This is a genomic window from Luteimonas flava (genome assembly GCF_036584485.1).
Taxonomy (GTDB): Bacteria; Pseudomonadota; Gammaproteobacteria; order Xanthomonadales; family Xanthomonadaceae; genus Luteimonas; species Luteimonas flava.
Genome location: NZ_JAZHBM010000002.1, coordinates 113478 through 228820 on the forward strand (window position 1 = coordinate 113478; position 115343 = coordinate 228820).

Sequence of the window (115343 nt, forward strand, 5' to 3'; positions counted from 1 at the left end):
CCGTGGTCTCGACCATCGGCACCGTCTGGTACCAGTCGTTGTTGTCGCCGCCCGGCTGCAGGCCGATACGCTCGAACTGGGCCTTGATGTACTCGACCGTCTTGTCTTCGCCGGCGGTACCGGGCGCGCGTCCCTCGAACTCGTCGGACGCCAGCACGCGCACCATCTCGCCGAAATCGCCGGCGGTGATGTCGGGCGAGAACGTATGGGCGGCCTGGGCATCGGGCGGCGTGGCCGCATCCGGCGCGGCGGTCTTCTCGCCACACGCGGCGAGCACCAGCGCAGCCGGCAGCGCCAGCAGCAGAAGGGGTTTGCGCATCCTGGAATCTCCGGAAAATCGTGGAGGCCGCACTATACGTGCGTTCAGGCGGCGATGCTTTCTGAAGGCTTTAGCTGTTGGTTCGAGCCCCTCTCCCTCTGGGGTGAGGCGGCACGCTTGCGAGCCATTGGCTCGCGTGTCGACGAACGCCCTCGCACCAGTGCGAGGGCCGGGGCGCGGAGCGGGGGTTGGGGTGAGGGCGCTTTTCGAGCTCCGCGTGTAGAACTCAACCCTCACCCGAAGCGCTGTGCGCTTCGACCTCTCCCAGAGGGAGAGGTGTCTGTTTCCTGCCATCTGCAACGCGCCGCGACATCGATCGAGCGCGCGGAAAGTCGATAGGCGATGCGTCGGTACGCCCCTTATTCCTGCGGCGCCCGCGCGCTGTCGTACGGCACTGCGGTCGCGCCGCTGATCGCGCCGGTCTTCGCGCTCGTGTGCACGTACAGCGTGACTTCGCGCTTGAACTCCAGCGGACCGTCGACGACCGCATCGGGTCCGATGATCACGCGCGGGTTGCGGCGGCTGATCGTCACCGGGAACCAGTTCGACGACGGCTTGTCGATCACCAGCTTGCCGCGCACGTGCGAGCCGGTGCCGATGGTGACGTCGCCATTGACCGTCTTCACGTCGCCGGTGACCTCGGTGCCGACCATGCCGATCGCACCATTGACCGTCGAGACGTTGCCGTCGATGCGGCCGCCGCGGTCGACGAACACGCCGCCGCTGACGCTCTCGACGTTGCCGCCCAGCTGCGCGTCGGTGCCGACGCGGATCGCGCCGTTGACCGTGGTCAGCGATTTGGCCTGCGCACGCGCGCCCACCGTGATGCCGCCGTTGACGGTTTCCATGTCCTCGACCGCGATGCCGTCACCGGCACGGATGCCGCCGTTGACGGTCTCCACGTCACGCGCCTTGGCGCCGTCGCCGATGCGGATGCCGCCGTTGACCGTGCTCAGGTCGCGATAGGTCTGGCCGGCCTCGGCTTCGACACCGCCGTTGACCTTGGAGATGTCCTCCTGCGCGAACGCGGCGCCGGTGGCCAGCGCAAGGGCGGCGGCGAGCAGCAGGGGGGCGGAGCGCAAGCGCGCAGGGGCAGGGGACATGGCCGTGACCTCGTGAATGGATGGGCGGGCCGAAGCCCGTCGACAGGTAGCTTGCCCCCGCTTCGCTACAATCGCATCTGTCTTTCGTCACTGGGTCGATCGTCGTGCCGCACGCCGCCAGCTCTCCCCGTCCGCGCCCCGTCGTCCTGCTGATCCTCGACGGCTGGGGCCACCGCGACGACCCGCGCGACAACGCCCTGGCGCTTGCCGACATCCCGAACTGGCGCCGGCTGCTGGCCGAGCATCCGTCCACGTTGATCCACACCGAAGGCCGCCACGTCGGCCTGCCGGACGGGCAGATGGGCAATTCCGAAGTCGGCCACATGAACATCGGCGCCGGCCGCATCGTCTATCAGGACCTGACCCGCCTCGACGCAGCGATCGAGGACGGCAGCTTCTTCGACAACGCCGAACTGCTGGCCGCCTGCGACGCGGTGCGCGGCAACGGCGGCACGCTGCACGTCATGGGGTTGCTGTCGCCGGGCGGCGTGCACAGCCACGAAGCGCATCTGGCGGCGATGCTCGACCTCGCCGCGAAGCGCGGCGTCGCTCGCGTCGCCGTGCATGCCTTCACCGACGGCCGCGACATGCCGCCGCGTTCGGCCGAACCGAGCCTGCGCGCGCTGCAGGACCACTGCGCCGCGCTCGGCAATGCGCACGTCGCCAGCGTGTCCGGCCGTTACTACGCGATGGACCGCGACAATCGCTGGGCCCGCGTGCGCCTGGCCTGGGATGCGATCGTCGACGCGACATCGCCGCACCACGCGCCCGATGCGGTTGCCGCCTTGCAGGCCGCGTATGCGCGCGACGAGAACGACGAGTTCGTGCTGCCGACCGTCATCGATGGCGCCACGCCGATGGCCGATGGCGACGCGGTCGTCTTCATGAACTTCCGCGCCGACCGCGCGCGCCAGCTGACGGCCGCGTTCGTCGACCCGGCGTTCAATGGCTTCGAGGCACGTCGTCCGCAGCTCGCGCGTTTCGTCTGCCTGACCGAGTACGACGCGCGCCTGCCGGCGCCGCTCGCATTCGCGCCCGACAACCTGCCGAACACGCTGGGCGAAGTGCTCGGCGCGAACGGCCTGACCCAGTTGCGTATCGCCGAGACCGAGAAGTACGCGCACGTGACGTTCTTCATGAGCGGCGGTCGCGAAGATCCCTACCCGGGCGAGGACCGCATCCTGGTGCCGAGCCCCAAGGTCGCCACCTACGACCTGCAGCCGGAAATGAGCGCGCCCGAGGTCTGCGACAAGCTCGTGCAGGCCGTGCGCGACCAGCGCTTCGACGTGGTGATCTGCAACTTCGCCAATCCCGACATGGTCGGCCACACCGGCGTACTGGCGGCGGCGATCAAGGCCGTGGAAACGGTGGACACCGCGGTCGGCAAGATCGTCGCGGCCGTGCGCGCGCAGGGTGGCGAGCTGCTGGTCACCGCCGACCACGGCAACGTCGAAATGATGCGCGACCCGGAAACCGGCGAGCCGCATACCTCGCACACCGTCGGCCCGGTGGATCTGATCTACGTCGGCAGTCGTGACGTGCCCCTGCGCGGCGGCGGTGCACTGCGCGATCTCGCGCCGACGATCCTCGATCTGATCGGCGTCGAACAACCGGCCGAGATGACCGGCCGCAGCCTGCTGCAGGCCGCCGGCTGAACATGTCCCGCGGCCGCGCGCTGCTGCTGGTCGCGCTGCTCGTCGCGGCGCTGCCTGCGCTTGACGCCGCCGCGCAGAACAGCCGCGAAACCGAGCGCCGCCTCGAGCGCGTGCGCAAGGAGCTGCGCGATGTCGCCGCCGAGCGCCGCCGCCTCGAAGGCCAACGCGGCGCAGCGGCGCGCGATCTGCGCGCGGCCGACGAACAGGTCTCGACCTCGGCGCGCGCGTTACGCGACACGCGCATCAAACTGGCCGAGGAACAGATCGCGCTGGAGAAACTGCAGGCGCGCCGGGTGGAACTCGAATCCACGGTCGAGACGCGCCGCGCGGAACTCGCCGCGCTGGTGCGCGCCGCCTACACCGTCGGCGACGAAGCTGCGTTGAAACTGATGCTCGCGCAGGACCGCGTCGCCGATGCCGGACGCCTGCTGACCTACCACCGCTACCTGCAGCAGCAGCGCAGTACGCGCATCCATGAACTGCGCGCGGAAATGGACGAACTCGACGGCATCGAAGCCGCGATCCAGGATCGCCGCGCTGCGCTCGAAGCCGCGCAGGTCGAGCAACGCGCGCAGCTGGCCAAGGTCGAAAGCGATCGCAGCCAGCGTGCCGAGGCAATGAAGGGTATCGAGTCGCGGTTCAGCGATCGCAGTGCCCGCGAAAAAGCCCTCGGCCGCGATGCCCGCTCGCTGGAGCGCGTGCTCGCCCAGCTGCGCGAAGCGGCGCGTCGTGCCGAAGCCGAGCGCCGCGCCGCAGCCGCCGCTGCGCGCGAACGCGAAGCGCGCGAAGCCCGTGAAGCAGCCGCGTCAGGCCGTCCGCGGCCACCGCCGCGTCCACCGACCCAGGTGGCCCGCACCAACGCTCCGCAGGTCGGCGGCCTGGGCTGGCCGGTCAGCGGCAGCCTGCTCACCGCCTACGGCGGCAAGCTGCCCGACGGCCGCAGCAGCACCGGCATCCTGATCGGCGCGCCCGCCGGCACCGCGGTGAAGGCCGTCGCCGACGGCACCGTGGTCTTCGCCGAATGGATGACCGGCTACGGCATGCTGCTGATCGTCGATCACGGCAACGGCTACATGAGCCTCTACGCGCACAACGACGGCCTGCTCAAGAGCGTCGGCAACACCGTGCGCCGCGGCGATACCGTCTCCAGCGTCGGCAGTTCCGGCGGCCAGGGCCGCAGCGGCCTGTACTTCGAACTGCGCCAGAACGGCACGCCGGTGAATCCGACGACGTGGTTGCAGCGGCGGTGAGTGGTACTGGCTGAGCGCTGCTCGCCGCCTGCCTAAAGCACCCCTCACCCCAACCCCGCTCCCGGTGGGAGAGGGGCCAAAGCCCAGACGCTCGCACTGTACGAGCCCTCTCCCTTTGGGGTGAGGCGGCACGCTGGCGAGCCATTGGCTCGCGTGTCGACGAACGCCCTCGCGTCAGCGCGAGGGCTGGGGCGCGGAGCGGGGGTCGGGGTGAGGGCAGACGCACGCGATGCACTGCTGTTGGGCGGACACACCGCGGTAATCCCCCACGCCCCCATTCCGCCTCCCCCGAGCGAACCCACCGCCCACGCACCACAACACTGCATCCGGATCCCCCCGGAGTCCGGCGCATGCAGTGCACATCCGCCCAACTTCAGTTCGCGCGCCAACTCCGCCGCGAATCGACCGACGCCGAACGCCTGCTGTGGTTCCACCTGCGCGACCGGCGCCTCGGCGCGAAGTTCAGACGGCAACAGCCCGTCGGCCCCTTCATCGTCGACTTTCTCAGTCTCGAAGCCGCAGTGATCGTCGAAGTCGACGGCTCACAGCATCAGGAAGCAGTCGATGCAGGCCGCACGCGCTTTCTGGAACGTCGCGGCTTCCGCGTGTTGCGCTTCTGGAATCACGATGTCCTGGTGCGCACGGAATCGGTCCTCGAAGTCATCCTCGCGAGCGTCGCCCTCACTCCAACCCCTCTCCCGGAGGGAGAGGGGCTCAAGCTGCGTTGAGCGGCTTTGTTCGGTTAATCGGACTGGGCAAAACGCTTGCGCAGACGCAAGCCCCTGTCCCTCCGGGAGGGGGGTTGGGGCGAGGGCCGCCAACCCCAGCACCTTCTGTTCGTGCGACTTCTTGCGCGCACCTCCAACAGGCCGACATCAAACCCACCCACAGAACTGAACATCCCCGCCCGCCTTTAACGCATTCACACACCCTGCCCGCATAATCGATCGACGCGCGACCGCGCGTGTCGCCCGCCTTTCCCCGGAGTCCTGCATGCGCGTGAGTTCACTGACGCTGGCCCTGTCCCTGCTGTTGTCGCCAGCCGCGTTCGCGCAGACCCCGCCGCCTGCCGAGACACCAGTGCAGTCGCCCGGCGAGGCGTCCGAGCCCACGCCGCCTGCGACGGCCCCGAGCGAAACGCCGTCGGCTGCGGACGATGCCGAGATCCCCGTTGCCGCCAGCGATGATCCTGGCGCGATCGAGCAGGCCTCCAACCGCGTGCCGCTGCAGGAGATCCGCCGCTACGTCGGCGTCTTCAATGCCGTGCGCGAGGCCTACGTCGAGCCCGTCGAAGACAGCAAGCTGATGTCCTCTGCAATCCGCGGCCTGCTGCTCGATCTCGACCCGCACAGCGTGTACATGCAGAAGGAAACCGCTACGGCCTTCGACGAGGGCACCGAGGGCGCCTACGACGGCATCGGCGTCGAGGTGATGTATCTGGGCGACGGCAGCATGCGCGTCATCGCGCCGATCGACGGCACGCCTGCCGCGAAGGCCGGCATCCGCGCCGGCGACGTCATCGTCAGCGTCGACGGCCGCACGCTGACGCCGTCCGACAACGATGGCGCCGGCCCGCTGCGTGGCGCGCCCGGGATCTCGGTCACCGTCGGCGTCCTGCGCGATGGCGAAACCGCGCCGCTGGAAATCCGTGTCGACCGCGAAACCATCCGCGTCGTCAGTGTGCGCAGTCGCATGCTCGAGCCCGGCTACGGCTACGTGCGCGTGAGCCAGTTCCAGGTCGAGACCGCCGCCGATTTCGCGCGCAACATCGACGAACTCAAGCAGCAGGCCGGCGGCAAACTGCGTGGCCTCGTCATCGACCTGCGCAGCAATCCCGGTGGCCTGCTGACTTCGGCGGTGCAGATCGCCGACGACCTGCTCGACAGCGGCAAGATCGTCAGCACCCGCGGTCGCATCCCGATCAGCGATGCCGAGTTCAGTGCCACGCCGGGTGACCTGCTCGACGGCGCCCCGGTGATCGTGCTCGTCGACGTGGGCTCGGCCAGCGCCTCCGAAGTGCTGGCCGGCGCCCTGCGCGACAACAACCGCGCCCGCGTCATCGGCAGCCGCACCTTCGGCAAGGGCTCGGTGCAGACCGTGCTGCCGCTCGACAATGGCGACTCGGTGAAACTCACCACCGCGCGCTACTACACCCCAAGCGGCCGTTCGATCCAGGCCCGCGGCATCGATCCCGACACCACCCTGCGCCCCGAGGGCGCGGAGACCGCCGACCCCAACGCCCCGCGCGCCGCCACCGTCTACACCGAAGCCAACCTGCCGGGCCACCTGCAGGGCGACGAAGAAGACGGCTCCACCGGCGGCGAAGCCCTGCCCGGCGACAGCCCGATCAACGCCGCGCTCGCCGAACTGAAGAAGCCCTGGGTGCCGACCGCCCAGGTCCACGCCGAAGACACGCCCCCCGCCGTTGCCCCGGCGACCGCAACGCCTGCGCCTGCGACCGAGCCGACGTCCGCAACGGACGCAGCGCCGGAAACCACGCCGGCTCCGACAACCGAACCTGTTCCTGCAGCAGAGCCTGTTCCCGCAGTGGAACAGGCTGAGACACCTGGGACATCGACGGAGTCTTCGACCTCCGAAGACTCGACGGATCCAGACGCGACGCCCGAGACATCCGAGCCCGCACCGCCGACACCCTGATCAGCGACAGGCACAGGCGATAGGCGATAGGCGATAGGCGACACGCCACGCGCGAAGGGCGATGGGCCACTGGTTATTGCCGACTGCCTGACGCATTCGTCGCCCCGGCGCAGGCCGGGGCCCGGCGACTCGGCGGCAACGTGTTCTGCACGAAAGCCCACAGACAGCGGGGCTCTCAGAGCCCGTTGCCCCAGGGCGCGCTGGGGCCTATTTTGACGTTGCCTGAAACTTCAGCCGCCCAGCCACCTGACCCACGCATCAAAGCCCGCCGACAACCAAGCACCCAGCGCCGACAAGCCACCGTCGCTCCGGCGCACGCCGGGGCCCAGCGACTGTGCTCAGCGCAACAAGCGCACGAGCTAACTCCCCCGCGCCACCACCCACCACCCCAACCCCGCCAGCAGCACCCCAAGCACCACGCTCGCAATCACGTAGACCGCTGCCATCGCCACATCTCCACGGCGCAGCAACGCCAGCGTCTCCAGCCCGAACGCCGAAAACGTCGTGAATCCCCCCATGACGCCGACGATCAGCATCGCCCGCACGTCCGGCGTGAACCAGCCATGCCGCGCGATCCCACCTGCCAGCAGCCCGGCGACCAGGCACCCCAACAGGTTCACCACGAACGTCCCGATCGGAAACCGCGGCGGTGCCTCAGCGGTCGCTCCCGCGAACTGCAGCATCCACACCGACAACTGGTACCGGCACACCGAACCGAATGCACCGCCGAGCGCGATCAACAACAGCCGGTTCAAAGTCTCAGCTCCACAACCCACGCGCGGATACTGAGCACCGGCCAACCGGCGGGAGCCAACACGTAAGAAGGGGAACAGACCTGCGGCATCGGTCCTCGCAAGCGGCACGGGACCGCACGGAACATCGCAGAAAATGGCGCGCCTGGAGGGATTCGAACCCCCGACCAATGGCTTCGGAAGCCACTACTCTATCCGGCTGAGCTACAGGCGCGTCGTCCACGCCAAGCCGGAACAACGGGCTGGGCGGCCGCGCATTGTATCGAAAACTGCGGGCATTGAGACAGTTCCGCAGCTGTTCGGAAATAGCGCCGCAGGCATGTTCTCCCGGCGAGTCACTGCGTGGTCGGTTACGGGTTGGCCTGCCAGGTTTCGAAGCAGAATCATGGATCGACGCAGCATCTGTAACACTGGTCTCAATCCCCGCCAAACAGGTCCCGACTGTAGACCTTGTCCTCCACATCGCGGATCTCGTCGGTCAGGCGGTTCGCGAGAATCAGATCGGCCTGTCGCTTGAACGTGGCGAGATCATTGACGACGCGTGAGCGATAGAAATCCGGCGCATCGAGAACGGGCTCGTACACGATCACCTCGATGCCCTTGGCCTTGATCCGCTTCATGACGCCCTGGATGGCGGAGGCGCGGAAGTTGTCGCTGCCGGCTTTCATCACCAGGCGGTAGATGCCGACGACTTTCGGGTTGCGACGTACGATGTCGGCCGCGATGAAATCCTTGCGCGTCGTGTTGGCCGACACGATCGCCTGGATCAGGTTCTGCGGCACCGCGTCGTAGTTCGCGAGCAGCTGACGTGTGTCCTTCGGCAGACAGTACCCGCCGTAGCCGAAGGACGGATTGTTGTAATGCCCGCCGATCCGCGGATCGAGACAGACACCTTCGATGATCTGGCGCGTATCGAGCCCATGCGTGCAGGCGTAGCTGTCGAGCTCATTGAAGTACGCGACGCGCATCGCGAGATACGTGTTCGCAAAAAGCTTGATGGCTTCGGCTTCCGTCGATTCGGTGAACAGCACGGGCACGTCGCTCTTTAGCGCCCCTTCCTGCAGAAGCCCAGCGAACACGGACGCACGTTCCGACCGCTCGCCGACCACGATGCGACTCGGATAGAGGTTGTCATGCAGTGCCCGGCCTTCTCGCAGGAACTCGGGCGAGAAGATGATCCGATCTGTGCCGAACATCACGTGCACGCGCTCGGTGTAGCCGACTGGCACCGTCGACTTGATGATCATTGTCGCGTCCGGTTCAATCGCCAGCACGTTGGCGATGACCGCTTCGACGGATCGGGTGTTGAAGGTATTGGTCGCCGAGTCGTAGTTGGTCGGTGTCGCGATGACGACATACTCGGCGGCCGCGAACGCCTCCGCGGGAATCAGGGTTGCCTTGAAGTCGAGTTCCGGGCGCGCGAGGTAGGTCCTGATCTCCTCGTCGTCGAGCGGTGACTCGCGTCGGTTCAACGCCTCGACCCGCGCCGCATCGATGTCCAACGCGACCACGGTGTGGCGCTGTGCCAGCAGCAGGGCATTGGAGAGGCCCACGTAACCGGTACCGGCGATGGCGATGCGCATGCGCGTATCCGGTGGAGGCTCGCGGCGATGCTAGGTGGGGAATGTGTCGGCTTCGCGACCGGATGGCTGCCGCAGCCGGAGCGTGGCTGGTCGACGCGGGCGCGCTGGTATCCTCCCATCGCCATGCACGACTACGAACGCTTCTCCGAACCCGCCGTCCCTCGCTGGCGCGAGCGTCTGCGGCAGTACTGGGCGCTGGTGCGCGGGGATCGGCCGATCGGGTGGTTGCTGCTGCTGTGGCCGACGTGGTGGGCGCTGTGGATCGCGGCGGAGAGCGTGCCGCCGCTGTGGACGCTGTTCGTGTTCAGTGCAGGCGTCTGGCTGACGCGCTCGGCCGGCTGCGTGATCAACGACTACGCCGATCGCTGGCTCGATCCGCATGTCGAGCGCACCAAGGACCGGCCACTCGCCAGCGGCGCGGTGCGCGGTCGCGAGGCGTTGCTGTTGTTCGCAGCGCTGATGCTGGTCGCGTTCGCGCTGGTGCTGACGATGAACTGGCTGACGGTCGCGATGAGCGTCGTCGGCATTTTTCTCGCGGCGAGTTATCCCTATCTCAAGCGCCACACCTACCTGCCGCAGGTGTATCTGGGCATCTCGTTCGGCTGGGCGATTCCGATGGCGTTTGCAGCCGTGCAGGGCACGGTGCCGCCGATCGGCTGGGTGCTGTTCGTGGCCAACATCTTCTGGACCACGGGCTACGATACCTGGTACGCGATGGTCGATCGTGAGGACGACATCCGCGCCGGTTCGAAGTCGACGGCGATCCTGTTCGGCGATCTCGATCTGGTCGCGCAGGGTGTGCTCTACGCGCTGGCGTTCGCAGCGCTCGCGCTCGTGGGGCGCGAGGCGGGGCTTGGGCCGAACTACTGGCTCGGTCTTGCATTCGCCGCATTGCTCGTCGTCTGGGAATTCTTCGTTGCCCGGTATCGCGATCGCGACGCCTGCTTCCGCGTGTTCCTGCACAACCATTGGGTCGGCATGGCGATCTTCGCCGGCATCGCAGCGCATTACGCGTTGCCGCGGTGACGGAGCTGATGCACTGATCGTCGAAGCGCAGGGTGCGGCACAAGTGTCGCGTCCCGCGGCGCATCCTTCCAGCAATGCGAGCGGGCCATGAGATGCGCTCGATCGACGCGGTTGCCGGCCTGATGAATGCGCGTCCGCCTAGCCGGTACGTGGACATGGTGGGACACAACTGCATCCCTGACTCTTGAAAAGCCTCCTCACGCTCGACGGTCGCCGTCGTGGCAAGCTCGGCAGGCGAGTCAGGGCTGGGGACAGGGCCTTCGATGGACGTCGTGAATTGGCCGGGAGATCGGCGGCCGTCGGGTATCCGCGGGATGCGGCGTCCGGTTCCTCCGCTGGATTCCGTGGCTGTGTCTGTGGACTCGCGTACCGCGCGAGCCCTCGAGCCCGTCATCTCTTCACGACAGACGGGTGCGCAGATTCGACGTCAGGACAGGGAAGTGGGCGGATGGCACACATCGAACACGAGGCGGACCGACTGGCACTGATCCGCAGCCTCGATCTGCTGGGGTTGCAGGGCACGCCGGATCTCGATCGCATCACCCGGCTCGCCGCGCAGGCGCTGGATGCGCCGATGGCGCTGATCTCGGTGGTCGAGGAGTTCGAACAGCATTTCATCTCGACCGTCGGCACGGACCTCAAGGCGACGGAGCGCGAGATTTCCGTGTGCGCGGTGGCGATCGGATCCAAGGGCGTCCTCGAGGTCGAGGACCTCTCGCAGGACGCGCGTTTCGCACGCTTCCGCACCGTCACCGAAGACGGCATGCGTTTCTACGCGGGTGCGCCACTCACACTCTCGTCCGGCGTGAACGTCGGCACTTTGTGTGTCGTGGATTTCGAACCGCGGCGCCTGTCGAACGCGCAGCACATCGCGCTGCGCACGTTTGCGGATCTCGCCGTGAACCAGATCCAGCTGTTGCGGATGATCGGTCGACGCGATCCGGTCACCGGCCTGCCGAACCGGCAGCAGCTGTCGGCCGACGTCGCGATCCGCAAGCGCCAGTCGATGTTCGGCACGATGCAACTGGTCGTCATCGACGTGCTGGAGTCCGGGGCATCGAGTCGTCTGACCCAGGCGCTGGGGCAGGGGCCTGCGGAGTCCATCATCCGGCAGGCGGCCTTCCGCATCCTGGACCTGCTAAACGACGACGCGCCGCTCTATCACGTGGACACGGCGCGCTTCGCGTTCCTGCTGCCCGACGAGGGCGGCGACGGCCTGCTCGGATTGCTGTCGGGCATGCGCAAACGCGTGATGCAGCCGGTGCACACGCACGGGCTCGACATGTCGGCGAGTTTCCACGCCGGTCTGGCGCCGTTCCACGGCGACGGCGAGGACGACGCCATGCGCATGGCGGTGACCGCCCTGCACGCCGCGGTCGAACGGGGTGTGCCGTGGTCGCACTACGATGCCGCGCGCGACGCCAGCCTGCGTCGACAGCACACGCTCGCGACGCAGGTCGACGCGGCGCTGCGCGAGCAGCAGTTCCATCTCGCGTACCAGCCCCGGCTGGACCTGGCGACCGGGCAGGTGGCGTGGGTCGAGGCGTTGCTGCGCTGGGAACATCCGACGCTCGGGACCGTCGGGCCGAACGAGTTCCTGCCGATCATCGAGACCACCCCGCTGATGCCGCGCGTCACCCAGTGGGTGATCCAGCAGGCGCTCCGGCAACTGGCGGACTGGGATGCGCTCGGCCACCGCATCGGCGTGTCGATCAATCTAGCCGGCGCCGACCTGGAAGACGGTCGTATCGTCGAACGCGCATTCGCGCTGACCGAGCAGTACGGCGTGGAGCCGAACCGGATCGAGTTCGAGATCACCGAAGGCCACTGGTTGCAGGGCGAGGCCGTGGTGTCGCAGTTGCAGACGCTGCGCACCCTGGGCTTTTCGATCGCGCTCGACGATTTCGGTTCCGGCTACAGCAACTTCGCCTATCTCAATGCGCTGCCCGCGACGGCGATCAAGATCGACCGGTCGCTGATCGACGGCATGGAAGCCGACGGGCGTCGCGCGCGCCTGGTGCGCACGCTGGTGAGGCTCGGCGCCGAACTCGGTCTGCGCACCGTGGGCGAAGGCGTGGAGACAGAGGCGCAGCTGGAGCTGCTGCGTCGCTGGAAATGCGATGAAGCGCAGGGCTATCTGATCAGCCGGCCGTGCAGCCCGCAGGACCTGCGGACGTTCCTGATCGAGCGCGTGTCGACGCCTGCCAGCACGTCGTAACGGTCACCGCACGCGCGCACAGACCCAGGCCTCGATGCGCTGCGCGCCCGCACGTCTGAGCGCAATCGCGGCCGCGTGCAGCGTCGCGCCCGTGGTCATGACGTCGTCGATCAGCACGACGTGTGCCGGCATTCCGGCCGGGCGCTGGACCGCGAATGCATTGCGCAGGTTCCGGCGACGCGCTTTCGCATCGAGCCGCGACTGTGGCGCGGTCGCACGCACGCGGCGCAGCAGATCGGTGCGCAGCGGCAAGTGGTGACGGCGCGCCAGCATGCGCGCGAGTTCCAGCGCCTGGTCGTAACCACGCTCGCGCAGTCGCGCGGTGTGCAACGGAATCGGCACCAGCGCAGCGGGGCGCGCCGCATCTGCCGTCGCCTGCGCCAGACAGTCGCCGAGCAGCGCGCCGGCGGCAAGAGCGCGATGGAACTTGAAGCGCGGCAGCAGCCGGTCGACGGGGAATCCGTAATCGAACGCGGCGATCACCGCATCCAAAGGTGGCGGCCGACGCAGGCAGGCGCCGCAGACCGGATCGGGCGTGGGCAGCGGCTGCGCGCAGCGCACGCAGGCGTGCGGCATCCAGGGCAGCGCGGCGGTGCAGGCGGGGCAGAGATCGCGCCCGCTTGCGCCGGGCTCGCGGCATACAAGACAGCGGCCCGGCAGCGCTGTAGGAACGCCTTACCAATGAGATCGACGGCAGAACTCGATCAAGGGTTTAGCAAGCCTAGCCTGCACGTGACTGAGATCAAACCAAGGCTATTTAGTGGGAATTCCCGAGGACTGGGGGCCATAACGTGAGAACAACTTATGTCCCTTGCGGACGAGAGGTGTCTCACGGTGAATGCGTGTGGCTGACGACGGAGACGAAAACCGGTTAGCCGTTGATTGGAAGGGCTTCTCACGTGAGGTCAGGGCCGTGTGGCCGGCGACGTCGAGCAGTGAGGCAGCATCATCTACCGAGAGTGCAAGCCACGGCACTGCCGCAGGCTGATTCGAACGGCACGCCATGGATTACATGCGGTAAGAGCTCGTGACGAATGAACTTCACTCCTCTCAGTCGGGATCGCTGGGGCGTTGCCACTCCCAATGTTGTAATGAGCTACCTCAAGGTTTGTAACCGGCACACCCGACCAGAAACGAATTCTGCGAGCGTCCCTCATTAACTTGAATAAGAAAAATCTTTCTTAGGCAGCCTGACAACCACCCCTGACAACTCAACAAAATCCGCTTTGGAATCCTGCGCAACAACAATTCGCCATCGGCCCTCGCTCACATCTGCACCCTGGTCGATAATTCCAGAAAGCGGAAGCCTTGCTCCGAAGAAAGTACATGTATCGCAAATCACGGAGCCCTCTAGCCAGGCGGTTGGCTTTTTAGATAGCGGGTCAAAGCCCCATAGAACCGAGTCCCCGTTCAGATAAGCGTGATCCGTCACCACGTGATTCGCATCAAGATTTCGCCAATGTCTACGCCCCCGCGAAACTACGCTACTGATATAGCTATCAACCGATTTAATCAAATCCAGAGGGTTGGATTCAAGCAGATCATCCACATCCGTCTGGATCCTGTCTCTAATTAAGCAGTCCCGAGTCGCCAAATACCTCGCCCGCGCGAGCTCCAGAGTGACGGGAGAGTCCCCTTCTTTAGAGCATTCGGCGAATCTCTCACATGCTTCAATCAGCGCTTTTGTAGATTCATCTAAGGCTGACGATGGATCTCCAGCATAAGCAAAAGTTTTGTCAAACGGCCACCTGTCTGAGCTGTGCCCTGACGCGGTGTAGTTTCTCTGAATCCGTTGCTGTTTTGCATAAATAGATCTAAAAATCTCAACCGCCGTCTCTCGTTCATCAGAATTATCACCAGTGCTAAGGCCTAGAACCCGAATAGTCTCCTCACGGAATTTGGCATGGTAGGCAGAGTTTGCTCGATGCATGGCTACCTTGGGTTCGAAACTGTCGCCACTGCCAAATTTTCTGATGTAGAAACTGAGAGATATGACCGTAGATTCGAGCGATAGCATTTCCCGGCCGAAACCAAGGTCATTATCAAGAACTTTTAAATTAATCCAATTTGGAAGCGCATGCATGTTTCCGAAATCCAGCAAAGACGCTTCTATCGAAATATTAGATGAGAAATATCCACCGCTATAAAGGCGGTGAACTTGGCCGAACGCGATCTGTTCGGCAACGCGACAGAAGTAGCTATAGAGCTTCTCAGACTTGCTTGAAAGATCTTGATCGGCGGGAAAGATATGGGAAACGACTTCCTCAACTCGAAAGCAATCATCGAGCTGAGAATTGGCGTGACCGTCTACCGGATCAATAAATCCAGCAGCTCTCTGCAAGTGTGCTGGTCTTATCATCGAAGGCCTAACGATTATCGCTCTTCGAAGTTTCCTCGACGGCACACCTGAAGATTCATATTCAAGGCCTGTGTTGACTATCGCTATCACCGGCACTGACTTGTGAGGAAACTCTTCATGAACAATTTCGCTATATATCGCCTCTCGAATAGCAACATTTAGCGAAGCAGAACCGTGCGAATGCTCTCTGTTAACACCCCTTCCAACGAGAGGAGTGCGGCCGACGCCTTTGATGTGGAATCTTCCGACAACGGATGCACGACCACTTCCGCCATGCGCCACGAGGCCGCTATTACTTCCATATCTATCTGCCAGAAAAATTCTCTCGTCTTCCCTGTCCAGCTGATCATCATGCGCTTCTGGTGTGTCTACCACATAGCCGAATTCTGAAACGATCCAATTCTTAACTCTGTCCAATAGTTCGATGTTGTCAGGATCTATCCCCTGATCCTTGAGCCATCTTAGATTGAGCCACACTAGCTGCGCACTCTTGAGACGCACAACTTTATAAGCAACACAAAGATTAGGGCTTATCTGCTCTAGATCGGGCGCATTTCCTTCAAGCAATTCAAGCTCATCTTGTGAAACACAATTAGTTGCTCCAACATACTTATATCCCATCGGCTCTAAGTCCTAGTTCTTCTAAACCACTTGCTAACGCGCTTGACGCGGCCCTCGTCGTCGCGCCGAGCGGAATAAGCTACTCGAAGGCTCGGTATTATGAGCTCAGCTTCCGCTAACTTCTCGCGAACCCTGCCGTTGACTGATACAAAATCCATCACCCAAAAAATCTCACCCTCGTTCCATTCTGATACATGCAGAATTACTTCTGGGTCTGATCTTAATCTCGCATCAGTATCCGGCCTTACCGCCGCCCAAGTCATGTATCCAACATCAGAACCAGATACGTCTTTGAAGAAATGTATCTGTCTTAGGAGGGCCGCAGGCTTGATCCAGATCGCCAAGCAAGCTATAGGAAACTGACAATAGTCGTCTGATTTACACATAAGTAATGCCACCCTCCCGATAATCGATATAAGGTCAGGAGATTCACTAGGTTTCATTAATCCCTCCTTGTTATCCATTGATTAGATCAATCTTCGAGATCGAAAGGTATCTCTAACGATATTAAGAGGCTCGCTGCATTGAACAACTGAATGAAATGAACAATTCCTATCTTCACAAGATAAGATATGCATCTTTTAAGAATGATGTGAGATTTTTTGCGTCCCATCCAGGTTCTCGGACTTCATCACGGTCTTGATCTTTGGCTCCACTGCTGATATAGCTCAGGAAGGCCTCGTTTTTTTTCGCGGTCTAGGCAAGGAAAAAGAGTTCGTCATTAAATGATTTTCTCTCAGCCATTCGATTCGGGGAATTACATGCGAAAGTTGAAGCCACTTGAGCTTGCGGCGTTGTCTGCTCTTTTCTCAATTGGAGCAAACGTGGACGCTCAGGACGCTGAAGAGTCTATGCCAACAAACCTTCATAGACTGCACGTGCAAGGGAATTACGACCCGTTCGTGACTTACTATACGCCAGGAAATTGGAATTTCAGAATTCAGCCTGGCGTGCCCTACAGTTTCGGATTGGCGCCCTCTAAGCCCAATAAGGCGCTTCCTGATGCGGCTACGAGAGCAAGGGCCCGAAATTGTGTACTACAGTACGCTCAACACTATCCTATTCTTAATCCGCAGTATTCGTTGGAATACAGTCCTTTATGGGCATTTAAGGACGACAACAGTAATCTCTGGATGTATCCCAACAACTACGCGACACCCATCACCTATCCCGGCCAGGATTGGCGCGAAGGTTATGCGACTACCAATTATACTCAAAAACAGATTACTATTTATCAAGCAGGCTATGGATCGTTTGCAAGATTAGTTAACGCCTTGGCGCATGAATTCGCCCATTCGTGGGATATGGATGAGAATAATGCTAAAGCCATGGGCGACGACACAATGGATAGGTTCCTTCAAGACGGTGGAGCGCAATGTGGCGGCCTTTAGCGGGTTAGAGAATAATTCTGCTTGCCCTGAAATTTAGGTTATTAAACGGGATGATGCGATCGATGAATGCTATCGCGACTAGAAGAACGAAATTTTTGATTATTTTATTTTGCTCCATTGGTTTGGTTCTGGGGCTTTACTTGTTTATTGATCGCAGTTCCGTTGCTTCAGAGCCGCAACCACGGACCCAAGCTAAGGTTGATGATGTAGCTAGTCATCGTGCCGAACAGTTACCCGTCGTAGATAATTCTTTGCCGCTGGCGGCTGATCCTGCGCCAGCTGCGCCTTCTCTCAGCAATCACCCCGCCAATTCCGCAGCGCAGGATTTTCGTAGGTCGAACACCTGCGTGTCGTCGATGCGCGAGATAGCAAGCATGAGTTCTCAAATGGGAATCTGTAGCAGCATTGCTGAGATTGCCGATAACGACGCGAAACAGTTCTGTGAAAGAAAGCGAGCCGAGGTCCAGGCGAGAATGGGCGCGGAAGAGTCAAATCTCTCAAGTTGTGTTACTCAGGATCCACTTACTGAGGAAGAGCGTTATTTCGAGAACACCGTTCGCGCTGCTGCGCTCGGAGACGTGGACGCGCAACTTTGCTACGTTAATGCTAACTTTAAGTTGCAGCGTCCTTTCACGGCTGAAGAAAACAAGGCTTATTACGATTCAGCCAGAAAGTATATAGATGCAGCGATAAGCAGGGGCGATTGGAGGATTGTGGAGATCTTAAGGTCAGCCGGACCCGGAGTCGCACAAGCGGAGAGCTTGCTATTCCAGGTGACTGCTGGTGATCAGGTCACGGTCTACAAGATGAATCGCCTTTTAAAACTTGGCGCAGAAGGGCGTTATGCACAAACTCTGGATAACCTCAACGAGGTCCCGGTTCATCCGTATGGTCCGAGTGATGTCGAGGAGGCTGACGAATGGGCGCGCCGCACCTATGAAAGCAATTTTCGGAAATCTCCTAGGCTGCGGGAAGCTCCGATGAGATGTCTCCGCGGTCGATAATCCGTGGTAGACATGTAAGCCAAAGCTGCTTATAGCGTCCCGTCCTATCGCTCTTGTGCAGCCGCGATCGCCTCACTAATCAACTTCTGCTTGCCGCCGGGGTAAAGAGATTTTCCGATCCCAGCGGCGCAGAGGATTAGTTCGTAGCGGTCGCGGGTGCACTTCATCACGAATTCCCCGACGTACCGCCCGAATTCGCGCCGATGCCCAGGGTACGCCGCTTCCGCTTTCGGCCAGTAGCGGTCACTCAGGGGCTTCGTATCGGACAGTGAAACGTGCCTCATGCTCCGGAAATAAATCGCATAGAAAGAACTTGCGGCGATAGTTGTCGAAGAACTCCCGATTCTTATCAGCCAATAAATGAGCGAATACCTCCGGCTGGATGGGTGGTCCGACGTAATCGTCCGGAGGATTGGCCGCCATTCTTCTGCCGCGTTCCAGACGTGCGTCCGGCGTTTCCTGTGTCGCCTGATAGTGGTCCCAAACGTGCTGAAACAGCCATTGCGCTGCGCGATAGACGAATGTATCAGGCGTGGTAAGACGCATCGCATCGACTGCCTGCCGCGCGGATCGCGTACGCATGAGCGTCTCGTAGAACGCAAGGTACGCACGCATCAACTCCTCCGGCGCGACCGCGCGGGTCGGCCCGATGAGGCCGTGAAGTGGCGCGCGATCTACCAGTCCGAGCGTGTACGTAAGTGCGCTGCCGTCGCACGCAGAAACAACCACGAGCAGGTTCATGCCTGTCGCAATGTTGAGGGATGTCAGCGGTCCTTTCAGGTCGGCCCAGTTTGCGAATGATCCATCCGCAAATGCCAAGCCGTCATTACTCCCGTGACATTCGATATGGAGCACGGGAACATCGCCCGTAGTTGTTGCCGCCGCAGTCAGTTCGGGCAGCAACGTCAGAAATTCCTCACGGTCTTCCACACGCCGATACAGGAGTTCCGGCGCAGGGGCGAACACCTGAGCACGCAGTCCCACGTCCTGATGTAGCTCGCGAGCGGTGTTACGCTCTCCGGCGGGGATGGAGTCGACAATCAGAATCTGGTTAAAGCGCAAGTTCTCATCCTCTGGACTAAAGGTGTCCCTTTCGGTTCGCAGGTCGTCTTGCGCCCTAAAGTGGAAATCCGGCTAGCGAGCCGTCCGCCCCCAAGCCCACGGCCTCTGCAGAGGAAGAGGCGCGCGTTCCTTAAACCCCAGCAACAGTTAGCCGGTGCCGTCCCGATGAGCGTTTGCCATTGCCAAGACGTCCTTCAGTAGCTCTGACTTCTCATCGTCACTGGCCCAGGCGACCTTGTAGCGTTCCGCCTTCAGGCTAACGCGCTGCTTGAGGTCGAGTGAGCTCATGCTGCCGCTTTTCCCTCCGCGGCACTTCTGGCCCGCTTCTCGAAATCATCGATCCACGCTCGAAGCGCGGTGGCGTCGGTGATGATCTCGTCGGGATCGGGCAAGTGGGTAGGCGTTTCGTCCGGCTGGGAGTGCTCAAAGGCGGAGTACTTCGACATCAAATCGCCGATGAAGATGCAATCCGCAGGTTCGATGGCCACCAGCTTCTTTAGCACCCCCATTGTTTTGATCTCGCGGCGGAAGCGCCCAACGATGTTCGCGCACAAGTGAATTTCCACCGTGCGCTCCACCAAGATGCGGAAAGTGCTGCAGGCGTCCTTCAATGCCATCTGCTTGAACTTTGGCTCCAGCTTTTTAGCGGCACCCATGTCACTGACGAGCTGGCCCAGCCCAGGTTTGGGCTTCAGCGAGAACGTGTCTACCGAGGACGGCACGCCCGTCTGGTGCCCTTCCCGCCCGATCGCGATGACCTTGCAGCGGACCGTGGAACCCTTCTCGACGCGCTTCTCGTGCGCGTCTTGCAGTAAGGCCATGAGCGACAATCGATGAGTGAACACGATGACTTGACGGTTCTCTGCAAGGTCGGCGATCCGCGCAGCCACCGCCTCCTCGAACCGCTGGTCCAGCGATGAGATGGGGTCATCGAACACGATAGGGATGGAACGATCGCTTCCGGTTGCATCGGCCAAGAACGCGGCCAAGGCAATGAGCCGCTGCTCGCCCTCGCTCAACACCTCGCGGTTGTGGACGTCCTGTTTGGGAGCTAGCAGTTCCGCGCAGAACGTGAATCGGCCTTTGCCTTGTGACTTGTGGTTCATTACCACGGGCAAGCCTTTGCCGCCCAATTTTCGCATCTCTGCGTTGAAGCGATCGCAGAACCCTTGGGCCAACTCTGCGCTGGCGATCTCGTTGTTCTTCGTCGTGAGCGTGTTCGTCGCCGTCAGACGGATGGCCGTCTCAAGCCTCGCGACCACGGTCAGGCGTTTGACCTCGGCCTTGATGGCGGAAACGTTTGCAGCCAGCCACTCCTTACCCCGCAGCTCGAGCAGCCGCTCCTGACTGGCTTTCCTGCCTTCCACGTCAATCAGTCCAGCAAGCTGATCGCGTTCCAGCTCCAGATCTGCGGTCCGTTTGGCATGCGCGGCGTGCCAAACCGACCAATCCACAATGGGGACGTCGGCCACGTCGGAGGCTGTCTTCAAAGCACTGGTTCGCGCTTCCACGGCCATTCGCACTGATTCGCCAACGGCCACGTCCAAGCCAATGGCTTGGCTCACGGTGGCCCACACCTGCTCGTCGGGTGTGACCGGCAATGTCTGGACCAGGTCGCTGACGTACGTTTCGGCGGCCGCTGCGTCGGCTTGGAGTTGGTTCTGAATAAACTCGGAGAACCCGAGTATGCGCGCTTTGGCATCGGCGCCGAGTTCCTGTTGGCACAGCACGCACCTCGCCCCTTCGTCGACGTTCGGGTGCTCGTGATCCGGGTACGCCGAGGCCTTTGAATACGCTTCTGCAGCCGCCCACAAGCGGCGCCAAACCTCTTCTCCAACGCCTTTCAGCGGCACCTTGTCGAAGAACGCGGTGGCGTGCGCGCTAGCCGCCGTTCGCTTGCCGATGGCCCCTGCTCGAGCAGCGATGATTGCGCTGACTTGGTCGGCGGAGGTGGCTCCTTCTCGATCCAGCGCCGATTGCTTGTTCTTGGCGAGCTGCTCCAACTGCTTGACCACCTTGGTATGGAGCTCGGCCGGGTTGGCCTGCGCCAAGGCCGCTTCCAAGGTCACCCGTTCCACGCGCTCTTGGTCGGACACGCTGCAAGCGGCGTCAATGGCCGCGTCTTGGGTTTTAGGCTTCAGAAGCCCCCGAAGCGTCACAACCGCCTGCGATTGGGACAGGTCCGCGTCGATTTGCGGCAACTGTTTCACCAGCAGATCCGCTCGCTTGCGCAGGTTGGCGCCAACGCGATCGGAGATCTCGATGAGACGCCCCATGAACACCATGGACCGAGGCATGTGCGTGGCCGATGTCGCGTTGTCGCCGAACTCCACGGACGTCACGGTGTCGAATACCGGGATCGCTTTCAGCTCGAGCAACGGCCCATTCGCCTGATCCCACGCGAACTCGGACGTTTCAGCCGCCGGCCCATCTTCATTAATCGCCCTGATTTCCACAGTCGCAGCGGGCTTCTCGGTGGCGCCCAAAAAGACGTGGCCATGCATAGGACCCGCCAAGCGCGCCCCGCACAAATGTTTGGTCAAGCGCGCGTAGCCGGATTTGCCGGACCCGTTGGGGCCATACACGATCGTCAAGTCCGCGTCCCCCAGCTTGAGCTGGGCTTGATCGCCCAACGCATTGACACCGCGGATATCGAACAGCCGCTCCAATCGCAGTCCTGCGCGCCCCGGGGTGCCGGCAATGGCACCGGGCACCAGCAGAGCGGAATCCTGGCTCAACACCTTTGCGGCTTCTTGCAGGCAGTGATCTGCCAACGCGTCGATGCCTGTCTCATCCGGCATGCGCCGGTGGGTGATCAGATCATGCGCGGCCGCCCGCAACCAACTGGTCTTGCTGTTCAACCACGCCTCGATCTCAATCGACGCGGAGCCTTCCTCTTGGCTCGTCATCGCTCTCCCCCCCCGGAGAAGTATTCAGGCCCGTGGGTTCTAAGCCTGCCACGGGATGTTATCACCCGACTCCCCCGGTCCTTGCAGGATTTTCCCTAACGATCAATTTGGATCTGGGGGTGCGTCTTACGCCGAGATCAGACTGGCTCGTCATGCTCGCCTTTCGATGGCGGTTAGTCGAGTTTGACCGTGGATGACTCGCTGGATCGAGTGAAACTGCGCTGAGAATCGGGGGCGGCACCCTTCGTATGTCTGCTTTGGGTCGGAAGCAGCCACCGAGCCGATGTCTGCTACTGGCCGGAAGCAGACGTCCGCCTATTCGCCATTCAAGTCAGATCTGAGCAGAAGCGAGCGTCTTCACATCACACGCGGATGCCCGTTGCGAAACCTAGCCAGCCTGCCACTCTGGATCCTCACCAAGGTGGGCGCCTGCCCAGATAGCCGCAGATGAAACGAAGCCTTAGTGCGTTACTCACGTTCGTCGCCTTAGCGTGGACAAGTGGGTTGTCGGCGGAACGGTCTTCGCTACTCTTATCCGGTTGTGCTGCGTGCGTTTGACGCGGCAGGGAAGTCGGGTAGCCTCGATGTCTGATCTCGATTTTCCATGATCGATCGGCGTGAGAGATCTCAATGACAGCGCAACCTAGACTTCGGATTGATGCCGGCAATTGGTATTGGGACAAATGGTCCCGCTCTTTGGATGACGCCATCGCTAAGAGCCTGCGCATGGCAGGCGATCGATTGGAGAACCCCGTCTACGAGCCTCAGTTCGCATTCAACGCCGCGACGCGTTGCCTTGATGCGATGCTGTTTCTCTACGCCAAGGGCGATTCGATCGCCAAAGTGGCGCGCTACTTTCCAACCCTGCTGGACATGTGGGAGCGATCTAACCGTCTGGCGGATGCCATCTGCGCTCAGGAAAGGCTCACGAGTTGCAGAGACTGGGCATTCGATCTCAAGAGCCTGAGTCATTACGACTGGTGCTTTCGGCTCGTGGGACTCGCGCTTGCTCTCGATGTTCCGGATGCGCAGTGGACTCGACTGCTCAGCCTTGTCGGTGGCGAGGGGGAGGATGAGCTGCTGGATCGCGTGATTTCGGCCAAGCATTCAGATCGCATGATCGGGCAGGGCGTCTTGCATCCTAGACCGTACGCGCGGCTGCTCCGCGCCATTGAGGCGCCTGAACCCGATCGACCAGCGCTACTTCGCGAATTCGTTGAGCATTGGTATCAGGAGCTTCGGCAGAACAACGACGAGCATCTCTGGTGGTATCACTTTGGCGACGTGCAGATCTATCCGCTTGAGAAATTCCTCTATGTCGGCCGCTGGTGCGTCGAAGCCGTAGCGGCCGTGAAGGCGTTTGGCATAGATGACGCTTCCTGCCTGGATCATCCGCACTATCCAGGAGATCTAGTCGAGGACGGGCGCGCGCCGCGCTTCCCGCTAGGCGTCAGCCCGCAAGGTATCGGAAACTTGAAGTTCGGAACGTCCCCGAAAAAGACGCGCGTCAGCGATTGGGTAATCCGTGTCCTGACCGGGAAGTCGCCTTTGCAGAGCTAGCGAGATGCAGGGACTTCGTTGCGGTGTGCGGTCTGTCGAGCGAGGCGGCACAGAAGAGGGGCAAATCAGGCCTGCTTGAAAACGGTCCGCTTCCCAATCGACTTCGTGTTTGCCGTTGGCATCGCTAGGCCTTGGACAAGGAAATCAGCGGCGCTCTGGCCGCGCCTGACCTTCTCACGTAGCCACCGTGGCTGACTGCCGCGCCCCGTCCAAGTGTTCCGGCGGTTCTCCGGGTCGCGATACTTCACGGCGACCTTGCCAGTCTTGCGTGCGGCTTTCTTGCGCTTCTCGGTAGGCGCTTCTGCTCGCGTTCCGAGGAGCTCAGCAATCTCGTAGCCAGCGTTGGCAGCGAATGCGATCAGCTCGGCGCGCACGATATTGATTGGGCGGCGGCGAGCGAGCGCAGACTTGCGCTTCTCGGCAGCGGTGATAAGCGCGGTGAGCTCGCGAACGCCGAATGGGGAGAGGTCGAAGTTCATGTGCTGAGCGTCGGACGGGCATTGGATGGTGTCAAGCATCCAAAGGTTTTGCCAGCGACGCGGACTAGAGCCTTGGATGGGGACCGTGCGCTGCTTGCGCCCATGTGGCCGTTGAGAAGCCTGGTTCTTAGCGCCTTCAACTGGATTCTTCGCTAACAAAAAAAAGTCTTGGCCTGGGCGTTTTGTCGAGACAAGAATAGATTTCTGCTTTCGGGCAGTAGCGGCCATCTAACGGCTGAACTGAGCGGCCCTGCGCGGTTTCTCGCGCAGGTCCGTTTGAATAATGGGTTGGGCGTCTGGAAGTCAAAGGTCGACCTCGCCACGGATTAGCTCCACGGTTGGCTCGGCAACAGCCATCACTTCGCTAATCGTGGGCGGGCTGCGTCGATAGGCCAAATTCAGCGATGCAAGAAAACGGCCACCATCTACGAGCTCGACCACAAAACCTTTCTGCGCAGCGAGAGCTCGCTCTCTTTCCACGTCGCGAGTGAAATGGGACGAGGTTACGAGCAGAGAGTTTGTGGTGCCATTGACTGCCATCGTTCCAATAAGTTCCCTGAGTACACGCACGCCAACCTTGTTCTTGGTGTGTTTTACCTGAGCGTAAACATCACCGTGATAATTATGATCAACGATGACGTCAATACCCCCATCCTTTGATCTTGCGGTCACGCGGGCCTCGTAACCGAATTCGCGGAACACGCCCTTGGTCGCATCTTCTAGAGCAGCCCATTGAGTTGAAGAGCCGCGACCAAGTAGATGCGCTTCAATCTCGCTTTCGAGAGCGGCCAACTGCTGCTCGTCTGGCCCCGAAGAAAATGTGTGTAGAGCGGCTCCTGTTGCGGTGAGAATTCGAATTGCGCTTTCAGGTAATGATCCGCATGAACTGTCCCAAGTGTCCTTGGACACAAACCACCAGCCGCAAGAATCGCAACGCATGACCTTAATGTACTGGGAGTGCCTTCGGCCGTCAGATTCATCCTTCCGATCAGTGACCGAGAGCGATGGGCTGTCTTCACAGCACGGGCAGGCTCTGTTCCCAAACACTGTCGATAAGAGAGGAGCGGATTGGGTTTGGCTTCTGTACTGCCAGATCGGGGATTTCATTCGTGTCTCCGAGTGCATGACCCTTAGGATCAGTATCTGAGCCTGTGACAGGGCTCATCCACATAAAGACTGGAAAAGGAGGCAAGGGGTCGTACGACCATTGGATCGAATCGTCACGGAGTAAGCAATTGGGGCGGATATCGCTTTGGCGTACCCTTCTGGCCGTGAGGCGACATAGCTCCTAGCTTTTCGAGCCTGCTCGCCACAGCTCCAATGCTTGATGGATGACTTCGAAGTGACCGATGTCGCCCAAGCGATGCCGGACAGTCGCAGTGTTCACTTGAGCTCCCTCAGATTTAAGAGAATTGGCGGCCGCCCAGACTTCATCGTATGTGACCTCTCCGTCCATTCTTGCTCCTTGTATGACCTTGAGAATTCAACAACTTCATACCTCAATGCTAGACGTTATTGCACACCCTGCGAACTCGGCGCTGCAAGCTTGGAACGCAGCTCTCGGACGTAGCTCTCTAAATTAAAGTCTCTCTGCACCGGAAGATCAGTCCACGCAGTTCTCGTCACCGATGTCCGCTTCCGGCCAATAGCGGACGGGAGCGAGCTAGAGCTGCAATGCAGCCTCTGTCACTCCCCGCGGTTGCCACGCCGACTCGACGAGAATCGCTGGCTTACGCGCATATGCGCATCCATCTGCCGCGAGAGCGGCTCATTCTTCTAGAGGCGGAGCTCATTGCGACAGGCTTGGAGCACCAGACGCCACTGAAGGCGAAAGAACAGGCTTCGAACGAAGTAATTTATAGTACGAGCCTAACGGCGGCATGGTTGGAGGCGGCCTGGAGCAGCGCCCAGAGCCATCAGCCGGCGACCGCGATCGTCGCCTCAACAATCGATCGGCTGCGTAGAATTCGCACCACCACTAACTAGTCCAGCTCGCTTGGCGGAGTCTCAATGCCTTCTCGTGCTCTAGCAATGCCCAACCCAGCAAGATCAGGATTGTCCGAGATCGAGCATGACGGTGTAGTTGTCGTTGTAGGTGCCAATGGCTCGGGAAAGTCCCGCTTGGGTGCTTGGTTGGAAAACCCAATGTCGGCCAGCCCCAACAGCGTCTCGACTTCGTTTGGGGGAACGTCCGATCGTCGGGCATATCGCATAAGCGCACAGCGCGTATTAGCTATGCCCGATCAAGTGCAGCGGTTGGACGCCCAAAGAGCAAACTCAAACTTGCTCCAAGGCAACGAGATGAGCAGCGGTCCGAGTCGCGTCCAAGGCGACCCGGTGGTAGGGCAGCTCAATGATTTCGGGGTGCTTCTTGGCGCTCTGTACGCGCGCCGTGCGCAGTTAGCTGCGGCGCTGTGGCAGCAGAGTCAGGCGGGCGTAAGCCTTCCAACGCAGCCGCAGGCAGATGCTCTCACAATCCTTAAAAATCTTTGGGAGAAGATTTTCCCAGAGCGGGAACTGCTTATAGAAGACCATGTTGTTCTAGCACGTCAGCCCAGAGCGCAGAACACGTACCCAGCCTCTCGATTGAGTGATGGTGAGCGCGTTGGCTTTTACCTTATCGGACACGCGCTGCTGGCGCCGGAGAACGCGCTTATCGTTATCGACGAGCCTGAGCTACACCTCCATCCAAGCATTCACTCGTTGCTTTGGGATACGTTGGAAGCGGTTCGGCCTGATGCATCATTTGTTTACATCACTCATGACTTGTCATTCGCAGCTAGTCGCGTGAACGCGTCGATCGTCGTGCTTTACGACTACGAAGCTTCGCCTCCAGTCTCAAATACAACTGGCGTTTATATGGGGTCAGCTAGTGCACACGTAGCGGGCCGCTGGGTCTGGGACGAAGCTCCCAGCATCGAAGATGTCCACGCCGACCTTGTGCTCAAAGTCATGGGTGCTCGCCGGCAAGCGTTATTTGTGGAAGGGACGGCGGGCAGCTACGACGTCCGGATTTTTGAAATTCTTTTCCCCGAGCGCTACGTCGTTCCCGGCGGAAATTGCGAGCAGGTCGAAAAGACTGTGCGTGGATTACGCGCGCACCCGGCGCTGCATCGCGTAGATGCAGCCGGCATCATCGACCGTGACGATCGGTCGAGCACACTGGTCGATCGACTTAGGAAAAACTGCGTCTATCCGCTGCCCGTGGCAGCAGTAGAGAATCTGCTTGTAGTGCCCGACTGCTTGAGCGCGTACATGACGGAGGTGAGCATCCCTGTACATGAGCGCGATGCGCGAATTGCAGACGCCTGCGACCGCATTCGGCGTTCCGTCAGCAGTTCCCGCGCTGCACTCATCGCGGAGCGGGCGCAGTACGAGGTACGTCGCAAGATTCGCGCGATTAGGCGGGAGGGAGACTCGCTCAGTGCGCTAAAGCAAGCTACGACAGAAGCTATCGCCGCGGCTGATCCGGTGCTCGCCTATTCACTGGCAACCGCCCAGATTGACAGCGCGCTAGACCTGTCGGCAGGACTGATGGATATTCTGCGCACCATTCGTGACAAAGGCATCGTTGGCCATGTCGCGGCTGCGTTTTCGTCGGACAAGGATAGTTACGTCGAAACGGTCACGCGACTACTGGCATCGCAAGACGATCTCAGGAGGCGCCTCAGAGTGCTGCTGGCCATTCCTTGACCATGCCGGGGCGCGCCAACCTCATGACTTCACCGTTCTGGATTCGACTGTACGGTGATGCTGCACTAGGGCGCCCGAACGCGAGAGCGGCGGTAACAGTTCGTCTAAACCGACGTAGCTTCTTGAGGCTCGTAACTCTGATGTTGGGGCTCGTAGAACGATGTCCGATAACGGCCAACAGCAGACGTTCGCCAGGTTGCTGCCTCCGGCCCACAACGGACGATCATCGCCCGCAGCACTTCTTCGACTTTTTCCCGGTCCCGCACGGGCAAGGGTCATTCCGACCGACTTTCGGGGCGCCGCGTGCTCTGCGGGCCAAGTGCTCGTGTGCCACTTTCGGCTGGATAGCTTCGGGCATCCCGCCCGTGGCGGCATCGAGCGCAATGTCCTGCGTCCAAGGCGCGGCCAGCCGCAGGCCGAAGCGCAGCTCGGAGTCTCCCGGCATGAGGCACATGCCGAACCACAGGTCTGCCTTTTGCTTGTACTTGCGGCGAACGCAAAGCGCGGATAGGTTCCTCATCGCTTCGGCATCGGCCTCGCCGCTGATCAAGGCGGTGAACCCGCTACGGTCGGGAAACATAAGCGCCAGACTGTGTGGCTGCCCGTCTTGCGCAGAGCGCTGGGCCTGCCGGTCAATCATCCGGCTGAGGTCGTCTAAGGCCTCGCTCCCCATCTCGAGAAGCTGGAATCCTTGGTCCAACACAGCAGGTTCCGGTCGCGCTCGGATCTGGCTGAGGATGCGCCCGAGTGCAGTTCCCTCGTAGCGCGTCAGGATGCCCTCGGGCGTCGCTAGCCCAGGCAATCCACGTCGCCGCGCGGCCATCGCGACGTCCACGCCGGACGTGAAGTCCTCGGCGATGTGCACTATCGATAGCTTTTCCTCGAACCACAGGTTCTTCTTGAGGTGGTAGCCCAAAATTGTCAGCTCTTGCGCGGCAAGGAGCTGCTCGGCATAGCGCGCGCGCCGAGAGACGAAACTCAAAAAGTACAGCGGAGTCGCCAACAGTTCGGTGAGCACGTCGATGAGGAATACGTCGGTGACCAAGGCCGCACGAACGCGCGGGACCTCCCGAGTCTTCAAGAACTGGCGGGTCTGAAAGCTAAGCGCTGGGTAGTGATCGCTGACTACGCAGAACATAAAGATCTCGGTGACCTCTTCCGGCAACTCGACGTCCGTCCCATCTACCCGCGCGAGCCGGTTGCCCGGGACACCCAAGAACTGGGCGCAGTCCAATCCTTGTTCGTAGGCGTCCTGCACGCTCTTCTTGAAGTCATCTCGAATGATCTGGTCGTTGCCCTTGCGCGCCTCGATAGTCAGCCGCTTGGACTTGGCCTGGACGATGATGGCTCGGTCGGCCCACAGCACTAGTACATCAATCTCGCCTACCTTGGTCTTGCCCTGCCAAATTTCGACGTTAGTCAGCACACAATCCGCGCCAAAGACGGCAGCCAAGCGCTCGGCGACGAAGTTCTCGGTAAATTCCCCCCGATGCTTGTCGCGCTGGGGCTGGTACGCCTTGTCGGGGAGCATCCAGAAGAATGGTGACTCGTAGATCGATTCGGCCAGCGTGTAGCTCTGCAGACACACGAACTTGCCAGCTGGCCCCTGGAGAAGTGGCTTCGCAGCGACTACGTTGAAATCCTGCAATCCGACAAAGCGCTCGTTGAGTTCACCCTCTGGCACGGTGAAGGCGAGCAAGATGCGCTCAACCATCTCTGGATTGAGCCCGGCATAAGGCGCAATCTCCGCTGGCGTCGCGGTGAACGCGGGCAACATGGTCCACTGATCCGGGTGCAAGCCAATCAGTTCGTCGCGCAGCTTCTCCAACCTCTCGCCATTCACGCGGTCGATGGCTTCCGCCACCGCGCAAGCTTGTTCGATAGTGAAACCGACGTTGTTCTCTAGCCACACCGCATCAGCTGCATACCGTTGGACCGCAAAGTCCAGGTACTGGAAGTTGTAGGCAGATTCGGCGCCGTAGAAGATTGGCTCGCGCATCACGGCGCCCGAGTCGAATGGGTTGATTTCTTCGCCGCGCTCCCGGCCAGCAATGACGTCCTTAAGCGAAAAGGCTGCGGACAAGGCTTGGTGCAGCTCGCCGAGAAGCCGGTCGCTATCTTCGACGTAGCGCTGCTGGGCATGCGGCGGAGGTAGTGCCCAGTCGATCGGCGACTTCAGCATCAGCCCGACCAGCGTAGATATCTCGGTTCGCGACAACCGCTCCGGGCTGCGCATGGCGTGCATGTCCTGCTCGATCAGCTCCTCGCTGTAAAAGATCATGTTGTCGCGAAAGCATAAGTAGGCCAACGCGTGGAGGTAGCCCGGCTGCGCACACACCGCTTGGAGCTCGGCGAGGATCTCCGCCTCCGGACGAGCGGCATCGGGTGGCTTTGACGGCGTGCAAGTGGAACGCATTCGAGTGGGTGGCTTTCGGCGCTTCATGGAGCTCGCTCGGCGATAAGGCGACGGCGAGTATGACGCTCAAGGGGTGCGAAAGAGCACTGAAATATTCCGAAGATAACTCGTCTGGTGCGACGGCAGCGCCGACAGAATGAGGCGCTTCACCACTTGATAGTAGGAAGGAATGCGTTCGCCGTTCTGACCGCTTCTGGCCGAAATCGGACGTCAATTCGAGGTACCGAGATAGGCTTGATTGGGGAGATGCCCATCGGGCGATGGGTGATAGTCCTACATTGCTTGGCTTAGAAGCTCGGCGCTCTCGCACAACAGCACTTGCGCGCGCCTCGGCCCACACCTACCAAGGATGTCCTGCCGTTTCGCCGGTTTACGCCCAGCGCACGAAGCGCCCGATAAGAAGGGTGGAAAGAAGGAGTGAGTCCTTGCGGCGGGGCGCAGCCCCGCCGCAAACTTGGTGGACAGTAAGTTGTGCAACAGACGGCCTACATCGCGATCAGGGCTTGGTGTTCACACAGCGCCCGCTTCAGCTTCGCAGCCAGATTGAGTTGGGTGACTGTGCACTTATGCCCAATCTGGGAAATCGCGGTGCCGCGTCCAGGACCGATCCGGAGGTGACCAATGGCGCGAAGGCGTTTCTGCAAACAATTGACATCTTCGGACGCGTAGAGCCCTCCGGTCGTTGTGACATGCCGACCGCGATAGATCTCCGAACGCGCCAACCGCTCAAAGAGCTCAGGCGACATGTCAATCAGCTGCGCAGCTTGCTCGGCAGTCAAGCCCGCCTCCGACGAGCGTTTCGACAGGTCCATTTGTGAACGGTCGATCCACCGCGTTCTTTGTTTGAGGCAATGATGCCGCCGAAATCCGATTCCACGCGCAACCATCGTCTCAATGCGTGCAGGCTCTACACCGAGCAGTGCAGCCGCAGCATCCAGAGACACCAGGTCCTCCGAGCCGCTGTTCTGGTGCAGATTGACTCGTTCGGGCTTGCCATTGGATACGTGCGGTAGAAGCTTGTGACGAATGAATTCCAGTGCTCCCCAGTTGGACTCTTTGTGGAGGCTGGATGCCGCGAACCATGAGTAATCAGAAAGCGGTCGCCTGCGTCCGGGCGGGTCGTAATGCGTCAGACAACCATGCATACGCGGATAACCGAGATGCCATTGGTCGAACGCCTGAGCGACGGCCTCCAGCTTGGCATCCATTCCTTGATGCGGGCAAAGCACCGTAGGATGGCGACTTCGGTCGACGAAATCCGCCATTCGTTTCACCAGCATCATGACATCAGCCGGGGGCACCTCGGCAAAACAGGCCAAATTCTCGGGCGGTGGAGCCATCGGCGGTAGGCGCAAGAAGCTTGCTCGCATGAGCGCGAAGAGTTGGGCGCGTGCTGGCGAGCACTCAGCTGACGTGTCACCGACCAATTCCTGCTTGCACTTACATAGCAACGCCAATCTTCTGCGTATCTTTAGGCTGAGTCCGCACGACGCGCAGACGCCGGTAAGCCTGGTTCGGTGGATCGGGCAATGCGTCATCAGCGTCAGGTGCCAACTCGCGTCAAAAATGCCATCAGACTTCAAGCAGGCGACGCAGACCTTGTGATGATAGAACGCGAGATCCCTGCCGCAAAAACGGGCGGAGCGCATGCTTGACGTCCCCGAGGACATAAGTAGGGACAATCGGTCTGTTTGGGCTGAGCTGAGGCAAGCAAGCGTTGCGAAAGTTTGCGCGTAAACATCGTGTTGAAAGGTTTGGCGTTGCAGGTGGTCGGAAGACGGGAATACGACGGTCGGCGATGTGTAGCCATTGGCGGCTGACAAGCGCATCGCGTAACCGAGGTAGTTCTCCCTCGGATCAGGTGGCGGTGTCACCACCAAAGGTTGGACCGCATCGATCGTGGGATCTAATGCGAAAGTGCCTTTTCTCATCCCAGCGCTCTCCCCATTTCCAAATCGTGCGCCTTGCGTGTCTTAGGCCTCGTCGATGTCGTACGTGTTGGATTGGCGGACTTTTTCGTCTCGAGCGCGGCAGCTCCGCTGGCGCTTGAGAGGCTTCCACAATGCGCCGCGTCGATGTCCCCCAAATCCGCAGCATCCGAAAGTTGCGCCCAAAGTGTGCGGACGTTATGGTCCGTGAGAGCCGCGAAGAACGGGCCGCCCTCGACGGTGCAGCGAGCCGAGTTGCGGACCGCGAGTCGATAGGCGGCGTCAAGGTCTTCGAGCCGTATAGTGCGCGTCTCGTTTGAGACCGCTGTCTTGATCGCACGATCGAAAATTCGTGCGATAAGGCCGATGCGACCGCTAGCTGCCAGCATCATGCGTTGTGCGATGTCAGGCTCCACGAGATCAACCGTCTCGAAAGGCTCGATGTGACGCTTGATGGTGCCGAGCAGTGCACGGAATTGTCTCCGCGATTCTTTGTCGAACCAGGTGTAGATCGGAATTTCGATCGTGGTGTCGAAGCGATTGCGCAGCTGCTCGTCGCGATCAATGATCGTCACCGAGTCTGGCAAGCCAACGGCGACGAGACTGAATCGCGCACGTTCCACCAGGAGCTTCAACCAGTCGATGGTTGCGCCCAGTTTCCTGCGTTGGCCCTTGTCAACAAGATGCTGGAATTCATCGAGGATGATCAGACGACAGCCCACCGCATCGAGTTGGAGGCGGAGCCTGGCGAGCATGTTCTGCGCGGTGCCAGAGTTGTACTTCGGATCACCCAGTGCGCACAGGATTTCGCTCATGAGGCCTTTTACCGTGCCATCGGAAGGGGTCTGGACGTAGATGACTTCCTTTCGCAGCCCGTGGGCCTCGCGGCGTACGGGAAACTCGCTTTCAAAGCACTGCAGTGCAAAAGAGCGACCGGTTCTCGATCGGCCGACAATGTGCTTGCACGAGGGCGTTGCGGTCGTACCCGCCTCGTCTAGGGCTTCTCGAAGACAGGCTTGAATCGTGTTGAACGCGCCCGTCTTGATGCGCATGTGTTTGATCGTGTTGGCAGGATCAATGGTCGGTACAACGCTCATGGGACGAGTCCTTGGATGCCGTGTGTGTGGGTATCGGAGTCGAGCAAGAAAATGGGATCGTCATCGTCGTCCGATGGGTTCCTCAGCCTTGCCGAGACCGCCGCTTTTTCGGGCAGTGCGGGTTCGACTGCGGTAGATGCGGCGCTATAACGCCTGTCTGGAATCTGCTCATCAGACGTATCGAGATAAGCGGTGGGTGCATCTCGTTTCGGAGCAACCGCCAGCTGCATGAAGCGTGCAACGTTCATGCGGGACTTGGATCGTTTGAGCAGCATGTCCTGCCCGATCAAGTCCTGGATCGCCGCATAAGATTGCGCGAGCGCGACAGGATCTTCGGCGTTCTTGCCCATCTCCAATGCATAGGCTTTGCAGCGACGATGCTGCCATCTAGTCATTCCGTTGGCGTAGTCAGCCGCGACAGCGGGCACCCGGATGGGCTCGCCGGACGCAGGATGAAGGACGTAGAGGTAACCGACGTCTTCGTCGTTGATCACGATGCTGATGCGGAAGCGATGACCGAACTGTTGACGTAGAGCGCCCATTTCCTCGCTGTTGTAGAAGAGCGAGTCGTAGTTGATGCCCTCATGCCCGAGCGTGCGCGACCCCGGCTTGCCGAACGCCGCATCCGTCCACGCGCTGGAGTCGGGAAGAAGGCGTTGGACCTCGGGGATGAGCCGGTTCCAGCACTGCTGTGGTGTCTCGGCCAGCGCCGGGTGCAGTGTTTGGTGGTAGACGTCGACGATCCACATCTCCACCACTTTGCGAAGCGTCTCCAGCCCCAGCACCGCCTTGCCAGCGCTGTCGTAGTCCTGGCGGTTCTCCACGCTGTTGAAGGTGCGGCCGGCGATCTGGGAGATGAGTCCGGTCTCCGCTGTTCCGAACCAACGCTCGACCTTGCCCTTGTACCAAGGGTGCCGGCGCGGACACGTCTGCACCGTGACTCCGAAGCTGGAGGTGGCGAAGACCAACTGGTCGCCGTGGAACTCCAGGCCGTTGTCGACCACGATGACCTGCATCAGTCCCCACGTCGGCCAAGCATTTCGATGGCAGGGATTGAGGGCCTTGGGCATGACCGCGTGCCGGAGCGCGCGCATGACAGTCATTCCGCTGGGCTGGTCGAAGCTCAATGCATATCCCAGGACCATGCGTGTGCAAGAGTCGAGGATGAGCGTGAGCCAAGGACGGCCGAGTGGAAGCCGCCGTACTTCGTCGACGACGAAGACATTCAGCAGGCAGTGGTCGATTTCAGCACGCAGCAGGGGCAGTTCCGCAGGCACACCTACACCCGATACGCGAAACTTGACGCGCGCCGCGTGCTGTCCGTAGCGAGCGCGATACACGTCGTACTTGGAGTAGCAGCGCAGCTGCCTCTTGATCGCGTCTTCGCTGACAGCCGGAAACCTCTCCGAATCAACGCGGGCGACGTTCTTCAGTGCCACCATGCCGTTGATGCGACGACGCAACTGCGACATCGACGGCCGTTCAGGGCGCATGTAGATCGTTTCGATGCAGTCGACGATGATTCCGATCACTGTTTCGTGGAGACGGCGTCGGCGGTTACCGCGGTTGAAGTTGCGATTGACCAGGCTGCCGATCGTGCAGTCGGCTTCACGCCAACGCTTGATCCACCGGCACACGGTGCTGGCTGGGGGCGGCTGGGGCATCCGCAACTTGTCGCTTTTGCTCAGCGCGTTCCAGAGCACTTCAATCGCTGGCACCAGCTGCGTCCGCGTCATCGGCACGGCGTTGAGTCGCTCAACGAAATGCAGCCGCAACAGGGTCAGCGCTCGAAGATCCTCCTTCATGCTCAGCAGGCTGACCGTGTTGGCGACGGACCGTCGCGATTTGCTGTCAGCCGTCTGCAGGGGGGTGGGCTGACTTTCGGGCGGGCCGAAGCGAAGGCGGCCTAGCGCATAGAGCTGCAGCAGCTCGTCTTGATCTTTCTCCGAGTAGCTGGATGAGCTGCGGTGCTGGAACTCGATTCGGTCGGTCCCAAGGACACGGGTGAGCAAATACGCTTCGCCGTCAATGCAGAAATCCTGCCCGGCTTCGAGAGTGGCTAGCCCCATAGCCAGCCCTCCGTGCTCGACTGCAGCGAGACTGGGGATGCCGGGCAAAGCGTTGCACTGAAGTCAGCGTGCAGGCGTCCTTCCAACAACGCCGCCGCCAGGACACGGGCATCTGCCGCCGACGTCCAACCCAAGGCCTCCAGCGTCGGCTGCTGCAGCTGCGCAGCGCGCTCTGTGAGCAGGAGGGTGGCAACGCCCGCCGGGCACAGGCGGGCGCGCATCGTCAGCAGTCGTGCATTGGTCTCGCGGACCTTCGCGGGCATGTCGTGCTCGGTGATCAGCCGATAGCCGACACCTAGCGGTTCAAGCGCTGCTGTGATGCGTGCGGTGCGCTCGATGAGGGCAGTATCGACGTACTTCGAGAACTTCACTTCGAGGAACTGCGGTCCTTCCTCGACGACCACAGCAAAGTCCGGGACGTGGCGAAAGATTTCGCCGCCATGTCGGAGACGCAGCTCGGCAGGCTGCTCGGCGAAGGCCAGCACGCGCGGACACGCATCGAGCAGGACGGCCACCCGATGTTCCAAGAGGGATTCGAGCTGTACCTCTCGCTGCAACGTCCAGCTTGGGTAGCGGAAGATGGGACGCATGGCCGCTCGACTGACCAACGAGCGCATCCGCACGCGTCCGTCGGCAGGCCATCTCCAGCTGATGGTGTGGTGCGATGGCGGCGAGGGCCATTGCGGGATCTTGGGCGCATACGCATAGGCGTGCGCACCCCGAAACAGAGGTTGTGCGTGCATAGGATCGTCCTGGCACACGGCGCGTGCCGCGTGCGTTTGAGGAGGTGTGATCCAGGAGGACGCGCAGGCGTTGACAGCCGCGCTACAAGCACATAGAGTCATCAACAGCCGCCAAGCTGTTAGACAACTCTGAGGCCGAACATCACGTGTTCGGCCTTAGTGCTTTTCCGGCCCCGGAAATTCAGCAGTGGATACGTGGTCGAGTTCAGATCATGCGGTGTCCTTGTCGGGGTTTGATGGGATATCGGAAAGAGGCTTTGCCTCGGTTGCCAGGCTGGCTTCTGCCTGCGCCATCCACACCGCCACGTCGCGCGTCGCCGCGCACCAGCTGGTCTGGCCGGGAAGCCTGCGCAGCACGATGGGCAGCTTCTTCCGGTGGATCGCCTGCCTGAAGGCTTCGGCTGAGCTATAGCCGAGCAGTCGGCGCAGATTGGCACCCTTGATCACTGGGCCCAGTTCGAGGATGAGCCAGCGCTCAAGCGCCTCCGCACGCGCGTCGACGCCGCTGTTGGACGAGGGGTTTTCGTGAGGTGTCACGGGATGTAACGCCAGTGGGACGTTCTTTGCGACGATAGGCAGCCCGCGCGCGCGCGCGCGCCCCTGTTGTGTGCGACTTGAAGAGCAACTTTCCGACGCTGGATGTGGTACGGCCGATGCCAATCCCGCAGGCGCTGCAGCGGGACCGCTGGAGAGGTGGTCTCGGCCGGTCCGTAGCGCTGGCCTCGTTCACCACGCTGGCCGTGGCACTGGACGAATGGCACCCGGCGTCTTTGGAGAAGCGGATTCTCAAGCGCGCGGGCAGCATCCAGGCGCCGCGTCGAGTGGTGGAGCGATTGCGGTCTGGCAAAGCCGCTTTCACCCATGTGCTGCGAGGGTTCCAAGAGGCTCTGCCGGAGGTGCCCCTGATCTTCTGGGCGCATCACCCGATCTTCCAGCTTCTGAACACCCGCAAGAACGAGGGCGAGTATCAGCTGGCGGTCCTCCACGCGCTCAACACCCTCGATGGCAGCATCCGCAAGCACCTGTGGATGCAAGACCAGACCTCGCTGGATGCAGGCTCTACCGATGTATCGACTGCGCGCATTCCCGATCTGTCGAATCTCAGATCTGCGTTGCAAGATCGATCTGGCGCGGAAGGCATGCGCCAGATCGACTGGCTGACGTTGGCCTTGGTGACCTTCCTCGAAGCCGAGCGCTCGCGCGACAAGGCGCTTGCACAGGAAGCAGCCTTCGTGACGAACGCAGCGTTCGATGAGGCGTGCTTGCGCAACCTGCCGTTGCTCGCGGGCTGGCGCGAGCTGGCAGCTGCGCTGGATGCACGGGTTTGGCAGCCCGCGAAGCTCGAAGGCATCTTCAACAACGCAGGCACGCGTCTGCCGGCGATCTTAGGACTTTGGATGGAGCACAGCCCAACCGCCTATCCGCAGGAGCTGTTGAAGCTGGCCGCGCTCGATCCGCCGCAGCCTGCTCGAATCTGGCGCGCACAGGCCGCGGCCGAATGCGAGGCCGAAAGCGGAACGGGCGATCAGGAACGGAACTGACGCTGGGAGAGCGCAGCTGCCCGAACCCGAATGCGTATGCGCGTGTCAGGCCGATGGCGTGCGAACGTGCGGCGCTCGCTGCGTCATCTCGATCCACGCGTGTCGCAAGGCCTGCGCGTCCACAAGGGCGTGGTGGCGTCGCGCCAGGCGGGCAGGGTCAGCGGCAAACCAACGTTCACCCGCTTCGCGCATCGTGCGGTCCTTGAGCATCTGGGTCAGCATCGTGCCGCGCATCAGCAGCCGCTTTACGGCGGCCGGCTCAATCAGGTCGCGCAATATCCGTAGATCGTTGTGATGGTCTGCCAGTACCGCGGCGGGCTCGAACGACATGAGGAAATCGACGGTCGACTTGGCCATCGCGCTCCGCTCGCGTGCGTACGCACCTCGCTGCAGCAGCGGGTAGACGACATCGGCGGCAAAGGGCTTCGGATTGCCGGGCAATGGATCGATCTCGACATAGTGCGCGTGCGCACCGTCGGCGCTGACGAGCGCCAGGCTCACCAGATCGCGGCCGGCCTCATCCGCCCACTCTGTATCAAGGAATAAGTAGTGCATCACGGATCCTACGTGGTGCCCCTGGTCGGAATCGAACCGACGTGGCCGCGCTTATCTGGCGCGTGCTTTCACCGGTGTATAAGGCCGGCGCTATGACCAACGTAAGCAGCAGGGGCGTGAACGCGTTGGAGGTTCACGCCCGTATTCGAAATGGGATGCAGTGCTGGACCATGGGTGGATAGTCGCACACGCCGCCGCTGCCTGGGCCCCGGTCGGACCCTGCCGGTGGGATGCCCTCGGCGCCTTAATAGATAACTTAAGTTATCTAATGTAAGTCTTGTGTGACTTGAAAAGTATACTTTGATGTACTAATTTTAGTGCATGGACAGCTACATTGAACTTTTCCACGAGGGCACGTGGCATCGCGCCGCGAGCCTGACCGTGGACGATGGTTTGGTGCAGTTCGGATATGAGGCGAGCTACGTCTTCGGGCCGCTCCAGAACCCGCCATGCGTCGCGCTGTCCTTGCCTGTCGAACTGACGCGACGCACCTGGACCGATCAAGCTGTGACGCCATTGGCGTTCCTTTGGGACTTGGTGCCACAGGGCCGCGGCCGTGATCACATCGCCGGCCTACTCAACGTGCCCAGCGACAGCAGCAGGCAGGATCTCTATCTGGCGCAGCACGGCGCCTTCGCGCCTATCGGCCGGCTCCGTCTGGATACCGCTGTCGATTTCTACAATCAGCACACTGCGGGCATGCGGCCGGAAGGGTTCACGACGCAGGAAATGCACGACCGGTCGGAGACGTTCGTCGATCAGTTGCGCATGTACAACATGCTTGCAGCGGGCACCCCAGGTGTTCAGGGCATCGCTCCGAAGTTCCTGCTGACGCAAGACGAGGAGGGACGTTGGTTTCCTGACGTGGGGCTTGCGGACGAGCATGCGCGACAGCATTGGATCGTCAAGCTTTCGCGCGGAACGCATGCGGATGATCAGCGAATTCTGCGCCACGAAAGCATCTATCTGCAGGCAGCTGCCGCGTGCGGCATTCGCACGATCGATGCGCCCGAGTACAGAGACGACATGCTGTTCTTGCGGCGTTTTGATCGAGAGGTCGATGCGGCTGGCAGTGTGCGCCGGCTTCATCAGGAGACGCTGGCAGCGCTTATTGGCTACCACGGGTTCGCCCGCAGCGCGTCGCTCTTTGCGCTTACCGAACGTCTGGCGCAGGTGGCGTCCGACCCTGCGCAGGCGGTGGCCGAGTTCCTGTGCCGAGACGTGCTCAACCGCGCGCTACGCAATCCCGACAACCATCTGCGCAACACCTCGGTCCAGCAGAATCTCGACGGCACTGTCCAGCTGACGCCGTTGTACGACTTTGGACCCATGTATCTCGATCGCGCGTTGATCTCTCGCACTTGCGAATGGCGCCTGCCCAACGGGGGCAGCACAGACAACTGGAACGAGATCCTGGAAACCTTGGCGCTCGACGATGATGTCAAGGCGCATGCGGCCGGGGTGCTGAGGTCGTTTGGTGAAGATGTGCTTCCAGCACTGCCGCATGAACTGCGCTTCCGTGACGCTGACGCGGACATCGTTGAGATCTGCAAGACCGCGATCGGATACCAAATTCCAAAGCTCCAGGACATTGATTGCCGTGCCGCGCCGTCACCCTGATCCCTCTACGATCCGCAAGCGTCTCGATATGTTGGCGATGGAAATCGCGCACGGTCGGCTGGATATTGCGCAGGCGGTCAAGCAGATGCGCAAGATCAGCGGGCTGACCCAAGAGGAATTCGCCAAGCATCGAGATATGAGCTTGGTGACGCTCAAGCGCATCGAGAGTGGTAAAGGCAATCCGACCGTTGGAACGCTCGACAGCATTGGGCGGCTGTTCGGCCTGCGTGTCACGTTTGGTCATTCGGACCCCGATATCGCCGCGCAGTGGCTGGATTCGGAATTGGAAGTTGCGGTTGCCGAACCCGCCACTCGGAAGCGGTTGCGGTCCAAAAAGACTTGAAGCCAGGCAGCTCATGCCTGCCGCTGGCCCCCTGCTGACCGGAAATTCTCACCAATTGGTGGGTGAGTTCTCACGTTATGGGCCGGAAGTTCCCACGAAGTTCGGTTCCTACAAGCGCGGTATGCAGCAGGCCGCGGAGCCACTGGCGCCAACGCCCGTCAACCGGGGCGGGTGGATTCTGGTTGACAGCGCCGGGCATGCTTTCCAGACTGCCGGGCTTGTCCCGCCGTCACCGTCGGTAGATCGCCATGTCCGTTGTCAGCCACGCCCGCGAAGCCGCCGGCCAGCCCACCCCCCTTCGTCACGACTGGTCGCGCAGCGAGATCGAAGCGCTGTTCGCGCTGCCGATGCCCGAACTGCTGTTCCGCGCCGCCAGCGTGCACCGCCAGCATTTCGATCCGGCCGAGGTCCAGGTCAGCACGCTGCTGTCGGTCAAGACCGGCGGGTGCCCCGAGGACTGCAGCTACTGCCCGCAGGCGCAGCGCTATCACACCGGCGTGCAGGCGACGAAGCTGATGGAGACCGACGCGGTGCTGGAGAAGGCCCGCCAGGCCAAGGCCGCCGGTGCCACGCGCTTCTGCATGGGCGCGGCCTGGCGTTCCCCGAAGGACCGCGACGTGCCGAAGGTCGCGGCGATGATCCGCGAGGTCAAGGCGCTGGGTCTGGAAACCTGCGCCACGCTCGGCATGCTGACCGGCGAGCAGGCGCGCGCGCTCAAGGACGCGGGCCTCGACTACTACAACCACAATCTGGATACCGATCCCGAGTTCTACGATTCGATCATCCAGACCCGCGAGATCCAGGACCGCCTGACCACGCTCGAACACGTGCGCGACGCGGGCCTCAAGACCTGCTGCGGCGGCATCGTCGGCATGGGCGAGACCGGGCGCCAGCGCGCCGGCCTGCTGCGCACGCTGGCGAATCTGCCCTCACATCCGGACTCGGTGCCGATCAACCGGCTGGTGCAGGTCGAAGGCACGCCGCTGCACGGCACGGAAGAGATCGATCCCTTCGATTTCGTCCGCACGATCGCCGTCGCGCGCATCCTGATGCCGCGCTCGATGGTGCGGTTGTCGGCCGGACGTCAGGACATGAGCGACGAGCTGCAGGCGATGTGCTTTCTTGCCGGCGCCAACTCGATCTTCTACGGCGAGCAGCTGCTGACCACCGGCAACCCGGATACCGAACGCGACATGGCGCTGTTCGCGCGTCTGGGCCTGCGGCCGATGCAGGTGCACGTCGATGCAGAGCATCACGATCACCCCGGCACGGCCCACGTCGACATCATCGAACTGCCGCAGCACCCGCGGAGTTTCGCCGCATGATTCCGTGGTTCGCCTGGGCCTATCTGGTGCTGCTGGCGCTGGTGGGTCTGAGCGGATTCGCGCTGACGGTGCGCGATGGGCAGTCGAAGCTGCTGGCGATCGCACGTCTGGCTGCAGTCGGTGTGCTGGTCTGGGGCGTCGTGCTGTATTTCCGCGATGCAGGTGCGCATGTGCTGTTCGCCGGCGCGCTGTTCGTTGCGGTGCTGCTGCTCGCGCACAAGAGCGTGTCCGATGCGCAGGACGCCACGCGCATGAAGCTCGACGGTTCGGCTCGCGCTGGCGTCGCCATCAATGGTCTCGTCGTGCTGCCTGCGATCGCGATGGGCGCCCTGGCGATCTGGGCCGGCCGTGGCGCCTGAGCGGCCCGATCTGCGCACGCGTGCGCGTGATGCGCGCGATGCCCGCACGCAGGCGCAGGCACGTCGCGTGCGGCGCACGGTCACGCGTCGCGACGGCATGCGCTGCGAAGTGCTCGATAACGGCCGCGACACGCGCTGGCTGCTGAACTTCTGTGGCAACGATTACCTCGGCCTCGCCTCGCACTATCAGGTCTCCGGCGCGCTGCAGGATGCCGCGGCGCTGCATGGCGCGGGCAGTGGCGGCTCGCATCTGGTCAGCGGCCACCACGCGCTGCACGACGCGCTGGAACGCGAGATCGCCGACTGGCTGCAGGTGCCGGCGGCGTTGCTGTTCGGCAGCGGGTTCGCTGCGAATCTCGCGGTGCTGCAGGGGCTGCTCGGCGAAGGCGATGCCTGCGTGCAGGACCGTCTGAACCATGCCAGCCTGATCGATGCCGCGCGGCTCGCCGGCTGTCGTCTGCGCCGCTATCCGCATGCCGATGCGCAGGGTGCGTTGCGCCAGCTGCGCACCGTGCCCGACGGCGCCGCGGTCCTCGCGACCGATGGCATCTTCAGCATGGACGGCGATGTCGCGCCGCTGCGCGAGTTGGCGATCGTCGCGCGCGTGCAGCATTCGCTGCTGTACGTCGACGATGCACACGGCGTGGGCGTGCTCGGTCCCGACGGCCGCGGCAGCGTCGCCGATGCACGGCTCGACATCGACGCGGTGCCACTGCAGCTGGTCACGCTGGGCAAGGCGCTCGGTGGATGCGGTGCGGTGCTGGCGGGCGATGCCGATCTGATCGGCCATCTTGCCGAAACCGCACGTCCCTACATCTACACGACCGCGCTGCCCCCCGCAGTCGCCGGCGCCGCGCTGGCCGCGGTGCGGATCGCGCGCCAGGAGCACTGGCGCCGCGAACGGCTGACCACACTGGTGCAGCGCTTCCGCGTACGTGCGCAGCGTCGGGGGCTCGACCTAATGCCGTCCGACACGCCGATCCAGCCGCTGCGCTGCGGCGACAACGCGACGGCGCTGGCACTGTCGCGCGCGCTGGACTCGGCCGGTTTCTGGGTCGCCGCCATCCGCCCGCCCACCGTGCCAGAAGGTCAGGCGCGTCTGCGCGTCACGCTCAGCGCCGCGCATGCCGATGCCGATGTCGATGCGCTGGTCGATGCACTCGCCGCCGCACGCGATGCGCTGCCACCGGTGACTGCAGCCGCACCTGCCGTTCCGACGCCATGATCGAACCGCAACACGACGCCCGCCGCGCCCTGCTCGCGGTCGGGATCGCACTCGCATCCGCGTTGTTCTTCACCATGACCTACGTGCTGAACCGCGCGAGCGCGAGCGGCGGCGGGCACTGGGCGTGGACGGCGTGCCTGCGTTACTTCATCACCCTGCCGTTGCTGCTGCCGCTGATGCCGTTGCAGGGCGGCGCCAAGCCGGTGCTACGCGCGATCGCCGCGCATCCGTGGGCGTGGCTGCGCTGCAGTGCAATCGGCTTTCTGCTGTTCTACTGCATGCTCTCGTTCGCGGCATCGAGCGGGCCGGCGTGGCTGGTCGCCGGCAGTTTCCAGTTCACGGTGATCGCCGGCATGTTGTGCGCGCCGCTGCTGTATCGCGATGCGCGCCGCCGCGTGCCGCCTGCCGCACTCGGCATCGCCGCAGCGATCCTCGTCGGCGTCCTGCTGATGCAGTTTGGTCACGGTGGTCCCGGGCTCGATCGCGCGGGTTGGATCGCACTGCTGTGCGTGCTGACCGCGGCGGTCGCGTATCCGCTCGGCAATCGTCTGTTGCTGCTGCATCTGGAACGCACCGGCGAAGACCTCAATGCCACCCAGCGCGTGTTCGGGCTCACGCTCGCCAGCCAGCCGTTGTGGCTGCTGGTCGCGGCGTTCGCCTGGAGTGAGGCTGGCACGCCGTCGATGTCACAGGTGTGGCTGGCGGCAGGCGTGGCGCTGAGCGCCGGCGTGATCGCGACCATCCTGTTCTTCCAGGCGACCGGCATGGTCCGCAACAACCCGGTCGCGCTGGGCGCGGCCGAGGCGATGCAGGCGGCCGAGTTGCTGTTCGCGGCGTTCCTCGGTGCGCTGTTCCTGCAGGAGGCGTGGCCGCAGGGCCGTGCATTGATCGGCGCGGTGGTGGTGACGCTGGGCATCGTGGCGTTCGCGATCGTCGTCGCACGTCCCGCGGCCGGCAGCGCGCGTCGCACGAAAGCGTTGCGTGGAGACAAGGGCGCATGAACACATTGGACAATCCGCACGGCCTGCACATCGAAGTGGCAGGCACAGGCGCACCGCTGGTGCTGCTGCACGGCTGGGCGATGCACGGCGGCGTATTCGCCGCGTTGCGCGAGCGCCTCGAATCGCAGCGCACGCTGTATCTCGTCGACCTGCCGGGCCACGGCCTGAGCCGCGACAGCACGCTGCCACTGGCGATCGATCCCGTCGTCGATGCGCTGGTCGATGCGCTGCCGCCCGCGCCGTGGCTGGGCTGGTCACTCGGTGGCCTGATCGCATTGCAGGCCGCGGCGTTGCATCCCGATCGCGTACCCGCACTGGTCATGCTGTGCGCCAGCCCGCGTTTCGTGCGCGGTCCCGACTGGACGCATGGCATGTCGCCGGAGATCTTCCGCGATTTCGCCAAGGGTCTGCGCAGCGACTACCGCGGCACGCTGGACCGCTTCATCGCGCTGGAGGCTTTCGGGTCCGACGATGCGCGCAGCGAACTGCGCGCGCTGCGCGCCGAAGTGTTCGCACGCGGCGAGCCGGCTGCGCATGTGCTCGCAGACGGACTCGGCCTGCTGGAAAAGACCGATCTGCGCGCACACCTGCCGGCGCTTTCGGTGCCCAGCCTGTGGATGTCCGGTCGTCGCGACCGCCTCGTCGATCCGCGCGCGATGGAAGCTTCGGCTGCCCTCGCAAGCGGCGCCGTCGCCCACACCGTCGCGCATGCCGGGCACGCGCCCTTCCTGACCCACGCCGACGCGGTCGCCGCGCGTCTGCTCGAATTCCTCGACGCCGCATGAAACCGATTTTCGATCCCCGCCAGGTCCGCCGCGCGTTTTCGCGCGCGTCGACGAGCTACGCCGGCGCCGCCGCCTTGCAACATGGCGTGGAAGCGCAGCTGCTCGAATCGCTCGAGTATCTCGACGACCGCGTGCCGGGCGTCGTGCTCGATGTCGGCAGTGGCCCGGCGCATGCCGCGCTGGCGATGCGGCAGCGGTGGCCGAAGTCGCGCATCGTCGCGGTCGATCTCTCGCTGTCGATGCTGCAGCAGGCGCCGGTCCGCACCGGTTGGCGCGATCGTCTCGGCCTGCAGAAGCCCGTCGACCGCGTGTGCGCCGATCTGCGCCTGCTGCCGTTCGCCGACAACAGCGTCGACGTGCTGTTCTCCAACCTCTGTCTGCAGTGGGTGGAAGACCTGCCGTCGGCGTTCGCCGGTTTCCGCCGCGTGCTCAAGCCCGACGGCCTGCTGCTGGTCTCGACCTTCGGGCCGCAGACACTGATCGAACTGCGCGAGTCCTTCGGCGTCGCCGATGCGCAGCCGCACGTCAGTCCGTTCGCTTCGATCGCCGAATTCGGCGATGCGCTGATGCGCGCGGGCTTCCGCAATCCCGTCGTCGACCGCGATGTCGCCGTGCACTGGCATCCGGACATGACCGCGCTGATGCGCGAGCAGCGCGCGATCGGTGCGACCAACGCGCTCGTCGAGCGGCGCCGTGCACTGACGGGGCGCGCGCGCTTCGCCGCCGCCGCCGCGCACTACGAACAGTTCCGAACGACCGAGGGTCTGCCGGCGAGCTGGGAGTGGATCACCGCGATGGCGTGGTCGCCGCCGCATGGCGCGCCGATCCGCGAGGGTGCGGAAGAACTGGCGCGTTTCGATGCCGGTGCGATTCCGGTGCGGCGACGCAAGGCCGACTGAGTCGCCGCACGTGGTGACGCGTTACGCCACGCCGCCCTTCGCCAGCACGCTGTTGCGGCGCGAGTAGACCAGATACACCACGACGCCGAGTACGTTCCACGCCAGGAACCACAGCTGCGTGCGCGACGGCAGGCTCCAGAACAGATACAGGCAGCCGAGGATCGCGACCGGTCCGACCACCCACGCCAGCGGCGTGCGGAACACGCGCGGACGTTCGGGATCGCGGTGGCGCAGCACCAGCAGGCAGACGGCCACCGCAGTGAACGCGGCCAGCGTGCCGGCGTTGGCGAGCGCGGCGATCTCGTCCAGCCGCGCCACGCCTGCGAGCGCGGCGACCAGCACGGCGGTGAACAGCGTGATCGCCACCGGCGTGCCGGTGCGCGGATTGACCTTCGACAGGCCGCGCGGCAGCAGACCGTCGCGCGACATGACGAAGAAGATGCGGCTCTGGCCGTAGAAGAACGCCAGCAGCACGGTCGGCAGCGCGATGATCGCGACCACGCCGATCGCGAGCGCAGCGGTGGGATGGCCCAGCTCGCGCATGATCAGCGCCAGCGGCTCGGCGCTCTTGCCGAACACCGCGAAGCTCATCGCACCCACCGCGGCCAGCGCGACCAGCATGTAGATGATCGTGCAGCCGACCATCGAGCCGACGATGCCGATCGAGAGGTCGCGTCCGGGGTTCCTGGTTTCCTCGGCCGCGGTGGAAATCGCATCGAAGCCGTAGAACGCGAAGAAGATGATCGCGGCCGCGGCCATGACGCCGCGTTCGACGCCGTCGGCGCCGAGCGACTTCGGAAAGCCGAACGGCATGAAGGGTTCGAGGTTGGCCGCATCGAACGCCGGCAGCGCGACCGCAATGAACACGCCGAGCGCGATCAGCTTGAACACCACCAGCACCGCATTGAGCGTGGCGCTTTCGCGCGTGCCCGCGATCAGCAGGCCGGCGACCGCGAACGTGATGACGATGGCCGGCACGTTGAGTACGCCGCCGGCATGCGGCCCGGCCGCCAGCGCGGCGGGCAGGGTGACGTTCCAGCCGAAGTTCGTCTGCAGCCACTCGAGGAAGCCGACGAAGTAGCCCGACCACCCGACCGCGACCGTGCTCACCACCAGCGAGTACTCGAGAATCAGGCTCCAGCCCACGACCCAGGCGATCGCCTCGCCGAGCACCGCGTAGCTGTAGGTGTAGGCACTGCCGGCCGCCGGCATCATCGTCGACAGCTCGGCGTAGGCCAGCGCGGCGCAGGCGCAGACCACGCCCGCGATCATGAAAGACAGCAATACCGCGGGCCCGGCCTTGTCGGCGCCGACGCCGATCAGCGTGTAGATGCCGGTGCCGACGATGGCGCCGATACCCAGCGCGATCAGGTGCGGCCAGCCGAGCGTGCGGACCAGACGACGGCCCTCCTCATGCTCGGTGATCCGGTTGATGTCCTTGCGTCGCAGCCAGGCATGCATATCGATCAGCCGGTCGAGGTGAGGCGCGTAGTCTGTGCCATCGCCGGGGGCTTGGCGAGATGCGGCGCGGCATGCAGGCGGCGGTCATTCCGACGGCCTGGATCGATTCGCCACGGCCGGTTCGACCCGCGTTCGCGGGCGGCGCTTCAGTCCGTCTGGAACCCCAGCATCGCGGAGATTTCGCGCGAGGTCCGCAGCAGGGATTCGACGTGCTGCGGATCGGCCGATGCCGGCAGGTAGTGGATCGAGCCCACGATCGCGAGCGTGCCGAACAGCGAGCCGTCGGCCTGCAACAACGGCGCGGCGAGCGCGTTGATGCCGGTGAACAACTGCTCGGGTGCATCGGACCAGCCGCGTGCGCGGACGGTGTCGATCTCCGCGCGCAGTGCGTTCGCATCGGTGATCGACAGCGGGGTGCTCTGCGCCAGTGGCGCGGACAGGAAGCCGTCGCGCACATCGTCGGGGCCGAAAGCGAGGACCACCTTGCCCTGCGCGCTGGTGTTGTGCGGAAAGCGGCTGCCGGGTCGCAGCGTGATCTCGATCGGCGAGGTGCCGCGCAGGAAGTCGATGACGATCACCGAGTCGTCCGCGTACGAGGCGATGACGATGGTCTGTCCGACCTCGTCGCGCAGGCGCTGCAGCGCGGGCTTGGCCAGCGTCATCAGATCGAAGCGGCCCACGCACGCGCGGCCCAGCAGATACAGCTGCCAGCCGACCCGGTAGTGGTTGCTGGTCGCGTCCTGGGTCACGTAGCCATGCTCGCGCAGCGCGCTCAGATGCCGGTGCGCGCGCGCCTTCGGCATGCCTAGCAGGTTCGACAGCTGGGTCACGCCCAGACCGTGCGGCGCATTGGCCAGTGCCTCGATGACCTTCAGCGAAACGACGGCGGTCGGCAGTGCGGCATCGCCGAGATCGGTGGAGGGATCTGCGTTCTGCATGGGTCGGTGACGTGTCTCAGGAAGCCGTTCGCGCGACGTGCGCCGTCGGAGGGTAACCCGCGCACCTTCAGGCGGGGAGGTCGATGTCGCGCTCGGCGAACACGCGATACGTCTGCACCTTCGGTGCGTCCGCGTCTTCGGGGCGTACGTAGCGGATCGAGCTGCGGCTTCGCACCGCGCGCGGCAGCAGGAAGCAGCGCACGAACCGTGTCGGGGTGTCTTCCGTGGTCGGCGCGAGCACCGGCGCAGGCCCGAGTTCGAACCAGGCCTCGCCCGGTGCGTGCGTGTGTCGCGTGCCCTGGGTCTCGATCGAGATCTCGCCGCTCGCGCAGATGCGGATGCCCGGGCCCTGGTGCACGTGGGTCAGGGCGACGCCGCCGGGCGGAAAGCCCACCTCGTCGCAACGCATCAGCCAGTCGAAGCGCGGGTCGAGTGCGACGTCGGCTTCCAGCTTCAATGTGGTCGACGTCGAAGGCGCCGACGGCAACGCAGGCGCCGCAGGTGTCGATGCCTCCGTCAGCTCCCATCTCCAGATCCGTGTATCCGTCTGGTCGCCAATGAGCGTGGTGCAGTCCTGGGAGACGCGCGCGGTGCCGGCGGTCAGCCACTGGCCATCGTCCGGACCTTCCAGCGTCAGGCCGCCGTCCACCACATACAGCGCACGCGGCGTCGCCGGCAGAAAGACGGGCGGGCAGCCCGCAGGCAACAGGTCTTCGTAGAGACGCAGGGTCAGCGCGCGCATGCAGGAACTCCTCGTGAGACTCATCTGTATCGACTGTCGATACGAAATGAATGATGTGGATCATTGATCGAGACTTATTGTATATTGATACACGAGTATCGATCAACGATACAAACGTGACAGACCAGTCATGCAGGTGCAGACCTGCTGCAACTCGCTCGGGAGGGCGTGCGATGTCTCAAGACAGCAGTGCGGAGATGGGAAGCAACGCCCGCGGCGAGCGTTGGTGGAAGGGCGCCAGCAAGCAGCAGTGGCGCGCGTTCAATTCGGCCTATCTCGGCTGGATGCTCGACATCATGGATCTGATGTTGTTCGCGATGGTCATCAAGTACGTGATCGTCGATCTGGGCATGGACAAGTCCTCGGCCGGTCTGGTGATGTCGGCCACGTTGATGGCGACGGCCGCGGGCGGGCTGGTGTTCGGCTTCCTCGCCGACCGTCTCGGACGCGCACGGTCGATGATGCTCAGCATCATCTGTTACTCGGTCGGCACTGCGCTGTGCGGTCTGGCCGACACGCTCGGCCAGCTGATGCTGTTCCGGATCATCGTCGGCCTCGGCGTGGGCGGCGAATGGTCGGCGGGCTCGGCGCTGGTCAGCGAGACCTGGCCGGCGAAGCATCGCGGCAAGGTGATGGCGTGGGTGCAGAGCGCATTCGCGGCCGGTTACGCGGCCGCCGCGGTGGTCGCGGCGCTGGTGATTCCGGTCGCCGGCTGGCGCTGGGTGTTCGCGGTCGGTCTGCTGCCGGCGCTGCTGGCGTTCTACGTGCGCCGCCACGTCAAGGAGCCGGACATCTGGCTCAGCCAGACCAGGCGCCTGACGTTCGGCGAAACGGTGCGCGAGCTGTTCGGCGGGCCCTACGCGCGCAATACCTGGATCGGCCTGGCGTTCACCACGGCCGCGATGTGCGGCTACTGGGGACTGTTCACCTGGATCCCGACGTACCTGGCCACGCCGGTCGCCGAGGGCGGCCCCGGCCTGGATCTGGTCAAGTCGACGATCTGGATCGTGATCATGCAGGTCGGCGCGGCCGCGGGCTTCATCACCTTCGGCTACATCGCCGACCGCATCGGTCGCAAGAAAGCCTTCCTGTTGTTCTTCCTCGCCTCGGCGCTCGTCGTGCCGATCTTCGCGACCATCCGGTCGCCCGAGATGCTGATGGTCTTCGGCGTGGTCGTCGCCTACTTCGGCACCGGCTTCTACAGCGGATTCGCCCCGACGTTCGCCGAGCTGTTCCCGACCACGATCCGCGCCACCGCGCAGGGCTTCGTCTACAACGGCGGCCGCGCGATCGCCGCCGTCGCGCCGTTCCTCATCGGCTTCATCTCCACGCGCTATGGCGTCACCAGCGGACTGGTGACGACGGCCGCGTTCTTCGCGCTGGCCGGCCTGATCGTCTGGGTGTGCCTGCCCGAGACCAAGGGCCGTGAGCTCGCCTGACCCGACACCGATTGGAGAACCCCATGCCCGTCATCCAGATCACCGTGGTCGAAGGCCGCGATTCCGAACGCATCGAAGCCTGCATCCGCGAAGTCGCGCGCGTCGTCAGCGCGACCCTCGATGCGCCGCTGCCGTCGATCCGCGTCATGGTCCACGAAGTCCCGGCGAACCGCTTCGCCGTCGGCGCGCGGCTCAAGAGCGATCCGGCGCCGGAGACTGCGGCATGACCGTAGCGATCTCGACGCACGCCGATGCCCTGCACGCGGCGCTGCGCAGTGGCCAGCCGATCGATCCGCTGACCGGTCGCGTGGACGGACTCGATCTCGCCGGCGCGTACGCGATTGCGCAGGCCGGCATCGCCCATCGGCTCGCCGAAGGCGAGACGGTCGTGGGCCGCAAGATCGGTCTGACCAGCGTGGCCGTGCAGCGGATGCTCGGCGTCGACCAGCCCGACTTCGGCGTGCTGACCGATCGCATGGACCATTCGCGCAGTGGCGCCATTCCCGTCGACGGCATGATCGCGCCGCGTGCGGAAGGCGAGATCGCCTTCCATCTCAAGCGCGATCTCGCCGGTCCCGGCGTCACGCTGCACGACGTGCTGCTGGCGACCGAATCGGTGTCGGCGTGTTTCGAGATCGTCGACTCGCGGATCCGCGACTGGAAGATCGGCATTCTCGATACTGTCGCCGACAACGCCTCCGCCGCGGCCTTCGTCACCGGCGAGGCGCGCGTGTCGCCGATCGGACTCGATCTGGGCACCTGCGGCATGGCGCTGGAGAAGAACGGCGCGCTGCTCTCGACCGGCGCAGGCGCCGCGGCGCTCGGCTCGCCATTGAACTGCGTGGTGTGGCTGGCGAACCAGCTGGGCCGGCTGGGCAGTGGCCTCAAGGCCGGCGACACGATTCTTTCGGGTGCACTCGTACCGCTGACCCCGGTCGTCCGCGGCGACCACCTGCGCCTGCGCGTCGGCGGCATCGGCGCGGTGGATCTGCACTTCGTCTGATTGCGCGGCGTCCCCCTTCTTATCGGGCGCGGTCGCGCGTCCGGTTCTTCATCGCTTCAAGGAGTCACACATGCCCGTCAAGGCTGCCGTCATCGGTTCCGGCAATATCGGCACCGATCTGATGATCAAGATCCTGCGCCACGGCCAGGCACTGTCCATGGGCCCCATGGTGGGCATCGATCCGGCGTCCGATGGCCTCGCGCGTGCACGCGCGATGGGCGTCGAGACCTGCGATGCCGGCGTCTACGGATTGACGATGTCGCCCGCGTTCGACGACGTGCAGATCGTGTTCGATGCGACGTCCGCCGCGGCGCACGTCCACAACGACGCGGTGCTGCGCGCGGCGCGGCCTGACATCCGCGTCGTCGATCTGACGCCGGCGGCGATCGGCCCCTACTGCGTGCCGTCGGTCAATCTCGATGCGCACCTCGATGCCGGCAACGTCAACATGGTGACCTGCGGCGGGCAGGCGACGATTCCGATCGTCGCCGCAGTGGCGAGCGTCGCCACCGTGCATTACGCGGAGATCGTCGCGTCGATCTCGAGCCGCTCGGCTGGGCCGGGCACGCGCGCGAACATCGACGAGTTCACCGAAACCACTTCGCGCGCGATCGAAGCAGTCGGCGGTGCGCGCAAGGGCAAAGCGATCATCGTGCTCAATCCGGCCGAGCCGCCGCTGCTGATGCGCGACACGGTCTACGTGCTGTCCGAGGACGTGGACACCGCGCGCGTCGAAGCGGCGATCGAAGCGATGGTGGCGCGCGTCGCGCGCGACGTGCCGGGCTATCGCCTCAAGCAGACCGTGCAGTTCGAGCGCATCGAACAGCCGGTCAATGTGCCCGGACTCGGCCCGATGACGGGCCTCAAGACGTCGGTGTTCCTCGAGGTCGAAGGCGCCGCGCATTACCTGCCGGCCTACGCCGGCAACCTCGACATCATGACCTCGGCCGCGCTCGCGACCGGCGAACGCATCGCCGCGACGCTGCAGGCCGCACCGCAGGAGACGCAGGCATGAGCGGCAAGACGCTCTACATCTCGGACGTCACCCTGCGCGATGGCTCGCATGCAGTGCGCCATCAATACACGGTCGCGCAGATGCGGCAGATCGCCGCGGCCCTCGACAAGGCCGGCGTGGACTCGATCGAGGTCGCGCACGGCGACGGCCTGCAGGGCGCCTCGTTCAATTACGGCTTCGGCGCGCACTCGGATCTGGAGTGGATCGAGGCCGTCGCCGAAACCGTGCAGAACGCCCGGGTCGCGACATTGCTGCTGCCCGGCATCGGCACCGTGCACGATCTGAAGGATGCCTACGCCGCCGGCGCGCGCGTGGTGCGCGTGGCCACGCATTGCACCGAGGCCGATGTCGCGCGCCAGCACATCGAGGCGGCCAACACGCTGGGCATGGATGCGGTGGGCTTCCTGATGATGAGCCACATGGCCGAGCCGGCCGCGCTCGCCGCGCAGGCGAAGAAGATGGAGTCCTACGGCGCCTCGTGCGTGTACGTGGTCGACTCCGGCGGCGCGATGGGCATGACCGAGATCCGCGAACGTTTCCGCGCGTTCAAGGACGTGCTCGACAGTGCCACGCAGACCGGCATGCACGCGCATCACAACCTGTCGCTGGGCGTGGCGAATTCGATCGTCGCCGTCGAGGAAGGTTGCGACCGCGTCGACGCCAGTCTCGCCGGCATGGGCGCGGGCGCGGGCAACGCGCCGCTGGAAGTCTTCATCGCGGCGGCCTCGAAGCTCGGCTGGCAGCACGGCTGCGATCTGTATGCGCTGATGGACGCCGCCGACGACATCGTGCGTCCGTTGCAGGAGCGTCCGGTGCGCGTCGACCGCGAAACCCTGGCGCTCGGCTATGCCGGCGTCTATTCGAGTTTCCTGCGGCATGCGGAAGCCGCGGCGCAGCGCTTCGGCATCAGCGCCGTCGACATCCTCGTCGAGCTCGGCAAGCGGCGCATGGTCGGTGGTCAGGAGGACATGATCGTCGACGTGGCCCTGGACGTGGCGCGCGCACGCGGCACCGCGGGCGCGCAGCCGGAGGTGGCCGCATGAGCCTGTCGCCCGCCACCATCGAAGAGATCGCCACGCTGCTGCACGACGCCGAGCGCGACGTGCGCGACGTGGTCAAGGTCACCGACGCGCAGCCGGATCTCGATACCGAAGCGGCCTACCGCGTGCAGGACGCGTTGCGTGCGCTCAAGCTCGCGCGCGGCGTGCGACTGGTCGGCATGAAGATGGGTCTGACGTCCTTCGCCAAGATGGAACAGATGGGCGTCGACACGCCGATCTACGGCTTCCTCGGCAGCGACAACGCGGTCGACGACGGCGCGGCGGTCGAGACCGCGGCGCTGATCCACCCCAAGGTCGAAGCCGAGATCGCCTTCGTCATGCGCGACGCCCTGCAGGGCCCGGACTGCACGGTCGAGCAGGTGCTGGCGGCGACCGCCTGCCTGCTGCCGGCCATCGAGGTCATCGATTCGCGCTACGAGAATTTCCGCTTCGACCTGCCGAGCGTCATCGCCGACAACACGTCGGCCTCGCGTTACGTGATCGGCTCGAAGGCCGCGAACGCAGACGGCCGCGATCTGGAATCGATCGGCGTGGTGCTCGAGAAGAACGGCCAGGTGGTCGAGGTCGGTGCGGGCGCCGCGGTGCTCGGCAATCCCGCGCGCGCGGTCGCGATGCTGGTCGACATGCTGCATGCGCGGGGGCAGTCGCTGCCCGCCGGCAGCGTCGTGCTGTCGGGCGCGATCACGGCCGCGGTCGCGGTGGAGGCCGGCGACCACGTCCAGGTCCGCATCGACGGCCTCGGCTCGACCGGCCTGCGCTTCGTCTGAATTCACGACACACGTTCCGTCCGGCGCCATTCCGGCGCCGGCTGTCGCCCTGGGAGGGGAGCTTCATGTTGAGATCGAACCGGAAGGGCGCGCGCCTGTCGCTCGCCCTGGCCCTCGCGGCCGCCTGCGCGGCGCCCGCTGCGGCGCAGGACATCGACGTCGCCGCGGTCGAAGCGCGTCTGGGCCAGATGGAGCAGGAGATGCGCGAGCTGCGCGCGCTGCTCGAAGCGCACGGCGGCACCGCCGTGTCGCCGGCGGTCGCACAGTCGTCGGCACCTGTCGCAACGGCGCCCGCCACAGCAGCCGCATCCGTCCCAGCGGCGCCGGCGCAGAAGACCGTGGCGATGCCGGGCGCGGCGCCGGGCACCACGTTCTCGTTCGGCGGCTTCATCAAGCTCGATGCGATGACGACCAGTACCAGCGACGGCAAGATCGCCGACGGCTCGGCCGGTCGCCTGTTCTACTTCCCGGGCGCGACGCCGGTCGCCGCGGACGGGCAGGGCGCGCGCAGCACCTACAGCGATCTGCACGCGCAGTTCTCGCGGTTCTCGTTCGGCGCCGACACGCTGACCGACAGCGGCAACACCCTCAAGGCGTACATTGAGGCCGACATGTACGGCGGCGGCAGCAACGCATTCGCCGGCAACGAGACCATCACCAACACCTATGCGCTGACGCTGCGGCAGGCCTACGTCAGCTACAACGGCTGGCTCGCCGGCCAGACCTGGTCGAATTTCCAGGACGTCGCTGCGCTGCCCGATACCGTCGATTTCACCGGGCCCTCGGAAGGCACGGTATTCAACCGCCAGGCGCAGGTGCGCTACACGCGTGGACCGTGGTCGGTGTCGATCGAGAATCCGCAGACGACGGTCACGCCGTACCTGTCGCAGGCCGCGCGCTTCAACAGTGGCGACAATCGTGCGCCCGACGTGACCGCGCGCTGGATCACCCGCGGCGACTGGGGACACTTCACCGTCGCCGGTCTGGCACGCAGCTTCCGCAACGGCGACGCGACCGCATCGGGCGCGGCGCTCAGTGTGTCGGGCCGCTTCAACCTCGGCGCCAGCGACGACATCCGCTACATGGTCAGCGGCGGCGACGGCATCGGTCGCTATCTCGGCTTCGCGCTCGGCAGCGACACCGTGCTCGACGCCGACGGCGGCCTGCACAGCCAGAGCGGTTACGGCGGATTCGCCGCGTGGCGGCATGCGTTCAACGCCAAGCTGCGCGGCAACGTCGTCTACTCGATCGCCTCGCTCGACAACGACGCACTGCTCACCGGCGGCTTCGTCACCGAGCGCGCGCAGTCGTTCCGCGTGAACATGATCTATTCGCCGGCGCCGAAGCTCGACATCGGCGGCGAGATCAGCTGGGCCGACCGGCGCCTCGAGAACGGCCTCGAAGGCGATCTGCAGCGCGTGCACACCCACGTCAAATACAGCTTCTGAGAGGCAGGCTTGCAGCGGCCGTGCATCCCATCCGGATGCACGGCGTCCCGTGCGTGGTCGATCTGATCGCTACAACCGCAAGCTGAGTGACACGAAGGCGCTGCGGCCCGGCGCGGGCGAGAACATGGGCCGCGCCGTCTCCCAGAAGAAGCTGTCGTACCAGGCGTAGGCGTATTCGCGGTCGGTCAGATTCCTGACCTGGAAGTCGACGCTCAGGCGTGGACTGATCTGGTACTTCGCGCTCAGATCGAGCACGGCGAACTTGCCGAACTTCTCCGTCACATTGCGCTCTTCGAGGTAGTAATCGCCCTGCGCGCGTGCCTGCAGTCCGAACGCGAGCGCATCGCTGGCGCGGTAGTCCACACCGAGATTGCTGATCGTGCGTGGCGTCGCCGCCACCTCGTTACCTTCGATCGACAGGCCGGCAGCGCGGCCGTCGCGTTCGATCTTCGCTTCCTGATACGCGTGCGAGGCGCGCAGCGTCCAGCGCTCGCCGAGCTGCGCATCGATCTGCGCATCCACGCCGCGTCGGCGGGTCTTGCCCAGCACCACGGTCGTGCCGGTGGCGGGCATGTTGGACACCTCGTTCTCGGCATCCTGCTGCCACACCGCGATGCGCGCTTGGCTGCCGGCGAACGGCGCGAAGCGCAGACCCGCCTCCATACCGGTGTTGGTCGAAGGCTGCATCGCCATCTGACCCGGCGTCAGATACGCGGGCGGCGTGGAGCCGGTCAGCACCTGGAAGGTGCGGCCCCAGTTCGCGTAGAGGTTGGTGTCCGGCGACAGCGCATAGACCACGCTGAGCTTGGGCTGGCCGATGGTGCCGTAGTCCTGCAGCGGCGCACGCACGCCACCGGCCAGATGCGTCGCGCCATCGAAGCGGTCGACGCGATAGGCCGGCACGATCTTCAGGGCATCGACCGGCTTCCAGATCGCCTGCACGTAGGCGCCGGTGTTGTCGAAGCTGTGGAAGTCGTCGTTCTGCACGCGTGCGGGCGGCGCGTCGAAATCGGTCGGCTCGGCGTAGTTGAAACGCTGTCGCGTGTAGCCGTTGCGCTGTTGCTCGTAGTTCGCGCCGCTCTCGAACGTGAGCGTGTCGCTGGCGACCCAGGTCAGCGTGGCGAGCATGCCGGTCTGCTTTTCATCCCAGACGCGACGCTGCCGCGGCGCATTGCCGGTGGGCAGATCGCTGAAGGTGACGCGGCGGTCGTCCTCGTAGCGGTTGTAATAGAGCTTGCTGCCGAGCACCAGATTCTCGGCAAGCTTCAGATCCATGTGCACGCCGATCTGGCGCATCTCGCGGTCGTCGCCATCGTTGGCATTGCGGCGTTTGGAACCGCGCCGGTCGGCAGCCAGTTCCTCGGCGGTCATGAAGCCCGGCTCTTCGGCCTCCTGGCGATAGGCGCGCGCGGTCAGGCCGATGCGCATGCCGTCGTCGAGGCTGCCGTAGAACCACTTGCCGCCCAGCGAATACTTCTCCGACGCATCGTGGTCGCGATAGCCGTCCGAGGCCTGCGCGCCGATGAAATAGTTCTGCGCGAAGCCGCCGCTCTCGCGGCCCACTGCGATCTGCGCCTCGCGCGTGTCGAAGCTGCCGTAGGTCAGGCGCGCATCGGTGTAGTCACCGCCCTGACTCGTGCTGAAATTGATGTTGCCGCCGATGTTGTGCAGGCCGTAGCGCGGATCGTTGGTGCCGCGCACGACTTCGATGTAGTCGATCTCCAGCGGAAACAGCATGTCGATGAAGCGCTGGTTGCCGCTGTTGACGTTGCTCGGAATGCCGTCGATCAGCGTCTTGATGGCATTGAGATAGCCCTCGCCATTGAACGCGCGAAAACTCACCTTGCCGGACTCCGCGCCCTGGCGCGTCTCGGTCAGCTGCATGCCGGGCATCTGCCCGAGCAGTTCCCAGCTCTGCGTCACCGTCTTGTCTTCGATCTGCTCGGCGCCCAGCACGTCGACCGACGTCAGCACTTCGTGGGCGGTCAGCTGGCCACGCGCCTGGTGCACGTGCACCGGCCCCATCGTGGTGGTGGCGCCCTGCGACTGGGCGTGTGCAGCGGGCGAGATCAGGGCAGCAGCGATCGGGGCGAGCAGTGCGGCGGACAGGCGGTGGATCTTCATGCGCGGACGGGGCAGCGTGGCTGAACGGGCCGGCACTCTATCATGTAATAACATTACATTTAACGGCGCCCGTTTCGTGTCCTGCGCGGCCGGCGGAACGGACATCCGGCGGCCGCGTCACCGTTCATTCGATGGCGGTCGGTTATGCTGCAACGCAACATCGACCGTTCGCGCCCGTGTCCGCCATCCACGCCAAACCGTCCCAGCCCGATCCGCACGACGCCGCCGAAGCCGAAGCGGCCGTCGCCGTGGCCGCGCCCGAGCCTTCGGCACAGCGGCACACGCTGGTCGAGGACGTGCAGGGCCTGGTGCTGGCCAGTCTGGTCGGCGCGCTCGGCATGTCGATCTTGGCCACCGGCGGCCTGCTGGTCGGCGGCATCGCCGGCGTGTCGCTGCTGGTGCACTACGCCAGCGGCTGGAACTTCGGCCTGCTGTTCGTGCTGATCAACCTGCCGTTCTACTGGATCGCGGTGCGGCGCATGGGCTGGGAATTCACCCTCAAGACCTTTCTCGCGGTCGGCGTGACCGGCTTCGTCGCCGACGCGATTCCGCGCTGGGCGCCGTTCGAATCGATGAGCCCCGCGTTCTCGGCGATCTTCGGCGGCGCACTGGTGGGCATGGGCATCCTGTCCTTCATCCGCCATCGCGCGAGTCTGGGCGGCGTGGGCATCGTCGTGGTCTGGCTGCAGCGCAGCCGCGGCTGGAGCGCCGGCAAGCTGCAGATGGGCTTCGACACCGTGCTGATGCTGGTCGCGCTGACGATCGTGCCGCCCGCGCAGGTGCTGTACTCCGCGCTCGGGGTGCTGGTGCTCAATCTGGTGCTGCTGTTCAACCACCGGCCCGGGCGCTACATGGGCGCCTGAGGGCGACGCTTCTGCGGCACGACGACGATGCGCCGCCACCTCGGACATTCAGCCTGCGCTGCATAGACTCGCATCCATCGGCCCGTCGGGCCCACGGGAAGTCTTCGATGCGCCGGATCGTCCTTGCACCTCTGCTGTGTCTCGCACTCGCCGCGCCGGGCATCGCGTCCGCGCAGCAGTACGAAATCGACCTGTCGCGTCTCGACCCGGCCGCGGTGCTGTCGACCGGCGGCGACGTGTTGCGTCGCGCCTCGGCGCAGTCGGTCGACGACCTGTTCCAGGCCGTGCTGCAGTCCTCGCGCGAGCCGAAGGAATCGCGCGCGCTGTGCGCCCTGTTCGAGCCCGATGCGCGTCGCGATCTCGCCGCGTTCCAGCGCACCGTCGACACGCTCGGCCCGGCCAGCCGCAACCGCTTCGCGAATGCGTTCACCAATGTCGCGATGAGCGGTCTGCAGGGACAGCCGCAGACCTACGATCCCGCCGTGGCGCAACAGGTGCTGCGGTCCGCGGCGATCACCGCGACCTTGCTGCACGATGGTTTCATGCTCGGCCTGACGTCGACCGGTACCGACGATGCGAGTCGTCAGGCGCGCTGCCGTTCGTTCCGGCAGATGGTCGACGTGCTCAAGGACCAGCCGCAACCGCAACGCGTGCTCGCGACGCGCTGGCTGCTCAACGAAGGTCTGACCCTCGTCGCGGACGCGCAACCGGCCGGTTGATTCGATGGGTGTGTGATGCGCCGGGCGATCGCGTGATGCGTCGTCCGATCGTCATATCGGGATCGATGTGGCTCGCGTACACTGAACGCTCTTCACACGCCGGCCATCCGGCGCACTGCGTTCGGAGTGCGACGGGAGCGCGGCCTGCGTGTATTCCACGCCTGATCCAGCCCGACTGTTCGGTGTCCGTCCAGTCCGATTGATCGTGCTCGCCGACCGCGGGCATTCGCGTCCGTGCACGATCACGAAAGGCAGTGGCCTCATGCAAGACGCGACGGTTCCTCCGGCGCCTCCCGGGCGCGTGCGCACGCCACGTCAGGTGGTGCGCGATCTGCTCAAGCAGTTGCAGAGTCGCCCCTTCAGCGGCGCGCGGACGTTCGAATGGACCGTCGACGTGCGCGGCATGACCGACGCGGGCTTCGAGGAGACCGTGGCGATGCTGGCGTCGCGTGGGTACCGGGCCGAGTACACGCCCAACGACATCCCCGGATTCGCGCACTTCATCCTGCGCTGGTGAGCGCATGCGTCGGTGCGATCATTCGACCTGCGCGATCCAGTCTTCGAGGTTGTAGTAGTTGGTGACGCGCGCGATGCGCCCGTCGCGGATGTCGAAGAACGCGCCGCCCGGCAGCACGTAGCGCTGGCCGTTCGCGGCCGGCAGGCCGGCGTCGTCGGCGATGTAGGCGCCGTGCACCACGTACTCGGCAGCGGCGCGTGCGCCATCCAGTGACGCCATGACGACGATGTCTTCCAGCCGCTCGCGATAGCTCGCGTCCATGCGCTGCATGAAGGCGACGAAGGCCGCGCGCCCGGTTTCGCGTGCGCCCTGGTTGAGATCGTGCGCGACGTCGTCGGTCAGCAGCGCGAGCATCGCGTCGCGGTCGCCGGCATTGAACGCGGCGTAGTAGGCCTGCACCAGCTGCAGTGCGGTGGCCTGTGGGGTTCCGGTCATCGTCTGATTGCCTCTCGGGCCGCGTCCCACAGGTCGCGATGGAAGAAGTACACCTCGCGCAGCAGGAACTCGCGCTGGGTGCGGAAGGTGCGGAAACGCGTCGATGGGGTGGGCGAGCCGAGCGCGTCGATACCCAGCCGTTCGCTGGCGCGCAGCGCGCGCGCCATGTGCAGCGGATCGCTGACGATGATCACGCGATGCAGGCGATGGTCCTGCAACAGGCGCCGGGTCTCGACGAGATTTTCCAGCGTCGTGCGCGAACGCGATTCGATCAGGATCGCCGATTCGGGAATGTCCCGACGCAACGCATACCGCCGCGCGACCTGCGATTCGGAGAAGCGCGCCTTCGCGCCGCCGTAGCCGCCGGTAAAGATCAGCGTCTTCGCATGGCCGGCGCGATAGAGATCGAGGCCGTGATCGATGCGGGCTTCGAACACCGGCGACGGTTGCGCGTCGTAGGCGGCCGCGCCGAGCACGACGATGGCATCGGCCGGCCCCGCCTCGTCGCGATTGCCCACGTGCACGATCCACGCGGCCACGCCCAGCAGCCAGATGGCCAGCAGCAGCACCAGCCAGACGACGCAACGGAAGAAGCGGCGCATGGGGCCGCGCTTGCGCTTCATGGACGGCGCGCGCCGGTCATGACAGCCACGGCAGGCGGTCGGGATCGACGTTGCCCCCGCTGAGCACCAGGCCCACGCGCAGACCGGCGAAGCGCGAACGGTTGGCGAGCACGGCGGCCAGCGCGATGGCCGACGACGGTTCGACCAGCTGCTTGGTGTGCACCGCGATCCGGCGCATCGCCGCGACGGTGTCCACATCGTCCACCGCGACCACCTCGACCGGCGTGCCATCACTGCTGCGATGCGCGCGCAGGATCTCGAAGTTCGGCGCGCCCAGCAGGCCGCGCAGTCCGTCGCAGACGGTGTCCGGCACGAGCGTGTCGACGCGCGCGCCCGCCTGCAGCGAACGCAGCGTGTCGTCGGCGCCGCGCGGTTCGGCCAGCACCAGGTGCGTGGCCGGCGACGCGTATTGCAGCGCCAGCGCCGTGCCCGAGGCCAGCCCGCCGCCGCCGACCGGCACCACCAGCACGTCGAGCGGCCCGGCCGCGTGCAGCAGTTCCAGCGCGGCCGTGCCCTGGCCGGCGATGACGTCGTGGTGGGTGTAGGGATGGATCAGCGTCGCGCCGGTCTGCACGCGCAGGCGTTCGCAGGCCGCCTCGCGCGCGGCGAGCGTCGGCGCGCAGTGGTGCAGCACGGCGCCATAGCCGGCGATCGCCGCGAGCTTCGCCGCCACCGCGCCTTCCGGCACGACGACGTGGCAGACCAGGCCGCGCGACGCGGCCGCCAGTGCCAGTGCCGCACCGTGGTTGCCGGAGGAGTGCGTCACCACGCCGTGCGCGGCCGCGTCCGTGCCCAGCGACCACACCGCATTGGTGGCCCCGCGGAACTTGAACGCACCCGCGCGCTGCAGATGTTCGGCCTTGAACTGCAGCGTGCAGCCGGCCGCATCGTCCAGGGTGCGGGCCCGCAGCACCGGCGTGAGATGCGCGTGGCCGGCGATGCGCGCGGCCGCGGCCAGCACATCGTCCGGCGTCGGCAGGGAAATCGTGTCCGTCATGGCGCAAGCGTAACGGAGCGACCCCGGCGAATCACAGGCCGGACTCGGGATGAAGCGACCCGCACGTGGTCGAAACGCTTAAGGGCGGATTCAATGCGGCGGGCGGATTCTGGCTCCCTGATCGACAGGGGTGGACCGACATGATCCGCAAGGCTTTTCTGCTCGTTGCCTGCATGACGCTCGCCGGCTGTGCGACCTACGGCTACCGCGGCGGTAGTGGCGATTACTACTACGGCTCGCCCGGCACCACCTACCGTCACTACGGCGCGCCTTACGGCAGCCTCGGTTACGGCCGCGGCTACGGCTGGTACGGCGGCGCGGGTTACGGCGTGCCCTACGGGCGCTACGACGCGTGGAACCGCTACCCCTACGGCTACGGCGGCGGCTATTACCGGCCGCCGCCGGTGATCGTGCGTCCGGTGTATCCCGGTCGTCCGGGCGGGCATCGTCCCGATCGTCCGCCGTACGGGCACGGGCGCCCGGACCGGCCCGACCGTCCGGGCTGGGGCGACGGTCGTCCCAACCGCCCCGATCGTCCCGGCTGGGGGGACGGACGACCGGACCGTCCCGATCGTCCCGGCATGGGGCGCCCGGACCGCCCTGATCGCCCATGGGCCGGTCGTCCCGACCGACCGGATCGTCCAGGCTTCGGCGGTCGTCCGCCCAGCGGTGGCGAGGCCGGTCGTCCGGGTCGTCCCGGCGGTGGCTGGAGTGGTCGTCCGCCGCGTGGGGATGGACCGGGGCGGCCGGAAGGTCAGCGACCCGAGCGACCGTCGCGTCCGGAATTCCAGCGTCCGCCGCAGGCCGCGCCCGTGAGCCGCCCGCCGCCGGCGCGCACCGAATCGCGTCCGAGCCCGCGCGGCGAAAGGCGGACCACGATCACACCCCGGGAAGTCGAGCCGATTTAGGGCTTGCGCTGGCTGGAGCGGCGGAGGAAGCTTGCGCCCGAGTGACCGGCTGCGTCGGTTTCCGACGAAATGGTCACACCAGCTGTCGACGCCCGGCGGGGGAATACCGGATCCCCCCTGTTCCGCCTCCGCCGGGTGTCGGCTCTTGATCCGCGCATCTCCCCCGATGCGCCGGTCACGAGCCCCAAAAAGATGGGGCCGGATGTCCCCCGACATCCGGCCCCGTGCTTCCCCGCAGCGTACTTGGCCAGCCCTGTTCCAATTCCGGCCGCGCCCCCCTTTCAGACGCTTGCCGCTGCGGGTGCGCCCACAACCACGCAGAAACTGTGCCAACTGTGGCGCGGTGTCTGACGTGCGCCGCCGAACTCGCGGATAATTGCCCCATGTCCAACGACTTCCACAGCTACGATGTCATCGTCGTCGGCGGCGGCCATGCCGGCACCGAGGCCGCGCTTGCGTCCGCGCGCGCCGGCGCCCGCACGCTGCTGCTCACCCACAATGTCGAAACCATCGGCGTGATGAGCTGCAACCCGGCGATCGGCGGCATCGGCAAGGGCCATCTGGTGCGCGAGATCGACGCGCTCGGCGGCGTGATGGCGCGCGCGGCCGACGCGGCGGGCATCCAGTGGCGTCGGCTCAATGCATCGAAGGGCCCGGCGGTGCGCGCGACGCGTTGCCAGGCCGACCGCAATCTCTATCGCGCGTTCGTGCGCCGCGCCGTGGAAGCGCAGCCGAATCTGACGGTCTTCCAGTCGGCGGTCGATGACCTCGTCATCGAAGGCGACGCCGTCCGCGGCGCGATCACCCAGACAGGCCTGCGCTTCGACGCGCCGGCGGTGGTGCTGACCGCCGGCACGTTCCTCGCCGGGCGCATCCACATCGGCGAGGCGCAATCGGCCGGCGGCCGCGCGGGCGATCCGCCTGCCGCCACGCTCGCCGCGCGCCTGCGTGAGCGCCCGTTCGTCGTCGACCGTCTGAAGACCGGCACCCCGCCGCGCATCGACGGCCGCACGCTCGACTACGCCGCGATGACCATCCAGCCGGGCGACGATCCGCGTCCGGTGTTCTCCTTCATGGGCACACGCGACGACCATCCGCGGCAGGCGCCGTGCTGGATCACGCACACCACTGCACGCACCCACGAGATCATCCGCGGCGCGCTGCACCGCTCGCCGATGTACTCGGGCCAGATCGAAGGCATCGGTCCGCGTTACTGCCCGTCGATCGAAGACAAGGTGGTGCGTTTCGCCGACAAGGACAGCCACCAGATCTTCGTCGAGCCCGAAGGCCTCGATGTCGCCGAGATCTATCCCAACGGCATCTCGACCTCGCTGCCGTTCGACGTGCAGCTGGCGCTCGTGCGCAGCATCACCGGCTTCGAGCACGCGCACATCACCCGCGCCGGCTATGCGATCGAATACGACTTCTTCGACCCGCGCGGGCTCAGGAACACGCTGGAGACGCGCGCCGTCGCCGGCCTGTATTTCGCCGGCCAGATCAACGGCACCACCGGCTACGAGGAAGCCGCCGCGCAGGGCCTGCTCGCCGGCGTCAACGCCGCGCGTCAGGTGCGCGGCCTCGATGCGTGGAGCCCGCGCCGTGACCAGGCCTACATCGGCGTGCTGGTCGACGATCTGATCACGCACGGCACCAAGGAGCCGTACCGCATGTTCACCAGCCGCGCCGAGTACCGGCTGCAGCTGCGCGAGGACAATGCGGATCTGCGCCTGACCGAAGCGGGCCGCAGTCTCGGTCTCGTCGACGACGCGCGCTGGGCGCGCTTCGATGCCAAACGCGAAAGCGTCGAGCGCGAGACCGCGCGTCTGCGTAGCCTGTGGGCGTCGCCGCAGAACACGATCGGCCACGATGTCGTCGCGACGCTGGGCATCGAACTGCGCCGCGAGAGCAACGGGATCGACCTGCTGCGTCGTCCCGAACTCGGCTACGCGGATCTGATGCGTGTGCCCGCGATCGGTCCCGGGGTCGAGGAAGCTGATGTCGCCGAGCAGGTCGAGATCGAAGCCAAGTACTCCGGCTATCTGGACCGGCAGCGCGTCGAGATCGAACGCCAGCAGCGCCAGGAAACCACGGCGATCGCCGAGAGTTTCGATTACGCGCAGGTGCGCGGACTTTCGGCCGAACTCGCGCAGAAGCTCGTGCAGGTGCGACCGCTCACCGTCGGTCAGGCGCAGCGCATTCCCGGCATGACGCCGGCAGCGATCTCGCTGCTGCTGGTGCATCTGGAACGCGCACGGCGCACACACGCGGCCTGAGCAACGCTCCTGCGGGTCACGCGTCGTCGTCGACGCTTCGTTCCAGGGTGTGTCATGTCCAGTGGTTCCAGACGTTCCGGATTCCGTCCCGACACCGAGGCGGGTGCGCTGCGCCTGTCCATCGCGGCCACGGTGGTGGTGTCGGCGCTGGGCATCGGCTTCGGTCTGCTGTCGGGCTCGTTCTCGATCGTCTTCGACGGCGTGTATTCGCTCGTCGATGGCGTGATGACATCGGTGGCGCTGCTGGTCGCCAATCTGATCGCGGCGTCCACGGCCGCGGGTGCGGGCGGCCGTCGCCTGGTCCAGCGCTTCACGATGGGGTTCTGGCATCTCGAGCCGATGGTGCTCGGCGTCAACGGGCTGCTGCTGACCGGCGCGGCGGTCTACGCGTTCATCACCGCCATCGGCGTCTTGTTGTCGGGCGGTCGCGCGCTGAATTTCGATCAGGCGATCGTCTACGCCGTGCTGACCTTGAGCATCTGTCTCGGGATGGGGCTGCTGGGCCTGCGCACGAACCGCAGACTGAAATCGGACTTCGTCGCGCTCGATGCGAAAGGCTGGTTGATGTCGGGCGCGATCACGGCATCGCTGCTGGTCGCGTTCGTCGTGGGCGTCGCGGTCGAGGGCACGGAACTGGCCTGGATCTCGCCCTACATCGACCCCACGGTGCTGGCACTGGTGTGCCTGGTGATCATCCCGATTCCCATCGCCACGATCCGGCGTGCGCTGGCGGACATCCTGCTGATCACGCCGGCCGATCTGAAGGCCCAGGTCGACGACGTGGCGCGTGCGATCGTCGCGCAGTACGGGTTCGTCGATCACCGCGCGTACGTCGCCAGAGTCGGGCGTGGCCGGCAGATCGAACTGGCCTTCATCGTGCCGGCCGGCGCGCCGCCGCGTCCACTGGAGGACTGGGACCGTCTGCGCGACGAGATCGGTGCCCACATCGGCCACGACACGCCCGACCGCTGGTTGACGATCGTGTTCACGACCGACGTCGAGTGGGCGGACTGACGCCCGCAGGCCTGCGATCACCGAGGTTGCATATCGCGATCATCGTTCGTTCCGCACGACTGTGGTCTGGTACGGACTCCGATCGAGGAGGACCACAGGCATGACGAAAAGACCCGTACTCGTCAGCGCGTGCATCGCGGCCGTCGCCGGTATCGCGTACTGGGCCGCGGTGTCCGGTGCGCTGCGCGGGGGGGAACCCTGGGATGCCGACGCGTTCTGGACGCTGGTGTATCCGGGCGCGCTGCTGCTGTCCGCCGTCCTCGGATTCGTGATGCCGACGCGGGCCTGGCTCTGGGGTCTGATCGTGGTGTTCGTCCAGGTGCCGGTCGTGATCGCGGTATCGGGCGCCGGGCCGCTGCTGCTGGCGGGTGTGCTCTACGCGGCGGCGCTTTCCATTCCGGCGGCGCTCGTGTCCGCTGTGGCGGGATGGCTCCGGCGCCGCATGCGCGGCGCGGCACACGCCTGACCCGACGCGCGTCTGCATCGATGCTCAGGGCGCGCGGAGCGCCGGCAACGTCGCGTCCTCGGGGCGCGCCTTCGTCGGCGCACGCGGGCGCAGCGGCAGTCCGAACAGCGGGCGCACCCAGCCGATGCGGCGGATCAGCAGTTCGTGGATCGACACGCAGCCGGCCACGGTGATCGCGAGCACCAGCAGCGGTTCCCACGCCGGTCCGAGGTGCAGCGGAATCAGCCAGTACGCGGCGAGCACGATCAGGCTCTGGTGCAGGATGTAGCAGGGATACACGGCCTCGCTGGCGTAACGCAGTCCCGGCCACGGCCGGTTCAACAGACGGGCGCCCCAGGCGAGCAGTGCGAGCAGCGCGGCCCACCAGTAGATCGCGTGCGCCACGGTAGACAGGAAATCCCAGGCGACCAACGGCATCAGGCGCAGGAACGGTTCGGACGACACGAGACCGGCATCGATCAGCCGCCCGAGCGCACGCAGGCCGATGTGGACACCACCGCCCAGCAGCGCGTACGTCGTCAGCGTCCAGCGTCGTGCCAGCAGTGCGTCCCATATGGGCGCCTGCCGGGCGATCAGGAGTCCGAACGCGAACGCGACCCCATAGTGCGCATGGTTGAACCAGTCGCCGATCAGGGCATGCGTGGATTCGAAGCGTGGCGCCAGCACGACCATGGCGAACAGCATCCACAGCGGCGGCACCGTCCACAGCAGCCAGCGACCTCGCGTGGCCAGCCATCGCGCGACGCGCGCACCGCCCACCGCGCGCAACACCGGCAGGGCCAGCAGCGCGAGCAGCGTGTAGACCCACAGATACGGCAGATACCAGAGATGGTTCCAGGTGAAGCCGTACTCGGCGCCGGTGAACGTGCCGGCCGGCCACGGCCGCAGCTGCAGGTAACGCAGCAGGAAGGTGCCGAAGCCGGCGTCATACGTCCCGAGCATCCGCGCCTCGCACCAGGCCTGCACCGGCACGATGGCGAGGATGCCGAACGCCAGCGGCAACAACAGGCGCCAGCTGCGATTGCCGATCAGCCGCGCCGGTGACGACCGCGCCAGCACCAGTCCCAGCGCGATGCCCGACAGCAGGAACAGCAGCGACATCCGCCAGCGGTTGACCAGCACCATCGGCCACTCGACCCAGCCGAGCAATGTCGGGCTCTTGATGTGGAAGTCCCAGTCGACCACGTAGACCATGCCCACGTGATAGAGGATCAGCAAGGCGAGGGCGATCACGCGCAGCGTGTCGATGTCGTGGCGTCGGTCCATGGTGGGCTGCGATGCGGAAGAGGCCGACACGGTGCCGGGTCGCATCGCAGCGCAGTCCGGTCAGGGGCTTCATGGCGCGTCTTCGGGGACGAACCGGGGGCCGGCAGGGACGAACGGGACGGGCGGGCGCGCGCCGGCTGCCTAGAATGCGCGCATGTCCGCACGCCCCCATGCGCCGCCCACCGGGGCCGAGCGCTATCTCGCCATCCGCCGACCGGTCGAGGTCGGCTACTGGTTCATCACCTACCTGCTGTCCGGGCTGGGCAACAGCCTGACCACGTGGATGGACGTCGAGCGCCTCGGCCTGGACTACGCCGCGTGGGAGGTGGCGAGCTGGGAAGGCAGCAGCGCCGTCGCGCTGCTGATGCTGGTGCCGGCGATGGTGTGGTTCACCGCGCGCTGGCCGGTGCATCTGGACAACTGGCGACGGCGGCTGCCGCTGTACGCGTTGGCGAGCGTGGTCTGGTCGATGCTGCACGTCGGCCTGATGGTGGCCATCCGCAAGCTGGTCTACGCCTGGCACGGCAGCAGCTATGTCTTCGGCGATGCCTTCGTCTACGAATACCTGAAGGATGCGCGCACCTTTCTCGGCATCGTGGTCGTGCTGCATGGTTACCGCCTGCTGGTGCGTCGCCTGCAGGGCGAAGCTTCGCTGCTGGCAGCGCCGGACGACGACAGCGCGCCGGTGGAGCCGGTCGAGCGACCTTCGCGATTCCTGGTCCGCAAGCTCGGCCGAGAATTCCTGGTGGCCGCAGACGACATCGAATGGTTGCAGGCCGCGGGCAACTACGCCAACCTGCACGTGCGCGGCAAGGTCTATCCGCTGCGCAGCACACTGGCCGAACTCGAATCCCGCCTCGATGCCGCGCTGTTCCTGCGCGTGCATCGCAGCCATCTGGTCAACGTCGACCGGATCGCGTCGATCGAACCGCTCGACAGCGGCGACGCGCGAGTCCATCTGCACGACGGCACCGTCGTGCCCTGCAGCCGACGCCATCGCGAACCGCTGCGTCTGGCGATGGCGCGCTAGACACGATCAGTCCAGCGGATGTGCCGCGACGTCCTCGTGCAGGATTCGGCGCAGTTCGAGGATCGCGGGCGCGGTCTCCTGCACGCTGTGGCCGGAGGCGATGACCTTCTCCGACACCGCGTCGTCGAGGTGCGCGCTGGCGTAGGGCACGAGGCCGTCGTTCGACTGCGCCAGCGGCACCGCGGGATCGCGCTGGGCGATGATCGTGTGCAGCGTCACGCCCGGCGCGCGCGGCAGATCTGCGGCGGCGCGGACGAAGGGATCGCTGGCGCTCAGGTTGTCGATGCTGTTGGGAATGCGGCCGGTGCTGCCATCGGGTGTCTGCGCGCTGCCGGCGAGCGTCTGCAGCACGTCGTCGAAGTTCTCCAGAAACGTCAGTGGCAGGCGTACGAGGCGTGATATCCAGCGGCCGGCGCGCGTGCCGGCGATGTCGGTGCCGCGATGCGGCGCGGCGATGAAGACCGCGCGCTCGATCTGCGGCATCGGCTCGAAGCGCAGGAACGGCGACAGCCGCCGTTGCACGCGGCGCAGATCGCCGGGCGCGATCTCGCGATTCGCCGTCACTGCGTCCCACAGCGCATCGCCCGACGACGACACCATCAGCCGCGCGATCACGCCACCCATGCTGTGGCCGACGACGACCATGTCCTGCGACGCGCGTGCGCGGCGGTCGGGATCGAAGTGCGTGAGCGCGTCGTCGACCGTACGACGGATCTGCGCATGGTTGAGCGCGATCGGCATGTTGGTCGGGTAGTAGATCTGCCAGATCTGGAAGTTCTGCCGCAGCGTCTCGTCGCCCAGCACCTCGTTGGCGACATTGACCCAGGCTTCGGGACTGCTCGCCAGCCCGTGCAGCATCAGCAGGATCCGGCGGTCCGGATCGTAGGGCTGCATCATGTACAGATGCGGCCGGTCGATGCCGTGGTCGCGGCCGAACAGTGTGCGCAGCGACTGTGTGGCGAAACCGGAACGCGCGAGCCACAGGCCGTAGCCGGCGGTGAAGTTCGCCGCCAGCGGCACCTGCTGGCCATGCATCTGCGCGACGCTGTCGACGTAGGGATCGTGCACGCTCAACGCGACCTCGCGCGTGGCCATCAGCTGCGCGAGATCGTCCGCCGGAAAGCGCAGCAGCACGGTCAACGCGGGTGACGGCATCTCGCTGAAATCGCGACGCTGCGGGCGCTGGCGACGGTGCGGCGTGTCCGCGGTGACCTCCGCATCGGGCACGACGATCGTGGTCACCGGATCGGGCTGCATGACCGCGACGAGTTCGGCACCGAACCCGTCGCGCCGGTACACGCTGCGCAGGCCGGCGAACTGCAGCGACGAGGCCGGGATGAGTTCTTCCGGCAGGTCCACACCATCGGGCAGGCGCACGCCCTCGAGCGTGGTGCGGATCGTCCAGCCGGCCTGCTGCAGCGCTTCGCCCTCGGCGCCGGGCGCGCCTGCGTAGCGGGCGAACAGCGCGGTCGCCGCTTCCTGCGTGGCGAGGTTGTAGTAGTCGCGGACCTGCGTCTGCCGGTCCTCGAAGGCGCGCTCGCCGGGCGTGCGCGCGCTGAAGAACAGATAGGCGTAGGCGTGGCGCGCGACTTCGAACCACGCGTCGAGCTGCGCGTCGGACGGCGCTGCGTCGCGCCTGGGCGCGAGCGACAGGGCGCGTTGCACCCACAGTTCGGTCAACGCGGCCATGCGCCGCTCGTCGTTGACGTCGTGCACGGCCGTCAGCGCCTGCAGGCAATCGTGTTGCGGACGCGCGCAGGCGCGATCGTCGAGGCCGGCCACGCGCAGCATCTCACGCGTCGCGGCGCTGAGCTCGCCGGTGGTGAGGATGTCGCCGCGCTTGATCGCGATGTATTCGCCCGGCGGGATCGACTTCACGTCGACCATCGCCAGCGAACAGCCGACCAGCGACAGCACGAGCAGCAGGCTCATCGCGCTGCGGATCCATCGAGAGGGGTTGTGCGAAGTCATCGGGTCTCGGCCTCCGGAATGCCGGGCACGCCGCGCCGGATCGCGCGGGAGAAATCGGGATCGCGATCCGCGGCGCGCGCCCGGTCGGTGATGCGGCCTGCTGCTTCCAGTTGATCGAACCTGCCCCGGCCGGCGAGCCCGCCATGCGCATGCGCGTACTGCCCGAAGTAACCCGACAGCAGCAGGCGGATGTCGAGCGGCAGACCCGGCGCGATGTGGCGGGCGACGTCGAAGACGATCGTCGTGCAGTTGCTGGTCACCGTGTTGTAGAAGCGCGGCGCCTGCTGCAGCGTGCCGGCCTCGTCGACGTAGGCGAGGAACAGCGTGCGCAACTGTGCGCGCGGAATCGCCAGCCGGTACAGATAGACGTCCTCGTCGCGCACATTGCTGCGCACCCGCACGATGTCGCGCTCGTCGGCCGCGATCAGCACCGCCTCGAACTGCTTGAAGAAACCGCCGATCGCCGAGAACGATTCGTGACGTTCCTTGCGGATCTCCAGCGAGAACACCACGCGGCTGCCGTCGTCGAAGCCGAACGACACCAGCGTGTGCGCGATCGCCGGGCCCATCCAGTACGACATCACCAGATCGGCGGACGCCAGTCCGTCGAGATCATAGGTGCGCGTCTCCCAGCGCGGCGCCGGATCGTCGTCGCGGGTCCAGTCGAAGTTGCGGACGTTGTGCAGGGTCACGCGGCTGCCGTCGACGTCGGCATCGAGCAGGCGCGCGACGTCGTCCGCCCAGTCGCGGTCGTGCATCGGCAGTACGGTCTGCCACCAGCCCAGCAGCGCCAGCGCGGCGACGAGGCCAGCGCCGATGACGCGACGGCGTCGCGAGCGCGTCATGCGGCCGGCCACCGCCAGCAGCGTCGCCATGCCGAGAACGCTCCACGGCACCAGCCACAGCCAGCGCAGCGGTGCCTGGTACCACAGCGCGCCGATGCCCCACAGCACGCACACGGCGATGGCGATGCACAGCAGCACGCGCAGGGCCAGGCGCCACAGCGAACGCGGCGTCGCCATCAGGGCATGCCGTCCGGCCCGGTCAGGGCGATGGGGTCCAGCGACGTGCAGGGGCGATGGGATGGCATGCGGCAATTGTGGTGCAGGACGGCATTGCCCCGGTAGCAGCGCCCGTCACCTGCCGCGCGGTAGAACGGCAGCCACGCTGTCGACCGGATGCCCCGCATGGCCAGGAAGAAGACCCTCAAGCTCGCGACGTTCAACGTCAACGGCATCGGCACGCGTCTGCCGAACCTGCTCGCCTGGCTGGCGCACGAGGCGCCTGACATCGTCGCGCTGCAGGAACTCAAGGCGACCGACGCGGCCTTTCCGGCTGCGGAACTCGAGGCCGCCGGCTACGGCGCCATCTGGCACGGGCAACGCGCCTGGAACGGCGTCGCGCTGCTCGGGCGCGGCGTGGAACCCGTGGAAAGCCGGCGCGGCCTGCCGGGTGATCCTGACGACGCGCAGAGCCGCTACATCGAGGCCGCGGTGCACGGCATCATCGTCGGCGCGCTGTACCTGCCCAACGGCAATCCGCAGCCGGGGCCGAAGTTCGACTACAAGCTCGCGTGGATGCAGCGCCTGCACAGGCACGCAAAGTCGCTGGTCGATCTGGCACATCCGGCTGCGCTGGTCGGCGACTTCAATGTCATTCCCACCGACAACGACGTCTACGACGCGAAGGCCTGGAAGAAGGACGCGCTGATCCAGCCCGAGGTCCGCGAGGCGTACGTCGCGCTGTTGAAGCAGGGCTGGACCGACGCGCTGGCGGAGGTCTTCGACGACGAACAGGTCTTCACCTTCTGGGACCACTTCCGTCAGCACGCCGAACGCGATCGCGGCCTGCGTATCGACCATCTGCTGCTCAATCCCGTGCTGGCGGAGCGCATCGAATCGGTGGGTGTCGATCGGTGGGTGCGACTGGAACCGCGCGCCAGCGATCACGCGCCGACGTGGGCCGAGCTGCGCGTCTGATCGATGCGACCGCGCCCGCGCATCGTGCACGGCACCGCACGGACGGCGCGCGCCGGTGAGGCGGACGTGATTCCGATGAACGGCGTGCTTCGTGTATGCGCATGCGTCACGGCCCAGCGGGCGGCGGCGCGTATCACTGGAATGTCGCCATCTCCGGCACATCCAGAGTCCCAGGGAACATGCACACGTCCAGGAACGACAACGGCGTCATCCTCATCGTCGAGGATGACGCCAACCTCGCCTCGTTGACCGGCGAATGGCTGGTCCGTCGCGGCTTCGCCGTCGACTACGCGCACGACGGTATCGAGGCCCTCAATCTCGTCGGCGCACAACGCTACGACGCGATCCTGCTGGACGTCACGCTGCCGCGGATGAACGGCGTGGAGGTATGCAGGCAGTTGCGCGCGGCGGCGCATCCGGTTGCACCGATCCTGATGCTGTCGGCGTTGAACACATTGGACGCCAAGCTGGCAGGACTCGGTGCCGGCGCTGACGACTACCTCATCAAACCCTTCGCGCCCGCCGAACTCGGTGCACGCATCGATGCGCTGCTGCGTCGCAGCCGGGCCGAGGTCGCGAAGGAAATCATCGCGCTCGACGATCTGCGGGTCGATCCCGGCACCGGATGCGTGACCCGCGCAGGCCGTGAACTGCCGGTGCTGCCGGTGGGCCTGAAGATTCTCGCGACCCTGATGCGGCATCACCCGCGGGTGGTGACGCGCGCGGAACTGCAGTCCGCGATCTGGGGCTCGCGACTGCCGCGCTCGGACTCGCTGCGCAGCCACATGTACCAGCTGCGCCGCACGCTCAACGACGGCTTCGACGAACACCTGATCGTGACGATGCCCGGCACCGGATTCCGGCTCCGCGCGCCACGACCGGACGAGCCGCTGTCGGGCTGACGTCGCAACGCAATATCTCAATCACGCACAACCGCACTGCACGTGGCCACCACGCGCGGCGTGCATCCGCACCCTCCACACCGGACAACCCGCCATGACGATCAAGACGCTCGAAGACCTCTTCATCCACGAACTCTCGGACACGCACTCCGCCGAGCGACAGATGGCCAAGGCGCTGCCGAAACTTGCACGCGCGACGCACAACCCCGATCTCGCCGCCGCGTTCGAACTGCATCTCGAGCAGACCAACGTCCAGATCGAACGGCTCGACCAGGTGGTCGAACTGCTGGGTGCACGCCTGAAGCGCATCAAGTGCGCGGCAATGGAGGGCCTCGTCGAGGAGAGCAAGGACGTCATCGAATCGATGGACAAGGGGCCGCTGCGCGATGCCGCATTGATCGGCGGCGCGCAGAAGGTCGAGCATTACGAGATCGCGTCCTACGGCACGCTGTGCGCACTGGCGAAGCAGCTCGGCCACACGGATGCGGTCAAGTTGCTCAAGGCCACGCTCGATGAAGAGAAGGCGACCGACGAGAAGCTGACCCTGCTCGCGGAAGCGGGCGGCAACCAGATGGCTGCCGAGGCCGGATGATCCACCGCGTTCCGTTGCGGCGCGTCTGCGCCGCAGACGCCGGCACGGATCAGAATCTCGAATGACCCGATCGCAGCGTCCGGGCGTGTCGCATGCCCGGACGCCGTGGGTTCGATCAGCGCCCGCGTGCGCGGGCGAACGCGTCGGCGAGTGCGTTGTTGCCCGGTGCGGCCGCGGTCTGCGGCTTGCCTGCAGGACGTCCGCCCCGCGGACCGCCGGGACCGCGCGATGCAGTGCGATCTTCGCGCGCATCACGGACCGGTTTCTCGCCCGGCACATCATCGAGGCGGCGCGTCAGCGCGATGCGCTTGCGCAGCACATCGACCTCCAGCACCTTCACCTTGACGATGTCGCCGGCCTTGACCACGTCGCGCGGGTCCTTGACGTAGGTGTCCGACAGCGCCGAGATGTGCACGAGGCCGTCCTGGTGCACGCCGATGTCGACGAACGCACCGAATGCCGCCACGTTGCTGACCACGCCTTCCAGGATCATGCCGACCTGCAGGTCCTTGATGTCCTCGACACCGTCGGCGAACACCGCGGCCTTGAACTCCGGGCGTGGATCGCGGCCCGGCTTCTCGAGTTCCTTCAGGATGTCGCGCACCGTCGGCACACCGAACTTCTCGTCGGTGAACTGTTCGGCCTTGAGTCCGCGCACGAACGCGCCATCGCCGATGATCTGCTTCACGTCGCGGCCGCTGCTGCCGGCGATGCGTTCGACCACCGGATAAGCTTCCGGGTGCACCGACGACGCATCCAGCGGTTCGTCGCCGTCTGCGATGCGCAGGAAGCCCGCGCACTGCTCGAAGGTCTTTTCGCCCAGGCGCGGCACCTTGAGCAGATCCTTGCGGCGCTTGAACGGTCCGTTCGCATCGCGATGCATGACGATGTTCTCGGCCACACCGCTCGACAGGCCGGCGACGCGCGCGAGCAGGGCACCGGACGCGGTGTTGACGTGCACGCCGACCGCGTTGACGCAGTCCTCGACCCACGCATCCAGTGCGCGCGCCAGACGGTACTGGTCGACATCGTGCTGGTACTGGCCGACGCCGATCGCTTTGGGTTCGATCTTCACCAGCTCGGCCAGCGGATCCTGCAGGCGCCGCGCGATCGATACCGCGCCGCGGATCGACACGTCGAGGTTCGGAAATTCCTTGGCCGCGGTTTCCGACGCCGAGTACACCGATGCGCCGGCTTCGCTGACCACGATCTTCTGCAGCTTGAGTTCCGGCGCGAGCTTGATGACCTCGGCGGCGAGACGATCGGTCTCGCGCGAGGCCGTGCCGTTACCGATCGCGATCAGTTGCACGCCGTGTTCGGCGCACAGCTTGCGCAGCGTGTGCACCGACTGGTCCCACTGCTTGCGCGGTTCGTGCGGATAGATCGTGTCGGATGCGACGAGCTTGCCGGTCGCATCGACCACCGCGATCTTGCAGCCGGTGCGGATGCCCGGATCGAGACCGAGCACGGTCTTCGGCCCGGCGGGCGCCGCGAGCAGCAGGTCTTTCAGGTTGTCGCCGAAGACGTTGATCGCCTCGGCTTCGGCCTTCTCGCGCGCCTTGCCGAACAGATCGATCATCAGATGCAGATGGATCTTCGCGCGCCATGCGAGGCGGCAGGCGTTGAGCAGCCAGGTGTCGGCGGCGCGCGACTGCGCGGCGATGCCGGCATGGCGCGCGATACGGCCTTCGGCGTAGGCGTTGCCCTGTTCGGGATCGTTGCCGGGTTCGAGTTCGAGGGTGAGGAACTCCTCGCGCCGGCCGCGGAACAGCGCGAGCAGGCGGTGCGAGGGAATTTTCGCCAGCGGTTCGGCGTGGTCGAAGTAGTCGCGGAACTTCTCGCCCGCGGTTTCCTTGCCGGGGCTGACCCTGGCGCGGATCACGCCGTTGGCGTCCAGCCAGGTGCGCAGCTCGCCGAGCAGCGTCGCGTCCTCGCCCCAGCGTTCCATCAGGATCGCGCGCGCGCCTTCCAGCGCGGCCTTGGCATCGGCGACGCCCTTGTCGGCATCGACGAACCCGGCAGCGAAGGTCTCGGGCACCAATGTGGGATCGGCCAGCAGGCCGTCGGCCAGCGGCTCCAGTCCAGCCTCGCGGGCGATCTGCGCGCGCGTGCGGCGCTTCTGCTTGTAGGGGAGGTACAGGTCTTCGAGGCGCGCCTTGCTGTCGGCGGCTTCGATGTCGGCGCGCAGTTCCGGCGTCAATTTGCCCTGCTCATCGATGCTGGACAGGATCGCCGCGCGGCGGTCTTCGAGTTCGCGCAGGTAGGACAGGCGCACTTCGAGATCGCGCAGCTGGGTGTCGTCCAGTCCGCCGGTGACTTCCTTGCGGTAGCGCGCGATGAACGGCACGGTTGCGCCTTCGTCGAGCAGGGCGATCGCGGCGATCGCCTGCGCGGGCTGGGCGCCGATCTCGGCGGCGATGGTGTCGGCGATTCGACGGGCGAGGGCGGCATCAGGCTTGGACATCGGTTCCACATCGGGTCGCGGCAGCAGCGCCGCGCGGCGATTGTGGCAACCCGGTCCTGTCGGCGGTACCCGTTGACAAGCGGGTCCAGTCAGCGTGCGACTCAGTCGCGGCGCCGGCGCCACGGCAGCGGAATCTGGAACAGCATCAGCGCGATCCACGCCAGGCGGCTGGAGCCGCTCTCGCGCGTGGCCGGCAGCGGCGCGTCCGCCTCGGGATCGTCTTCGGCACCGAGCTGGAATTCGCCGGCATCGAGGCGGCGGATGACCTCCTGCGCCTGTTCGAACTGGTCATCGCGCACGTGCAGCTTCACGCCGCCGATCGCCAGCCGCCATTCCCAGTTCGCCAGCGCCATGTTCGCATCGCCCAGATGCACGTCGATACCCTCGGCCTGCAGCAGACCGCAGGCGATCTGCGCTTCGATCGGGTCCGCGTAGCGGGCGACGATGACGCTCATGGGCGGGTGTGTGGACGCGCGTACATGCGTGGGAGGGTAACCTTGCGCACTGAATCCGACGCTCACGTGGAGCCTGGCGCATGTCTGCTTTCGATCGCCCCGCACGCCTCTCGCGCCTGCGCAACGTCCTCGCGGTGTCGACCGCTGCATTGCTGCTCGCGGCCTGTGGCAGCGATGCGCCCGAGCAGACCGCCGCGCGCACCGCGACCAGCGATGTCACCGCGCCCAGCGAGATCGTCGACTGGGCATTGCCGGAAACCGGCGCCGGCTCCGCGTCGCCAGATCTCGTCGCCGGCCCCGACGGCGTGCTGATGCTGAGCTGGGTGAACTCGCGCGAAGGGCGCCGGCACGTGTTCCAGTTCTCGCGCTTCGATCCCGCGCAGCAGCGCTGGCGCAACGCGCCGACGACGATCGCGATCGGCAACCGCATGTTCGTCAACTGGGCCGACACGCCGCACGTGCAGGCCACCGCCGACGGCGCGCTGTGGGCGCACTGGCTGCAGAAGAACGGCGAGGCGCCGTATGCCTACGACATCGCGCTGGTGCGTTCGCGCGACGGCGGCGCGAACTGGGGCGCCTACACCGTGCCGCACGACGACGGCACGCAGACCGAGCACGGCTTCGTGTCGATGTGGCCGCAGGGCGACGGCATCGGCATCGCCTGGCTCGACGGTCGCAACACCGTCGGCGCGAGCCACGCGGGCCATGATTCTCCGGAAGGGCATGCGTCGCCCGGCGAGGGCCGGCCGATGACGCTGCGCGCCGCGCACTTCGACGCAGCGCTGCGCAAGACCGGCGAGGTGGAAATCGACGCCAGCGTCTGCGACTGCTGCCAGACCGCCGCTGCGGTCACCGCGCAGGGACCGCTGCTGGTCTATCGCGGACGCAGCGACGGCGAAGTGCGCGACATCATGGTCACGCGCCGCGAGGGTGACGCCTGGACGACGCCGACGGCCGTGCACGCCGACAACTGGGTGATGCCGGCCTGTCCGGTCAACGGTCCGGATGTGGCGGCTGTGGACAGCGCCGTGGTCGTCGCGTGGTACAGCGCGCAGACCGGCACGCCGCAGGTGCAGATCGCACGCAGCGACGATGCAGGCACGACGTTCGCGGCGCCGGTCGTGCTCGACGCCGATGCAGCCGTGCAGGGCCGCGTCGCCGTCGCACTCGACGGGCAGCAGGCCTGGGCGCTGTGGCTGCGCGAGGACGCCGCCGGTGCGCAGTCGCTGTGGCTGTCGCGTCGCAGCCCGGATCTGGCGACCGAGTACGAGCGCATCGAAGTCGCGCGTCCGCAGGGCCGCGGTCGCGGCACCGGCTTTCCGCAGCTGCAGGCGGTCGCTGGACAGGCCTATATCGTTTGGACCGACGTCGTCGACGGCGCGCCGACGCTGCGCGGCGTGCGCGTGGTGCGCTGACCGGCGATCCGCTTCGGCGCGGTGCGTGGAGTGCGCCGCGCACCGCTTCGGCATGTTCGCCAGCGCACATAGCGGGCGTGATCGACGGGAATCGAACGCGCACGGTGTCGCACTGACGCCATGAACGCGCCCGACTCGCGCGCCTGTCACCTCCGAAGGCGCAACGTGGCCGCAAGACCTCTTCTGGATCTTCCGTGCCCCCTCTCTCTTCAACGCCGCCGTCTGCGGCGTCGGTCGCGTGCGCGCCTGCGCTGTTCGCCTTCGTCCGCGATGCGATGGCGCGCCACGCCTCGCTGCCGCTGCCCGGCCATGGCGACACGCTGACGCGCTGGCGTCACCTGTCGGACATCGCCGCCGAAGACGTCTGCGGCATCAAGGTGCTGGAGGCGCATTACGACGCGCTGGCGATCCTGAGCGAACTCGGCGCGCCCGAGCGCGCACTCGATGGCGCGCTGCTGCATGCGGTCTGGGCCGCCGAACCGCCGGATGCGCGTCTGGAGTTCACGCCGGGTGTGGACGGGATCGGCAGCTTGAACGGCATCAAGGCCTGGTGCTCGGGCGCGGATCTCGTCGATGCGGCGCTGGTCACCGCGCACATCGGCGAGTCGCGCGTGCTGGTGCAGGTGATGCGTGCCGCACCGGGAATCGAGGTGCTGCCGGGGCACTGGCAAGCGGTCGGCATGTCGCGTGTTGAAAGCGGACGCCTGCAGTTCCGCGATGTCGCCGCGGTGCAGGTCGGCGCGGCTGGCGATTATCTGGCGCGACCCGGTTTCTGGCATGGCGGTGGTGGCATCGCCGCGTGCTGGTTCGGTGCAGCGACGGCGATTGCCGAGACGCTGCGTCGCCATCCGCGCGCCGCGCACAATCCGCACGCGATGGCCCACCTCGGCGCGATCGACATGGCGCTGTCCGCGGCAGCAAGCCTGCTGCGCGAGACCGCCGCCGCGATCGATCACGATCCCGATGCGCCCCACGCGACCGCGATCACCCGCGTGCGCAGCGTGGTGGAACGCACGGCGACCGAGGTCATCGACCGGGTGGGGCGCGCGCTCGGCCCCGGCCCGCTGTGCGAAGACGGCGCGCATGCACTGCGGTGCGCCGACCTGACGACGTTCCTGCGCCAGAGTCATGCCGAGCGCGACTGGGCGGAACTCGGCGTCGCGGCGCAGGCGCGGGACATCACATGGCAGCTGTGAGCATGGACGCGATACAGGACACGCCGCGGATCGCGGGCGCGGGCATCCCGGAATCCGCATGGCAGCGCTCCCGCTGGCTGGCCGCATTGCCGTCCATCGCCGCACAGGATTGGCTCGACGGCATCGCGCGACTGGTCGTGGTATCGCCGCATCCCGATGACGAAGCACTGGGGTGTGGTGGCCTGATCGCTACCGCGCGCGCGATCGATCTGCCGGTGCGCGTGGTGTCGGTCACCGATGGCGAAGCCTGCTATCCCGACGCACCCGCATGGCCGCCGGCGCATCTGCGCGTGGTGCGCCGGCAGGAACTCGAACGCGCCTTGGCCCTGCTGGGCGTCGACGCCGACGCGATCGACACGCTCGACATCGGCGACGGACGCGTGGCCGAGCGCGAAGACGCGCTCGTCGCTGCGCTCGCGCCGCTGCTGCAGACACGCGACCGCGTGCTGACGACCTGGCGCGGCGACGCGCATCCCGATCACGAGGCGACAGCGCGCGCGGTCGAACGTGCTGCCGCGCAATGTGGTGCGGAAGTCGCACAGTTTCCGGTCTGGGCCTGGCACTGGCTCTCGCCGGATGCGCCGGCATCGCCGCTGCCGGGCGCGCAGCGCCTCGTGCTGACGCAGGCAGCCTGCCGCGCCAAGGCGGCGGCGCTCGCGTGCTTCGCGTCGCAACTGCAGGACGACGCGCCCGGCATGCCGGCGCCGATCCTGCCGCCGCATGTGCTCGCACGGTTCGATCGCGATTTCGAAGTCGTGTTGCCATGAGCGCCGCGACGCCCAGCGAATATTTCGATGCGATCTACGCGCAGGACGATCCCTTCGGTTATCGCGAGCGCTGGTACGAGGCGCGCAAGCGCGCGCTGCTGCTCGCGAGTCTGCCGGCCCAGACCTTCGGTCGCGTCTGGGAAATCGGCTGCTCGAACGGCGAACTGACGGCCGACCTCGCAACGCGCTGCGACAGCCTGATCGCCACCGACCTCAGCGCACGCGCCGTCGCGCTGGCGACCGAACGCACGCAGGCGCACGCCCACGTCGACGTGCGCCAGGCGCGGCATCCCGACACCTGGCCCGATGGCTTGTTCGATCTGATCGTCTTCAGCGAGGTGGGCTACTACCTCGATGCCGACACGCTGACGCGCATGGCGCATCGGCTGAAATCCAGTCTGCGCGGCGATGGCGTGCTGGTCGCCTGCCACTGGCTGGCGCCGTTCGCGCAGGCGCCGCAGTCGGGCCGTGACGTGCATCGTTTGCTGCGCCGCGAACTCGGCATGCAACGCGTGTTCGGCTATGGCGACGCCGATGTGCGACTCGACGGCTGGGCGTTGAACGCCGCATCGGTGGCGCAACGGGCGGGCCTGCGATGATCGGCGTCGTCATTCCCGCGCACAACGAGGAAGCCTGCATCGCCGCATGCCTGGCGTCCGTGCAGCTCGCCGCGCTCAGCGATGCGCTCGGCGGCGAAGCGGTGGTGATCGTGGTGGCGCTGGACCGCTGCAGCGATCGTACGGCCGCGATCGTCGCCGCGTGCGGTGTGCGCGCCGTCGTCGTGCAGGAGGGCAACGTCGGCCTCGCACGTGCGGCCGGCGCGGCGTTCGTGATCGGTCTGGGCGCGCGCTGGGTGGCGTGTACCGACGCCGATTCGCGCGTGCCGCGCGACTGGCTGGCCTGCCAGCTCGCCTGCGCCGCCGATGCGTTCTGCGGCATCGTCACCGTCGACGACTGGCTCGACTACGACGACACCGTGCGCATGCACTTCGGCACCGCTGAAGAACAGCGCGACGGCCATCCGCACGTGCACGGCGCGAACATGGGCTTCAGTGCAGCGATGTATCTGCGCTGCGGCGGATTTCCGCCCCTGTCCGCGCACGAGGATGTGGCCATGGTCGATGCGCTGCATCGCGCCGGCGCGCTGATCGCCCGGCGTGCGACACCCGTCGTAATCACCAGCGCACGGCGCGTCGCGCGCGCGCAGGGCGGATTTGCCGATTATCTGCTCGCGCTGGAGGCGCGCACGCGTCTGCTCGCCGCACCGGTGCTCGAAGCAGCTGCGGTCGACTTCGGCGCCGCGCCGGATGCCCATGCCGCCTGAGGTCATCGGCTGGGCCGCCTCCGCGGTGCTGCTGGCGACGCTGATCCGTCAGATTGCGACGCAGCTCCGTGATGGCAGCGCGCAAGGCGTGTCCCACTGGTTGTTCGTCGGCCAGATCACCGCCTCCGTCGGCTTCGTGACCTACAGCGCACTGGTCGGCGACTGGGTCTTCATCGTTACCAACGCCTGCATTCTGCTGACCGCGATCGTCGGCCAGGTGCTGACGTCACGGCGCAGGCGCGCGGCACCCGCGCATTGACGCACCGCGAGGCCGCCTGGCGACGGGCGTTCCGATGAACGACCTGCGCATGCGCACGTGTCGTGCGCATGCGATCGAAGATGACCCCGCCGGATTCACGCCTGATCGATCCCGCGCACCCGAATATCGACGCTGATGATCGCGGAGACACGGATGAGTACCTACACGCTGCAATACGACATGGGCCTGCGCTTCTGGGTGCTCACCGACACGCAGGGCCAGACGCTGGCCACGTACCTGAGCCGCGCCACCGCGCTGCGCGACGAGGTGGTGCGCGGCGTGATCGAACGCGGCTGCATCCTGCGGGTGCGCAATGCGGATGGCAGTTACGAGCCTGTCGACCCGCCGGCGGCGCCGGCCCCCGAGGCAGTCGCGGCGGCGAACGCGCCTGCACTGGTGACGGGCGCGGCGGCGGCCTGATCGCACACCCACCACATGTCCACGAAAAAGGGTGCCGCAAGGCACCCTTTTTTTGTCTCGTATCGAGCGGACGGGGCGCGCCACTCGGCAACGCCCCACCCGACACGCCGGCTCAGGCCAGCATGCGCACCTTCTTCTCGCGATCCCACTGACGCGTCTTCGCCTGGGTGATGAAACCCTTGGTGTCGGCCGCGTCGAGCACGCCTGCATCCTTGGCGATGCCACCGGCCTTGAGCACGGCCTGCGCACCGTCATCGGCGGCGATCGCCTTCAGATGTCCGAACGCATCGCGTGCCCAGTCGACCGCGGCTGCTTCGCGCGACAGCAGCTTGCCGGCTTCGGCCGAGAGCACGATGGCGACGGCGTCGAACACCGTCGACGGCGTGCCGGCGAGCTGGCCATCGGCCGGCATCCGCTTGCCGTCGGAGAGCTTGGCGCCGCCGAGCTTGGGCGCGACGATCTTGACCATCGCCCCCGCACCTTCCGCGGCCTTGCGCAGCGCCTTGACCGTGGCGGCATCGGAGCCGTCGTGGACCAGGATGCCGACGCAGCGGCCCTGCAGCGTGTCGCGCATGCGATCGATGATGCGCAGCGCGGGCGAGACCGCCATGTCCTGCGGCTGCACGCGCGCCTCGGGCGCCTGCGGCAGCGCATCCATTCCGAGACCGTCGGCCACGCGCTGGGCGAGCGTCGGATCGACATGACGCAGATGGCCGACGATGGCCTCGCGCACGTGCGCCGTCTCGACCTTCGACAGTTCGAACACCAGCGCGCTCGCCATGTGCGCCTGCTCGATCGCGCTCTGGCTGCGGAAGAACAGGCGCGCCTGGCTGTAGTGGTCGGCGAAGCTGTCCGGCCGCACGCGGCCCTTGACGCCGTCGTCGACGGTCGCGTGATGGCGGTAGCCGGCCTCGCGCGAGGCACGCGGGCTGTCGGCCTGCAGCGAGCTCGGCTCGTAGTTCACCCGGCCCTTGGGCACCTGCATCTGCATGTGGCCGTCGCGCTGGTTGTTGGCGAACGGACACTTCGGCGCATTGACCGGAATCTGGTGGAAGTTCGGTCCGCCCAGGCGCGAGAGCTGCGTGTCGAGGTACGAGAACAGCCGGCCCTGCAGCAGCGGATCGTTGCTGAAGTCGATGCCGGGCACGATGTTCGCCGGGCAGTACGCCACCTGTTCGGTCTCGGCGAAGAAGTTGTCCGGCCAGCGGTCGAGCGTCATGCGGCCGATCACCTGCAGCGGCACCAGTTCCTCGGGAATCAGCTTGGTCGCATCGAGATGGTCGAACGGGAACGCGTCGGCCTCTTCCTCGGTGAACAGCTGCACCGCGAGATCCCAGGCGGGGAAATCGCCGGCCTGGATCGCCTCGAACAGATCGCGGCGGTGGAAGTCGTTGTCGGCCGCCTGCAGCTTCAATGCCTCGTCCCACACCGTCGACTGGATGCCCAGCGTCGGGCGCCAGTGGAACTTCACGAAGGTGCTGTTGCCGTCCGCGTCGAGCAGGCGGAAGGAATGCACGCCGAAGCCTTCGATCGTGCGCAGCGAGCGCGGGATCGTGCGGTCGCTCATCGCCCACATGATCATGTGCATCGATTCGGGGGTCAGCGAGATGAAATCCCAGAATGTGTCGTGCGCACTGGCCGCCTGCGGGAAACCGCGGTCGGGCTCCATCTTCACCGAGTGCACCACATCCGGAAACTTCATCGCGTCCTGGATGAAGAACACCGGGATGTTGTTGCCGACCAGATCCCAGTTGCCTTCCTGGGTGTAGAACTTCACCGAAAAACCGCGCACGTCGCGCGGTGTGTCGACCGAGCCGGCGCCGCCGGCGACGGTGGAAAACCGGGTGAACACCGGCGTCTTCGTGCCGACCTCGGTGAGGATGCGCGCGGTGGTGTACTGCGACAACGACTTCGTCAGCTCGAAGGTGCCGTGTGCCGCGGTCCCGCGGGCGTGCACGATGCGCTCGGGAATGCGCTCGTGATCGAAGTGGGTGATCTTCTCGCGGAGGATGAAATCCTCCAGCAGCGTCGGGCCGCGCGGACCCCCGGACTTGAGCGAATTCTGGTTGTCGGCGACCGGGATGCCCTGGTTCGTCGTCAGCTGCGGATGCGTGCCGCCGGCCTGCTGCTGCAGTTCGTCGCCTTCGCCGCGCAGATCGGTGGCCTCGCGTGCGGGTGTCTTGCCGGTGGACGGCGGTTTGCGGGACGTGGCGGGGGCTGGCGTCTTGCTGGCCATGGGTTGGGCTCCGGGGGATGAGACGCGAGGGTGGGCGCGCCGTCGTGAGCGCACCGTGCAGTGCGCCCATTCGGAATCGACGACAGTCACGCAACACAGCGGATAATCGTCGCCATGACTGCCAAGACTCCGGATCCCGTCGCACACGCCATCGCCGACTGCGTGCGCGTGCGCGGCGCGCGCGAACACAATCTCAAGGACGTCGACGTCGACATCCCGCGCGATGCGCTGGTGGTGTTCACCGGCGTGTCCGGCTCGGGCAAGTCCTCACTGGCCTTCGGCACGCTGTTCGCCGAGGCGCAGCGGCGCTATCTCGATTCGATCTCGCCCTATGCGCGCCGGCTGATCGACCAGGCCGGCGTGCCGCAGGTCGATTCGATCGAGGGCCTGCCGCCTGCGGTCGCGTTGCAGCAGGCGCGCGGCACGCCGACCGCACGCTCCTCGGTCGGCAGCCTGACCACGATCTCCAATTCCCTGCGCATGCTGTACTCGCGCGCCGGCGACTATCCGCGCGGGCAGGCGATCATCTATGCCGACGGCTTCTCGCCGAACACGCCGGCGGGCGCCTGTCCGACCTGCCATGGCCTGGGCCGCATCTACGACGCCACCGAAGCCTCGATGGTCCCCGACCGTTCGCTGACCATCCGCGAGCGCGCCGTCGCCGCGTGGCCGGGCGCGTGGCACGGCCAGAACCAGCGCGACATTCTGACCACGCGCGGCATCGACGTGGACGTGCCGTGGTCGAAGCTGCCGAAGAAGACCCGCGACTGGATCCTGTTCACCGACGAGCAGCCGGTGGAGCCGGTCTATCCCGGTTTCGATCTCGACGAGGTCAAGGACGCACTCAAGCGCAAGACCGAACCGGCCTACATGGGCACGTTTACCAGTGCGCGCCGGCATGTGCTGCACACCTTCGCCAACACCCAGAGTCCGCAGCAGAAGAAGCGCGCGGCGCAGTATCTGGTCAGCGCCGCGTGCCCGGAATGCGACGGCAAGCGGCTGCGGCGCGAGGCGCTGTCGGTGACTTTCGCCGGCCTCGACATCGCCGCGTTCTCGCAGCGTCCGCTCGATGAGCTCGCCGATCTGCTGGCGCCGGCTGCGGCCGGGAAAACGCATGCGAAAGCGCACCCCGAGCAGGCACTGGCCGCGCAGCGCATCGCGCAGGATCTGCTCGCGCGACTCAAGGTGCTGCAGGATCTTGGCCTCGGCTATCTGACCCTTGCCCGCGCGACGCCGACGCTGTCACCCGGCGAGCTACAGCGGCTCCGACTGGGCACGCAGATCCGCTCGCAGTTGTTCGGCGTGGTCTACGTCATGGACGAACCGTCCGCTGGCCTGCATCCGGCCGACACCCAGGCGCTGCTGCGCGCGCTGGACCAGCTGCGCGCTGCCGGCAATTCGCTGTTCGTCGTCGAGCACGAGATCGAAGTGATCCGCCATGCCGACTGGATCGTCGATGTAGGCCCGGCAGCAGGCCAGCATGGCGGGCAGGTGCTCTACAGCGGACCGCTCGCCGGGCTGTCGAAGATCGAAGCCTCGTCGACGCGGCGTTATCTGGACGACGACGCTGCATCGATCGCACACACCACGCGCACTCCGGACGGCTGGCTGCAGCTGCGCGGCATCCGTCGCCACAATGTGCGCGATCTCGACGTCGACATTCCGCTCGGTGTGTTCACCACCGTCACTGGCGTCAGCGGCTCGGGCAAATCCTCGCTGGTCAGCCAGGCACTGGTCGAACTGCTGGGCGCGCATCTGGGGCAGGGCGGTGGCGATGAAGACACGCCGCTGGATCCGCTCGAGCGCGGTGTCGAAGTACCGCTGGACGGACGCATCGCAGGCGGCGCGGAGGCGATCAAGCGTCTTGTGCGCGTCGACCAGAAGCCGATCGGCCGCACGCCGCGTTCGAATCTCGCGACCTACACGGGCCTGTTCGACCATGTGCGCAAACGCTTTGCCGATACGCCGGCTGCGAAACGCCGTCGCTACGACGCCGGGCGGTTCTCGTTCAACGTCGCCAAGGGCCGCTGCGCGACCTGCGACGGCGAAGGCTTCGTCAGCGTGGAACTGCTGTTCATGCCCAGCGTCTACGCGCCGTGCCCGACCTGTCAGGGCAGCCGCTACGACGCCAAGACACTCGAAGTCACGTTGCGCGGCAAGCACATCGCCGACGTGCTCGCGATGACGGTGACCGAGGCCGCCGAGTTCTTCGCCGACGACGCGGCGATCGTGCGTCCGCTGCAGGTGCTGCTGGAAGTCGGACTCGGTTATCTGCGGCTCGGCCAGCCGGCCACCGAACTGTCGGGCGGCGAAGCGCAACGCATCAAGCTCGCCAGCGAACTGCAACGTGCGCAGCGCCGCGGCACGGTCTACGTGCTCGACGAACCGACGACCGGCCTGCATCCCCGGGATGTCGACACGCTGATGCGGCAGTTGAGCGGGCTGGTGGATGCGGGCAGCACGGTGGTCGTGGTCGAACACGACATGCGCGTGGCCGCGGCCAGCGACTGGCTGATCGACATGGGCCCGGGCGCGGGCGATGCCGGCGGGCACGTCGTGGCGGCGGGCGTGCCAGCGGAGGTGGCGAAGTCGAAGAAGAGCAAGACTGCGCCGTTTTTGAGACAGGCGCTGGGCGGCGGTTGATTAGGCGAAGTAGACCCCTTCCCCCGTTTGCGGGGGAAGGTTGGGATGGGGGCAAGGGTTAGGCGCGCTTTGATAGTGGGCGCCATTTGCCGCTCAACGCTTGCGTTGCTTTTTGCTCGGCGCTGATGGTTCGCCCCCTCCCAACCCTCCCCCGCTTGCGGGGGAGGGCTTGGCGACGTCACATCTCAACGCGCCGCCACACCCCCGAACTTGTGCGTGTACTGCACATAGAACGTCCGGCCTTCCGTGTCGAACCACGCGATGTCGTAGTACGGATACCCGGTCGACGTCGGATCGTAGGGCGGCGCTTTGTCGAACAGGTTCACCACGGTGAGCGACAGCTGCGCGGCGTCGGTGAAGTTGAACTGCACGTTCGCGTTGTAGCGGTAGGTCGCGCCGATCCACGGATCGTTGCCCGACTCGGCATCCCAGATTTCGAAATAGGAATCGTCGTTTGGCAAGCGGCCCAGACGGCGCCCCTGGATCGAGGCCTGCCACGCGTCGCGTTCCCATGACAGCCGCAGCGTCGCCTTCGTGCGCGGGATGTCGTAGCCGCTGTTGATCGCGAACATGTCGACGACCGGCTCGTCCGGGTACTGCTGGATGTCGTGCGTGCGCACCCAGGTGTAGCCGCCGTTGAGCCGGAACAGGCCGATGCCGGTTTCGAAGCGCAGGTTGCCGCTGACATCGAGACCGCTGGTGCGTTCGCGGGCGATGTTGATCGGGTTGACGAACACGCTGTAGAGACTGTCGTCGGACAGGCGGGTGATGCGCGAGAGCGTGTCCACGCACAGCGGCGAGCCGACCGGTTGCACGCCGAGGCGGCAGTCGGCCTCGTTGCGCAGCACGGTGTTCACGCGCAGGTCCTGCACTTGGTCGCGCATGTCGATGTCGAACCAGTCCACCGACAGGTCCGCGTTCGACAGCGGCGACCACACGAAACCCGCCGTCCACGAGGTGCTGGTTTCGGGTCTGAGGTCGGGGCTGCCGCTGCGGCCGCGGATGATGCCTTCGTCGGAATAGCTGCAGTCGTCGCTGGGATCGGTGTCCGGCTCCTCGACCGCGCAGCGCCAGAAATCCACGCCCGAGGTTTCGTCGTTGCCGGGACCGGCAAACACGTAGTGCAGGTCGGGCGCGCGGAACGCGGTGCCGTAGGACGCGCGCGCCAGCAGACTGTCGACCGGTCGCCACTCCAGACCGGTGCTCCAGGTGAACTTGCCCGGGTCGCGCCCGGCGAACCGGTACTGGTCGTAGCGGCCGGCGACGCTGAGATTCAGGCGTTCGAAGACCGGCATGCGCAGCTCGCCGGCCAGCGCCCAGCGGTTGCGACTGCCGGCGCCGTCGGAATCCTTCCAGCTGTAGTAGTAGTACTGCGTCGCCAGCGGATCGGGTTTGAGATCGTAGGACTGACGGCCGATTTCCGCGGTCGCAGCGAAGCCGGCCGCGCCGCCGGGCAGGGTGAACAGTTCGCCCTGAGTCAGCGTCATCGCCAGCGTCTGGCTTTCCGATTCCGGGTGGTAGGTGGTGCGCGCGAAGATGCTGTCGTACTCGGCGCGCGACAGCGGCCGGTACATGCGCGCCGGGTCGGCGTCGTAGATCGGATAGTCGTCCTCGTCGTAACCCAGCAGCGGGCCGAGGAACAGCGTGTTCGCACGTTCGGCGACGATCTGCGGCCAGCTGATCCGCGCGGTGTACTGCGAATGCGACAGCGCGAGCTCGTAGTCCCAGTCGCCGGGCCAGCGGCCGCGCAGGCCGGTCGTCACGCCGAGCGTCTTCTGCGTCGTCTCGACCATGCCGGTGCGCAGCCCGCCCATTTCCTCGAGCGTGAACTGGCGCTGCCAGTACTCCAGCTGTTCGGTGTTCTGGTTGTAGAAGTAGTCGTGCTCCACGCCGTCGGGCGTCATCAGCGCCCAGCTGCGCGGCGCGCGGAACAGCGAGACTTCATGGCGGCCCGCCTGCAGATCGGCGAACCATTCGCTGCCGTTCTCGAACGCGTAGGTGAGCGACGCGTAGCCGTTGATGCCGTCGCGCTTGCTGAGGACGGTGCGGTAGGCGACGGAGCGGTCGCTGCCGCAGTAGTAGCCGTAGCGCGGACGGAAGGCGTACTGCACCGTGCCCTCGTTGAGGTTCGACAACGCGTCGCAGGTGTCCTCGCCCGGATCGAGGTAGTCGTCGTAGTAATCGGTGATCAGGAACGTGCGCTGCGGCAGGCGCGAGGTTTCGGTCGGGCCGTCGAAGGTCGAGTCCTGCTGTGCGCGATCGAAACCCCACAGCGGTTCCTGTCGGCGGTATTCGAAGCCGGCGACGACATCCAGCGCGCCGCGCGAGAAGCCGCCCGACAGGTTGAGACGATGCGATTCCGCGTCGCCGCGTTCGGTCTGGCCATAGCGGTAGTCGAGCGTGGTGCCGTCGACCTTGCGCTTGAGAATGAAATTGACGACGCCGGAAATCGCATCCGAGCCGTAGATCGCCGACGCGCTGCCGGTCAGCACTTCGATGCGTTCGATCATGCCCAGCGGCAGGCTGGAGACGTCGGTGAAGTTGCTGCGGCCGCCGAACGGCAACGGGAAGTCGGCGATGCGGCGGCCGTTGACCAGCACCAGCGTGTGGTTGGGGCCAAGGCCACGCAGATCGACCTGCTGCGCGCCGGGCGCGAAGTCCGCGCCGCCGGCCGACTGCTGGCTCTGCGTCTGCCCACCGTTCTGGGTCAGCGCCTGCATCACGTCGGGCACGGAGGTGAAACCACCGGCGGCGATGTCGTCGGCGGTGATGACGGTGATCGGCGCCGGGCCTTCGATCTCGGCGCGGGGAATGCGCGAACCGGTGACCTGCAAGGTCTGCAGCTCGGTGACCGGCGCGGCGGCGGTCGGCGTCGGCGGTGGCGGTGCGGCCGCAGGGCGCGGCGGCGCTGCGCGTCCGGTCTGCGCGAGCAGCGGCTGCGGCACGACCAGCACCGCGCCGTCGGCATCACGTTGCGCGACGAATCCGCTGCCCTGGAGCAGCCGGTCGAGCGCCTGTTGCGGCGAGAGGCCGGCTTCGATACCGCGCGTGCGCGCACCGCGCAACTGATCGGCGCGATAGACGAGCTGCACGCCGGACTGTCGCGCGAAGGCGTCGAGGGCGGAGGCGAGATCACCGGCCGGTACGGCGGTGACCGGAGCGGTCTGGGCCTGCGCCGACAGCGCGGTGGCGCAGGCAAGCGCGAGCAGGACCGCGCGCAATGGACGTGAGCGATGCAAGACCTTCCCCTTCGTGGCGCCCGGACGGCGCCTCCCCAATCCAACTCGACGAACGAGGCGGGGAAATCCCCCCGCGGTGTGGTGTGCTTGGCGCTTCGGGGGCGGGATTCGCGTCGTGCCGCAACGTAAGAATCACAAGCACCTCTCCCCTCCGGGAGCGAGCCTGCCCCTGACTCGATCGGGGTCGACATGTATGGCAAGTCCAGATGGATTTGCTTGCGCTTGAAACGACTATGTCGCGATCGTCGCCCTCACCCCAACCCCCGCTCCGCGCCCCGGCCCTCGCGTCGACGCGAGGGCGTTCATCGGCACGCGAGCCAGTGGCTCGCAAGCGTGCCGCTTCACCCCAAAGGGAGCGGGGCTCGATGTCTCAGCCGAGGTCAGAGACAGCGCGTGGCAGTTCACTTGCGGGAGAAACAGCACCTCTCCCTCAGGGAGAGAGCCTGCCCCGGACCCGATCCGGGGTCGACGCGCGCAGCGCGTCGGGTGAGGGCAGAGAGCGCCCGCGGAAATCAGGACGCGCTCTGGATCCGCTGCACTGCCTTCGTCCGCAACGGGTGTGCAGCCCTTACGCCCTCACACACTTACTTCCTTACCCCTCGCCCCTCACGGCGCCCGCAATACGATCCGCTCCCGCCCGTACTCCGCCTCCACCGGAAACCCGCGCTCAAGCAGCCTCACGAAACCTTCGGCGTTTTCCCAGCGGAAGCTGCCGCCGATGCGCAGCGCGCCGACGGTGGTGTCGGCGATCACGATCTGCCGCGTGTTGAAGCGGTTGAACTCGGCCACGGCGTCGGTCAGCGCGGTATCGCGGAACACCAGGCGTCCGCTGCGCCAGTCCACCAGTTCTTCCACCTCCGCCAGCGACAGGCTGCGCACCAGCACCGCGTCGCGGCGCACCGTGGCGACGCTGCCGGCAGGCAGCAGGGTCGTCGGCTGGCGGATGTCGTCGCCGAGCGGTTCCAGCCGCACCGTGCCTTCGGTGACCACGACCCGCAGGGCGTCGCGTTCGCGCCGGACGGAGAAGCGCGTGCCGACCGCGACCACGCGGCGGTCGCCGGCCTCGACGACGAAGGGGCGCTGTGGATCCTTGGCCGCCTCGAAGAAGGCTTCGCCCGCGGTCAGCGCGATGCGGCGCTCGCGCCGCGACATGCGCACCTCGATCGCGGTGTCGCTGGCGAGCGTGGTCTGCGAACCGTCCGCCAGCGCAACCGTGCGGGTGATGCCGGTCGCGGTGCGGACATCGACCGGATCGATCGGGACGGTGACGAACCACGCGCCGCCGGCCACGAGCGCGAGGCAGGCGGCAAGTGCGGCGCCGATCCACAGGCCATGCCGACGCCGCGGCGGCGACGCACGCGGTGCGAAGCGCAGCGCGGCGGGTTCGTCGAACGTGTGCCCGGCTTCGCCACGCAGGACGCGCGGTGGCATGCCTGCACCGACATGGCCGGCGCCCAGCGCTTGCAGCCGCGCGGTCTCCGCCCACACCGCCTGCAACCGCAGGAACGCGACCCGGTGCGCGACATCCGCGTCCAGCCATATCGCGAGCTCCGCATCGTCGCCGGCCGTCCACGCGCTGCCATCGCGACGGGCGAGCCAGTCGGCGGCGGCGGCTTCGATCGCGCCGGCGTCAGTCGGCCTGGCGTGCGTCATCGTCCGCATCCCTGTGATGGACATCGGCGTCCCTGCGCGTGCGCGGTGCGTCGTCGCTGCCGAGGAATCGGTCGGCGAGCAGCCGCATGCCCTTGGCGATGTGTTTTTCCACGGTCTTCTCCGTGATGCCCAGCCGTTCGGCCACTTCGCGCTGCGACAGCTCTTCGACCCGTCGCAGCCACACGACCTCGCGGCAGCGGGCGGGCAGACGGTCGAACGCATCCGACAGACGCGCCAGCACCTGTCGCCCGCCGCACCAGCGTTCCGGCGAGACCTCGTCTACCAGGACGTGCAAGGGCTCCAGATCACCCATCGGTTCGATCGACACCACTCGCCCGCGCCGCGCACGGTCGACGACCAGATGCCGCGCGGTAGTCAGCAGGAAGGCCTTGGGATGTCGCGGGAGTTCGTTGGCAGCGGACTGGTAGACGCGCGTGTAGACCTCCTGGCGCAGATCGTGACGCTCTTCCGCGTTCGGCCAGTGGCGCGCGAGATAATGACGCAGCGCGCCCTCGTGGACGAGGATCTCTTCGACGAACCAGGCATCGAGGGCGGCGGTCATGTCGCCGCAACATAGCGGAAGCGGCGGCGTTGCGGCAGCGGGGGGATTGCACGCCCTCGTTCGTCATCGAATCGGACACGCGTGGCGATCGCCGCGCCGGACTCACGGGGAGCAGGGCAATGCGCAAGACGGGGATGAAGTGGACGCTGGCCTTGTGGCTCGGCGTCGCGGGCGTCGCATCGGCGGCCGGCGTGGAGCGCCACGTGATCGGCGACACCGCGCTGCCCACGCCGTCGGCGCCGACGCCGGGGTTGCTGCTGATGGGCGGCGGCGACCGCAACTACGAGGCGATCCGCTGGTTCCTCGGCAAGGCCGGACACGGCCACGTCGTCGTGCTGCGCGCGTCCTATGCCGGCGAGATCGGCGAGGAGTTCCACAACGATGTCGGCGGCGTCGCGTCGGTGGAGACCTTCGTGTTCTCCAGCCGCGAGGCCTCGACCGATCCGGCCGTGCTCGCGAGTCTGGCGAAGGCGGACGGCATCTTCATCGCCGGCGGCGACCAGTCCAACTACGTGAATTTCTGGAAGGGCACGCCGGTCGAGGACGCGCTCAACGCGCACATCGCGGCCGGCAAGCCGATCGGTGGCACCAGCGCGGGCCTGGCGATCCTCGGCGAATTCCTCTACGGCGCGATGGACGGCGGCAGCCTGCGCAGCCCGCAGGCGCTGTCGAACCCGCTCGGCGATGCCAACACCATCGAGCGCGATTTCCTGCGGGTGCCGCTGCTGCGCGGCGTGGTCACCGACACGCACTTCCGCGAGCGCGACCGGCTCGGCCGGCTGCTCGCCTTCATCGCCAAAGCGGAGACGATGAGCGACGGACGCGTGGTGATCGGTCTGGGCGTCGACGAAGACGCGGCCGTCGCGGTCGAAGGCGATGGCACTTCGCGCATCTTCGCGACCACGCCGCAGAGCGGCGCACTCGTGGTGCGTGGCGGCTTCACCGACGTGCAGCAGCGCGGCAAGCCGCTGCGCATCGCGCGCGTGGACACCGTCGGCGCCGGCACCGGTTCGGTGCTGCATCTGCCGACGGGCCGGGTCGAGAACGCGGTGTCGCGCCAGAGCTATGCGGTCGAAAGCGGCCGCCTGCGCGAACTGCCGGCATCGGCCGGTGTGCCGGTGGTGCTGGCGATCCACGGCGGCGCGGGCGTCGAACGCGGCGATCTCGACGCAGCGGGTCTGGCCGAAGCGCGCGCTGCGCTCGAAACCGCGCTGCGCGCGGGCCACGCGGAGCTGCAGGCGGGCGCCCCGGCGATGGATGCGGTCAAGGCGGCGATCACCGTGCTCGAGGACGCGCCGATGTTCAACGCGGGCAAGGGCGCGGTGTTCACCCACGACGGCCGCAACGAACTCGATGCCGCGGTGATGGACGGCGCCAGCGGCCAGGCCGGCGCGATCGCCGGCGTGTCGCGCGTGCGCAATCCGATCCTGCTCGCCGATGCGGTGATGACGTCCTCGCCGCACGTGATGATGGTGGGCGAGGGCGCCGAAGCGTTCGCGAAGACGCAGGACATCGCACTCGTCGATCCGGCGTATTTCCGCACCGAGCGTCGCTGGCAGCAGCTGCAGCGCGCACTGGACGCCGAACGCAAGGCGCAGCCGCAGGCCTCGGTGCTGACCGGTGATGCGCGGCCGTACTTCGGTACCGTCGGCGCGGTCGCGCTCGACGTCGATGGCCTGCTGGCTGCGGGCACCTCGACCGGCGGCATGACCAACAAGCGCTACGGCCGTGTCGGCGATGCACCGATCATCGGCGCCGGAACCTGGGCCGACGCGCGCTGCGCGGTGTCGGGCACCGGCTGGGGCGAGTACTACATCCGCACCGCCGCCGCGCACGAGATCTGCGCGCGCGTGCGCCTGCGCGGCGACGACATCCGCGTGGCGTCTGACGCGGTGATCGACCAGCTGATTCCGGGTGCCGGCGGCGACGGCGGCGCAATCGCACTCGACGCCGACGGCCGTGTCGCGTTCCCGTTCAACACGCCGGGCATGTACCGCGGCTGGATCGGCGCCGACGGCGTGCCGCATGTCGCGGTGTTCCGTGAGGACACGATCGCGTTGCCGGATGGGCGTTGATGCTTCGAGTTGCAAGGATCCGCTGGGCTCGTCTTGACGGAAGCCCCAGAAAATCCCCGTCATTCCGGCGAAGGCCGGAATCCAGCGTCTTCAGCGTTTCGTCGAAGCCCCAAGTCACTGGATTCCGGCTTTCGCCGGAATGACGGGGTAGAGAAGTTGGCGCAGCCGGCGGCGTCTGGGTGGTCGAAGAATCGATGGCGCACTCCTTTCGACCGTCGCCCCAGCGTCAGCTGGGACGACGCGCCAAGCGGAATCGTTCGCTAGATTCCTACCGCTCGTGCCGCCAGTTCACCGAACCGCGGTTCTCCAGCGTGCTCGATTCGATCTCCACGTCGAAGCCTGCGCGCAGCAGGTACTTCAGCGTCAGCACCTGGCCGGTGCCGAGCAGCGACACGCCGAAGCCGACGTAGAGTTTCGGCGAAAGCTGCTTGCCGAAGCCTAGCACGCTGCCGCCCAGTGCACGTGACTGGCTGATGCCGGCGTTGTCGAGGCCGATCTTGCTGCCGAGCTGGCCCGCGACGAGGTTGCCGCCGGCGTTGAGCGCGGCCGCGGCGGCGTCGATCTGCTGGCCTTCGTCGCTGGTCAGGCTGGAGGCCGAACGGCCCAGCGCGAGATACGACAGCGCCTGCGAATCGTCGCTCGACGGATTCGTCCACACGTTGACCTGCGGCGCCGACGCGCGGCCGCTGACGTCGATGCCGGCGGTGATGTCCTCGGCATCGATCCGGCGCTCGGCACGCACATCGAGCATCGGGTCCGACACCGGGCCATTGTTGAAGACCAGATTGCCGCGCGTGACCCGCAACTCCTGGCCGTAGGCCTTGTAGCGGCCGTCGACCGCGAGGCGGCCGTTGCCGGTCATCTCCCGGCCCGGCACCGCGCGCACGCGCAGCTGGCCCTTCATGCGGCCGTCGAAGCCGAAGCCGCGCAGGCCGACGTTGTCGCCGACGGTGAGCGTCAGATCGAGTTCCAGCGCCGACGCGGTGCTGTTCTCTTCCGGGTCGACCGGATCGAGCACGACCACGTCGGGCGACACCGACACGCCTTCGCTCAGGCGTTCGAGGTCGAGCAGCGCGACGTCGACGAACACCTTGCCGGTGACGTTGAGCGGCTGCAGCGCGGTGTAGCGCACGGTGATGTCCGGCGACGCGATGATGTGCATGTCGCTGGTGTCGGCCACCAGCACGTCGGTGCCGCTGACCGTCAACACGACCGGCGTGCCTTCGCCCTGCCAGCCGATGCCACCGCCGATGTTCAGCGTGCCGGTGCCCGAACGCACGCTGCCGGCGATGCGCGCGGTGCCGTCGGGCAGCGCGTCGAGATTGATGTTGCCGTCTTCGAGCGCGATCGCCAGCGACGGGATCTCGGTCGAGAAATCCGCCAGACGCGCCTGGCCCCCGATCGTCGGCTGCGAACGCGTGCCGCCGATCGTGACGTCCGCGGTGAGGCGGCCGGTGGGTTCGACGATATCGGGCGAGAACAGCTCGACGAAGGTCAGGTCTTCGACGTTGGCGACCAGCGAACCCGACAGCGACGAATACGCATCCCAGCCGTTGGTCACCTGCGCCTGCACGCGGCCGACTTCGTTGAGCGTCGTCGACAGCGTCGCGCTGAGGCGGTTGGCATCGAACTCCGCGTCGAGGCGGAAATCGTCGTAGGTCACCACGTCGTTGCGCGCGCGCTCCGACGTGCGCACGCCGCCGCTCGCCGAGCGGATGCTCGCGCTGCCGACGAAGCCGTTGCCGACCGGACGCGCGCTGCCTTCCAGTGCGATCTCGCCGCGCAGCACGAACGGACGGCCGCCATCCTGCTCGGGCAGATACGGCGTCGCCAGCGCGAGCGGCAGGTCGGTGCCGGTGATCGAGACGCCCTGACGCGGCCAGTCCGCGCTCGCGCACAGCGAGCCGCCGCCGCTGGAGGCGAAGCAGCTTTCGGTCAAGGTGTAGCGCGTGCCGATCTGCTGGAACTGCGCCGGCGACTGCAGCGCCCAGCTCGCGCCGGTGGCCGGTGCGAGGCGCAGATTGGCGAGCGTGCCCTGCCAGTTGCCGTTGCGGCTTTCGGCGTTGCCCGACAGGTCCACCGTGCCGATCTCGCCACGCGCGCTGGCGTCGAGCTGGAGTTTCTCGATCGCACCGCGCGCCGCGAGGCGCACTTCGTCGAGGGCGATGCCGGCATTGACGCCGGTCGCGACGACGTCCAGCGAACCGGTGTCGCCACGCCACGGCAGGCGGCCCTGGATGCGCGCGCTGGTCGCCGCGTAGTCGCCGTATCGCAGTGCGCTGCCGGTGAGATCGGCGGCGATGTCGGGCGCGGTGCGCGCGCCGGTCACGCGCACGGTGCCGCGCAGCACGCCGCCGGTATCGGGCAGAAAGTCGGCGAGCTGCAACGGCGCCAGCGTCGCGTCGATGTCGAGGCGATCGGTCACGGTCGCGGTCGCATCGACGCGGCTGCCGCCGAGCGACAGCGCGACCTCGCCTTCGAAATCGGTGCGGCCGGCGTCTCCGGCAGCGGTGGCCGGGCCGTGCATCGCGAACGTCGCGCGGCCATCGAGCCGGCGCCCGCGCAGCGTGCCGCCCAGATCACTGGCGTCCACTGCGACTTCCAGGCCGCCGTCGTCGCGGGTGTTGCCGGTCGTGGCGAATGTGCCGTTGACCGCACCCTTCCAGTCGCGCGCGAAGTAGCCGGGATCGAACCCGGCCAGCGTCGCGTCGAGATCCCACTGCAGCGCCGGCGCCCAGGCGACGTCGCCGCTGGCATCGAGCGTGCCGGTCGGCATCGTCACGCGCGCGGTCTGCAGGCGCATGCGCTCCGCGTCGCCGCGGCCGTCGAAGTCCACATTCGCGCGCAGCCCGTCGCGTTCGACGGTGGCCTTGCCGATCGCGGCCCACGCAGCGGTGCTGCCGGCGATGCCCAGATCGGCGTCGGCAGTGATCGGCGGCGCGGGTTCGGCGGCGTCCGGATCGGCGCCGAACTGCAGGCCGCGCGCATTGGTCGCGAAGCGGAAGCGCACGTCGCCCGGCTCGGCGACGTCGGCGAAGCCGCGCAGCGTGACCCGGCCGTCGAAGAGATCGACGACCAGCGGGTCGAGATCGAGGCGCTGGTCTTCCAGCTTCGCCTTGGAAGGCTGCAGCACGACGCGGATCGGATTCGCGTCGGCTTCGCCGTATGTGGCATTGCCCTGCAATTCGGCGGCGCCGCCCTGGCCATCGGCGCGGATGTCGAACGCCAACGGTGTGCCGGGTTCGCCACTGCCCATCAGCAACGCGGGATCGAGGCGCGTGCTGTCGGCGCGCAGCGCCCAGCCGGGATTCTCGCGGCCACGCAGCGTCACCACAGCCTTCAGCGGTGCCGGCACATGACCGACCACGGCGATGTCCAGGCGCGACAGATCGCCACGCGCGACCAGACCGATGCGCGGACGCGTGCGCGCCGGCGGCGCGGGCATCAGCGCGCTGGCGGTGACGTCCATGCGGTAGTCGTCATCGGGCGCGTAGACGCCGTTCGCGGTGAACAGGCCGCGGTCGCTGTCGACGACGACGTTCGCGAGATTGAGTTCGCCCTGCTGCGCGTCGAGGCCACCGCGCACGCTGCGGATGTCGATCAGCGATTCGCCCGCCTGCTCGACGCGGAAGCCGTCGATGCGGATCGTGTCGGCCTGCAGCGACAGCGGCAGATCGATGCGCGGCAACGAGTCGGGCCAGCGCGGCAGCTCGAACGGGGTGTCGACCGGCGGCGGCATCGACAGCACGGCGTTGTCGATGTCGAGTACGTCGAGCCGCAGGCGACGGCCGACCAGCGGCATCACCGCCGGATCCACCGTCACCCGCTCGGCCTCGAACACCAGCACGCGCGGTTCGTCGCATTCGCCGTAGGGGACCGGCTGTTCTTCGACATCCGGGCAGCTGCGCTGCACGTAGCGCACGTCGTACATCGTCAACGGGCCGGAGGCCGGGCCTTCGGCCGCGCGCCAGGTCAGTTCGGTGCCGGCGGGCAGGCGCGAGGCGACCTGGTTGAGCAGGAAATCGCGGCCGCCGAAGGTGGTCAGCAGCCACCACACGACGATGATCAGCAGCACGATCAGTGCGGCAATGCCGATCGCGCTGCGGATCGCGAGCTTGCGCGCCCGCGCGCGGCGACGTGCACGCAGTTCGGCGATGCGCGCCTCGCGCTCTTCGGGGGTCAGATCGTTGGGCAGACGGTGACGACCGAACACCATGTCAGAACTCCGCGCCGATCGACAGGCCGATCGTGAACGACGAATCGGGGTTGTCGAGACCACGTGCGATGTCGAGTTTCAGCGGTCCCACCGGCGATTTGTAGCGTGCGCCGATGCCGACGCCGGTGCGCCATTCCGGCGAGGTGCCGTCGAAGGCGTCGCCGCTGTCGACGAACACCGCCGCGCCGATCGTGTCGGTGAAATAGCGTTCGAACTCGACGCTCGCGGTGACCACGTTCTTGGCACCGATCGCGAATGCGCGGCGGCCATCGCGCGCGGGAATCCGCGGGCCGACCTCGCGCCAGTCGTACCCGCGGATGCTGCGGTCACCGCCGGCGTAGAAGCGCAGGCTGGGCGGAATGCCGACCAGCACGTCGGTGAAGGTGTGGCCGAGCTCGCCGCGCACGATCAGGCGGTTGCGCTCGCCGATCCCCTTGAACCAGCTCGCGCGCACGTGGACCTGTCCGAACGAAGCGTCCGAGCCCACGCCTTCGAGGCCGCCGCGCAGCATCACCGAACCGCCGATGCCGCTGGTCGGGAACAGGCGATCGTCGACGTCGATGTATTCGGCGCGCAGCGAGGGATAGGCGAAGGTGGCGTAGCGGTACAGCGCGCCGGCGAACTCGTCGTCATCGACGACCGGATTGTCCGGATCTTCTTCGGGCGCATAGGCCCAGCGCTCGCGCAGCACGTGCAGGGAGGCGACGAGATTGAGGAACTCGTTGTACTGGCCGTTGCGGCTGCCCACCAGTTCAACCCGTCGCGAATCGATGTAGTCGGTCTGTTCGTCGGCCATCTGCAGGCTGGCCGTGTACCAGCCGTCGAGCCAGGCGAACGCCGGCACGCGGTACTGCAGGGTGAGCGTCTTGCGGCGTTGCGCGTAGTCGAGCTGCGCGAGTGCCTTGTGGCCGCGCATGTTGACGTAGCGGCGCTCCACGCCGAGGCGGATACCGGCGCCGCTGTCGGTGCCGTAGCTGACGCCCGAGGTGTATATGCTGCGCTTGGCCGGGGTGAGCGTGACCTTGACCGGCACTTCGCGGCGTTCGTTGGCCTGGTCGACCTGCGGCTCGATGTCGATGTCGGAGAAGTAGTCCAGCCGGCCGAGCGACGACCGCAGGCGGTCGATACGGCCCTGGTGGTAGTAACTGCCTTCTTCCCAGTAGACGAGGCGCTCGAGCAGATCGTCGTTGATGACCTGCTCGGGCGTCTGCTCGAACGTGGTCGCGCCCATGTTGTAGCGATCGCCGCTGTTCCAGACCACGTCGATGTCGGCGGCGAAATCCGCGCGCGTGACTTCGACGCGGCGCGAGGCGAACTCGGCGTCGAAGTAACCGCGCTCGGTGAGGCGGCGGCTGAGCTGGTTGCGGCTCGCGTCGTATTCGGGATGGTTGAACACCGCGCCTTCGCTCGGCACGAAGCGGGCGATGTCGCGGGCCAGGTACCGGTCCTGCCCGCCCTCGCCGATGATCGCGATGTCGCTGTTGCGCACGCGCACCGGCTGGCCCGGATCGACGACCACGCGCACCGAGAGCACGTCGCCTTCGCGGCTGCGCTGCACGTCGATGGTGGGCGAGTAATACCCGAACGGTTCGAGCGCCTTGCGTGTCTCGCGCTCGGCCTCGCGCAGCAGATAGCCCATGCGCCGGCCGGAGATGTCGCGGCCCACCGCATCCTGCAGACCGAGCGAGACGCGGACGTTCTCGGTCATCTCCTCGTCGAGGCCCACGATGTCGACGCGTTCGACACGCGCAGCGTGCGCCGCGGCCGACGAACACAAGAGAAGGACGGCGGCGAGACACACGTGAACACGAGGCATCGCGCGAGGATACCGGAGGCGCGTCAAGAGACGATTAACGGGCAAGCCTCGATATCCCGTGGGAGCGCGCTTGCGCGCGATTGACTCGGTGCAAAAGCCCCATCGCGCGCGCTCCCACGACGGCCCCTGTCAGCTCGACAGATGCTCGATCGCAGCCACGCTGCCCAGGCGCTCGGACAGGCGCTTGAGCAGGGCGAGACGATTGGCGCGCAGCGCGGCATCGTCGGCATTGACCATCACGCTGTCGAAGAACGCATCGACCTGCGGCCGCAGTCGCGCCAGCTGCGTCAGCACCGACACGTAATCGCCGTACGCGAGCGCGTGCCCCGTTTCGCCATGCACCGCTTCCACGGCTTCCGCCAGCGCGGCCTCGGCCGGCTCGCGCAGCAGCGCGGGATCGACGTCGCCGGGAATCGCGACGTCCGCCTTGCGCAGGATGTTGCGGATGCGCTTGTCGGCCGCGGCCAGTGCGTCGGCTTCAGGCAATGCGGCGAAGGTGCCGATGGCATCGATGCGGCGGTCGAGGTCGTACAGCGACTTCGGCCGCAGCGCGGCGACCGCGTTGAACTGCTGCACGGTCACGCCCTTGTCGGCGTAGTAGCCCTTCAGGCGGTCGAGGATGAAGTCGTAGAGTTCGTCGACTTCTCCAATGGAAAGCGCACGCTGATTGGACTGTGAGGTGCTGACGTCGGCGCCTTTGGCGATTGCCTCGTTCGCTGCTGCAACCTTCGCTTTTAGGGCTGTCTTCGATACCGCTTCGATCGCCAGCGTATGTGCATCGACAAAAAGCGACTTCAGATCAAGATCAAAGCCGCTCTCGATCAAGGTCCGCGCCAGACCCAGCGCATTGCGCCGCAGCGCGAATGCATCCTTGTTGCCGGTCGGCTTGAGACCCGCCGCGAAACCACCGGCCAAGGTGTCGAGACGCTCGGCGATCGCCAGCACCTTGCCCAGCGGGGACAGCGCGATGTCATCGCCGGCGAAGCGCGGCTGCCAGGCCTCGTCGAGGGCGTTCGCCAACGACGCGCGATCGTCATCGGACAGGCCGGCGAGTGCCGAATCCTGCTTGGCGTAATAGCGCCCCGCGATGCCCTGCAGTTCCGGAAACTCGTTGACCATGCGCGACTGCAGATCGGCCTTCGACAGCCGCGCGGCCTGCTTCGCGAGGGCGGCATCCACATCGACCTGCGGCGCGATGACTTCGGCCAGCGCGGCGACGCGCAGGGTCTTGTCGGCCACGCTGCCCAGCTTGGCCTGGTAGGTCACGGTGCTCAGGCCGTCGTTCATCGCCGACAGGCCCTGCTTGAGGTCTTCGTCGAAGAAGAACTTGGCGTCGGCGAAGCGCGGACGGATCACGCGCTCGTAGCCCTTGGCGACTTCGATCGGATCGCGCGATTCGATGTTCGCGATGCCGATGAAGTGTTCGGTCAGCCGCCCGTCCTGCAGCACCGGGAAGAACTTCTGGTTCGCTTCCATCGTCGCGATCAAGGCTTCCTGCGGGACCGCCAGGAATTCGTGCTCGAACGTGCACGCGACGGCCTTCGGCCATTCGACCAGGCAGTTCACCTGCTCGAGATTGTCTGCCTCGATGCGCGCATCGCCACCGAGCGCGCGGGCGACGCCGTCGACTTCCTGGACGATCCGGCTGCGACGCGCATCGGCGTCCACGAGCACCTTCGCGCTGCGCATCGCCTCGACGTAATCGCCGGGCGCCGCGATCTCGACCGCGGCGTCGTGCATGAAACGATGGCCGCGACTCGTGCGACCGCTGCGCACGCCGAACAGCCCGGCGTCGACGACGGCGTCGCCGTGCAGCAGCACCAGCCAGTGCACCGGCCGCGCGAACGCATAGGCGTGCGCGCCCCAGCGCATCGGCTTGGGAATCGGCATCGCCGCGATGGCTTCGTGCAGCACGTCCGGCAGCAGCGCCGACGTCGCGGCGCCCGGCGTCACCGCGCGATGCACGAAACGCTCGCCCTTGGCGTCGCTGGTTCTCTCCAGCGCCGTCCAGTCGAGACCGGTCTTCGCCGCGAAACCCTGCAGCGCCTTCGTCGGCTGGCCGTCTGCATCGAGCGCGATGCTCAGATACGGCCCCAGCACTTCGGAGCGCTGCTCGGGCTGCTCGCGCGCGACGCCCGGCAGCAGCACCGCGAGACGGCGCGGCGTGTACAGCGGCTTCGCATCGCCGCGGTCGACCGCGACGCCGCGCTTGTCCAGCGCCGCGATCACGCCGTCGAAGAGCGCCTGCGCCAGGCCGGGCAGGGCCTTGACCGGCAGTTCTTCGGTGCCGAGTTCGATGAGGAGGGGATGCATGTCAGTCATGGCGATTCGATCCAGAAGAAATTCCCTTCTCCCTCTGGGAGAAGAGCATGCCCCGTAGTTGATACGGGGTGGCGCGCAGCGCCGGATGAGGGCGCTTTAATGGCAGTGCGCGAAAAGCGCCCTCACCCCAACCCCTCTCCCGCGGGCGGGAGAGGGGCTCAAGCAGTTTCGGTCCCGCGCTTCAGCCCCGGAAATCCCAGTGCTTCGCGCTGTGCGTAGTAGGCCTTGGCCACGCCCTGCGCCAGCGTGCGCACGCGCAGGATGTAGCGCTGGCGTTCGGTCACGCTGATCGCGCGGCGCGCATCGAGCAGGTTGAAGCTGTGGCTGGCCTTGGTGACCTGCTCGTAGGCCGGCAGCGGCAGGCCCAGCTCGACCAGTTTCAGCGCCTCGGCCTCGCATTCGTCGAAGCGGCGGAACAGGACTTCCACGTTCGCATGTTCGAAGTTGTAGGCGCTCTGCTCGACTTCGTTCTGGTGATACACGTCGCCGTAGGTGACCGGCGTGCCGTCGGGGCCGTGCGTCCACACCAGGTCGTAGACGTTGTCGCAGTTCTGCAGATACATGCACAGGCGCTCGAGACCATAGGTGATCTCGCCCAGCACCGGCTTGCACTCGATGCCGCCGGCCTGCTGGAAATACGTGAACTGCGTGACCTCCATGCCGTTGAGCCAGACCTCCCAGCCCAGGCCCCAGGCGCCGAGCGTCGGCGATTCCCAGTTGTCCTCGACCAGGCGCAGGTCGTGCACCTGCGGATCGATGCCGAGCGCCTTCAACGAGTCGAAATACAGCTCGACGATGTTGTCCGGATTCGGCTTCATCGCCACCTGGTACTGGTAGTAGCGCTGCAGGCGGTTCGGGTTGTCGCCGTAGCGGCCGTCGGTCGGGCGGCGGCTCGGCTGCACGTAGGCGGCATTCCACGGCTCGGGGCCGAGCGCGCGCAGGAACGTGGCCGGATGGAAGGTGCCCGCGCCCACCTCGAGGTCCAGCGGCTGGATCAGCACGCAGCCCTGCTTGGCCCAGTAGGTGTTGAGCGTGAGGATCAGCTCCTGGAACGTCGGTCCGGTCATCGGGAAAATCGCGTCTGCGGCGGCGCGCTAGTATAGCGGGCCGCATCAAAGCGCCCGACGCACCGTGCGCCCTGGAGGACCCGGCTTGAACGATCCGCGCGCTCCGCAGCATTCGACCGGCACCCGTGCGCCCGCCGTCTTCGGTGGCCGCCTGCCGCCGGGCCGCCTGACCCTCGACCCCGTGATCGACGCGCTGCTGGCCGATGGCCTGCTGACGCCGGCCGATGCCGATCGCGCACGCGCGAGTGGTCGCAACACGCGCGGACTCGACACCGTGCATCCGCTGGTGCTGCTGGCCAATCTCAAGCTGCCGTCGGCGCGCCGGCCCGGCACCGAACTGGGCCTCGAAGCGCTGACCGAATGGCTGGCGCAGGCCACCGGCCACATCTATCTGCGCATCGATCCGACCAAGATCGCGGTGGGCGATGTCACCGATCTGTTCTCGCACGCCTACGCCAAGCGCCACCGCATCCTGCCGGTCGAGGTCACGCCCGACCGCGCGCGCATCGCCACCAGCGAACCGCTGGCGCTGGACTGGCTGACCGACATCCAGCGCCTGCTGCGGCGCGAGATCGATCTGGTCGTCGCCAATCCGCTCGATCTGCACCGCTACACGATGGAGTTCTTCGGCGTCACGCGCTCGATCCGCGGCGCCAAGGACGGACGCGAGACCAGCAGCAACGCGCCGACGTTCGAGCAGCTGGTCGAGCTGGGCCGCTCGGGCGACGTCAACGCCGACGACCACCACATCGTCCACATCGTCGACTGGCTGCTGCAGTACGCCTACGAGCAGCGCGCCTCCGACATCCATCTCGAACCGCGCCGCGACGTGGGCCGCGTGCGGTTCCGCATCGACGGCGTGCTGCACAAGGTCTTCGAAATGCCGCCGCCGGTGATGACCGCGGCGGTGAGCCGCATCAAGGTGCTGGGCCGCATGGATCTCGCCGAACGCCGGCGTCCGCAGGACGGCCGCATCAAGACGCGTTCGCCCGGCGGGCGCGAGGTCGAGATGCGTCTGTCGACGATGCCGACCGCCTTCGGCGAGAAGGTCGTGATGCGCATCTTCGACCCCGACACCGCATTCAAGCCGATCGAACACCTCGGCTTCGATGCCGGCGAGGCGGCGGCGTGGAACGATCTCGTCGCACGTCCGCACGGCATCGTGCTGGTCACCGGTCCGACCGGCTCGGGCAAGACGACGACGCTGTACTCGACGCTGAAGAAACTGGCGTCCGACGACGTCAACGTCTGCACCGTCGAAGACCCGATCGAAATGGTCTCGGTCGAACTCAACCAGATGCAGGTCCACAACGCGATCGACCTGACCTTCGCGCAGGGCGTGCGCACGCTGCTGCGCCAGGATCCCGACATCATCATGATCGGCGAGATCCGCGACCTCGACACCGCGCAGATGGCGGTGCAGGCCTCGCTGACGGGCCACCTGGTGCTGTCGACGCTGCACACCAACGACGCGCCGTCGGCGATCACCCGCCTGCTCGATCTCGGCCTGCCGCATTACCTGATCGCCTCCACGCTCAATGGCGTGCTCGCCCAGCGCCTGGTGCGCACCCTGTGCCGCCACTGCAAGACGCCGCAGCCGGTCGATCCCGAAGGCTGGCGCGCGCTGCTCGGCCCCGACAGCGACGTGCCGCCGCCGGAGACCGCCTGTGGACCGGTCGGCTGTCTGGAGTGCCGCAACACCGGTTACTTCGGCCGCGTGGGCATCTACGAACTGATGCCGATCACGCCCGCGCTGCGCGCGAAGATCCAGCCGGACATGGCGCTGTCGGGCTTCAGCCGGACCGCCGTCGGCGAAGGTCTTCGCACGTTGCGCATGGCCGGTGCCGAGAAGGTCGCGCAAGGCGTGACCACGGTGGAAGAAGTGATGACGGTGCTGCCGCCGCGGGAGTAAGGGGCTCGTGCGTCGTGGCGCGGACTTGTTGCGAGCGCGATACGCGACGGTCTGCGCACCTCTCCCTCCGGGAGAGGTCGACGCGCTAGGCGCGTCGGGTGAGGGCAGGGGCATCGAGGCGCGATCCCAGACCAACGCCCACCCGTCCCGATCCGCTACGCTGCGCCGTCTTCCTGTTCCGGCTGCCCCTCGATGTCGTCCGACCGCCGCTTCCTGATCGTCGAAACCGGCCAGCCCGTGCCCTCGATGCGCCGCTATGGCGGCTTTCCGCACTGGATCCGCGTCGCTGCCGGTCTGTCGGAACGTGACGCAGTGGTGGTCGACGTCGAACACGGCGCCGCGCTGCCCGATGCGCACGATTTCGCCGGCGTCATCGTCACCGGTTCCGGCGCGATGGTCACCGACCGCGCCGACTGGAGCGAGCGCAGCGCCACCTGGCTGCGCGACGCGGCGCATGCCGGCGTCCCGCTGTTCGGCATCTGCTACGGCCACCAGCTGATCGCCCATGCGCTCGGCGGCGAAGTTGGCCCCAACCCGCGCGGTCGCGAGATGGGCACGCTCGACATCGACACGCACGCGGCGGCGTCCGACGACCCGCTGTTCGCCGCCGCCGGCCCACGGTTCCTCGCCCAGACCACGCACCTGCAGAGCGTCCTGCGCCTGCCAGACGGTGCGACCCTGCTCGCCCATTCCGCACTCGAACCGCACCACGCCTTCCGTTGGGGCGAGCGCGTCTGGGGCGTGCAGTTCCATCCGGAGTTCAGCGCCACTCACATGCGCGGCTACATCCGCGCGCGCTCGGGGCCGCTGTACCAGGAAGGGCTCGATCCGGTCGCACTGGTCGCGGGTGTGCGGGCGGCGCCGGCGGCGCGGGCGGTGCTGCAGCGGTTCGTACGCTTCGCAGGCGCGTTGCTGCGCGACTGATGCTGTCGCCGTCATTCCCGCGCAGGCGGGGTTTTCAACAGACGCATGTCCGGTCATCCAGGGACATTGCGTCGCTCGGCTTTTGCTTCGCGGTTGCGGTTGCTCCGGCTCCGGTTTTGGCTTTGGCTTTGGCTTTCAGCCTTTGATTTCAATCGAGCCGTAGAGCGAGCCGAGCATCGCAGGGCGGCGGGGTCGAAGAGCAGCCCATGTCTGAGCGCAGCGAGTTTGGGCTGCGTGCCCCGTCGTCCGAGAAGCGCAGGGGACCGGCACGGCGCAGCCGTGTCGGATCGCGTCCGGCGAAGACGGTTTTGCTTACTTTTGCCAAGACAAAAGTAAGCCGCGCAACAGCGCGGAAGCCCTGTCTTTGATCTTCGCTTTTGCCGTTGACTCGCATCTCTCGAGCCGAAGAATCAAAGTCGCAAAGCGACGAGCAAACAAGATCGAGCAAGTACAGAGCTTTCGCCCGCTGCGCGTGCGAGTCCCTTTTGGATGGACCCAAAAGGAACCAAAAGGTCCCTTCGCCGGACGCGAGCCGACGCGATGAGGCCGCGTCGGTCCCCTCCGCTCCTCGCCTGACGCGGCACGCAGCCCAAACTCGCTTCGCTCAGACACGGGCTGCTCTTCGGCCACGCCAGGCTCCGGTGCTCGGCTCGCTCTACGGCTCGATTCAAGTCAAAGGCCGCCAGCCAAAGCCAAAAGCCAAAGCCAGGGCCAAGGCGAAAGCCGAAGCCGAGCCAAGGGCCAGAGCCAGAACAAGATCAAGATGGATTACCGGACATGCGTCCGTTGAAAGCCCCGCCTTCGCGGGAATGACGGCGTGGACGCGGAAGCTTCGAGCCTCGCTGCCTGCTGCCCGCGCCCGCCGCGCACCGACCGCTGTTGTCGGAAGCGAGCGGGGTCCCCCGAAGCAAACCGCCGCCATTGCGGCTGAACACACAGCGCATCCCAGCGGCGTCTCCAATGCATGCGATACGATGACGCCCTTCGTGGCGCGTCCACGCGACAGACACCTGGAATACGGCGGAAATGACGACTCGGACGGTAGGGGCCGGCCACGGCTGGAAGTGGATCGTGCAGGGCGTCAATGTGGGTCGGTCCAATCCGCGCGCGGTGTACGGCGCGACGGCGATCGTGGCGCTGCTCGCGCTGGTGCCGAACGTGTTCCAGGCGATCGCCCAGCTCGCGTTCGGGCTCGATGCCAGTACCCAGGTCATGCTGATCGGCGCCACGTCGCTGGTGTCGATCATCGTCTATCCGCTGCTGATCGCCGGCGTGCTGCACGTCATCGACGCGGCCGAGCACGGGCGTCCCGCGCAGCCGACGGACCTGTTCGCGGTGTTCACCGGCGGCAACGCCGGGCGCCTGATCGGCTTCGGCGTGCTGATGGGCGCGCTCTACATCGCCACGTTCTACGCGCTGGTGAGTGCGTTCGGCGACGGCGTCGTCGACTGGTACATGCAGGTGCTGACCATCAGCCAGGAAATGAGCGCGCAGACCGGGCCGGCCACACCGCCGGATCTGCCGCTGCCGCCGGCCGGCATCGGTCCGCTGATGGCGCTGGCGATCTTCTTCGGCGTCTACTACGCGACCGTCTACGCGATCGGCCTGGGCCAGGTCGCGCTCGGCGGGCGTCCGGTGTTGCAGGCGTTCACCGACGGCCTCGGCGGTGCGCTGCGCAATGTGCTGCCGGTGGTCGTGGCCGCTGCGATCGCGATGGCCGGTGGCTTCGCGCTGATGCTCGCGTTCGCGATGGTCGTGACCATCATCAGCGTCGTCGCCAGCCTCGTGCATCCGGGCCTCGCCGCGCTGCTCGTGCTGCCGCTGTATCTGATCCTGCTGCTGATCCTCTACATCGTGATGTTCGGCGCGATGTACGCGATGTGGCGCGACGTCTGTGGTCCGCAGGACGACGCGTCGACCGGTGGTCCGACGCCGGGTGCCGGCAGCCCCGACAACAGCCGCATCGAACTCTGACGACGCGTCAGAGCCCGAGCGTCGCGTCCAGCGCGGCGGCGACGCTCCGGTCGAGCTGCTGCATCAGCAGCGCCAGCAGCAGGCAGAACACCGGCGGCTGCAGCACCAGCCACAGACGGGCCGGCATCGGCATCGGGGCATCGGTCAGCCGCACCACGTGTGTGCCGGCGATCCTGTCGTGCAGCGCCTGGTAGCGCGGCGCACGTGCGGCCATCAGATGGCCGATGTTGAGGCTCACCCACGACAGCAGGCCGGCCGCCGTGCGCAGGCCGGCGCGCACGTAGCCCGGCGGCAGTCCGTCGTCGTCGACCACCTGCAGGCCGAGCAGGCGCTTGCCCGGCGTGGCCTGCCAGCGCGAGCCCTCGAAGCCGGTGAACCACACCAGCGCGAGCAGCGCGAACAGCGCCATCGTCGGCAGGGTCAGCGAGGTGATCGCCAGCGCCAGCGCGGTGATCGCGACCTGCAGCGCAGGATCCGCCATCCACGCCTGCCACAGCGCGGCCGGCGACGCGGCGAGGTCGAGTGTCTGCTGCATCAGTGCGGCCATCGCCTGCGCCAGTGCATCGATCGCGCGTCCGCAGGTCTCGAGTGCTTCGCACAGGCGCCGGTGCATCAGCGCGACGACCAGCACACCGATCGCCGCCGCATCCAGCGACCACGCCGTGTAGCGGCGCAGCAACGGCGTGGGCGCGGCGACCGGCGGACTCATGCCTCGTCGCGCACCGCGTCGGGTTTGGGCGCGAGCAGGCGCGCGGCGATGATGCCGGCCTCGTAGAGCAGGCACATCGGAATCGCCAGCATCAGCTGCGAGACGACATCGGGCGGGGTGATGACCGCGGCCAGCACGAACACGCCGACGACCGCATAGCCGCGCGCCTCGCGCAGCTGGTCGGTGGTCACCCAGCCCAGCAGCACCAGGATCACCAGCGCCACCGGCAGCTCGAAGCTCAGGCCGAACGCGAGGAAAATCACCAGCACGAAGTTCAGATAGGCGTTGATGTCGGTCATCATCGACACGCCATCGGGCGTCACCAGCGTCAGGAACTTGAACACCGACGGCAGCACGAGGAAAAACGCGAACGCGCAGCCGATGTAGAACAGCGCGACCGCCGACGCCAGCAGCGGCATCGCGAGCCGCTTCTCGCGCTTGTAAAGGCCCGGCGCGACGAAGGCCCAGGCCTGGTAGAGCAGCCACGGCATGGTCACGACCAGCGCGGTGAAGAACGCGAGCTTCAGCGGCGCGAAGAACGGCGAGGCGACTTCGATCGCGATCAGGTGCGCGCCTTCGGGCAACTTGTCGAGCAGCGGCTGGGCGAGCAGGCCGTAGAGCTTGTTGGCGAACGGCAGCAGGCACAGCAGCACGAGGCCGGTACCGGCCAGACCGCGCATCAGGCGCATGCGCAGTTCGATCAGATGGTCGATCAGGCTGCCTTCGCCGCCGTCTTCGTCAGCGTGCAGCGCCACGATCGGTCTCCTCGTCGGCGGTGGCCGTCGCCGGGACGGGCGGGCGGGTGGGATCGCCGGCGATCGCGTCGGGCGGCAGCGGCGGTTCCGCCGGCGGCGCGGGATCGGGCAGGGCGTCGAGACTGCGATGCGTGGCCGGGGGTTCGCTGGACATGCGGCGCGCCTGGGCGACCAGATCGCCGGCTTCCTTGCGCACGTCGTCGAGGCTGCTGCGTGCGTGCTGCTCGGCATCGCGCAGCTGGGTGCCGACGTCCGCGATCGAACGCTGGGCATCGCGCACGCTGCGCTTGAGGTCCTCGGCGGCGAGTTCGCGTTCGAGTTCCGACTTCACCGAATACCACTGCGCCCGGGCACGACGCACCCACAGGCCTGCGAAACGGGCCGCCTTGGGCAACCGCTCGGGACCGAGAATGATCAGCGCGACCAGCGCGATGATCATCAATTCGCCGGTACCGATTCCGAACATCGAGCGCTGTCCGCGTCAGCGCGGCGGCAGGTCGTCGTGGCGCGTCCTGTCGGCCTCGCGGGCCGCGGCGTCCTGCCGCGAACGGTCGTCGAGACGCTCGGGCGTCTCGTCGTCGTGCATGCCTTTCTTGAAGCCCTTCACCGCTTCGCCGAGATCACGGCCGGCGCCGCGCAGCTTCTTGGTGCCGAAGACCAGCAGGACGACAACGAGGACGATGGCCCAATGCCAGATGCTGAAACTGCCCATGGCGGGATTCCGGGAGCTGCGGGTGGTCTCGCAGGATAACGCACCGCACCCGCACGCAGCGTGCGGGTGCGCGCTGCACTTCAGTATTCGGGCAGCGGTTCGACGGTCGCCGGCTGGTCGTCGACGTTCTGGAAGCCCTGCGTCGACGGCTGGCCCTGCTGCGGCTGCACGGGCGCGGTGGTGGTCTCGGGCACGTTCTGGATCGCCGGCGTGTACGCAGGCTGCTGCGCGCTGCGTGCGACCGGCACCGCGGTGCCGCCCCGCGAGACGCGCGCGGTGGCGCTGGCTTCTTCCAGACGGTCGCGGAAATCGACGACCGCGCTCGACGGCGCGGTGCCCGGGCGGTTCTCGAGAATCGCGCGCGGCGTGGTGGTGCGACCGTAGACGGCGATGTTCGCGTCGTCGTCGATCTGCAGCACCGCGCCATCGAGTGCGACGCCGGCGAACAGGCCGCGCGCGCGCGACCACGACCAGATCTCCGCCTTGAGCTGGCCGTCGGTCAGCGCGGCCGCGTTGCGGCCCACCGGGCCTGCGGCCACGCCGGCATCGGCGCCGAGGGTGAACTTGCCGTTGACGATCGATTCCAGGCTGCGCTCGTTGCGGAACACCAGCACCACGTCCGAGGACTGCACGCCGGCCTGGAAGCCGATGCTGCCGCCGGTGATCTTGACGAAGGCCGGGCTGGACCAGGTGCCTTCGGGCGTCTTGACCGACATCAGGCCGTGGCCGCGGCGGCCGCCGATGATCAGGCCCGCCTTGATGGTGTCGGGAATGACGACGATCGCCCGCGCTTCGTCGAGCAGCTTGTCGGGGATGCCCGATTCGGGAATCGCCTGGATCTCGTTGAGCACGCGCACCGCGTTCTGCGCCCGGGCGTCTTCGGTCGGGCCGGCGACGGCAGGCCCTGCGACGAACGCGGTGGCGAGGGCGGCAACCAGCACGGTGTGGCGGAACGGACGGGTCATGGTGGCTCCGGGGCAAGGGCGCGAATCGGACGCGCGCTGACATGCGCACGCAGAACGGATTCAGGCTAGTGACGGTGCAATGAATCGCACATGAGTTTTTCCGCAGCACCCGGACGCTGCCATTGCGCCGGTGCGCCTGCCATTCTATGGGGATGTCCGAATCCCCCTCTCCGAACGCCGCGCGCGACGCCGTCGTGCTCGTCAATCTCGGCACGCCCGACGCGCCGACGCCGAAAGCGGTGCGCCGCTATCTCGCCGAATTCCTGCACGACCATCGCGTGGTCGCGCTGACCCGCTGGCTGTGGTGCCCGATCCTGCACTTCGTGATCCTGCCGTTCCGCTCCCCACGTGTGGCGAAACTCTATGCCGGCGTGTGGATGGAGGACGGCTCGCCGCTCGCCGTCCACACCGCGCGGCTCACGCACGCGGTGCAGGCGGACATACCCGAAGCCGAGGTGGTCTACGCCATGCGCTACGGCAATCCGTCGCTGCGCCGCGTGCTGACCCGCCTGCGCGATGCGGGTCACGCGCGCGTGCAGGTGCTGCCGCTGTATCCGCAGTACTCGACGACGACGACGGCATCGGTGCGTGACGTGGTCGACGATATCTTCGGCGCCACCGGCATCGCGCAGATGCGCGACGACTATCACCTGGATCCGGATTGGGTCGAGGCCGTGGCCGGATCGATCCGCGCGCACTGGGACGTCCATGGCCGCGGCGAGCGCCTGCTGTTCTCCTTCCACGGCATTCCACAGCGGCTGGCCGATGCCGGCGATCCGTATCCGCTGCAGTGCCGCGCGAGCGTCGATGCGATCGTGCAGGCGCTGGGCCTCGCGCCGGACGCGGCGATGCTGACCTTCCAGTCGCGCTTCGGTCGCGAGCCGTGGCTGCAGCCCTACACGGACGAGACGCTCAAGGCGCTGGGCGGCGATGGCATCAGCGTGATCGACGTCGTGTGTCCGGGCTTCGCGGTGGATTGTCTGGAAACGCTGGAGGAGATCGCGCTGCAGAACGCGGAGATCTTCCATGCGCACGGGGGCAAGGACCTGCGCTACATCCCCTGTCTCAACGACGCGCCGTCGCATGCGCGCGCGCTGGCCACGCTGACGCGTCGCGACCTGGCGGTGCGCGCATGAGCGGCGTCGCGCAGGCGCAGCCGTTCGAGGTCGAGATCGGCATCGGCACCGTGCGCGGCCTGCGCTTCGGCACCGTCGGCGCACGTCGCGTGCTCGCGTTGCACGGCTGGCTCGACAACGCCGCGAGCTTCGTGCCGCTGTCCACGTACTTCGACGGCCTGGACGTGGTCGCGCCGGATCTGCCCGGCCACGGCCGCAGCGTGCACATGCCGGTCGGCACCGATTACACCTTCGTCGGCGCGGTCCACCAGGTGCTCGACATCGCCGACGCGCTGGGCTGGGACCGGTTCGCGCTGCTCGGGCATTCGATGGGCGCGGGCATCGCCAGTCTCGTGGCCGCGGCGGTCCCCGAGCGTATCGAACGGCTGGTCGCGATCGAAGCGCTGGGCGCTCTGCCGGAGAGCGAAGCGGACACCGTACCGCGCCTGCGCGAAGCGGTGATGTCCTCGCGCAGCCTGGGCACGCGTCCGCTGCGCGTGTTTCCCGATCTCGAAGCGCCGATCCGCGCGCGCATGCGGGTCAATGCGCTCAGCGAACCCGTCGCGCGCCTGCTGGTCGAGCGTGGCGTGCAGCCGGTCGAAGGCGGCCACGTCTGGTGCAGCGATCCGCGTCTGACGATTCCCACCGCCGTGCGCATGACGCCCGGCCAGGTCGATGCGCTGATCGCCGGCATCGAATGCCCCACGCGCGTGATCTACGCCGACCCGCCGCAGGTCTACCTGCCCGAACCCGACCGCTCCCGCCGCGCGCGTCTGCTGCCCGACGGCGCGCTCACCGTCATCACCGGCGGCCACCACCTGCACATGGAACAACCCGCGGACGTCGCCGCCGCGATCGGGGATTTCCTGCAGCGCTGAGCGCCCGCGTCGTCGGACGGCTTTCGACTGCGTCCTTCAGAGCCGCGCGGTGCCGTCCTGCAGCTGCAGGCTCACGATCACGCCCGGATCCTCCGACGGCTGCGCCGGCTGGTTGCGGTCGAACGCGAACAGCGCGCTGCGACCGTCCTTTTCGAACGCGAGGACCGCACTGTCCTCGCCGTGATGCGTGACGAGCCGACGCTGCCAGCCGTCGTGCTCCATCGCCCGCCGGGTTTCCTGCGACAGCGCCACCACCTCGCCGTCGGCGAGCAGGTTGATGATCTGCGTGCCCGGCATGTCGGTCAGCGTGTCGATCGCGTAGCGCGCGGGCAGGTGCACGTCGCGCGGGAAATCCGCAGGCAGTGCCAGCGACGTCGCCCGCGTCGGCACCGGCGTCGCTGCGACCCGGTCGCCGCGCGCATCGAAGCGGATCGTCGTGCCCAGCGCGTCGCCGGGTTGGCGGCAGCCGGGCAGCAGGACGACGAGCAGCAGGGCCAGGCACGGGCGGACCATCGCGTTCTCCGGCGGCACCGGCCGCACATTCCGGTCAACGCGAGCGCGGCCCGGAAGCGGCCACCGGGCGGCTCGAAAACTTCCGGGTCAGGCCAGCAGCGCGTGCAGATCGGCCTTGAGCCGGCGGCCGTGGTCGCGGAAATAGTCGCGCGCGTCGCGCCAGGCCGGGCAGCGCGCTTCGACTTCGCTCCAGAACCGGCGCGAATGGTCGGCGTGGATCAGGTGGCAGAGCTCGTGCACCAGTACGTATTCGAACGCCGAAGGCGCGCCGAGCACCAGCGACAGATCCAGATTGAGCGTGCCGTCCGGCGCGAGCGAGCCCCACTGCGAGGACATCACTTTCAGGCAGATGCGCCGGGGCGTGCGCGGAAGGCCCGGCAAATAGGCCGGCAGCCAGCGGCCGATGTCGGCACGTGCCTGCGCTTCGTAGAACTCGCGCAACGCGCGTTGCAGCGCGGCGGGGCCGGCGTGCTCGGGCGACACGAACGTCAGCGCGCCGTCGTCGTCCATGCGCACATGACTGAACCGCCCGCTGCCCCAGTGCAGCGGATGCAACACGCCGCGCAGCGGCAGCTGCGTGGTCACGCCACGCTGCAGCGGCGCCGCTTCGCCATGCGCCGCGATCTGCGCGGCCAGCCACGCGCGGTGCTGCTGCA

The 115343-nt window shown here is 66.3% G+C and carries 98 protein-coding genes, 2 tRNA genes and 1 pseudogene (2 of these 101 cut by a window edge); 52 read left to right on the plus strand and 49 right to left on the minus strand.

Annotated elements, in window-relative coordinates; genetic code table 11:
* Both V3391_RS07540 and V3391_RS07545 read right to left on the minus strand, forming a co-directional pair.
* Positions 1-319 carry the beginning of a M28 family metallopeptidase gene (locus tag V3391_RS07540; RefSeq protein WP_332077827.1) on the minus strand. It extends 1379 nt beyond the left edge of the window, so 319 of the gene's 1698 nt are visible here — the first part of the coding sequence; its start codon is at positions 317-319; its stop codon lies beyond the left edge, outside the window.
* Positions 320-678: 359 nt separating this feature from the next.
* Complete coding sequence (locus V3391_RS07545; protein ID WP_332077828.1) at positions 679-1422, minus strand: DUF4097 family beta strand repeat-containing protein; 744 nt, start codon at positions 1420-1422, stop codon at positions 679-681.
* 104 nt (positions 1423-1526) lie between these two features.
* Here V3391_RS07545 and gpmI point away from each other — a divergent pair, with 104 nt between their 5' ends.
* The 4 genes from gpmI to V3391_RS07565 all read left to right on the plus strand — a co-directional run bounded on the left by gpmI (position 1527) and on the right by V3391_RS07565 (position 6985).
* Positions 1527-3077: a 2,3-bisphosphoglycerate-independent phosphoglycerate mutase gene (gene gpmI / locus V3391_RS07550; protein ID WP_332077829.1), complete on the plus strand. Its 1551-nt coding sequence runs from the start codon at positions 1527-1529 to the stop codon at positions 3075-3077.
* 2 nt (positions 3078-3079) lie between these two features.
* Positions 3080-4327 (plus strand): murein hydrolase activator EnvC family protein, encoded by a 1248-nt coding sequence (locus V3391_RS07555; RefSeq protein ID WP_332077830.1) that lies wholly within the window; start codon positions 3080-3082, stop codon positions 4325-4327.
* Between the two features lie 350 nt (positions 4328-4677).
* Entirely contained in the window at positions 4678-5055 is a 378-nt protein-coding gene (locus tag V3391_RS07560; RefSeq protein WP_332077831.1) for an endonuclease domain-containing protein, read from the plus strand.
* A gap of 265 nt (positions 5056-5320) precedes the next feature.
* On the plus strand, positions 5321-6985 hold the full coding sequence (locus V3391_RS07565) for a S41 family peptidase (protein WP_332077832.1): 1665 nt from the start codon (positions 5321-5323) through the stop codon (positions 6983-6985).
* A 359-nt stretch (positions 6986-7344) separates the two neighbouring features.
* Here the strand turns inward: V3391_RS07565 and crcB are convergent, their stop codons facing one another.
* From crcB to V3391_RS07580, 3 genes are all read right to left on the minus strand, one after another.
* A complete protein-coding gene (gene crcB, locus V3391_RS07570) occupies positions 7345-7740 on the minus strand; it encodes a fluoride efflux transporter CrcB (RefSeq protein ID WP_332077833.1) in 396 nt (131 codons plus the stop codon).
* A 134-nt stretch (positions 7741-7874) separates the two neighbouring features.
* Positions 7875-7951, minus strand: a tRNA-Arg gene (locus V3391_RS07575).
* 202 nt (positions 7952-8153) lie between these two features.
* A complete protein-coding gene (locus V3391_RS07580; protein ID WP_332077834.1) occupies positions 8154-9320 on the minus strand; it encodes a nucleotide sugar dehydrogenase in 1167 nt (388 codons plus the stop codon).
* Positions 9321-9443: 123 nt separating this feature from the next.
* On the opposite strand from V3391_RS07580, the gene ubiA reads away from it, so the two are divergent.
* Complete coding sequence (gene ubiA, locus V3391_RS07585; RefSeq protein WP_332077835.1) at positions 9444-10346, plus strand: 4-hydroxybenzoate octaprenyltransferase; 903 nt, start codon at positions 9444-9446, stop codon at positions 10344-10346.
* 448 nt (positions 10347-10794) lie between these two features.
* Entirely contained in the window at positions 10795-12564 is a 1770-nt protein-coding gene (locus V3391_RS07590) for a putative bifunctional diguanylate cyclase/phosphodiesterase (protein ID WP_332077836.1), read from the plus strand.
* 3 nt (positions 12565-12567) lie between these two features.
* Here the strand turns inward: V3391_RS07590 and V3391_RS07595 are convergent, their stop codons facing one another.
* The 3 genes from V3391_RS07595 to V3391_RS17810 form a co-directional block, all read right to left on the minus strand.
* Positions 12568-13224 (minus strand): ComFC family protein, encoded by a 657-nt coding sequence (locus V3391_RS07595; protein WP_332078709.1) that lies wholly within the window; start codon positions 13222-13224, stop codon positions 12568-12570.
* Between the two features lie 496 nt (positions 13225-13720).
* Entirely contained in the window at positions 13721-15544 is a 1824-nt protein-coding gene (locus V3391_RS07600; protein ID WP_332077837.1) for a hypothetical protein, read from the minus strand.
* Between the two features lie 5 nt (positions 15545-15549).
* A complete protein-coding gene (locus tag V3391_RS17810; RefSeq protein ID WP_425497219.1) occupies positions 15550-16008 on the minus strand; it encodes a toxin-activating lysine-acyltransferase in 459 nt (152 codons plus the stop codon).
* Between the two features lie 297 nt (positions 16009-16305).
* On the opposite strand from V3391_RS17810, the gene V3391_RS07605 reads away from it, so the two are divergent.
* Both V3391_RS07605 and V3391_RS07610 read left to right on the plus strand, forming a co-directional pair.
* The gene (locus V3391_RS07605) at positions 16306-16935 is read left to right on the plus strand and encodes a hypothetical protein (protein ID WP_332077838.1); all 630 of its coding nucleotides are present in this window, start codon (positions 16306-16308) and stop codon (positions 16933-16935) included.
* Between the two features lie 62 nt (positions 16936-16997).
* Positions 16998-17939, plus strand: coding sequence for a hypothetical protein (locus V3391_RS07610; protein ID WP_332077839.1), 942 nt, complete (start codon positions 16998-17000; stop codon positions 17937-17939).
* A 243-nt stretch (positions 17940-18182) separates the two neighbouring features.
* On the opposite strand, the gene V3391_RS07615 is transcribed toward V3391_RS07610, so the two are convergent.
* The 3 genes from V3391_RS07615 to V3391_RS07625 all read right to left on the minus strand — a co-directional run bounded on the left by V3391_RS07615 (position 18183) and on the right by V3391_RS07625 (position 21910).
* On the minus strand, positions 18183-19001 hold the full coding sequence (locus V3391_RS07615) for a CHAT domain-containing protein (RefSeq protein ID WP_332077840.1): 819 nt from the start codon (positions 18999-19001) through the stop codon (positions 18183-18185).
* A 147-nt stretch (positions 19002-19148) separates the two neighbouring features.
* Positions 19149-19289: a hypothetical protein gene (locus tag V3391_RS07620; protein ID WP_332077841.1), complete on the minus strand. Its 141-nt coding sequence runs from the start codon at positions 19287-19289 to the stop codon at positions 19149-19151.
* The gene (locus V3391_RS07625; protein ID WP_332077842.1) at positions 19286-21910 is read right to left on the minus strand and encodes an AAA family ATPase; all 2625 of its coding nucleotides are present in this window, start codon (positions 21908-21910) and stop codon (positions 19286-19288) included. The genes V3391_RS07620 and V3391_RS07625 overlap by 4 nt, the downstream gene beginning before the upstream one ends.
* A 630-nt stretch (positions 21911-22540) precedes the next feature.
* Here V3391_RS07625 and V3391_RS07630 point away from each other — a divergent pair.
* Complete coding sequence (locus V3391_RS07630; protein ID WP_332077843.1) at positions 22541-23470, plus strand: PoNe immunity protein domain-containing protein; 930 nt, start codon at positions 22541-22543, stop codon at positions 23468-23470.
* A gap of 65 nt (positions 23471-23535) precedes the next feature.
* On the opposite strand, the gene V3391_RS07635 is transcribed toward V3391_RS07630, so the two are convergent.
* The 3 genes from V3391_RS07635 to V3391_RS17815 form a co-directional block, all read right to left on the minus strand.
* Positions 23536-23949 (minus strand): H-NS histone family protein, encoded by a 414-nt coding sequence (locus tag V3391_RS07635; protein WP_332077844.1) that lies wholly within the window; start codon positions 23947-23949, stop codon positions 23536-23538.
* A gap of 303 nt (positions 23950-24252) precedes the next feature.
* Positions 24253-24741: a restriction endonuclease gene (locus tag V3391_RS07640; RefSeq protein WP_332077845.1), complete on the minus strand. Its 489-nt coding sequence runs from the start codon at positions 24739-24741 to the stop codon at positions 24253-24255.
* 496 nt (positions 24742-25237) lie between these two features.
* A complete protein-coding gene (locus tag V3391_RS17815; protein ID WP_425497220.1) occupies positions 25238-25405 on the minus strand; it encodes a DNA-binding protein in 168 nt (55 codons plus the stop codon).
* Between the two features lie 845 nt (positions 25406-26250).
* On the opposite strand from V3391_RS17815, the gene V3391_RS07645 reads away from it, so the two are divergent.
* Positions 26251-27642 (plus strand): AAA family ATPase, encoded by a 1392-nt coding sequence (locus V3391_RS07645; RefSeq protein WP_332077846.1) that lies wholly within the window; start codon positions 26251-26253, stop codon positions 27640-27642.
* Positions 27643-27865: 223 nt separating this feature from the next.
* Here V3391_RS07645 and V3391_RS07650 read toward each other — a convergent pair whose 3' ends face one another.
* The 6 genes from V3391_RS07650 to V3391_RS07675 all read right to left on the minus strand — a co-directional run bounded on the left by V3391_RS07650 (position 27866) and on the right by V3391_RS07675 (position 36432).
* Positions 27866-30085: an SEC-C metal-binding domain-containing protein gene (locus tag V3391_RS07650; RefSeq protein WP_332077847.1), complete on the minus strand. Its 2220-nt coding sequence runs from the start codon at positions 30083-30085 to the stop codon at positions 27866-27868.
* A gap of 458 nt (positions 30086-30543) precedes the next feature.
* A complete protein-coding gene (locus V3391_RS07655; protein WP_332077848.1) occupies positions 30544-31989 on the minus strand; it encodes a TniQ family protein in 1446 nt (481 codons plus the stop codon).
* The gene (locus V3391_RS07660; protein WP_332077849.1) at positions 31986-33083 is read right to left on the minus strand and encodes a TniB family NTP-binding protein; all 1098 of its coding nucleotides are present in this window, start codon (positions 33081-33083) and stop codon (positions 31986-31988) included. The genes V3391_RS07655 and V3391_RS07660 overlap by 4 nt, the downstream gene beginning before the upstream one ends.
* Entirely contained in the window at positions 33080-35152 is a 2073-nt protein-coding gene (locus V3391_RS07665; RefSeq protein ID WP_332077850.1) for a hypothetical protein, read from the minus strand. The genes V3391_RS07660 and V3391_RS07665 overlap by 4 nt, the downstream gene beginning before the upstream one ends.
* The gene (locus tag V3391_RS07670) at positions 35143-35742 is read right to left on the minus strand and encodes a hypothetical protein (RefSeq protein ID WP_332077851.1); all 600 of its coding nucleotides are present in this window, start codon (positions 35740-35742) and stop codon (positions 35143-35145) included. The genes V3391_RS07665 and V3391_RS07670 overlap by 10 nt, the downstream gene beginning before the upstream one ends.
* A gap of 363 nt (positions 35743-36105) precedes the next feature.
* Entirely contained in the window at positions 36106-36432 is a 327-nt protein-coding gene (locus V3391_RS07675; protein ID WP_332077852.1) for a hypothetical protein, read from the minus strand.
* Between the two features lie 77 nt (positions 36433-36509).
* Between V3391_RS07675 and V3391_RS07680 the strand changes: the two genes are divergently transcribed.
* Positions 36510-37436: a hypothetical protein gene (locus V3391_RS07680; RefSeq protein ID WP_332077853.1), complete on the plus strand. Its 927-nt coding sequence runs from the start codon at positions 36510-36512 to the stop codon at positions 37434-37436.
* Between the two features lie 45 nt (positions 37437-37481).
* On the opposite strand, the gene V3391_RS07685 is transcribed toward V3391_RS07680, so the two are convergent.
* Positions 37482-37991, minus strand: coding sequence for a hypothetical protein (locus V3391_RS07685; RefSeq protein WP_332077854.1), 510 nt, complete (start codon positions 37989-37991; stop codon positions 37482-37484).
* A 13-nt stretch (positions 37992-38004) separates the two neighbouring features.
* Positions 38005-38107 (minus strand) — tRNA-Ile (locus V3391_RS07690).
* 205 nt (positions 38108-38312) lie between these two features.
* Here V3391_RS07690 and V3391_RS07695 point away from each other — a divergent pair.
* The 8 genes from V3391_RS07695 (at position 38313) to bioC (ending at position 45548) form a co-directional block, all read left to right on the plus strand.
* Positions 38313-39611, plus strand: coding sequence for a type II toxin-antitoxin system HipA family toxin (locus V3391_RS07695; RefSeq protein WP_332077855.1), 1299 nt, complete (start codon positions 38313-38315; stop codon positions 39609-39611).
* Between the two features lie 37 nt (positions 39612-39648).
* Positions 39649-39954, plus strand: a complete 306-nt coding sequence (locus tag V3391_RS07700) for a helix-turn-helix transcriptional regulator (protein WP_332077856.1) — start codon at positions 39649-39651, stop codon at positions 39952-39954.
* A gap of 248 nt (positions 39955-40202) precedes the next feature.
* On the plus strand, positions 40203-41279 hold the full coding sequence (gene bioB, locus V3391_RS07705; protein WP_332077857.1) for a biotin synthase BioB: 1077 nt from the start codon (positions 40203-40205) through the stop codon (positions 41277-41279).
* Positions 41276-41638: a hypothetical protein gene (locus V3391_RS07710; RefSeq protein WP_332077858.1), complete on the plus strand. Its 363-nt coding sequence runs from the start codon at positions 41276-41278 to the stop codon at positions 41636-41638. The genes bioB and V3391_RS07710 overlap by 4 nt, the downstream gene beginning before the upstream one ends.
* Positions 41571-42863, plus strand: a complete 1293-nt coding sequence (gene bioF, locus V3391_RS07715) for an 8-amino-7-oxononanoate synthase (protein ID WP_332077859.1) — start codon at positions 41571-41573, stop codon at positions 42861-42863. Before V3391_RS07710 ends, bioF begins: the two co-directional genes overlap by 68 nt.
* Positions 42860-43864: a multidrug resistance efflux transporter family protein gene (locus tag V3391_RS07720; protein WP_332077860.1), complete on the plus strand. Its 1005-nt coding sequence runs from the start codon at positions 42860-42862 to the stop codon at positions 43862-43864. Before bioF ends, V3391_RS07720 begins: the two co-directional genes overlap by 4 nt.
* 23 nt (positions 43865-43887) lie before the next feature.
* Positions 43888-44649, plus strand: a complete 762-nt coding sequence (gene bioH / locus V3391_RS07725; protein ID WP_332078710.1) for a pimeloyl-ACP methyl ester esterase BioH — start codon at positions 43888-43890, stop codon at positions 44647-44649.
* Positions 44646-45548, plus strand: a complete 903-nt coding sequence (gene bioC, locus V3391_RS07730) for a malonyl-ACP O-methyltransferase BioC (RefSeq protein WP_332077861.1) — start codon at positions 44646-44648, stop codon at positions 45546-45548. Before bioH ends, bioC begins: the two co-directional genes overlap by 4 nt.
* 21 nt (positions 45549-45569) lie before the next feature.
* On the opposite strand, the gene V3391_RS07735 is transcribed toward bioC, so the two are convergent.
* From V3391_RS07735 to V3391_RS07745, 3 genes are all read right to left on the minus strand, one after another.
* Positions 45570-47009: an amino acid permease gene (locus tag V3391_RS07735; protein ID WP_332077862.1), complete on the minus strand. Its 1440-nt coding sequence runs from the start codon at positions 47007-47009 to the stop codon at positions 45570-45572.
* Between the two features lie 146 nt (positions 47010-47155).
* A complete protein-coding gene (locus tag V3391_RS07740; RefSeq protein ID WP_332077863.1) occupies positions 47156-47947 on the minus strand; it encodes an IclR family transcriptional regulator in 792 nt (263 codons plus the stop codon).
* Between the two features lie 67 nt (positions 47948-48014).
* Positions 48015-48689, minus strand: coding sequence for a hypothetical protein (locus V3391_RS07745; protein WP_332077864.1), 675 nt, complete (start codon positions 48687-48689; stop codon positions 48015-48017).
* A 197-nt stretch (positions 48690-48886) separates the two neighbouring features.
* Between V3391_RS07745 and V3391_RS07750 the strand changes: the two genes are divergently transcribed.
* From V3391_RS07750 to V3391_RS07780, 7 genes are all read left to right on the plus strand, one after another.
* Positions 48887-50128 carry an MFS transporter gene (locus V3391_RS07750; protein WP_332077865.1) on the plus strand — a complete coding sequence of 414 codons (1242 nt, stop codon included), beginning with the start codon at positions 48887-48889 and terminating at the stop codon, positions 50126-50128.
* 23 nt (positions 50129-50151) lie between these two features.
* Complete coding sequence (locus V3391_RS07755; protein WP_332077866.1) at positions 50152-50355, plus strand: tautomerase family protein; 204 nt, start codon at positions 50152-50154, stop codon at positions 50353-50355.
* A complete protein-coding gene (locus tag V3391_RS07760) occupies positions 50352-51131 on the plus strand; it encodes a fumarylacetoacetate hydrolase family protein (RefSeq protein ID WP_332077867.1) in 780 nt (259 codons plus the stop codon). The genes V3391_RS07755 and V3391_RS07760 overlap by 4 nt, the downstream gene beginning before the upstream one ends.
* A 70-nt stretch (positions 51132-51201) precedes the next feature.
* The gene (locus V3391_RS07765) at positions 51202-52146 is read left to right on the plus strand and encodes an acetaldehyde dehydrogenase (acetylating) (protein WP_332077868.1); all 945 of its coding nucleotides are present in this window, start codon (positions 51202-51204) and stop codon (positions 52144-52146) included.
* Positions 52143-53189 (plus strand): 4-hydroxy-2-oxovalerate aldolase, encoded by a 1047-nt coding sequence (gene dmpG / locus V3391_RS07770; protein WP_332077869.1) that lies wholly within the window; start codon positions 52143-52145, stop codon positions 53187-53189. Before V3391_RS07765 ends, dmpG begins: the two co-directional genes overlap by 4 nt.
* On the plus strand, positions 53186-53974 hold the full coding sequence (dmpH, locus tag V3391_RS07775; RefSeq protein WP_332077870.1) for a 2-oxo-3-hexenedioate decarboxylase: 789 nt from the start codon (positions 53186-53188) through the stop codon (positions 53972-53974). Before dmpG ends, dmpH begins: the two co-directional genes overlap by 4 nt.
* Positions 53975-54039: 65 nt before the next feature.
* A complete protein-coding gene (locus V3391_RS07780) occupies positions 54040-55422 on the plus strand; it encodes a DcaP family trimeric outer membrane transporter (RefSeq protein ID WP_332077871.1) in 1383 nt (460 codons plus the stop codon).
* A 69-nt stretch (positions 55423-55491) separates the two neighbouring features.
* Here the strand turns inward: V3391_RS07780 and V3391_RS07785 are convergent, their stop codons facing one another.
* Positions 55492-57546 (minus strand): TonB-dependent receptor, encoded by a 2055-nt coding sequence (locus V3391_RS07785; protein WP_332077872.1) that lies wholly within the window; start codon positions 57544-57546, stop codon positions 55492-55494.
* A 176-nt stretch (positions 57547-57722) separates the two neighbouring features.
* On the opposite strand from V3391_RS07785, the gene V3391_RS07790 reads away from it, so the two are divergent.
* The 3 genes from V3391_RS07790 to V3391_RS07800 all read left to right on the plus strand — a co-directional run bounded on the left by V3391_RS07790 (position 57723) and on the right by V3391_RS07800 (position 59645).
* Complete coding sequence (locus tag V3391_RS07790) at positions 57723-58409, plus strand: YitT family protein (protein ID WP_425497221.1); 687 nt, start codon at positions 57723-57725, stop codon at positions 58407-58409.
* A gap of 107 nt (positions 58410-58516) precedes the next feature.
* On the plus strand, positions 58517-59128 hold the full coding sequence (locus tag V3391_RS07795) for a hypothetical protein (protein ID WP_332077873.1): 612 nt from the start codon (positions 58517-58519) through the stop codon (positions 59126-59128).
* 301 nt (positions 59129-59429) lie between these two features.
* The gene (locus V3391_RS07800; protein WP_332077874.1) at positions 59430-59645 is read left to right on the plus strand and encodes a hypothetical protein; all 216 of its coding nucleotides are present in this window, start codon (positions 59430-59432) and stop codon (positions 59643-59645) included.
* Positions 59646-59663: 18 nt separating this feature from the next.
* Here V3391_RS07800 and V3391_RS07805 read toward each other — a convergent pair whose 3' ends face one another.
* The 3 genes from V3391_RS07805 to V3391_RS07815 are packed head-to-tail and all read right to left on the minus strand — an operon-like array spanning position 59664 to position 61700.
* Positions 59664-60080, minus strand: coding sequence for a ketosteroid isomerase-related protein (locus tag V3391_RS07805; protein WP_332077875.1), 417 nt, complete (start codon positions 60078-60080; stop codon positions 59664-59666).
* The gene (locus V3391_RS07810) at positions 60077-60703 is read right to left on the minus strand and encodes a YdcF family protein (RefSeq protein ID WP_425497222.1); all 627 of its coding nucleotides are present in this window, start codon (positions 60701-60703) and stop codon (positions 60077-60079) included. The genes V3391_RS07805 and V3391_RS07810 overlap by 4 nt, the downstream gene beginning before the upstream one ends.
* A 16-nt stretch (positions 60704-60719) precedes the next feature.
* The gene (locus V3391_RS07815) at positions 60720-61700 is read right to left on the minus strand and encodes a pyridoxal-phosphate dependent enzyme (protein WP_332077877.1); all 981 of its coding nucleotides are present in this window, start codon (positions 61698-61700) and stop codon (positions 60720-60722) included.
* A 140-nt stretch (positions 61701-61840) separates the two neighbouring features.
* Between V3391_RS07815 and V3391_RS07820 the strand changes: the two genes are divergently transcribed.
* The 4 genes from V3391_RS07820 (at position 61841) to V3391_RS07835 (ending at position 66361) form a co-directional block, all read left to right on the plus strand.
* The gene (locus V3391_RS07820) at positions 61841-62608 is read left to right on the plus strand and encodes a hypothetical protein (RefSeq protein WP_332077878.1); all 768 of its coding nucleotides are present in this window, start codon (positions 61841-61843) and stop codon (positions 62606-62608) included.
* Positions 62609-62991: 383 nt separating this feature from the next.
* Positions 62992-64881, plus strand: coding sequence for a tRNA uridine-5-carboxymethylaminomethyl(34) synthesis enzyme MnmG (gene mnmG, locus V3391_RS07825; protein ID WP_332077879.1), 1890 nt, complete (start codon positions 62992-62994; stop codon positions 64879-64881).
* A 54-nt stretch (positions 64882-64935) separates the two neighbouring features.
* Positions 64936-65895: a cation diffusion facilitator family transporter gene (locus V3391_RS07830; RefSeq protein ID WP_332077880.1), complete on the plus strand. Its 960-nt coding sequence runs from the start codon at positions 64936-64938 to the stop codon at positions 65893-65895.
* 100 nt (positions 65896-65995) lie between these two features.
* Positions 65996-66361 (plus strand): hypothetical protein, encoded by a 366-nt coding sequence (locus V3391_RS07835; RefSeq protein WP_332077881.1) that lies wholly within the window; start codon positions 65996-65998, stop codon positions 66359-66361.
* A 24-nt stretch (positions 66362-66385) separates the two neighbouring features.
* Here V3391_RS07835 and V3391_RS07840 read toward each other — a convergent pair whose 3' ends face one another.
* Positions 66386-67627, minus strand: coding sequence for an acyltransferase family protein (locus V3391_RS07840; RefSeq protein ID WP_332077883.1), 1242 nt, complete (start codon positions 67625-67627; stop codon positions 66386-66388).
* A gap of 154 nt (positions 67628-67781) precedes the next feature.
* Between V3391_RS07840 and V3391_RS07845 the strand changes: the two genes are divergently transcribed.
* Positions 67782-68657 carry a LytTR family DNA-binding domain-containing protein gene (locus V3391_RS07845; protein ID WP_332077884.1) on the plus strand — a complete coding sequence of 292 codons (876 nt, stop codon included), beginning with the start codon at positions 67782-67784 and terminating at the stop codon, positions 68655-68657.
* Positions 68658-68663: 6 nt separating this feature from the next.
* Here the strand turns inward: V3391_RS07845 and V3391_RS07850 are convergent, their stop codons facing one another.
* Both V3391_RS07850 and V3391_RS07855 read right to left on the minus strand, forming a co-directional pair.
* Complete coding sequence (locus V3391_RS07850; protein ID WP_332077885.1) at positions 68664-70628, minus strand: esterase/lipase family protein; 1965 nt, start codon at positions 70626-70628, stop codon at positions 68664-68666.
* Positions 70625-71650: an Lnb N-terminal periplasmic domain-containing protein gene (locus tag V3391_RS07855; protein ID WP_332077886.1), complete on the minus strand. Its 1026-nt coding sequence runs from the start codon at positions 71648-71650 to the stop codon at positions 70625-70627. The genes V3391_RS07850 and V3391_RS07855 overlap by 4 nt, the downstream gene beginning before the upstream one ends.
* A gap of 165 nt (positions 71651-71815) precedes the next feature.
* On the opposite strand from V3391_RS07855, the gene xth reads away from it, so the two are divergent.
* The 3 genes from xth to V3391_RS07870 all read left to right on the plus strand — a co-directional run bounded on the left by xth (position 71816) and on the right by V3391_RS07870 (position 74101).
* Positions 71816-72607: an exodeoxyribonuclease III gene (xth, locus tag V3391_RS07860; RefSeq protein WP_332077887.1), complete on the plus strand. Its 792-nt coding sequence runs from the start codon at positions 71816-71818 to the stop codon at positions 72605-72607.
* Between the two features lie 179 nt (positions 72608-72786).
* A complete protein-coding gene (locus V3391_RS07865) occupies positions 72787-73509 on the plus strand; it encodes a response regulator transcription factor (protein ID WP_332077888.1) in 723 nt (240 codons plus the stop codon).
* Positions 73510-73603: 94 nt separating this feature from the next.
* Complete coding sequence (locus V3391_RS07870; protein WP_332077889.1) at positions 73604-74101, plus strand: YciE/YciF ferroxidase family protein; 498 nt, start codon at positions 73604-73606, stop codon at positions 74099-74101.
* Positions 74102-74216: 115 nt separating this feature from the next.
* On the opposite strand, the gene V3391_RS07875 is transcribed toward V3391_RS07870, so the two are convergent.
* A complete protein-coding gene (locus V3391_RS07875; RefSeq protein WP_332077890.1) occupies positions 74217-76565 on the minus strand; it encodes a Tex family protein in 2349 nt (782 codons plus the stop codon).
* Positions 76566-76666: 101 nt separating this feature from the next.
* Positions 76667-77020, minus strand: coding sequence for a putative signal transducing protein (locus V3391_RS07880; RefSeq protein ID WP_332077891.1), 354 nt, complete (start codon positions 77018-77020; stop codon positions 76667-76669).
* Between the two features lie 80 nt (positions 77021-77100).
* Here V3391_RS07880 and V3391_RS07885 point away from each other — a divergent pair, with 80 nt between their 5' ends.
* From V3391_RS07885 to V3391_RS07915, 7 genes are all read left to right on the plus strand, one after another.
* Positions 77101-78435 (plus strand): hypothetical protein, encoded by a 1335-nt coding sequence (locus V3391_RS07885; RefSeq protein ID WP_332077892.1) that lies wholly within the window; start codon positions 77101-77103, stop codon positions 78433-78435.
* A gap of 194 nt (positions 78436-78629) precedes the next feature.
* Entirely contained in the window at positions 78630-79631 is a 1002-nt protein-coding gene (locus V3391_RS07890; protein ID WP_332077893.1) for an acyl-CoA dehydrogenase family protein, read from the plus strand.
* A 2-nt stretch (positions 79632-79633) separates the two neighbouring features.
* Positions 79634-80398, plus strand: coding sequence for a PIG-L deacetylase family protein (locus tag V3391_RS07895; protein ID WP_332077894.1), 765 nt, complete (start codon positions 79634-79636; stop codon positions 80396-80398).
* Entirely contained in the window at positions 80395-80997 is a 603-nt protein-coding gene (locus V3391_RS07900; protein WP_332077895.1) for a class I SAM-dependent DNA methyltransferase, read from the plus strand. The genes V3391_RS07895 and V3391_RS07900 overlap by 4 nt, the downstream gene beginning before the upstream one ends.
* Positions 80994-81722: a glycosyltransferase family 2 protein gene (locus tag V3391_RS07905; RefSeq protein ID WP_332077896.1), complete on the plus strand. Its 729-nt coding sequence runs from the start codon at positions 80994-80996 to the stop codon at positions 81720-81722. Before V3391_RS07900 ends, V3391_RS07905 begins: the two co-directional genes overlap by 4 nt.
* Positions 81712-81981: a hypothetical protein gene (locus tag V3391_RS07910; protein WP_332077897.1), complete on the plus strand. Its 270-nt coding sequence runs from the start codon at positions 81712-81714 to the stop codon at positions 81979-81981. The genes V3391_RS07905 and V3391_RS07910 overlap by 11 nt, the downstream gene beginning before the upstream one ends.
* Positions 81982-82134: 153 nt before the next feature.
* Entirely contained in the window at positions 82135-82401 is a 267-nt protein-coding gene (locus tag V3391_RS07915; RefSeq protein ID WP_332077899.1) for a hypothetical protein, read from the plus strand.
* Positions 82402-82513: 112 nt separating this feature from the next.
* Here the strand turns inward: V3391_RS07915 and V3391_RS07920 are convergent, their stop codons facing one another.
* On the minus strand, positions 82514-84637 hold the full coding sequence (locus V3391_RS07920) for a catalase (RefSeq protein WP_332077900.1): 2124 nt from the start codon (positions 84635-84637) through the stop codon (positions 82514-82516).
* Between the two features lie 114 nt (positions 84638-84751).
* Here V3391_RS07920 and V3391_RS07925 point away from each other — a divergent pair, with 114 nt between their 5' ends.
* The gene (locus V3391_RS07925; protein ID WP_332077901.1) at positions 84752-87280 is read left to right on the plus strand and encodes an excinuclease ABC subunit UvrA; all 2529 of its coding nucleotides are present in this window, start codon (positions 84752-84754) and stop codon (positions 87278-87280) included.
* Between the two features lie 185 nt (positions 87281-87465).
* On the opposite strand, the gene V3391_RS07930 is transcribed toward V3391_RS07925, so the two are convergent.
* From V3391_RS07930 to V3391_RS07940, 3 genes are all read right to left on the minus strand, one after another.
* A complete protein-coding gene (locus tag V3391_RS07930; protein WP_332077902.1) occupies positions 87466-90519 on the minus strand; it encodes a TonB-dependent receptor in 3054 nt (1017 codons plus the stop codon).
* Between the two features lie 606 nt (positions 90520-91125).
* Entirely contained in the window at positions 91126-92172 is a 1047-nt protein-coding gene (locus V3391_RS07935; RefSeq protein WP_332077904.1) for a FecR family protein, read from the minus strand.
* Entirely contained in the window at positions 92150-92734 is a 585-nt protein-coding gene (locus V3391_RS07940) for an RNA polymerase sigma factor (protein ID WP_332077905.1), read from the minus strand. Before V3391_RS07940 ends, V3391_RS07935 begins: the two co-directional genes overlap by 23 nt.
* A 260-nt stretch (positions 92735-92994) precedes the next feature.
* On the opposite strand from V3391_RS07940, the pseudogene V3391_RS07945 reads away from it, so the two are divergent.
* Together V3391_RS07945 and V3391_RS07950 are read left to right on the plus strand one after the other, a co-directional pair.
* Positions 92995-93357: pseudogene (locus V3391_RS07945) on the plus strand (cyanophycinase); the annotation flags it as partial.
* A gap of 462 nt (positions 93358-93819) precedes the next feature.
* Complete coding sequence (locus V3391_RS07950) at positions 93820-94809, plus strand: isoaspartyl peptidase/L-asparaginase family protein (protein WP_332078712.1); 990 nt, start codon at positions 93820-93822, stop codon at positions 94807-94809.
* A gap of 268 nt (positions 94810-95077) precedes the next feature.
* Here the strand turns inward: V3391_RS07950 and V3391_RS07955 are convergent, their stop codons facing one another.
* The 4 genes from V3391_RS07955 to glyQ all read right to left on the minus strand — a co-directional run bounded on the left by V3391_RS07955 (position 95078) and on the right by glyQ (position 104230).
* Positions 95078-99025, minus strand: coding sequence for a translocation/assembly module TamB domain-containing protein (locus V3391_RS07955; protein WP_332077906.1), 3948 nt, complete (start codon positions 99023-99025; stop codon positions 95078-95080).
* A 1-nt stretch (position 99026) separates the two neighbouring features.
* A complete protein-coding gene (locus V3391_RS07960; protein ID WP_332077907.1) occupies positions 99027-100841 on the minus strand; it encodes an autotransporter assembly complex protein TamA in 1815 nt (604 codons plus the stop codon).
* Between the two features lie 129 nt (positions 100842-100970).
* Complete coding sequence (gene glyS / locus V3391_RS07965; RefSeq protein WP_332077908.1) at positions 100971-103163, minus strand: glycine--tRNA ligase subunit beta; 2193 nt, start codon at positions 103161-103163, stop codon at positions 100971-100973.
* Positions 103164-103321: 158 nt separating this feature from the next.
* Positions 103322-104230, minus strand: coding sequence for a glycine--tRNA ligase subunit alpha (gene glyQ / locus V3391_RS07970; protein WP_332077909.1), 909 nt, complete (start codon positions 104228-104230; stop codon positions 103322-103324).
* A gap of 418 nt (positions 104231-104648) precedes the next feature.
* Between glyQ and V3391_RS07975 the strand changes: the two genes are divergently transcribed.
* From V3391_RS07975 to V3391_RS07985, 3 genes are all read left to right on the plus strand, one after another.
* Positions 104649-106142, plus strand: coding sequence for a GspE/PulE family protein (locus V3391_RS07975; RefSeq protein WP_484498653.1), 1494 nt, complete (start codon positions 104649-104651; stop codon positions 106140-106142).
* 192 nt (positions 106143-106334) lie between these two features.
* Positions 106335-107066 carry a glutamine amidotransferase gene (locus V3391_RS07980; RefSeq protein WP_332077910.1) on the plus strand — a complete coding sequence of 244 codons (732 nt, stop codon included), beginning with the start codon at positions 106335-106337 and terminating at the stop codon, positions 107064-107066.
* A gap of 1026 nt (positions 107067-108092) precedes the next feature.
* Positions 108093-109040 (plus strand): hypothetical protein, encoded by a 948-nt coding sequence (locus V3391_RS07985; protein ID WP_332077911.1) that lies wholly within the window; start codon positions 108093-108095, stop codon positions 109038-109040.
* 7 nt (positions 109041-109047) lie between these two features.
* Here the strand turns inward: V3391_RS07985 and V3391_RS07990 are convergent, their stop codons facing one another.
* The 5 genes from V3391_RS07990 to V3391_RS08010 form a co-directional block, all read right to left on the minus strand.
* Entirely contained in the window at positions 109048-109749 is a 702-nt protein-coding gene (locus tag V3391_RS07990) for an RDD family protein (protein WP_332077912.1), read from the minus strand.
* Positions 109746-110498: a twin-arginine translocase subunit TatC gene (tatC, locus tag V3391_RS07995; protein WP_425497244.1), complete on the minus strand. Its 753-nt coding sequence runs from the start codon at positions 110496-110498 to the stop codon at positions 109746-109748. Before tatC ends, V3391_RS07990 begins: the two co-directional genes overlap by 4 nt.
* A complete protein-coding gene (gene tatB, locus V3391_RS08000) occupies positions 110488-110970 on the minus strand; it encodes a Sec-independent protein translocase protein TatB (protein WP_425497223.1) in 483 nt (160 codons plus the stop codon). The genes tatC and tatB overlap by 11 nt, the downstream gene beginning before the upstream one ends.
* 15 nt (positions 110971-110985) lie before the next feature.
* Positions 110986-111216: a Sec-independent protein translocase subunit TatA gene (gene tatA, locus V3391_RS08005; protein ID WP_332077914.1), complete on the minus strand. Its 231-nt coding sequence runs from the start codon at positions 111214-111216 to the stop codon at positions 110986-110988.
* An 80-nt stretch (positions 111217-111296) separates the two neighbouring features.
* Positions 111297-112181 (minus strand): lipid-binding SYLF domain-containing protein, encoded by an 885-nt coding sequence (locus V3391_RS08010; RefSeq protein WP_332077915.1) that lies wholly within the window; start codon positions 112179-112181, stop codon positions 111297-111299.
* Positions 112182-112333: 152 nt separating this feature from the next.
* Between V3391_RS08010 and hemH the strand changes: the two genes are divergently transcribed.
* Together hemH and V3391_RS08020 are read left to right on the plus strand one after the other, a co-directional pair.
* Positions 112334-113317, plus strand: a complete 984-nt coding sequence (gene hemH / locus V3391_RS08015; protein WP_332077916.1) for a ferrochelatase — start codon at positions 112334-112336, stop codon at positions 113315-113317.
* Complete coding sequence (locus V3391_RS08020) at positions 113314-114174, plus strand: alpha/beta fold hydrolase (RefSeq protein WP_332077917.1); 861 nt, start codon at positions 113314-113316, stop codon at positions 114172-114174. Before hemH ends, V3391_RS08020 begins: the two co-directional genes overlap by 4 nt.
* Before the next feature lie 36 nt (positions 114175-114210).
* Here the strand turns inward: V3391_RS08020 and V3391_RS08025 are convergent, their stop codons facing one another.
* Both V3391_RS08025 and V3391_RS08030 read right to left on the minus strand, forming a co-directional pair.
* On the minus strand, positions 114211-114687 hold the full coding sequence (locus tag V3391_RS08025; RefSeq protein ID WP_332077918.1) for a hypothetical protein: 477 nt from the start codon (positions 114685-114687) through the stop codon (positions 114211-114213).
* 87 nt (positions 114688-114774) lie between these two features.
* Positions 114775-115343 carry the 3' portion of a M48 family metallopeptidase gene (locus V3391_RS08030; RefSeq protein WP_332077919.1) on the minus strand. It continues 211 nt past the right edge of the window, so only the last 569 of its 780 coding nucleotides appear in the window; its start codon lies beyond the right edge, outside the window — the gene reads right to left on this strand; the stop codon is at positions 114775-114777.

Bases quoted from the DNA above. Each gene is read 5' to 3' on its own strand.
- V3391_RS07830 (WP_332077880.1), top strand. From the start codon at position 64,936: ATGTCCAGTGGTTCCAGACGTTCCGGATTCCGTCCCGACACCGAGGCG.
- V3391_RS07955 (WP_332077906.1), bottom strand. From the start codon at position 99,025: ATGGTGTTCGGTCGTCACCGTCTGCCCAACGATCTGACCCCCGAAGAG.
- V3391_RS07620 (WP_332077841.1), bottom strand. From the start codon at position 19,289: ATGAGCTCACTCGACCTCAAGCAGCGCGTTAGCCTGAAGGCGGAACGC.
- V3391_RS07885 (WP_332077892.1), top strand. From the start codon at position 77,101: ATGTCTGCTTTCGATCGCCCCGCACGCCTCTCGCGCCTGCGCAACGTC.
- V3391_RS07765 (WP_332077868.1), top strand. From the start codon at position 51,202: ATGCCCGTCAAGGCTGCCGTCATCGGTTCCGGCAATATCGGCACCGAT.
- V3391_RS07880 (WP_332077891.1), bottom strand. From the start codon at position 77,020: ATGAGCGTCATCGTCGCCCGCTACGCGGACCCGATCGAAGCGCAGATC.
- V3391_RS07755 (WP_332077866.1), top strand. From the start codon at position 50,152: ATGCCCGTCATCCAGATCACCGTGGTCGAAGGCCGCGATTCCGAACGC.
- V3391_RS07850 (WP_332077885.1), bottom strand. From the start codon at position 70,628: ATGACTTCGCACAACCCCTCTCGATGGATCCGCAGCGCGATGAGCCTG.
- V3391_RS17815 (WP_425497220.1), bottom strand. From the start codon at position 25,405: ATGGACGGAGAGGTCACATACGATGAAGTCTGGGCGGCCGCCAATTCT.
- V3391_RS07645 (WP_332077846.1), top strand. From the start codon at position 26,251: ATGAGCAGCGGTCCGAGTCGCGTCCAAGGCGACCCGGTGGTAGGGCAG.
- V3391_RS07815 (WP_332077877.1), bottom strand. From the start codon at position 61,700: ATGACGGACACGATTTCCCTGCCGACGCCGGACGATGTGCTGGCCGCG.
- V3391_RS07785 (WP_332077872.1), bottom strand. From the start codon at position 57,546: ATGAAGATCCACCGCCTGTCCGCCGCACTGCTCGCCCCGATCGCTGCT.
- bioF (WP_332077859.1), top strand. From the start codon at position 41,571: ATGGTCTCGTCGTGCTGCCTGCGATCGCGATGGGCGCCCTGGCGATCT.
- V3391_RS07840 (WP_332077883.1), bottom strand. From the start codon at position 67,627: ATGGACCGACGCCACGACATCGACACGCTGCGCGTGATCGCCCTCGCC.
- V3391_RS07805 (WP_332077875.1), bottom strand. From the start codon at position 60,080: ATGACCGGAACCCCACAGGCCACCGCACTGCAGCTGGTGCAGGCCTAC.
- V3391_RS07935 (WP_332077904.1), bottom strand. From the start codon at position 92,172: ATGACGCACGCCAGGCCGACTGACGCCGGCGCGATCGAAGCCGCCGCC.
- V3391_RS07900 (WP_332077895.1), top strand. From the start codon at position 80,395: ATGAGCGCCGCGACGCCCAGCGAATATTTCGATGCGATCTACGCGCAG.
- V3391_RS07905 (WP_332077896.1), top strand. From the start codon at position 80,994: ATGATCGGCGTCGTCATTCCCGCGCACAACGAGGAAGCCTGCATCGCC.
- dmpG (WP_332077869.1), top strand. From the start codon at position 52,143: ATGAGCGGCAAGACGCTCTACATCTCGGACGTCACCCTGCGCGATGGC.
- bioB (WP_332077857.1), top strand. From the start codon at position 40,203: ATGTCCGTTGTCAGCCACGCCCGCGAAGCCGCCGGCCAGCCCACCCCC.
- V3391_RS07630 (WP_332077843.1), top strand. From the start codon at position 22,541: ATGACAGCGCAACCTAGACTTCGGATTGATGCCGGCAATTGGTATTGG.
- V3391_RS07870 (WP_332077889.1), top strand. From the start codon at position 73,604: ATGACGATCAAGACGCTCGAAGACCTCTTCATCCACGAACTCTCGGAC.
- V3391_RS07545 (WP_332077828.1), bottom strand. From the start codon at position 1,422: ATGTCCCCTGCCCCTGCGCGCTTGCGCTCCGCCCCCCTGCTGCTCGCC.
- V3391_RS07985 (WP_332077911.1), top strand. From the start codon at position 108,093: ATGACGACTCGGACGGTAGGGGCCGGCCACGGCTGGAAGTGGATCGTG.
- V3391_RS07750 (WP_332077865.1), top strand. From the start codon at position 48,887: ATGGGAAGCAACGCCCGCGGCGAGCGTTGGTGGAAGGGCGCCAGCAAG.
- V3391_RS07740 (WP_332077863.1), bottom strand. From the start codon at position 47,947: ATGCAGAACGCAGATCCCTCCACCGATCTCGGCGATGCCGCACTGCCG.
- V3391_RS07665 (WP_332077850.1), bottom strand. From the start codon at position 35,152: ATGGGGCTAGCCACTCTCGAAGCCGGGCAGGATTTCTGCATTGACGGC.
- V3391_RS08025 (WP_332077918.1), bottom strand. From the start codon at position 114,687: ATGGTCCGCCCGTGCCTGGCCCTGCTGCTCGTCGTCCTGCTGCCCGGC.
- mnmG (WP_332077879.1), top strand. From the start codon at position 62,992: ATGTCCAACGACTTCCACAGCTACGATGTCATCGTCGTCGGCGGCGGC.
- V3391_RS07925 (WP_332077901.1), top strand. From the start codon at position 84,752: ATGACTGCCAAGACTCCGGATCCCGTCGCACACGCCATCGCCGACTGC.
- V3391_RS07875 (WP_332077890.1), bottom strand. From the start codon at position 76,565: ATGTCCAAGCCTGATGCCGCCCTCGCCCGTCGAATCGCCGACACCATC.
- V3391_RS07610 (WP_332077839.1), top strand. From the start codon at position 16,998: ATGAATGCTATCGCGACTAGAAGAACGAAATTTTTGATTATTTTATTT.
- glyS (WP_332077908.1), bottom strand. From the start codon at position 103,163: ATGACTGACATGCATCCCCTCCTCATCGAACTCGGCACCGAAGAACTG.
- V3391_RS07555 (WP_332077830.1), top strand. From the start codon at position 3,080: ATGTCCCGCGGCCGCGCGCTGCTGCTGGTCGCGCTGCTCGTCGCGGCG.
- V3391_RS07590 (WP_332077836.1), top strand. From the start codon at position 10,795: ATGGCACACATCGAACACGAGGCGGACCGACTGGCACTGATCCGCAGC.
- V3391_RS07720 (WP_332077860.1), top strand. From the start codon at position 42,860: ATGATCGAACCGCAACACGACGCCCGCCGCGCCCTGCTCGCGGTCGGG.
- V3391_RS07695 (WP_332077855.1), top strand. From the start codon at position 38,313: ATGGACAGCTACATTGAACTTTTCCACGAGGGCACGTGGCATCGCGCC.
- V3391_RS07745 (WP_332077864.1), bottom strand. From the start codon at position 48,689: ATGCGCGCGCTGACCCTGCGTCTCTACGAAGACCTGTTGCCTGCGGGC.
- bioC (WP_332077861.1), top strand. From the start codon at position 44,646: ATGAAACCGATTTTCGATCCCCGCCAGGTCCGCCGCGCGTTTTCGCGC.
- V3391_RS07685 (WP_332077854.1), bottom strand. From the start codon at position 37,991: ATGCACTACTTATTCCTTGATACAGAGTGGGCGGATGAGGCCGGCCGC.
- glyQ (WP_332077909.1), bottom strand. From the start codon at position 104,230: ATGACCGGACCGACGTTCCAGGAGCTGATCCTCACGCTCAACACCTAC.
- V3391_RS07845 (WP_332077884.1), top strand. From the start codon at position 67,782: ATGTCCGCACGCCCCCATGCGCCGCCCACCGGGGCCGAGCGCTATCTC.
- V3391_RS07795 (WP_332077873.1), top strand. From the start codon at position 58,517: ATGCGCCGGATCGTCCTTGCACCTCTGCTGTGTCTCGCACTCGCCGCG.
- dmpH (WP_332077870.1), top strand. From the start codon at position 53,186: ATGAGCCTGTCGCCCGCCACCATCGAAGAGATCGCCACGCTGCTGCAC.
- V3391_RS07915 (WP_332077899.1), top strand. From the start codon at position 82,135: ATGAGTACCTACACGCTGCAATACGACATGGGCCTGCGCTTCTGGGTG.
- hemH (WP_332077916.1), top strand. From the start codon at position 112,334: ATGTCCGAATCCCCCTCTCCGAACGCCGCGCGCGACGCCGTCGTGCTC.
- V3391_RS07835 (WP_332077881.1), top strand. From the start codon at position 65,996: ATGACGAAAAGACCCGTACTCGTCAGCGCGTGCATCGCGGCCGTCGCC.
- V3391_RS07580 (WP_332077834.1), bottom strand. From the start codon at position 9,320: ATGCGCATCGCCATCGCCGGTACCGGTTACGTGGGCCTCTCCAATGCC.
- V3391_RS07560 (WP_332077831.1), top strand. From the start codon at position 4,678: ATGCAGTGCACATCCGCCCAACTTCAGTTCGCGCGCCAACTCCGCCGC.
- tatA (WP_332077914.1), bottom strand. From the start codon at position 111,216: ATGGGCAGTTTCAGCATCTGGCATTGGGCCATCGTCCTCGTTGTCGTC.
- V3391_RS07625 (WP_332077842.1), bottom strand. From the start codon at position 21,910: ATGACGAGCCAAGAGGAAGGCTCCGCGTCGATTGAGATCGAGGCGTGG.
- V3391_RS07635 (WP_332077844.1), bottom strand. From the start codon at position 23,949: ATGAACTTCGACCTCTCCCCATTCGGCGTTCGCGAGCTCACCGCGCTT.
- V3391_RS07600 (WP_332077837.1), bottom strand. From the start codon at position 15,544: ATGGGATATAAGTATGTTGGAGCAACTAATTGTGTTTCACAAGATGAG.
- V3391_RS07910 (WP_332077897.1), top strand. From the start codon at position 81,712: ATGCCGCCTGAGGTCATCGGCTGGGCCGCCTCCGCGGTGCTGCTGGCG.
- V3391_RS07780 (WP_332077871.1), top strand. From the start codon at position 54,040: ATGTTGAGATCGAACCGGAAGGGCGCGCGCCTGTCGCTCGCCCTGGCC.
- V3391_RS07820 (WP_332077878.1), top strand. From the start codon at position 61,841: ATGATCCGCAAGGCTTTTCTGCTCGTTGCCTGCATGACGCTCGCCGGC.
- V3391_RS07940 (WP_332077905.1), bottom strand. From the start codon at position 92,734: ATGACCGCCGCCCTCGATGCCTGGTTCGTCGAAGAGATCCTCGTCCAC.
- V3391_RS17810 (WP_425497219.1), bottom strand. From the start codon at position 16,008: ATGGATAACAAGGAGGGATTAATGAAACCTAGTGAATCTCCTGACCTT.
- xth (WP_332077887.1), top strand. From the start codon at position 71,816: ATGGCCAGGAAGAAGACCCTCAAGCTCGCGACGTTCAACGTCAACGGC.
- V3391_RS07980 (WP_332077910.1), top strand. From the start codon at position 106,335: ATGTCGTCCGACCGCCGCTTCCTGATCGTCGAAACCGGCCAGCCCGTG.
- V3391_RS07700 (WP_332077856.1), top strand. From the start codon at position 39,649: ATGGAAATCGCGCACGGTCGGCTGGATATTGCGCAGGCGGTCAAGCAG.
- V3391_RS07735 (WP_332077862.1), bottom strand. From the start codon at position 47,009: ATGCATGCCTGGCTGCGACGCAAGGACATCAACCGGATCACCGAGCAT.
- V3391_RS08010 (WP_332077915.1), bottom strand. From the start codon at position 112,181: ATGACCCGTCCGTTCCGCCACACCGTGCTGGTTGCCGCCCTCGCCACC.
- V3391_RS07660 (WP_332077849.1), bottom strand. From the start codon at position 33,083: ATGAGCGTTGTACCGACCATTGATCCTGCCAACACGATCAAACACATG.
- V3391_RS07920 (WP_332077900.1), bottom strand. From the start codon at position 84,637: ATGGCCAGCAAGACGCCAGCCCCCGCCACGTCCCGCAAACCGCCGTCC.
- V3391_RS07865 (WP_332077888.1), top strand. From the start codon at position 72,787: ATGCACACGTCCAGGAACGACAACGGCGTCATCCTCATCGTCGAGGAT.
- V3391_RS07710 (WP_332077858.1), top strand. From the start codon at position 41,276: ATGATTCCGTGGTTCGCCTGGGCCTATCTGGTGCTGCTGGCGCTGGTG.
- ubiA (WP_332077835.1), top strand. From the start codon at position 9,444: ATGCACGACTACGAACGCTTCTCCGAACCCGCCGTCCCTCGCTGGCGC.
- V3391_RS07895 (WP_332077894.1), top strand. From the start codon at position 79,634: ATGGACGCGATACAGGACACGCCGCGGATCGCGGGCGCGGGCATCCCG.
- V3391_RS07855 (WP_332077886.1), bottom strand. From the start codon at position 71,650: ATGGCGACGCCGCGTTCGCTGTGGCGCCTGGCCCTGCGCGTGCTGCTG.
- V3391_RS07655 (WP_332077848.1), bottom strand. From the start codon at position 31,989: ATGAGAAAAGGCACTTTCGCATTAGATCCCACGATCGATGCGGTCCAA.
- V3391_RS07565 (WP_332077832.1), top strand. From the start codon at position 5,321: ATGCGCGTGAGTTCACTGACGCTGGCCCTGTCCCTGCTGTTGTCGCCA.
- V3391_RS07960 (WP_332077907.1), bottom strand. From the start codon at position 100,841: ATGCCTCGTGTTCACGTGTGTCTCGCCGCCGTCCTTCTCTTGTGTTCG.
- V3391_RS07760 (WP_332077867.1), top strand. From the start codon at position 50,352: ATGACCGTAGCGATCTCGACGCACGCCGATGCCCTGCACGCGGCGCTG.
- V3391_RS07810 (WP_425497222.1), bottom strand. From the start codon at position 60,703: ATGAAGCGCAAGCGCGGCCCCATGCGCCGCTTCTTCCGTTGCGTCGTC.
- V3391_RS07605 (WP_332077838.1), top strand. From the start codon at position 16,306: ATGCGAAAGTTGAAGCCACTTGAGCTTGCGGCGTTGTCTGCTCTTTTC.
- V3391_RS08020 (WP_332077917.1), top strand. From the start codon at position 113,314: ATGAGCGGCGTCGCGCAGGCGCAGCCGTTCGAGGTCGAGATCGGCATC.
- tatB (WP_425497223.1), bottom strand. From the start codon at position 110,970: ATGTTCGGAATCGGTACCGGCGAATTGATGATCATCGCGCTGGTCGCG.
- V3391_RS07990 (WP_332077912.1), bottom strand. From the start codon at position 109,749: ATGAGTCCGCCGGTCGCCGCGCCCACGCCGTTGCTGCGCCGCTACACG.
- V3391_RS07650 (WP_332077847.1), bottom strand. From the start codon at position 30,085: ATGAAGCGCCGAAAGCCACCCACTCGAATGCGTTCCACTTGCACGCCG.
- V3391_RS07670 (WP_332077851.1), bottom strand. From the start codon at position 35,742: ATGCGTCCCATCTTCCGCTACCCAAGCTGGACGTTGCAGCGAGAGGTA.